Below are 115,343 nucleotides of genomic sequence, written 5' to 3'. Positions count from 1 at the left end.
GACTATACGAGTAAATATGAACCTTACAAATTAAATATGAATGAACAGGGCACCGAAAAAGCAGGCAGTCTGGTTTCAGAAAAGAAACCTGTGGTGCATAAGAAAACGCCAGTAAAGAATCCGGATATATTTAAAGAATTAAAAGATTTCCGTTTAAATAAGAGCCGAGAAGAAGAAATTAAGGCCTATTATATTTTCAGTAATAAACAGTTAAAAACCTTAGTTGAAAAAATGCCTAAAAGTAAACAAGAACTTCGATCAATCGAAGGATTTGGAGTGACTAAAGTTACTAAGTATGGTGATGACATTGTGGGAATCATACAGAAATACTAATTCAGTTATAACCGAAATAGTCTGATAGATTTAAGTATTAACATATATCAAAGAACAGTGACTTAAACGTCAATGATTTTGCGTAGCATCTAAATAACAAATGGGAGATAACTGACTAGTCAGTTATCTCCCATTTGTTATTTAAAATATTCGTATTGTTTGAATCTGTCTGTAATCATTAGGAAATAAAGAGTTTCCAACGCATAAACTCATTATTGTAATGTTATGTTATCAAATGGTGTTGAGACTCCATTCACGAATACTTCCATCATTTTAAATTTAGGAGTAGTGGCTAAATAATAAGTGTGTTGCTTGATGTTATCTTCTTGCAAATTGCTTTCAGTCAGATTGATCAGCATAGTTTCTTCTTGAACTTCTACTTCAGTCTCTACCTCTCCGCTTGAGTGAAACACAATATAATAGCCTTTGCCCTCATCAGTAATGGCTTGAAGTCTTATTTCGGGGTCTACGGTCTCCTGTACTTTATTAGGGAGATTTTCTATTTCGCTGAAGCCTTCTTGTGATAAATTACATCCAGTCAAAACCAAAACTACGAACAATAAAGAAAAAATTAACCTCTTCACACAACTCACTCCTAAACTCAGTACTTTATCATTTCAAAATTTATTAGCAAGGAAGACTGTTAAATATATTAAGAAGATAAAATTGTCATTCTGCTGAAAAAATATCATAATCATTAATTTCACTAAAAGTATTTAAATCAGTATCATATTCTAAAACAACTATTTCACCATATCTAAGGGTATTATAATCAGAATGGATAATTGCAATCAAGTTATCTCCTAATTCTACTGATTCAAATGAACTACCTGAAGATGGGGTAGTTGAATTTGTCTGTGAGCTGACATAGACGGGTTCTTTACTTACAAGTATAAACAGAAGTGCAAGTAAGAGAAAAGCATTGATGATTAACAGAAATTTTGTTGATTTTTCATTCATTTTCTATCTCCTTTTGTTATTTAGTATTGTGCAGTTTAGGTAATGATTACAATATTTAAAACTTGAAAAATTATGTAATATATATACATTGTATGTTACCTGTGACGAATATGCAATATATGGTTTATGTAGCAATGGATAAAGTCTTCTAAGTCATACATTTCAAAGAGTTATGCAACTCTTGAGTAACCCTTCTATTAGTGATCATACAGTTATTGTATTTCCAGTGAAAGACACGTATTATGGCATATCGCTGGCACCGATTATAAGAGAATACGAGATAAATGAGGATGATATATTTATTCCTTTAAAGGAAGAAATGACTGTGGGAGAATTAACTTCATGGATAAGAGTAAAGGAAATTTCGTTTAGACAAGATATTATTACTATATTTAGTAGCTATACAAATAGAGATTTTGTTATGAAAAGCTGCGAATGGTATAATAAGATACTACTCAAGAGGGGGGATTGAAAATGGGAGTTAAAGTGAAACAGAAAAATGTTCCTTACAAGTTGCCTAAAGACATGAGCCCAGAAGAATCTGAACTTCTTAACCGACTCTTAGCTGATAATGTGGCAGCCTCTCCTGAACGGAAACGTCCACGCAACCCTGTCGAGAAACGTGTATTGAATGAATGGGAAGACGAACGCAGTGGCGAAAAAATAGGCGAGATTTAAAGTTGATAAGAGAGACTAAATGAGATGTTGAATGAAATATAGAAATTAAGAGACTTCCAAAAACACGCCTGACGGCCTGTGCTTTTGGAAGTCTTTGTATTTTAACGACAGGAGTATCAATAAAATGTTGTTTAAGATTTTGCGGTTTTTGTTTGAAGATAGAGCGATATACGCAATCATAATAGTCATTTACAGTTGTGTGCTAGTTTCATGCTGCTGATTCAGTGTCTCGGCAAATTGCTGTATGACGTCTTCCCGAATGGCTGATACATTTTCGGTAACTTTTGCCACTTTTTTTGTGATCATCTTTTCAGCAAAATTCATGTCACTGAAATCGAACGCCCCGCCAAAACAGTCTCTGACGACCGCTTTTTCCTGTAATTCAGTCGGGTAATTGACTTCAAGTTCGTTCCTCAATGTGTGTTCTTCCTGCATCCCGCAGATAAACAGACCGAGCGTTTTCTGTTCCAGTTCATTCATATGTGTGTTTGCGAATGTATCCACTTCTTTCAATATCTTCCCTACATAAACTGGACTACCGAGGACAACGGTATCATATTTTGAAAAATCAACTTTAGTCTCCTCTTTCAGGTTGACTCTATCTGTTTCTCCATCCAGCTGTTCTTCCAGCAGTTTCGCACATTTTTCGGTACAGCCATGTTTGCTCGCGTAAGCGATCAAGGTCTTCATCGTAATTCCTCCTCTGCATCATCCAAGTTAGTTACAGCCGGTCATTTCTTTGAGTTATATCACCCTGATTATAACGCTTTGTAAGATCAGCCGGCAACTCATAGCCTGTCGTTTGCTGATGGCTGAGACTTCAATAATGATTCATTGGTTAAAAGCCGATATAATTGAGGCACAGTATAAAGAGTCGATTTCCAGCGAACATCACGACAAAACATACAATTAGAAGGAGGAAGTGCAATGCAAAATGATGCGCTCTATATAAACCTTAATGAGATCCTCAACTATATCAGTATAGAGGTCGGTGAACGGCCGACGGGGTCAGAGAACAACATGAAGGTTGAACGGTTTGTAGCGAATTACTTCAAGCAACAAGGCTTTGCTGTCGAGTTACAGCGCTTCGACTCCCCGGATTTCAAGGCAGAAGGAGCGGAGTTGACTTATAAAGGGGAAAGCATTCCAGTCAAGCCGTCTTACTACACAAAGGAATGCAATGTCACCGCTGCCTATGTCACAGTCGGAACAGTGGGTGAACTGAAGCGAAGCAATATGACAGGCAAAGTCGCCGTCCTCCACAGCGATCTGACAGGAGAACAGCTTATGCCCAAGAGCTTTCCTTTCTATAATCCGGAGAGACATCAGGAAATCATCCAGTTACTGGAAGAAAAACAACCGGCAGCTATCATTACTGTCACTGAGAGAGATGAATCGGTTTTTGAAGATGGGGACTTTTTAATACCAAGCGTTTATGTGAAAAAGAATGACGGGGAGATCTTACTTGAAAGCGAAGGAGAACTGCACTTGGTCATCAACGCCAAAAAAGAAGAATCCGAAGGTGCTAACGTGATAGCCAGACTGAATCCGGAAATGAAGAGGAGGATCGTCATCACGGCTCATATGGATACGAAAATGGAGACGCCGGGGGCACTGGACAATGCGACCGGTATCGCCATCCTGTTACTGTTAAGCCGGCTGATCGAACCAGAAAACATCGATTTCTGTCTGGAACTATTGCTGCTGAACGGGGAAGACTACTACTCCATTCCGGGCCAGCGTGCGTATATGGATACGTACCTCAAAACACCTGAAGATATATTATGTGCCATCAACTGTGACGGTGTCGGTTTGAAAGACAGTCCAACGACTGTGATGTTTATGGAGGATGAAAGACAATTGGATAAACAGATGAAAGACAGGTTACAGGAAGACGCAAATTTAATGGTCATCGATCCCTGGCCTATGGGTGACCACATGCTGTTCGCCCTGGAAGGTGTGCCGGTCATCGCCTTTACTTCTAAAGGGATCTTCCAGCTTTTGGATACCGTCATCCATACAGAAAAGGATACGGTCGACCTGATCGATCCAAAAAAGGTGATCCAAGTCGTTCGCACCCTCGAAGAGATGGTGAAGAATGAATAGAGAGATTGGCTAGTGTCCTACTGATAGACCATCAGAGCACATACGATCTTCCTCCTGCTTATATTAATTTGTAAAAAAATGAAAAAAGTCCTTGCATCTTTATCACTTTACATGTAAAGTGATAATATAGAAAGGAATGATACCGGTGAGAAAAAATACATTAGCTTCACTCATATGGGTGCGTATGACACGGTTCACTCATCAGAGTGCGTTGCTTTCTAACGATAATGTAAAAAAGTATGACATTACTGCTGCACAGTTTGATGTACTTAATCAGATCGGCACGTATCAGCCTTTATCGCAAAGTGAACTGGCTGACAAGATCACGATTTCAGCCGGCGGTATTTCCCGTATGCTGGGCAGACTTGAACGCGAGGGGTATATCAAGCGAAACGTTGAATGGAAAACCAAGTGGATCAGCCTCACTGAAAAGGGCCAGGAAAAACTGGAGGAAGTCTTTGAACATCAGCTGGACTTTCAGACGTCCCTTATGGATGAGTGTCTGACCAAGGCTGAACAGAAGGAATTGTATGCCTTGGTGACTAAAGTACAGAAACATACAGAAAAAAAGTTGAATACCTAACTGCAAGGCAACTTTTTTTGGCCGATCACTTGACTAGTCAAATAAAGATAAGGAGGAATCACCATGTCGACAATTTTAGGGCACCACCACATATCCATGCTGGTGAAAAATGCGAAAGTAACAAATACATTCTATAAAGATATTCTAGGACTGCATCGGGTAAAAGTCACGGTCAATCAGGACGATCCATCGATGTATCATCTGTTTTACGGTGACAGAACAGGCAGCCCGGGAACAGGTTTGACCTTCTTCGAGATGCCGAACATCGGAAGGACCCACCGCGGCACCAACGCCATTACCCGGATCGGTCTGATGGTCCCGTCAGAAGAAAGCCTGGCGTACTGGAAAACACGCTTTGAGGATTTAGATGTTTACCACGGCAGCATAACGACCTACACCAAACGCAGGGCGCTGAAATTTGAAGACCCGGACGGCCTGCAGCTAGTCTTACTTTTAGCCGACGGTGAAGAGATGGATACCTGGGAGCCCTATGAGCAGTCGGAAGTCCCGGTAGAGCATCAGATCCGCGGGATGGGTCCGATCGAGATCACGGTAAGAGACAGCGTTAGATTTACGGAGACCCTGACTGACCGGATGAAGTATAAAGAGGTTTACAGAGAAAACAGCGAAATGCTGTTTCAGACGGTAAAGGAAGACAGTTACGGGGAGGTTTTAGTCAAACAACTGGATGGACCGGATGAGAAACCAGGACGCGGGTGTATCCATCACTTAGCCTTGCGCGTGAGTGAAGAATCGGAACTCCAGTACTGGGACGAAATGGCGCGTCAGAACAGGTTCCCGTCCTCGGGAGAAGTCGACCGTTATTACTTCAGGAGTCTATATTTCCGGGAACACAACGGTATCCTGTTTGAAATCGCCACAGACGGTCCCGGGTTCACCGTTGACCAGGATCCTGAGCATTTGGGCAAAGAACTCGTCCTGCCGCCATTTTTGGAAGACAGACGGGAAGAGATCGAAAGCAGACTGGAACCGATCGATCAACAATGATATATAAAGTCTATAAATACAAACTATAAAAACAGAAGAAAAAAGGAGAGTTTTATCATGGAAAACAAATTAAACATTGGCATTATTTTAGGCAGCACAAGAGACGCTCGCGTCAGCCCGCAGGTCGGGGAATGGGTCAAGGAAATCGCAGACGAACGTGACGATGCCAACTATGAGATCGTCGATATCCTTGAGTACCAATTACCGTTTTTAGGAACCACAGACGGGACAGAACCTGGCATCGCAGCCTGGAACGAAAAAATCGACAGTCTGGACGGCTTTGTCTTTGTCGTTCAGGAATATAATCACAGCTACACAGGCGTATTGAAAAATGCGATCGATCATTTGAGAGAAGCTTGGCACGATAAGGCAGCTGGGATCGTGAGCTACGGTTCGACCGGCGGCGCGCGTGCAGCAGAACATCTTCGCGGCGTGTTTGCTGAGCTGAAGATCGCCGACGTCCGCGTGCATCCGACCTTGTCTTTGTTCACCGATTTTGAAAACTTTACGACCTTCAAACCGGCTGACCTGCACTTAGTCAACATGAACGCTATGCTGGATCAAGTCAACGCCTGGAGCAATGCTTTAAAACCGTTAAGAGTCAAAGAAGAGGAAGCAGTAAAATAATTTCATAATAAACTGAAAGCACCTCTTTATCATCCGATTTTGGACAGATAAAGAGGTGCTTTATTGTTTTCTCACTGAAATGCCGTGACTAACTTTGAACCGATATAATACAAAAGGATAGCCAGAATCACAGACGCATAGATGATCAGATTGTTCAGACTGACCGTCCCAAAGAAAATCAGAAGAAGGACCGAAGCACTGTACAATACTTGACCAGATAATACTCTAGCTCTGTTCGCTTTATTGCCTTGATCGTCCTGAGCGTCTTCTTTGGATAAAAACCAGAAGAGAATAAAAGAGAGCCCTAACAAGGTAAGTGAAACGGTAGAGAGCATATTCAGATCACTGATAGAGTTGAAATTCAAATAATCCAAAAAGAAGCTCTGTACCAGGAACAGTACGGACGCGATCGCGTTGATGATGACGAGGGTCATTGTGAGCTTTCGTCCTTTTGAAACGAGGTATAGAGCTAAAAGAAAGGCGACGAGATAAATACTGTTTTCATTACTAAAAGACAGATAGGTCGTAAGACCCAAAACCAAAAGCATATCGAAAACAGTCACTGCTTTTCCGCACAGACCATTGACCATCCTCAAAACTAACAGCAGCCAGCCAATGATCAGCAGCTGGAGCGATTCGTAATAAAAGAGATTGATAAGTGCAAAGCCAGCAGCTAAAAGTGCGGAATAGTCATGTTTCGGATCGATTTCCCGAGCCAGTGCCCAGGTCAAAAAAACACCGACACCGATAGATAACCCTGACAGAAGCGCGCCAGTCATCAGCCAGCCCACAGCCGAGGCCGCCAGTGTCACTAGGACGATCAGCTGGTTTGTTTTATAGTTGAAATCGATCATTCTTCCCAATGTAAAAATAAAATCACTCCTCCATGTTGTTACATGTTTATTGTAAATCGTTGGTTTCGCTAGTTCAATATTCTGAAAAGTATTTCTGCAATAGCCTGATACCCCGTCCCGTTTGGATGAAAGTCATCCGGTGAGAGGTACTCGTCTAGGTGATAGTCGAATAGTTCATAAGTTGGGATATAGGCAAAACCAACATCCGAATTGACGATTAGTCGTGTTTCGTGATTCCACTCCAGTAAAAAGGGTGCATTTTGAGGAGCATCGTCACTATAAGGGTTGTACAAACCGATGATCGCCAGCTGCGCATCCGGGTTTATGGACCGGATCTCACTCAGGATAAATGTCAGATTTTCTTTATAGATGTTGAGTGTTTCGTCAAAGGCAAGGGTCAACGTCGCGGTGTCCTCTAAGTTCAGGTTATTCAAATCGTTGCCTCCAATCGAAAGGATGATCAGTTCCGCACTGGAAATGCTGGCGCTGTATTCGTCGCTTTCGATCAGGCTTGCCAGCTGACTGCTTTCAAAGCCCGGGACCGAGATATTGGTAACCGTTTTTCCCGTTTCACTGTCGTCGTCCAATAGGTTCAGGTATCTTTCTCCGATGCCCAGATTTTCTTCGTCTCCGACACCGAAGCCGATGGAGTCACCGAGGACGAGGATGTCAGAAGCACCGTCTGGCGGCATGTCTTCGGCGGGCTCACTTTCCGGTATCTCCATATCCATCTCTGTTTCTGTTTGTGCAGTGTCGTCGTTTCCACTGATGACGATAGAGACAATAAAACCGGAAACAAACAACAGCGACAAAACAAAGGCACTGCCGATCACGAGTGGCCAGATGATTTTTTTATACATGGTGCACCTCCTCGATCATTGGATCATACCAGGACATCTCTGCGGTTAAAGACGATGAAACTGATTGCTATGGAGCCGATCGCCCAGACACTCAATATCGTGATAGAAAAGTTGAGACTCATGCCTTCGACAGGCTGGTAGGATCCGGTCAGGTAGCGGGTGAGATCCAGATTCGTCACAAAGAAATACTTCACGAGTTCCCAGTCGGACAAGAAGAACTGCAGAAATTGGCCGCCGATCAGAGCCGCCATCAGGATGCCGATAGCTGAGGCACTCGTGTCCACGATCACTGAGATCAGAAGGGTTATGGAGGCGACGATGATGGACACGAACCACACGAGAGAATAGATCAGCAGAGTATACTGATATCTGGGGATCAGTATGGTTGAATCAGAATTCAGGGTGCCTTCGAACAGTGTGAAGCCGGTCACGATGGGTTCGCTGAAGCCCCATTCCTGAAAAAAAAGATAGGAAACCAGAGTAGTCGTGAGCCCGATGATAAAAACTAAGAGCGTGGTCATGATCAGCAGGGCAATATACTTGCTCAGCAGTATTTTCCACCGGGGAACGGCTCGGGTGAGTAAGATTTTGATCGTCTTTCTGGAAAATTCATTGGAAACAAGGTCGGCTGCCAGGATGGCGATGAGCAGGGGGATGAATAAGATGATGCCCTGTTCTGCAAAAGAAACATTGAATTTCGCCGCGGTCGGGGTGACCGGATTGATATCGTTCTCGATAAAATAATTCAGCTGTTCGATTTCTCTGTCGATAGAGGCCCGTACTTCTTCGGGGATGAACTCGTTCTGACTGCGTTCTTCCAGCTCACTTAATCTTTGAGTGGTCAGTCCTTCCCAGTTAAAAGCTGCAGTGCCGGATTCTGCTTCAAATTGCTCGATGTTTCTTTCGTAAGCATAATTCTGTCCGTAAGAGAGCAGACTGACAAAAATCAGAAGCAGACCAAGGATGAGTGGCATTTTCTTCTTCCATAGCATTTTCATTACTTCATTGCGTATGAGCGCGATCATAGCTGTCCTCCTTCACTAAATCGTGTGTTTCTCGGTGAGTGCTAAGAACAGATCTTCCAGTGTCCGCTTTTTGTTTTCTACATACGTGATGTCGAACCCTGAAGCGATCAGGGTTTTATTTATTTCCGAAAGCATCCCAGAGTCAACGGAAGCTCTAAGGTGACAGCCATCAATAGATGGATCCAGATCAAAGGACTCCCTGAGTATCGACTGGGCTCTTTTAGGGTCATCCAAGATCCAGACGACCTCGCCAGTGACCAGGACATCATCGATCGAAGCGCTACGGATAATCCTGCCGTCATTAATGATGCTGACGCGGTCGCACATCAGCTGCACTTCACTGATCAAGTGTGATGAAACCAGGACCGAAATATTTTTCTCGCGGGCCAGATTTTTAACGATCTCTCTAAATTCATGGATGCCTTGAGGGTCGAGACCGTTTGTCGGCTCATCCAGGATCAACAGTTTAGGCTTATGGATCAGGGCCTGAGCAAGACCGATACGCTGCTTCATCCCCATAGAGTAAACAGCAACCTTGTCATGGATGCGATTCTCCATACCGACCAAGGCGACCGCCTCATCGATATCTTTTTTCGTCACCCCTTTTGACATGCTGCCGAGCAATTCAAGATTCCGGTAACCGCTCATGTAGTCATACAGATCCGGCCCTTCGATGATGCATCCGACATTTGCCATCGCTTTGACAAACTCTTTTTTAAGAGAATGCCCGCAGATTTCGATGTTTCCTGCAGTGGGCTTCGACAAGCCGACGAGCATCCGCAGGGTCGTCGTTTTTCCGGAGCCGTTCGGACCTAAAAAGCCGACGATTTCACCCGCTCTGATATCAAAACTGACACCTTTAATGATCAGCTTTTTTTGGATCTCCTTTTGTAAGTCTGAAACTTTTAAGACCGATGTATCCATAATGAGCCTCCCTTCAAGGGTCATGAAGCAGTGTCTAAACTGGCCGCTGCTTAAATAGACAAACAAGGATTTTGTTGTATTTATTGTATCACTTTAGAAAAGGATTAAATAGTGAGACAACAGTAAATTCCAGGGACGAATGTGGAAAGCCATGATCACAGTAAGCCCTTTCAACAGAGTATAGGTGAGTGTGATAACGTTGAAAAATATCATCATTTGGAGTGAAAAACTAAAGGCAGGATGTTCTCCGTTGACCAACCCAGTCAGTTGGTTTATAATAAAATTGACCAGAGTAGTCAATCATGTTGAAAGAGGTGAGTGTCATCAAAGATCTATTAGCTCATGTAGACGAAAAAAAAAAATCAAGGATCATCAACAGTTCAATGAAGCAGTTTAGCAGGCATCCGTTTAAAAGCGTGTCGACAAATGTGATCGTTAAAGAGGCCGGCATTTCTAAAGGTCTTTTATATCATTACTTTGGAACGAAAGAGAAATTGTATGAGTACTTGGAGTATTTCACGATAAATGTCCTGACAGAGCGTATCGTAAATAAAGTGAATTGGGATCAGCCAGATATATTTATGCGCATCAAGGAAATATCCATGATCAAATTCCGTTTATTTGAAGATTACCCTCATCTGGCTGATTTTTCTTTAAAGATTTTTCAGGATAAGACGACAGAGGAAATTCTGAAAAAATACCCGGATTTTCCGATGGTCCTTTACAGTCAGATTTATACCCGGAATATAGATGATTCGCTTTTTAGAGAAGGTGTTGATGTAAAAAGAGCCATCGACATCATAAGGTGGACGATCGAGAAATGCGGGGAAGAGTCTAGAAGAAAAATAATAGAAGGTCAGATAGAATTTGACTACAAAATGATCGAGCAGGAAATCTATGTTTACATCGATATGCTCAAGGATTGTTTTTATAGAAAGGGAGCCCATTAAATGATCAGTGTAAAAAATTTGTCGCATTCTTATAATAAAGATGAGACGTATCAAGTCAAAAATATCAGCTTTGAAGTGAAAAAAGGCGAAATCTTTGGGTTTTTAGGTCCGTCTGGCGCAGGCAAGTCGACCGTACAGAACATTCTGACCGGACTTTTACAGCTCCAGCAAGGAGAAGTCAAAGTTGCTGACTATGATGTCAAACATACATCTAAAAATATGTTCAACAAAATCGGCATGAGTTTTGAACAGTCCAATGTCTACAGCAAATTAACGGCCAAAGAAAATCTGGATTTTTACGGCAAACTGTTTGATGTAGCTACAGTTGAGTCTATGGAATTATTGAAACGTGTCGGTTTAGATGGAAAAGAGAACATCAAAGCAGGAGAATTTTCCAAGGGGATGAAGCACCGCTTGACATTTGCCCGGTCGATGATCAATAACCCGGAACTCTGGTTTTTAGATGAACCCACAACGGGGCTGGATCCATCCATTGCTGCAGATATAAAAAACATCATCAGGGAAAAAAATAACGAAGGGGTGACCATCTTTTTAACGACACACAATATGTTCATTGCCGATGAACTGTGCGACAGGGTGGCGTTCATCGTTGACGGCGAGATCAAACTGATCGATTCTCCCGAGAACTTGAAGCTGCAGTATGGCGAGAAATTAGTTGAAGTGGAATACATGGAAAACAATGAAGTAAAGAAAAAGACATTCTCTACGGTTCTTCCTGAGGATAAAAAAGCACTGGAAATAGTAATCAGAGATCATGATATTCTAACGATGCACACAAAAGAAGCAACACTTGAGGAGATATTCATCAAGGTGACGGGAAGGGGGCTTGTTTAAAATGAAACTCTTTTCAAGTTTTTTGAAAGAGTTGAAAATAGCCTCTAGAGGATTTTATTTCTACATTGAGATATTTATGGCTCTTTTGATCTTAGCTATATTTTTATTCGCCGTTCCTGACAGTTTCAATACGACAACAACAGAGTATATTTATCTGGATATGCCTGATGAGGCTAGCGAGGGCTATCTGGAAGCATTGCAGGATGAGATGACTGATGATCAAGTCGAAGACGTCACCCTGACAATCGATGATCAGGAAAAAGTAGCGGTCCTGTACACGACAGAAGAGACAGAGATTTACATTTTAAATAGTCAGGAAGATGCGCGTGCTATAGCGGAAGAAGAACAGGAAGTTTCTGCTGTTATTGCACTGGATGATGAAAATAACCTTGATTACACGTACTATCTTCAGGGATATGAATCGGACAAGTATAAAAATCTGTTGAAGATCCTCAACGTCGATTCGACTGTAAATGTTGAAGAAATTATAGAAAATCAGGATGTCAGAGCCTTGTCGACGAACATTGAAGCACTTTCAGACAGAGAAAGCATCCTGCCTACCGTGCTCGTTTTTAATGGGGCACTCATGGGACTCTTTATCATTGCGGCCTATATTTTTCTCGATAGACAAGAAGGGGTCATTAAAGCCTACGCAGTGACACCATCGCCTGTCTGGCAGTATTTAATGAGTAAAATAGGAGTACTCCTGTTAACGACCATTGTATCCAGCTACCTTGTCATTATCCCTCTGATGCAATTACAACCGGATTATTTACTGATGCTGGTATTGCTTGTGACAACCGCTTTTTTTGCGTCGTCTCTCGGACTTTTGATTGCAAGTTTCTACAGCAATATCATGCAGTCATTCGGAGTCTTGTATGTAGTCATGATGCTGATGATCCTCCCTTCGATAGCTTTCTTCATACCGAGCTGGAGCCCGGCATGGATCAGTTTCATTCCAAGTTACCCGATGATGGAAGGCTTCAGATCCATATTGCTCGGAAATAATGACTGGCCATATATACTGACAGTCTCAGGAGTATTTTTACTAACAGGAAGTGCTTTATTTGCTCTTTCTAACTATCGATATAAAAAAACGTTACTAGGGTAAGGAGGGATAACCGTGTTTAAAAGAATATGGACCATATTTAAAAGAGATTTTAAAGTAAATGTAAAAGATTTTCTTTCACTCTATATACTTATCATGCCGATTTTGTTTGGTGTATTGATCAATGTGTTTGCTCCGGGAATAAACGATACAACGGTCAATCTCGCCTTGATAGAAGGAGAGAATGAACAACAGGTCACCTATCTGGAGCAATTTGCAGATGTCGAAGTTTTCGAAAGTGAAAGTGAAATCGAAAATCGTGTTGAAGACAGAGATGCGCTCATCGGAATCATTCCTGAAGATGAGGGCTACTATATCATGACCCAGGGAAATGAATCAGAATGGGTCATAGACTATGCTAAACTGCTCAATGGCTTGTACGAAGCGGGTGTTAATGTCGAAGACTCAAATGTGGAATTAGTCGAACTGGGACAAACGGTTCCGCCGCTTAAAAAAATGCTTGTCAACGGAGCTATCTTATTTATCTCGATTCTTGGTGGGATGCTGATTGCCCTGAATATGGTAGAAGAAAAAGTGGATAATACACTTAGTGCCATCAATGTAACGCCCACATCCAGAACAACCTTCATACTCGGAAAATCTGTCATAGGTGTGCTGCTGACGATTTTCGGAACAGCTGCCATCATCTTTATTACAGGTTTTGGTGAGATCAACATCCTCCAGATGATGCTGATCATACTCATGACGAGTCTGCTCAGCATACTCGTAGGCTTTATACAAGGCGTAACGAATACAGACATTATCAGTGCCGCATCGAGTATAAAACTGTTGTTCCTTCCACTGATTGCCGGTGTCCTGGCTGTTGAAATACTCAGCGACTTCTGGCAGCCGTTCTTTTACTGGGATCCCTTCTACTGGGCCTATAAAGGAAGCGATATGATCTTGTCTCAAAACGGGACATGGACTCAGATATTGAGCTACTCTGGCATCGTTCTTGCATTATGTGGGGCAGTATATGTCATACTCGCTCCGAGGATCAAGAGAGGATTAAAATAATATCATTAGACAGGAGGAAACACTGATGAATTGGGAACCATTACTCGGCATCTTGCTGATCGTATATGCTGCCTTTGTACTTTTCATTGCGGTGAAAAAGCCCAAAAATATTTGGCGTATGGGTAAAATAGAGGGATTTAGAAAAATACTTGGGGATAGAGGGACAGTCATTTTCTTTTATATATGGGGGATGCTAGCAGCTGGAGTGGGCATATGGCTGTTGACGCTGTAAATTGTGTCAGTGAACGGAAACGTGTTGATTTTGAAAAAATTTTAAAGTTGTGAACCACATTAAAAAGATAGACACAAGTAATTAGAATGGCTAGGTTAAGCTTAACTATAAAGGAGCCTTGGAGCAGACAGGGCTTCTTTTTCTTGCCTTAAAATTTATTGCAGAGAAAATTGAATGAACTTGTAAGTTTCTAATTGTGTGTGTCTCTTTTATAGTAAGAGTAGATAAAATACAACGCCTGAAAAAAGGAGTGAAAAAATATGCTAAGCGAATTTTTGAAAGGGAATACAACGTTCTTAAATCAGGTATCTTCCTGGGAAGAATCTATCAAACGCGCTTCTCAACCACTGATTGAAAAGGCTTACATCGATTCGGACTATGTCGATGCAATGATAGAGAACGTCAACATAAACGGGTCCTATATCGTCATCGTCCCGGAGATCGCCATGCCCCATGCCGAGACGGATAAAGGTGTCAACAAAACAAGCATGTCATTCATGAAACTGAATGAATCAGTGATGTTTCCTGATGACCGCGAAGTGAAACTCCTCTTCGTCCTGGCAGCGACAGACAGTACGACCCATCTGGAATTGTTGTCAGATCTCTCTTCTATTCTTATTGAGGAAGAAATCAAAGCCAAGCTGAAATCAGCAGAAAATGAAGAAGAAGTCATCAAAGTAATCGAGATGGTGGAAGAATGAAATTGAATGTTAACGGTTTCATCGTGGAGGCAAACTACAGTGAACAGGAGATACAGTCTGTGTTTTTACCTCTGTTGAGTGAACTGACTGAGAGACGAAGAAAAAAAGGTGAAAGGCTTATCGTTTTTCTTGCGGCACCGCCAGGGACCGGAAAAACAACACTGAGTCTCTATCTTGAAAAATTGTACACTGAACATTTTGATTCGTTCAGCTTTCAGTCTATTTCCATAGACGGCTTTCATCATAAAAGAGAATACCTGTTGTCTCATTACAAGAACGCGGGTGACGACAACATACTTTTGAATGACATCAAAGGAAGTCCGGAGACGTTTGACGTGGAGGCTCTGAAGGCCACGCTTCAGGCGCTGGGGAAAGACCCAGTCCTCTGGCCGGTCTATGACCGCACTACCCATGATGTCAGTGAGACGAAAGTGAAAGTGGATGCCGACATCGTTTTGATCGAAGGGAACTGGCTGCTGCTGAATGAAGCAGGCTGGCAGGAACTGGCAGAGTACAGCGATTATTCTATATTCATTACTACAGACGAACACTTGCTGAAAACACGACTGATCGAAAGGAAAATGCGTGGAGGAGTCAGCCGGGTTGAAGCAGGCAGATTTTATGAACAGAGTGACAGTAAGAATGTTACACGGGTCCTTGGAAATCATCACGATCCTGATTTGACTTTATATTTAAATAATAAAAAAGAAATAGTGAAAGGATGATAAAAAATGATGAATACAGGAGCTAAAAAATCAAAAGGATCAAACCGGGCTAAAGTTCAGGCGTTCGGTGGCTTCCTGACCAATATGGTCCTTCCGAACATCGGCGCCTTTATTGCCTGGGGGATCCTGACAGCCTTATTTATTCCGACTGGCTGGTTTCCTAATGAAGAACTGGGAGCGATCGTCGGACCGGCTATCACTTACCTGCTCCCACTTCTGCTGGCTCATACTGGAGGGTATATGGTCGGAGGCAAGCGTGGGGCCGTCATGGGGACGATCGGTGCCATCGGTCTGATCGTAGGCTCTGAAATCCCTATGTTCCTGGGTGCCATGGTTATCGGACCTTTAGGCGGCTGGCTGATCAAGAAAACGGATGAAGTGATCGTCGACAGGATCCCTGCCGGATTCGAGATGGTCGTCAATAACTTTTCTATCGGTATCTTAGGTTTTCTACTGATGATGTTTTCATTCTTCGTCATCGGACCGATCATTGTCGTAGCCAATAACTTTGTAACTGCCGCAATCGAAGCACTTGTATCGACAGGCTTTTTACCGCTCTTATCACTGATAAATGAACCGGCAAAAGTTCTGTTTTTAAATAATGTTATCGATCAGGGTATTTATTATCCGTTAGGACTGCAGGAAACACTGGAAGCAGGAAAGTCGATTTACTTCACGGTCGCCTCTAACCCTGGACCTGGTCTGGGCCTGCTGCTGGCCTTCACATTTTTCGGTAAGAAAGTGGCAAGAAGAACGGCTCCCGGAGCCATCATCATTCACTTCTTCGGAGGCATTCATGAATTGTATTTCCCTTATGTACTAATGAAACCCATTACGATCTTGGGAATGATAGCCGGCGGTATGTCAGGGATCTTGACATTCCAGCTCTTCGGTGCAGGCCTTGTTGCCGGACCTAGTCCCGGTTCGATCTTTGCTTATCTGGCCTTGACGCCCCGCGGAAACTTTATCGGTATCATTGCAGGGGTTCTGGTTGCGACTGTTGTTTCATTCCTGGTCACCGCAGCCCTTCTGAAAGCGGACAAGAGCACAGAGACTGAAGATGATGAATTTGAAGCGTCTGTTGAACGTTCGAAAAAAATGAAGACTGAAGGTAAAGAACTCTATGGTGCAGGAACAGCAACAGCTACAGCAACGATCGACCAGCCTGTCAATAAGATCGCTTTTGCCTGCGACGCCGGACTGGGAAGCAGCGCTTTGGGAGCAACGACCTTCAAGAAGAGACTGAAAAAAGCAGATATGGACGAGATCGAGGTCAAAAATTACCGTATCGAAGATGTCCCTGAGGATTCGGACATTATTGTTGTACACAAGAACTTGGCCGAAAGAGCCCGCATGAAGCATCCGGATGCCAGGATCGTGACGATCGAAAACTATATCGAAGACTCGAATCTGCAGGACTTGCTGAAAGAATTAAAGAAGGGATGATTAGATGAAAACGAAAGCTGTGGCACTCTATGGTAAAAAAGACCTGAGAGTGAGAGAATTCGAGCTTCCTGAGATCGGAGAGGAAGAACTGCTGGTGAAAGTCATCAGCGACACGGCCTGTTTATCGACCTATAAGGCAACGATCCTTGGTGAGGATCACAAAAGGGTACCGGAAAATCTGGAGGAACACCCGATCATCGTCGGCCATGAATTTGGCGGCTACATCGAAAAAGTCGGAGAAAAACTTAAAGACCAGTTCAATGCAGGCGATAAATTCGTCCTTCAACCGGCAATGGGGCTGGACAGTGGCTACTCGGCCGGCTACAGCTATGAATTCTTCGGAGGCGATGCCACCTACTGCATCATTCCAAAAGTTGCGATAGACTTGGGTACGGTCCTGCCGTTCAAAGGGACGTACTTCGCCAATGGTTCGCTGGCCGAACCGATGTCCTGCATCATCGGGGCTTTCAATGCGAACTATCATACCAAACCCTACGTCTATGAACATGAGATGGGTGTGAAGCAAAATGGCCAGCTTGCTCTGCTGGGATGTGGCGGACCCATGGGGATCGGCGCTCTCGATTATGCCGTCAATGGCGGTCTTGGCGTCAGAAAGGTTGTCGCCACTGAAATGGATGAGCAGAGACTCGAACGTTTGAAAAAACTCGTACCGGTCAGTGCTGCAAAAGAAAAGGGTGTGGAACTGGTCTATGTCAATGCTGCAAAAGTGAAGGATCAGAAAGAGTATTTGATGGAACTGTCTGATGGGCAAGGCTATGACGATGTCATGGTGTTTGCTGCAGTTGAACCTCTGCTCGTCTTAGCTGACAGCATCCTTGGGATTGACGGATGTCTGAACTTTTTCGCGGGACCTACAGACAAGAACTTTACTGTGCCGGTCAATATGTACAATGTCCATTACGGATCAACACATTTCGTGGGGACGTCCGGCGGTTCGACAGATGACATGAAATTGTCCCTTAAACTGACTGAAGAAGGAAAAATCAATCCTTCCATGATGATCACCCATGTCGGCGGTTTGGAAGCAACGCCGGAAATGATCCTGGGAATGAAAGACTCCAGTGCAGGGAAGAATGCTATTTATCCGCATATTTCACTGGAACTGACTGCACTGGAAGACTTCGAGGAAAAAGGAAAAACCGATCCGAAGTTCATGGAGATCCACCGTCTGATCGAAAAACATGACGGCATATGGAATGAAGAAGCGGAAAGATATCTGCTGGAGAATTTCACTGGTCAGTAAATCATCAAGACAAAAAATCATCTTTTTTGTCCTGATAACTGGTAAAATAGAATAGTCGAGAAGCTGGTATCGCTAGTGTCCCTGAATGTTATAGGGGTATGCGGCGACCAGTTTTTCAGCTGGAAAAAAGACGCGAGATGCATAAGGGGAGGAGGAAGTGATGCTCACATTCAGAGAAATAGACATAATCGTGGATTTGCTGAAAAATCCATACAGGACCGTCGACTCGCTCGCCAGCAAGTTCGGTGTCAGCGAGCGGACGGTGAGGTATGACCTTGAAACGATCGGAGATGTCCTGCATGAACAAGGGCTAGTTGCTTCACCGTATGATTTTTCCGAACAGATCGATGAAACCACTAAAAAGGCGATCGGAGCATTTCTGGAGGACCTGTCCGTGGATGAGGTGCTGCTGCAGTCCAAAGAACGCTATCTGCTGATGAAGGCTACCTTCATTTTGATGGGCAAGCTCAATCTGACGCATTTCAGCAAAAAACTGGGGGTGACGCGTGTCACAGTCAAAAACGACTATGACCATCTGCTGAAAGAACTGCCGCAGTTGTACTTGGACTCTGTTTTGAAACACAAACAAGGCTTCGTCCTCATGGGTACTGAAAAAAATATACGAGATGCCCAGTGGAAGATACTGAACGGTATTTCTGAAGAAACGATCCACAACAAGCTTCTGTTTGGGAGCCTACTGGATCGCTATATGAACGACCTGGATGTCAAAGGTGTCAGTCAGTATCTTTCGGGCATTCAAGATAAACTGGGGTGTGTTTTTTCAGACGAGACGTACCGGACGATCCGCAATTATCTGATCGTCTGTCTGCTCAGAAATAAAAAAGGGGCAGTCAACGACACATCTGCTTCATTTGATTCATACGAACTGGAAGTCCTCAAGTCAGAGAAAAAAATTCTGGAAAATTACTATGGGGTCGGGATATCGGAAGGAGACTTGATCGAAACAGCCAAGCGCGTGATCAGCGGCAAGTACATCAAGCTGACGGATATGTCCTATCATTACTGGGTCGAGATGGACAAGTCCGTTTATCAGCTGATTCGTACATTCAGTGATCTTTACGGTGTGGATCTGACAAAGGACAAAGAGCTGTTCGAGGGTCTTTCCAATCATATCAAGCCTATTCTGTTCAATATAAGAAACAACATCGAAATCAGCCAGCCGGTCGATTATGATGTCCAGTCGGAGTACCCCGATGTTTACGACTGTACACTGAGAGCCTTGAAGCAGTCGGATCTACTGCCGACCGAGAGAAAAATCGATGAAGAGGTGGCGCTCATAACGATTCACTTCGCTGTAGCATTGAACAGAGGCATCCTGTCAGAAAAGAAGCCGAAGAACGTTCTCGTGGTATGCAGTCAGGGGATCGCCGTATCAAAGCTGTTGAAACAGCGTCTGGAGAGAGAGTTCAGTGTACGGGTCATCGACACGATCCCCCTGCATTATCTGAGTGGATTCCCGGATAAGCAGGCGGTCGACCTGGTGATCACCACTATCGATCTTCAGGAGGTAAAGACGGATCTCCCTGTGCTGAGAGTCAATACCATGCTGACCGATGAGGATATCAGGCTTCTTGAAAAAGCGGGCATTATGAAAACGACTAAGAAAATCGAATTATCTCAACTCGTCAGTACGATCGATTCAAATGTGGAAGTGGGAAACAACAAAGAGCTGATCAAGGCGTTGAAAGAAAAGTTCGGGAGTTTCATATTGGATGATCTGATTTCAGCAGAAAAAGAAAGCAGCAGCCAGCTGCCCAGGACGCATCTGCAGATAATAGACGAAGTGGAAAACTGGGAAGAGGCTGTCAGGGCAGCAACGGATCCTTTAGTGAAACACGACTATGTAGCGGAGAGTTATAGGGAGAAAGTCATCGAATCCTTTGAAAAATACGGCTATTATATGTTTGTGGGTAATGATGTAGCGATCCCGCATGCCCGGGCGAATGAGGATGTATACAAAACAGGGTTCAGTATACTGATCCTTAGGAAAAAGGTGGCCTATTCCAAAGATAATGATATCAAGGTACTGATCTCTTTTGCTTCTGCGGATAATCTGGAACACTTGGATACATTGGTCGATTTGATGGACCTGGTGAAATCAGAGGCCTTCATGCAGGCGCTGGACGAGGATCAGACGGAGGATGAACTTTATCAACTGATCTCGTCAGAAATCTAGTCGCGATGAACAAATAATTAAGCTCGTTCAGCAAAAACCTTGGACCAGGGAGATTGTACACTCTTTAGTTCAAGGTTTTTCAGTATGGTTGTACACTGAGGATGTTGGTGATATCCAGTGCCTCCCGATAAGTTGAAGATAGAGCTAAAAAGGTTATGTGACAGCAACGATTAATCAGTGGCAGGTCACCTTATCATACGCATGCTTTCTCCCTTTTTGCATACTTGTTGTTTGAGGGATTTATATAGGTTAACGGGGCTAAGACCTTTGTACACATTGAGATGGGTCCCGGTGCTTCAGCTGTCATAATGGAACCTGATTGGACCCCCTGAAAGGTTAGCAGGATGTGGGGTTGACGAGTTTTGGCTAAGTTTTATCCAGTCAAAGGTTTGGTTCTTTTGGGAAGTCATAAAAAAGTGTTTCTTCTACCCACCCAAAACAGTATTACGGTGGGGTGGGAAACAAAACGGGTCTCTTTTGTCCGCTCAAATTTTTTTACGCCTCGGGTGGTCATTAGAAAGCAGTTTTAGTGCTAACTCAGACTATAATTAAAACCGGGATAGACTAAAATCCTCTTTTTTTTGCCCACCCATCTGTAAAAATTTTCGAGTTGTCTCAACCAAAACGGTTTATATCTACTCATGAATAGACAGAGACCGAGATGGTCTATTATGACCCATACTCGCTTCAGGCGAGTATGCTCCGATCAGTCAAGAGCCGTTGATTTAGTGACCAAAAGGAAGAGGGCATATCAGCTGCCTGAACAGCCGATATGCCCTCTCTGATAAGTAAAACTATTTGCCTATTATTCTTATCCAGCTTCAGTTGATTAGAACTTTCTGGCTCACATATATAAAGGCAGGCGTCTGGGTTTCAAATCATGGTTACTTTTTCTGCTAAGCAATAAAAAAATTGAGATCGGTACATAGACGATGGTGCTGTCCTTTCAGTCTTTAAGATAGACCGTCATGCCTTTTTCAGTGTCTTCGACAAGGATATCACCGGAATGCCGGGAAAGCAGGACCACCCAGTAAAAGTCTCCTGCACAGGATGCCGCATGGATCGAAGCATAGAAAACAAAGAAGGACTCAGTGATAAGTCCAAGAACCAGCAGAACTATCAGACCGGCTGTTATGAAAACGAAGGGCGCCAGACAGATCATGATAAAACGGCTCTTGGGATAATAGGAATGCGGACTGGTGGCATAGGCCATACCGTTCTTGAATCCGAAGCTGACTTTTCCGTCCGGATCGAACACCTTGAAGAAAATACCGTGTATCAGTTCATGTACGACGATGAGTACAAAGTAGATCACGAAAAAGAGTGCAAGCGAGATCAGAAAGCCGGTCAGATCATCCATGCTGAAGCTATAGCCGAAATCACTGCTTCCCAAAAATACACGCGTGACGGAGGTGAACAGCACGATAAAGAAGAGGAACAACGGGATAACGGCCATGTTTATCCAGAAGATCAGTTTTTTGTCATCCATCAGGTTGTAGTCTTTAAGCAAGGTCATGACGAATTCCATCTTTCCATTATTATTTTGCTATCAAGCAATTAAGAATCCAGTATATTTAGTTTACCACAATGGGTTAAATACAGAAAAACCCCGGCACATAAAAATAATGAAATAAATTCAGTTAACGGAACTGGTTCAGGCAGGTATATCCGTCTGCGAAAAAGAAACAGTAATCTTTAGTTGAAATATCAGTTACTTATTAATCTGCAACATAAAAACGAGTACATGTTGGATGTGTATCCAATAGTACTCGTCTTCTTTTTTTAGCGTTTGGAAATAAAAAAACTAAAACAACAGTTGGTCTGGAAAGCATCTGTCTTATGGCCGGTGACCGACATCACTGTTATCGATATGGATATCTCCCTTAGTATCTTTATGGTATTCATCCGTCACTTGAGGGACAGAATGGTCAACCGATCCGCCGGTCCTACTGTTAGGGTCGGTCGTCGGGTCCCGGTCCACAGGTGAAGTCAGTTCAGCAAGAACCATGATCTGACCGTTTTGAAGGTTTTCTTTGTTATTGTATATACGCTCCTTCACGGAATCATCCAGTGACCGGTCGTCCGATCCACCGGAAAAAACCTCTTTGATTTTATCCATGACTGATTCGTCACCGTCACTGGAAAAATCGATCGTGTCGATGTTCAGCACCTGGACGCTGAGTTGCTGAGCGATCTCTTCTTTTTTTGAATCGTTCGTGATCAGTAAAATATCTTTTTCATCATATCCCTGAGTAAACAGGTCTCTGACTGCTTGAACCGCTTCTTCTTCAGTAGGGTAAACGCCTTCGGCAAATTTGCTCATGGACTATTCCTCCTTGTCTTTCTCTTCCTCGTTACAGTGTTCAGTATATAGACAGAGCGAATAATTTACAATTCATAGCGATTTCAAGTGATTCTGCTGCCAGGTGATATGAAAAAACTGCCCATTAAAAGCGGTCATAACAGAGTGAATGGTGTCTAGAGCGTTTCAGGTACAAGCGAGCTATGAACAGTGCTCAGTAACCAAAGGAAATGCCCTGATCGTCTTGAATGAGCTCCTGCGCGGCAATTCGGGCTGATAGTAAAACAATGGGTACGCCCGCGCCTGGATGTGTACTGCTGCCATTGAAATAGAGATTGTCACACTGTTTCGCTTTGCTTTGCGGCCGGAAGTGACTGCTTTGCAGTAGTGTGGGCATCAGACCAAACACGGCACCGTTGTAGGCATTGAATGTGGACTCAAAATCCAGGGGAGACATGTGCTTTTCTGCAACGATCTCTTCTTCAACTGTTTCAAAGCCTTTGATCGTTTTCAGCTTGTTCAATATTAATTTGCGGTAGTAATGGATGGTGTCCTCGTTCCACTCATACTTGGCAGTTTTAACATTAGAAACTGGCATCATAATATATAAGCCATCTTTCCCAGCCGGTGCCAACGAAGCATCCATTTTGGAGGCAATATAAACATAAAAGGAAGCTCGGCGTGGCTTAGAGCCACCGAAAATATGCTGCATGTTTTTTTCCAGGTCTTCATCAAAGACAAAGTGATGAATGTGCTCGACCGATTCGTATTTGCGGTTCATTCCCAGATAAAAGACTAGAGTCGAGCAGGAGTATTTCATCTTGTCGATTTTTTTATCCGTATATTTGCCTTTGGCCGGCTCATCTTTCACCAGCTGTTTCATTGCATAAGGGAAATCAGCGTTGCAGACCACATAGTCAGCGGCTTTCACTTCGTCAGCGATACGAACACCCATAGCTTTGCCATTTTCTATAACAATTTCATCCACACTTGTGTTGTAGTGGATATGACCGCCCAGCTCTTGAAATAAGCGGGCCATAGAGCGAGCCATGGTATACATTCCCCCCTTAATAAACCAGACCCCGTATAGAAATTGAGTCATAGGGATCGTCGTGTAAAAGGAGGGGCTTTTGAACGGGGATATGCCAATGTATAAAGTCTGAAAGCTGAGCATCTGTTTCAAACGCTCATCTTTAATATACCGTCCGATAAACTGATCAGCATTGATCCCTGATTTTGCTTCTCGGCCTTCTTTGAGTAAAGTCAGATTATAAAAGTCTGTCTGTTTTCGGAAAGGCCGCCTTATAATATTGTTCCAGGAAAAAGAGTAACTTTTGTACGCATCATTTAGATACCTGAAAAAACCAGCAGTGTCCGATTCACTGAATGATTCCAGTGTCTTTGTCCACTTGACCATATCACTGGAGACATCGACAGGTTCTTTTGGGTTATCGCTAAAGTATACCCGATACATGGGGTCAAGTTTTTCCATAGGGATGTAGTCATCCGGATCACGTCCGCAGTATTCAAAAATTTCGCGATAAACCTGAGGCATCATGACCAGGCTGGGCCCTAAGTCAAAACGGTAGCCATCCATCTCAATCTGATTCATTTTACCCCCAGGCGTTGGATGTTTTTCATAGAGTTCCACATCATAACCTTTGTACTGCAGGCGAATAGCACTGGCTAACCCAGCGGCTCCCGCACCAATAACAATCACTTTTTTCTTCACAGGTAAAGTCCCCCTTTTGCACGTTTAAAGCGAGACAATGGTCTCACAGAAATGCGTTGAATCATTATTTTTTGGTGATGTCTTTCTTGCTTTTTGAGTCTTTGGGGGAAAGGATGGCAAGAATGCGTCCCCGATTATAGCGTTGAACAATAATAAATGGAAAATTGAACACAAGGGCATAAGCAATCATGAGACATCCCGCCCAAAATGGGTTCCACAGGAAAAACAATGGAGCGGGAAGAATGGATAACCAGTGTGTCAGTTCAGCCCGCCTCGTTTCAGCCGCAAAAAGCATCAAGTCGTCACGCTTATTTCCATGCAGCTTTTTTTTGCCGTAGCCGATCCGGAAAACAGAAGCGCCGTCGACCAGAACATTTTTCCATTTCTTGACCCGAAAAAGTTTTTGCCAGATGTTACCTGACTGTTCCCATGCATAGAGTCTGAATCCGTCACTTTTCAAAAAATAAGATTGAGGAATCATTAGACAAAGTATCGAGATAGCGAGATGAAAGAACAGCCATGCAGCAATATTTGTCATCCACAGATTAGAAATCATAAAATCCCACATGTTTACACCTGTCTTTCCCGCTCGTTTTTACTTGTCAGTATTTTTGGATACTTGAGCCCTGCGTTACTTTTAAGTATTAGAGTCATCTCGGGCAACGATTTTGTCTCTGACTTGCTGACCGCTTAATGTAACCATGGGCATGCCGCCGCCCGGGTTGACCGTTCCCCCTACAAAGTACAGATTGTCGTAGCGGTCACTATGCTTAGGCATTTTGAATCCCTGATTCAATTTGCGGTCCGATAATGTTCCGTAAATGGCTCCGCGATCGGACCAGTACACGTCTTTTATGTCTTCTGGTGTCCAGATATCTTGCGTCACAATGTTTTGACGGAGATCAGTTAAACCCATATTTTCCAGTTTGATCAGCACACGCTCAGCGAAGTTGTCATAGTCCTTTTTCGTGAAAGGATCATCCTGAATATGAGGGATATGCGGTAATATTTTCAGATTCTCATGGCCGGCGGGTGCTTGACTGGGATCCGTTTTATTTACATTGACCAAGTAAATAACAGGATCGTCAGGCAGTTCGTTTTTATGGAAAATTTTATCCATTTGACGCTTTGGGTCTTTTGCAAAAAAGAAATTATGATGGCGCAGTTGCGGATATGTTTTTTTAACACCCAGGTGCATGACTAAGCCCGAACAGGCTGGCTTGAATTTTTTCTTTAATTTTTTAATATACCGGTCCTCTTCTTCTAATAGATGCTCATAGGTGGGAATGACTTCCATATTAGAAATATAATAATCGGCCGTCAAAGCAGTTCCATCTTCTAAATAGGCACCTGTTACTTTGCCGTTCTCTTTGCTGAGACGTGTAATGGGTTGGCCGGTATGAATAGTGACGCCAATTTCTTCTGCAAGTCTGACCATCGCTTTACCTAGAAGGTGCATGCCACTGGGAACATACCACGCGCCTTGATCTTTTTGCATATAGATCAGCATGTTGAGCAGTGCCGGAGCGTCGTAGGGGGATGACCCCACATACTTGCTGTAGTAAGAAAGCATATCTCTAAAATGATCATTGCTTATCCGTTTATCGATCCCCTGATGAACAGTGTGCAGTAAATCGAAGTTTTTATATACGCTGATCAGACCATGCAGCTTACCGATTTCCCTTTTATTATCGATACCTTTGTCAAAATAGCCTTTTTCTACTGTTTCATAAATGTTTTTGGAATAAGCCAGCAGTTCATTAAACTCCTCCATGTCTTTTTTATCAAGTAAAGGATTTTTTTCTTCCATGTCTTTCAAGTTTTCATACAAGTCGATAACATCACCGTCAGGGAAAAAAGTCCGCCATTGGTGATTCAGCTTTTCAATGGCAACGTAATCGCTCATTTTTTTACCGCTGTCTGTGAACAGTTTTTCGAATACTTTAGGCATCGTTAAAATCGAAGGGCCAAGGTCAAACCCAAAGCCGTCTTGTTCCAGACGATTGAGTTTACCGCCGATGTGATCATTTTTCTCGTGAAGCGACACACTGTATCCTTTTTGAGCTAAAGAAATGGCAGCAGAGAGACCTCCGAGTCCTCCGCCAATAACGAGCACTGTTTTTTGTTTTTCCAATGACGTTCAACACCTTTCAATATGTTTGATGTGCAGCTGGCACAATTTTCAGGAACAGCAGAATCGAATATATAAGTAATAGGAGTATTAAGTGGCAAAAATGCGAGGGAAAAAGTGTAATCGGTTTCCCTTTAATTGTAACAGTCTTTGCTATTCATACCCAATGAAATGTGTTTTTGAGTTCCATCCACTGCAAGGGTGAACCTTACCTGATCATGTTTGACTCTTTAAAAGAGACTATGCTATAGTCGGGGTGTTAAATTCGTGAAATTAACTATATTTTTTTACATAATGGTATACGATTTAAAGGTGCTGCGGCTTGTTTATGGTTAATAATTTTTCATTATTTTGTTTCGTTTGCTTGCGATCAATGAGGCACATAGGCATTGAGCTTCTGTCGTCTTTCTTGTACTGTGGATAGTGAACCCGCTTACTAATTTAGTCGTTTTAAATGGCTGTAAAATAAAAAAAAGAGTTCTCGTCTGACTGTTCTTTTCTCTGATAAGTGAACGGGCAACGTGACTTTTGACCAATATAATATGGGGAGGAGATATAATGCTGAAAAATGTAGGAGGAAGATTTTGGCTCTCCCCTGGAACTATTGCTGGACATAGAATTAGATGAGTCGATGATCGATGACATACCTAAAGCAGAGCAAGCTGATACGGTGGTTTACACAATAAATGATTCAGAGCATTAGGAATCTGTATCTGTCGTGCAGGTATGCTCCTATAATTGGTAAAGATGAGAGTTAGAATTCACGTAGAAGGAGAATGAGAGCAATGGAAACAGGAGAACTGATCAAGTCATTAAGGAAAGAACGTCAGCTGACGCAGGAGGAACTGGCTGGCACTATCACCACACGAACCACACTATCCAGTATTGAAAACCGCAATCAGACACTATCGTTTGATTTGCTGGTAAAACTGCTGGACAGACTAAATGTCCGGATGGAGGAATTCCTATTCCTGCTGGAAGAAGGGAAATCCTCGAAAAAGCAGGCAATGTATTTAGAAGTATATACGGACTATTACTCAAAAGGAACGTTGTCTGAAGAGGTTGAAAGTAGAATCTTAGTAGAATATGAAAAAACACATGACTTCTATTACCTTGCTCTTCATACACAAATGCTGGGAATTGAACGGAGAAATAAAGGAAACCTGTCTCCTGAAAGAGAAAAACAGCTTAATAACAATGTACATAAGATAAAAGACCATCTCAATAAAGTGACGCATTGGAACCACATGGAACTGGCTTTATTCATGAACTGTTTATTCCTCTTTGATACCGAATATATTCAAATGGCGTATAAAAGAACAGTAAAGAAACTGGTTTTCAGAAAAAAATTAAGACTGTACCAGGATGACATTGTTCTGTTTCTGCTCAATTGCATTGATCTCTTCCTTGAAAGAGATGAGGATGAACTGGTTGGTTATTTTCTGCAAGAACTGGATCAGCATCTTGTTAGAAAGAATCAACTCTACGAGAAAACACTCACTCATTTTTACCAGGTCATTTTAGATATCCGCCAAGGAAAACCGCAGGAAATCGAGAGAATAATAAAGATATTAAACTATCTGGAATTTATAGGAGAAACAAAGCAAGTGGAAGATTTGAAAAAAGATGTGGAAAAGTATGCGGGTGTTGTCTTGTGAGAAATAATTAAGAAAAAAAATAGTTGAATATTAAAGACAGAATAGAATGAAAAGAGTTTTGACGCAAAGCTTTACATTCTGTTCTTTTTTTATTTATCGTCGGTATACTCGAGGTGTATTGACTAATACTTTGAGAGGAGAGAAAGAATGATACCATACGGCTGGGAAATCGTACCAGAACTATTATCTATTGTAATTGGAGTAACTGCATTACTGTTTAAATTGATGCTATAAACAAACTAGGAGGAGTTTATAATGAAAAAAGTAATTTCTGTATTAATAACTTTAGGATGTATGTTCAGTATAATTATATCAGGATCTGAAAACGTATTGGCTGATGAAGGAACATTAAAAGAACCAATTAATTTAATGAAAACTGGAGATTTTGGTGATTATACAGTTACAGATATTTCTCAATTGGAATATATACAAAAGGTTGCTGAAAATGAAAATATAACATTCAAGGAAGCTCAAGAAAGAGTAATACCATCATCACAATCTAATCAAAGTGTAATGATGACAAGTACTGCAGGTTCTACTATATACAGGAACGTAAGCTGGACCCAAGCATATTCTCGAAACAGTAATTATAAAGCAGAGCTAAGTGCCACTTTTTTAATCAGAGGTTATGGATCTTTTAGACAAATTGATGATTATACACAAGGTTCTGATTCAGCAGCTGGCTCGAGTCAAGCAACCTGGAGAGAGTCTCATTATTATCCTAAAGCTTCTTTACCTCAAACAAAAGTCACTGTAGGAGTAACAGGTAAATTTGTTCTAAAGCGGAATGTTGGGGGAGGAGTGACGGTATCTATTCCAGGTTTCTCAAGCAGTGTAAATACAAGTGGCACAGTGACTTACACATCTAGTAATATGACTATTCAAAAAACATATTCATTGTATTAAGGAGTAACTCAATATGTTGAGAAAAAAATGGATTTTTTATTTACCTATATTACTAATCGTATATATTTCAGGGTGTTCTAACAGCAACACCAACACCAACCCATATACAGGAGATGCATTAAGGATAAGTATAATTGGAGATATTCCGGATGTTTCTGAAGATAATATTTCATTTTCAACTGTAACGTTTGATGATTTAGCAGATGAAAATAATGCAATGAATGTACAGGGAGATGCATTATTCATAATGCCGGAAAACTTAGTCGAAGCATCTGATGACAAGTATGTTAATGCTTATGAAAAATTAGGAATCCCCGTCTTTTTTATCGGTACAACAAAAGCCCACAGTCCTTTTGTATTTAAAGGTCCTACTTATCAGAACGTGGCAGACGTTTATCCAAAGAGTTATGCAGCCGGGTATTTGTATCATTCAGTGAATGATTATGGCGAACACTGGATATTTGAGGGTGGAGAAGAAGGAGAAGAGCTAACTGAAAATGAGATAAAGAATATATACAGTGATATTTTTAGAACAATCAGCAATATAAATGTAAATTACTAATATAGAAAAGATTATGTGTTTCATCAACCAACAGGAAAAGGAAACTGGATCTTATAAACTGGGGATAGAATAAGCCCGCTATCTTAGGATCCAGTTATTCATTTAAAAAAGTCACTATGTCTAATAATTGGGCCCTTTGTAGCACTCAAAGGGGAAGTTTTTTTCGAGTCTAATGAGAGGATGCGATGAGGTAGTGGATTGGTAGTCGTCCGTCTATATTAGATATTCACCAAGGAAAACCGCAGGAAATTGAGAAAATCATAAAGATACTAAGCTATCTGGAATTTATAGGAGAAACAAAATAAATAAAGGGTTTGAAGAAAGATGTGGAGCAGTATGCAGGTATTTTGTTGTGAACATATTCAATAAAAGGAATATATACGTATACAAATTGAATATCAGTGATAGAATAGAATATACAGTTTTGACGCAAAGCGTTACATTCTATTCTTTTTTTGTTTATCGATGGTATACTCGAGGTGTATTGGCTAATACCTTGAGAGGAGTGAGAGAATGATACCATACGGCTGGGAAATCGCACCAGAACTATTGTCCTTTGTGATCGGCGCAAGTCCAATCTTTTTTAGAGTTTTACTGAAATTTTGATTTAATTTTGTTTTAAGCTAGTGGGATTACCGACTCGCTTCGTCATGTAGGGAAAGCTCTAAATGCGTGGAGATATTATTATTTATGTCAATGGAAGTAAGAGAACAAGTCTTTTTTTTTGTCAAAAATCAAAATATAAAAAAATCGAGGGGGGACATATATGTTGTCTATAAAACAAAAAAACATTGTAACTGCAGGCTACTTTATTTTACTAGTTGCTTCTTTAGGTTTTTATTCTATTTATTTGAATGATAACAACGAAAGTTCTTCGCTTTTTCTATGGGTCGCTTTGATAGGCGCTGGTATATTAGGATGGAAAAACACAAAATTTCAGGGCAGAAAACAACTTGAACTTATCTGTCTAGAATTATTATGTATAGCAAATTTCCTAATCTTTTCCTTTTGGGACAATGAGTATGGTTTAAACTACTTCATTTCTGGAATCATCGGAGCAGTAATGGTTGTCTATATAAGACATAAAAAATTAAATTAAAGGGAGATAATAACTATGAAAATCAACAAAAGAAAAAATCGCAAGGCATTCTTGGGCATAGCAGCAGCTATAGCACTACCTACAAGTATTACCCCATCGATGTCAGTATTTGCAAGTACTGCAAGTACAAAAGAAATTACAAAACAAAATCAGCCATATACTTATGAAAAAACAAGGAAAGCAGGTATTTCCCAATGATCGACTCACTCAATAGAATCAGAAATTTTCGCCAGATTCTATGAACTGTTTTTGAAAAAGAGCTTGTAATTAAGTAGTCTAAAGTTAGTTGATAATAAGATACTAAATTATAAAGTGGGGGGATACGATGTTAAAAATTGTAGGTGGAATAGTAATAGCTACTTTTTCTCTGGCTGCCTGTGAGAATGCAGATACAGCTCAGTATGCCGAAGAAGTTGAAGAGGCAAGCGAAGAGTTATCTGAAGTGGATAACGGGCGGTTCAGCGTAACGACCAGTGTTGAGAGAGATGAAGGTGCGGTAGAGACTGAGACAGAAGGTGTATTCGTGATGACGGACGAAGGGATGGACTGGCAGTCGTCCGTGGTCATGGAAGGACCTGACAGTGACGTCTCAACGAAAACAGAGCTTTCGTCTGTGGATTCAACTACATATGAACGTTTCGGTAGAGTCGATGAGGAAGGCAGATATATCGACCAGGATGGAGAAGTGGTCAATGATGCTGAATGGGTAAAAGCCGAGAAAGACTTTGGCTCTCCTCTGGAACCTTTGCTGGACATAGACCTCGATGAGTCGATGATCGATGACATAACGAAAGAAGAACGAGATGCTACGGTGGTTTACACTGTAAATTACTCAGAGGCATTCTTGGAGCAACAGAAAGAAGAAAACCTGTCAGAGTTAGAAGATGAAGTGGAACGTTTACAGGATCTAAACGCTATCGAACAGATCATTCAGTCAGTCGAACACAATATCGCTTATCAGGAAGGCCTTTCTTATGAAGGGATCGTTCTGGAATCAGTCGTCGATAATGAGGGCGTGCTGGTCCAGTACACGCTGGAAACGGAAGTGCAAGAGTCTGTCGCCATCCAGCCAGACAGTGAGCCCGGAAGAATGACAACGACGAATAAAATAGTGATAAATGATTATGACGATCCAGGAATTGAAGTCATGCTTGACGAGATGGAGTGAATCCGCGTTAGACTCGATTAACAATTTATAGTGCCAAATATATAGAGATAAGTGTATTAATAAAGTAAATAATATAGTGGGGTTAAAACTTAGGGGTGTTTTGATGAAGAAAAATAAGGGGAGAATGGTTTTCCTTTTAGTATAATGTCTCAATGATTCTAGTTAGTACCGCCCAAGTGAGAGTTAATATGAGTACGCCTAATGAGTACTCCATTAGCATTGCTCAAACGGAAATTATCCTGAGCACGTCGAATGAACGCCTTATTGGCATTGCTCAAACAGAATTTAACTTGAGCACGTCGAATGAACGCCTCATTAGCATTGCTCAAGCGGGAATTAACCTGAGCACGTCGAATGAACGTCTCATGGGCATTGCTCAAACGGAGATTAACCTGAGTACGTCCAATGAACGTTCTATTGGCATTGCTCAAACGGAAATTAACCTGAGTACGTCCAATGAACGTTCTATTGGCATTGCTCAACCGGAAATTAACCTGAGCACGTCCAATGAACGCCTCATTAGCATTGCTCAATTGGTAATTAACTTGAGCACGTCGAATAAATGCTTCATTGGCATTGCTCAAACGGAAATTAACCTGAGTACGTCCAATGAACGTTCTATTGGCATTGCTCAAACGAAAAATATTCTGAGCGCGTCCAATGAACACCTCATTAGCATCACTCAAAGAGGAGTTGCCGTCAGTGCGCCTAATGAAAGTCGTCTGAGTGTCGCTCAAGTGTACTTTTAACACAAAATACCTCTTGCAGATATCCGTTGATGCAATGCTCTTACTATGTGCACCTATTAGAATGACTCGTCACATTTCATAATGAACGTCGAATAAGAAAATGGTCGGATTACACTACCGTTTTACCACTTCTCAGATTAGGTGGTATACAATAATAGCATCTGACTCATGTTTCAGGGATCTCGGATTATTAAAGGTTTATTAAGAGGATGTTTTCACAAAACTATTTAACAGAAAAGATAAGATAATTCATTATAATTTTGGCAAATATATTATAAAGAGGCGCAAAAGTATGTTGAGTACGGACTATATACTAATAATACTGATTATCTACGCTACAATGATACGGAAGAGTCGAAAATGAATGACTTGAGAAGGGGGGAGAAATATAGTGGAAAGAAGCAATAACAAAGAACTGCAGCTCATCGCAAAAGTCATCACGCTCATTATGTTGTCATATATCGTTCCGGTATTTGGCATTGTCTTTTCGATTTATATATTAACAAGTTCTGATATCATCAGATATGCAACCTGGGTCAAGGCGTTAGCCACGATATCTCTGATCCTTCAGCTGCTGGTTATTTTAGGCATGGTCATCGGCTGGCTGGCGTGGCTATTCAGTTGAGGCTAAAATTATGCAAAGACACACTAATCGAAATGTAGTGTGTCTTAGCTTAATTTAGTCACTTTACCGGCAAACATTAACCAATAGATTATACAAAAAAGTTACGAATACAGTAATCGAATTCGGAACTTTTTTATATTAGATTGTGTAAACATGTCACTTCATTCTTTGATGAAACTGGAGAAATTTTGTTTACCTAAAACGTGGACAAGCCCGTAAATTCCTGGATATGATAGAGCCAATCTTTCCAGGCCGTTGCTTCTGCGTGCTCGGCGTAGTCGACGGTATAGGTGCCGCCCTCGTTGTTCCAGATCCGGTCAAAGTACTGCAGCATGTCCTCGATTTCTGGCTGATCTTTTGTTCCTGTGATCTTCACATTCGTTTCAAGGTTATAGTCATCCAGGTTCCGGCGGGTGAAATTGGTCGAACCGCCGATCATCGTGACGTCTGTCTCTGTTTCATGCATGTAAAACTTCGAATGGAACTGTTCGCCGTGTGACTTATACCATCTAACAGCGATGGCACTGTCACCTTTAGTCAGTTCGTCTGCCACAGGCCGGTTGGGGATGCCGATTTTTTTATTACCGAAGGCATCCTGATTGATATCGAGAACCATCTGGATCGAAACACCTCGTCTGTCCGCTTCGATCAGGGCATAAATGATGTCTCTGTCCGAAAGATAAAACATCCCGATCTTGATTGCGTCATTTTCATCTGCATGACTGATCGATTCTAAAAGTGAGTCTTTTATTTTCTTTTCTGTCAAAAGCTGTACATTATACACACCACCTGATTCACTACCTAAATCCCGGACCTCAAAGGAATCAAACAATTCAGTGTCGAAACCGGACAGTTCAGCCACCGCTCTTTCTGAAGCCAGCAGGTCCTTTAAGATGTCGCCTTTTAAAACATAGGCAATATTGGAATGATAGGCGCTGGCATCATGCGGGTTGGCGGAAGTGATTAGGCCTTCCCGTTCAGTCATCAGTGTTTTCCGGTGGTTCGCTTTAAAATGAAGCAGTTTCGTATACGAAGGCACGGCGACCTCTGGCCCCTGCGGACGAAGAATATTTGGGAGATAGCTTGATCCGGAACGGTCAAACCAGTCCAGATACGTGCGTGAAAAGCCGGAATACACAGGATTGGAATCTCTCAGTGGATCTAAGTCAGTAAACACCATGCTGATCCCTGCGTCCGTCATCTGTGCGATGTGCTCGGGCATGTATGTACCGTAAAAGGTGTTGATGGGATCGGTGATAAAGACGATGTCCACATCGGGTGCCGTCTGTTTCTTTTCGATCAGGGCGTCGGACAGTTCCGTCGATAGCTGAGGAAAGTCCAGATCCGGGTCGGTATGGTCATAGTCGTCGTTGAAGAGGAACATATCCAGAACGATAAAGTCTTCTGCCTCGTCGATCATGCGATACACTCGGTCAAAAATCTGCTGTTCATGCACGACGTCACCCGCTTCATTCTGATAAGTCAGGTCATACAGGAACTCTAAGTCACTCGTTTTATGTGATTTCCCTTCTGTGGAAAGGCCTTCCGGAACCGGCTTGAAATAATGAAAGAGCGAGACCAGCATTGGAACTAAAAAGAGCAAAATCAAAAGTACGCTGACTACTGTTTTCTTTTTATAAGGACCCGATTGTTTGATAGGCATAATGCACCTGCTTTCTTTTATGAAGAATAAATTCATTTGATTATTATTCACAAGTTTACCACGAACGGAAAAGGAAGTCTTAAATGTTTAAGATTATGACACAAAGTATTATGCCATGCTATTGGGAAAAATGCATAAAATATAGGTTTATTTTAAAAAGCGCTGTCAAAAGACAGGGCATTTTTGATAAACTGAGAGTAACAGAAAATACATAAAATAAGAGACTGATCATTTGGAGGAGAACTGATGAAAGAAGTGAAGAACTGGCTGAATATAGCTGTAAGAGGAACGGTCCTGATTTATCTGCCGCTGGCCCTGCTGTTTTACTGGAGTTACCAAAGCGTTTTTAGCATGGGGCCCGGGATCCACTGGATATTTATTGTTCTCTATCTCCTGGCGTTTCTCCGTTGGCTGATCGCCAAGTACAGGCATCAGTCTATCGAGGAAGAAGTCCAGAGCTTTGAGGGTCTGGACAGACTGATCGAACAGGGACGGTTTGAAGTTATTGATAAAAGGCAAACGGAAATGACGGTCAGACCGACGTTCGATACGCCGTTCAATCTCATCCTTAACGACAAGATCTCCCTTTATTACGCAAACAATAACCTGAGAATCGAAGGACCAAAGCATTACATCACGATTCTCGCCAAGAATATCCGGGGGGAAGAGAGCCTCTGGACCAGAAAAAGCATGTCGTCACTCAAGTTTATCTATATGGCGTTTATCGTTCTTCTGCCGGTCTTGATGGACTCCAACCTGGTATGGAGCATGAATGTTCTGCGTCATAATAGCTTCTCAAATGTGAGTGAAGAAGTCGAAGCCGTTTCGGAAACAGTCAGCGGCAACGCACTGGAAAACACGGTGAATGGTGGCTATGCTGTAGAAACTGACGAGTATATCTTCTATGTTGAAGACCATATGGATCTTGTCAGGACAGACAAGCAGTTTGAAAATGCCGAGTACCTCATACAGCGTGAGGGAGGTCATGGGATCAGAAACCTGAATGTCGTCGGTGAATGGCTTTACTTTACAAAAGGCGAAACGATCGAACGAATGAAACTAGACGGAAGTGAACATACGACCCTCTTTTCCTTGAGTTTCCCGTCAGAAATGCAAATTTACGGGAATGGGATCTACTTCTCGACCTGGCAGGATGACAACAGCATCTACCGTATGGATTTAAATGGACAGAATCTCGAGCAGCTGATCGACATCAGAGCATACAGCTTTTCGATTCATGACGATCGACTTCTGGTCAGTCATGAAAAGCAGGGGCAGGCGGTAGTAGAGAGCTTTGATCTCAACGGGGAAGACCCGGAAATCGTCCTGGATTCCTATGCAGAAAACCTGATGGTCTGGGACGGGTATTACTATTATCTAGGGGATGAGTCTCTGCTCTACCGAAGTGAGATCGGGGAAGACAGTGACCCGGAACTGCTGGTGGATACGCATGTGTCTGCCTATATGCCGACGGACCAGGGTATAGTGTTCGCCTTATCTTCATTAAGTGAAGGGTATTCGGGAGAGGGCATCTACATGATGAGTACTGATGGTGGAGACGAGGAACTTCTATCCGCCTCCAGCAGCGTTGAAGGCCTGGCGAAAGTGGGGGATGCCGTGCTTTTCACTGCAGCAGAAAGCTACGGTGAACATACTCTGAAACGAATCGATCTGGAAAGCGGAAGAACCGATGTGCTGGAATCAGCGAAACAATGATCATGAGGACCAGGATGAAAAATTCGGAAAGGTGGATGTGACATGAAATTCGGCATGCGTAAGCCAAGCATCAAAAAGTCTTTCAAAGCACGGACCACAGGCAGAGCCAAGCGGGCGGTAAAGAAAAAAGTGATCCCGGGTTACGGCAAGAAAGGCATGGGTTGGCTGAAGGATCCTAAAAAAGCTGCCTATAACAAAGTCTATAAGAAGACATCCTTTTCTTTCTGGGATCTATTCAAATAAAGGAATGGGGAAAACAGATGATGAATGAACTGAAGTGTCCATACTGCGGGAATGAGACAGTTGAAGTGAATAAACAAGGAACAGACAAATACAGGTGTGAGACCTGCGGCAAGACGTTTGGTTTGAAATCGAATGAAGTCGTTAAAGATTGTCACACGTTTTACTTTACCTATGGCGGCTTTCACGGTGGATTCAAGACCATCCTTATCGAAGAACGATACGGGTTTGCGGACATGACCCTGACACCACCGATAGGTATTAGTATAGACGGCGAAATGAAACTGCGCATCACCCTGAACGAATGGCAGGCCATCAAAGATGAGCTGTTCAACGAACTGTTCATCCTTTCATGGGATGAAGAATACACTGACCCAGATATCATGGACGGGACCCAGTGGGATCTTAAAATCAAATTCGACAATAGAAAGAAATTTGAAACCGGAGGATCCAATGACTTTCCGGAACGGTTTGATGAACTGCTTGAGTATCGGGATCCATATTTTGAACAAGTTGGTGCAGAAGAAAACAGGAACTGAGGAGACGGATCGTTTATGAAAAAAAGAGTGATGATTAGTAGTTTTCTTATACTATTGATTGCAGCAGTCGCATTCGGTTATCTACAGTATAGAGAAAATAATCAATACGAGAGTTATCTATCCGAAGTCTTGGTCAATGACGTGGCCTTTTTATCGCGGGATATTATGATGGCAGATCTCATGCTAGACAATGTAGCATCAGAAGAAACAGTAACGGCAGAGGAACTTGCAGCTATAAAGGAGAATTATCTGGGGATACATGAACATGGCAATGCGGTTGTGAGACTGGCGGACATGTGGCTGGATAGTGTCGACAATGCAGACTTGAGTTATCAAAATAATCCTTTTCCGACTTATATGTCATATAATTTTGTTAGATATATCGAAGAGCTGGAGCCGGAGAACGCATCAGAAGACAGCGCCATCTCATTGACTGAAGAAGAAATTGAAAACATCGAACTGATGAAATCAGTCAATGACATTTGGGTCAAGGCAGTGACTGATAATCTTGAAGGGACGACTCTTCCTACTTCAGATGCTGCTAGAGAAGAACTACAGAATGAACCGCGCAGTATCCGAATGAGACTGGTCACGGATAAGTACTGGGATACATATGTTGGATCGATGGTGAACGACGAAGATTGGGTCGATATGGTAGAACAGATGCAGCGGGAAACAGAAGATTATGAAACGGAAGTTGAAAATATCTTTTAATGAGTAAATTTAGTAGGAGGACATAATAATGAACGAATTACAGACAATACAGGCGTGGACCTTTGTATCAGAATGTGATATTCCGAAGGATGTCGACAGTATGCTGGTTCGGGGTGAAGAGGCCGTTGCCGCATACAAAACGATCAGAGATTCAGCGGTGTTCACGAACAAACGTATCATCATTAGAGATGCGCAGGGGTTGACAGGGAAGAAAGTGGAAATTTATTCGATCCCTTATTCTTCAATCAACATGTGGTCAACGGAAAATGCCGGCAAGATGCTGGACTTCAATGCCGAAGTCGAGCTGTGGACACGCGCCGGACATCTTAAAATCAACCTGAAAAAAGGTATGGATATTCGGAAGTTTGATCACCTGATTGCTTCAGCGGTCTTATAATATACAATAAGGGGATGCTTATTACAAAGCATCCCCTTATTGTATATTATGAAAATTTAATCTCAGAATAAAGGTTTTCCAAAAAAGTGATCCTATTCTTACTGTTTATCTGACACTCCCATATCACTAATACTTTCCATCCTTCACTTTCTAATGTCTGATAATTTGAATTATCTCTCATTTGATTTTTTTCAAACTTATTTAACCAGTATTCAGTATTTGTTTTAGGTGTTGTCCCATACTTGCAACTATGATGATGCCAAAAGCAACCGTTGACAAACACAACTGTTTTATATTTTGGAAATACCATATCTGGTTTTCCGGGTAAGTTTTTAGCATGAAGGCGATAACGCAGCCCTCGGCTGAAAAGGTATTTCCTCACTTGAATCTCGGGTTTAGTGTTTTTAGAACGTATCTTTGACATATTTCTACTGCGCATAGATTTTGAAACGGTATCGGTCATTTTATATCACCTCATGCACAAATATTACCAGAGTTATTGTAATATATAAACTATTCAGTTATTTCTTAAAGAATACTTAAGTTGCTATCAGTACAAATTAAAGCTAGCATCATTTAAGTTATTTAAAGTTCACAATTGAAAGTTAATAACCCGTACAATTGTAGAGTAAAAATGTGTTAAAATAAAAACAATGACTATACGTTTACCAATAGGAGGACAAACCATGTCTGGCATTAAATATAATAAAACTAAACAACTTGTAGAGAGCATGTATGATAGTTATAGTGATTGGGAAAAAGTAAAAAATCTCTCCATGTTTGGTGGAGATACTGTTCAGGAAAAATTAAATAATTATATAGCTCCTTTTCATAATATGAAGAAGGATGAATTGACAGAGAAAGAATGGAAAGAAATAGTAGACGAGCTTAGCACAATTGAAGAAGAAATTGAAGTCACTAAGTTAGGAAGAAGAGTCAATAACTTTGCGGAGATCCCCTCTTCTAAATATTCTACTTGGAAAATGTATGAAAATAAATTAATCAGGCAAAACTGGTCCGAAAGATCTATAAATAATATCAGAAATTCCTCGTTCGAAATATTAAAGTCTTTATCTATGGATACTCGTGAGGACGGGCCGGTTAAAGGGCTGGTAATTGGTAATGTTCAGTCTGGAAAAACTGCTAATATGGCTGGCTTAATGGCAATGGCTGCAGACAACGGATTCAATTATTTCATAATTCTATCTGGGGTTATTGAAAAGCTAAGAGAACAGACTGCAGGTAGGCTTTATGATGATATGAATGTATCAGGTACAAGTCACCTACACTGGCACCAAATAGATAAACCCTCAATTAAATCTAATATACCTGAGCATGATATCTCTAAGTTGAGTCTAAGTAGCAGAAGTAAGGACAAGTATTTTACTGTAAGCTTAAAAAACAAAACTAGACTGAGGAACCTTTTTAAGTGGTTGACTTCAGATGAAAATAAAGCAGCACAAATGAAAATATTAGTGATAGATGACGAAGCAGATCAGGCAAGTGTAAATACTAAAGATATTGAAGAAGAAGAGAAAACAGCAATAAATGAACTTATAAACGACTTAGTACATTATGAAGGTTTTGCAGGGATGAATTATATCGCATATACGGCAACACCTTATGCCAATGTTTTAAATGAAGTAGGAGATGACACGCTGTATCCAAGAGACTTCATTACACTGCTAGAATCTTCTGAAGATTATATAGGACCTAAACAGATTTTTGGAATGGAGGAGCCAGAAACTATACCGTCTGTAGATATTGTGAGAGATATCTCCGATTACGAGAGAGACAGTGTCCGAAAGTATCAAAAAGACGGCATTTTTGAGGAATTTCCTCCATCACTAGAAGCTTCGTTGAAATGGTTTTTAATAAGTCTAGCTGCTCTAAGAACTATGGACTTCAGTAAGCCAGTGTCTATGCTGATACACACGAGTTTTAGAGTAGACCATCACCAATTGATAGCTGATAATATTGAAAAATTTCTCAAAAAAATAAAAGGGTCAGAAGAAATGATTAGGCAGATGAAAACACTGTACTTAGCCGAACAGAACAAGTATAAAAGATCTGATTTTTTAAGCGCAATGCCTTCATACTCTACTTCAGATTCTGTACCTGATTATCCTGAATGGAAAGAAGTTGAATATGAACTGAGATATATAATGGGATTGGATCAAAAAGAGTATATAAGTCATATTCCTATAGGAGAAGAGGGAGAACCCGCATTTCACGAGGGACTTCATCTAGTAATTGATAATAGTAGAGCCAAGGCAGATGATCAGATAATTAGACTAGTCTATCCGAATGAGCAGCAATTGCCTAATAAGGCTCCTGCCTTTATAGTCATAGGTGGTAATACCCTTTCTAGGGGATTGACTTTAGAAGGATTAGTATCAACATATTTTTTGAGGACTACCAACCAGGCTGATACCCTCATGCAAATGGGCCGCTGGTTTGGTTATAGAAAAAAATATGAATTGTTTCCTAGAGTTTGGCTAGACCGACTTGCATATGAGAGGTACGGCTTCTTATCGCAGATGAATGAAGAATTGAGAGAGGAAATAAAAACATATTCGACAAATGGACTTACACCATCTGATTTTGCTCCTAGGGTCAAAAATTCACCGAATTATCAACTGATTAGAATTACGTCCAATAATAAAATGCAGTCCGCCAGAGAAGTAGAGTTCAACTTTGCGGGTTATAATTCTCAAACAATATACTTTGATAAAAATATTGATACATTGAGAAGTAACATTGAGGAAACAAAAAAATTCTTAAACAGACTTCAGTCCCCCAAAGCAAGATCAACTAATTTAATATGGGAAGGTGTGTCAAATAGAAGTGTTAAGGATTTTCTGCAAAAATATGTAGTTTGCTCAATGGATAAAAAAATGTCGAATTTATCAGAGCTAATTGGATGGATAGAAAAAAATTCAGAAACACTAGCCGACTGGAGCGTTATCCTCAGCAGTACTGGTGAGCTTAATAAAGATGCTGGTGATAATGAGAAATGGAATATTCATGGGTATAATCCAGCACCTGTAAAGCGTACAAAATTAAAAAATAGAAGCACGGATGACATTGTTAGTATTGGAGCGCTAAGATCACCTAGAGATTTAATGGCTGATGTAGAAGTAAACAATGAAATAAATGAAGATGAGAAAAAAGCATACGGAACTTCTAAGCTACTGTCTATTAGAGAAAAATACGGATACGGAGATGTTCCTCAACTATTAATTTATAGAGTGGATAAAGGTAATCAGACCGAAGAATCATATAGAGAACATCATAAGGATAATCATGCAAATAGAGCTCCATTAAATTTTCCAGAAGATATAATCGGAATTAACATTTTGATACCTGGGAAAGCTAAGAAAGGAAACTTAGCCACATATATATCCGCAAGAGTTAATAGACTAGATGATGAAGTAAATGAAAATGAGTTTAGGGAGGATTAATATTGGAATTAAAAATAGCACCGAACGATGTGCAGAGTATGTCTCAGGATGGCGATTCTATTTTAAGATCCCTTCAGAACAAGAGCATGCCGATGATAGATTTGCTAGTAAGAGAGTCACTTCAGAACAGCTTAGATGCTACTAGGAAAAATGAAGAAAACACACTTGTCAATTTTTCTACAGGTTATTTTAAAACAGATAAGCTTAATCGTCATTTTGACGGTATTAGTGATACTTTAGCCAATAGATACAATCAGTACAGTTCTTATTTAGCCGTCAGAGATGCTAATACCACAGGATTAACGGGAGATTATAAATCTGAATCTCAAGCGGTACTAGATCAAAGTAATTTTCATAAGCTGGTTTTCGGAATCGGAAAAAATCAAGAGAAAGCTGGTTCTGGCGGAAGCTGGGGATTAGGTAAGACAAGTTATTTTAGAGTAGGAATAGGATTAGTTATTTACTACACAAGAGTTCTATCCGAAGGCGTATATGAAGAACGGCTTATTGCTTCTTTAATAGAAAGTCCTAAAGATACTGATCGATTACTCCCCGAAAGTGAGCGGGGAATAGCTTGGTGGGGGAAATATGAAACTGAGGGGAAAAAAATATTTCCACTAACGGATTCGAAAGTAATATCTGAAATTTTAGATATCTTTGATATTGATCAATATACTGACGATGAAACAGGTACCACGATCATCATACCGTACTTAAAAGAAGAGCATATTGATGATACTAGTGAGATATTGCCTTGGGACACAGATTATTCTGATTCTATTAAAATGGCAATAAAAAGATGGTATCATCCACGTCTTGCAAATGATTCATACTCTCAGGAAATTGGGAACTCAAAGCTTTTATGTACAGTTAATAATGAAATATTATTTCTAGAGGAACCAATTTTTCGCAAGTTTCAGCAGCTTTATAATGCAGCTTTAACAGGAACTTCTGAAGAAAGTCACATCTATGTTAAAGATATATTTCTTCCTAGAACCGGTATGGCAGACAATAAAATAAAAGTGGGATCCATCGCTTTTTGTGAAACTAGCAGAGATGAAATGGAAATGCAGCCTCCATACAATAGACCATCGCCTTTGGATTACCTTGGTCTTGCACAGTATAACAGCAGATTTGACTCTAAGGTTATTGCATATAGTAGAATGCCTGGAATGGTCGTGGAATACGACCTAAACGGTGAATGGAGTCCGTCAGGGAATATATTGTCAGAAGAAAGTATGCTGTTAGGCTTTTTTGTACCCAATTCATTTGGTAGTCTTCACCAAAGATACATTGAAATGGGTTACGACGATCTTGAGAGTTATTTGAGAGCAACAGAAAATGCCGATCATGCCGACTGGATAGATGAAGATGGAATCACTATAGTAAAACGTACAAAAGGATATACTGCAAAAGAGATTCAGGAACATTATCAGGTGTTAGATGGAGATTCATATAGCTCAGCTACTTCAGCTCTGTCTAGAAAATTTGGAAGTATATTAATGCCTCCTCGAAGCTTTGGAAGAAAGTCCAATAAAACTGATAAAAATAAAAAAAATGTCAAGAAGAAAAAATCAACAAGACGAACGTCCAATCTTAATATACTAAGTACAGATTTTATTAATACAGAATACGTTAAAGTGCGTTTCTCAGTTATACTTAAACCTGAATCTCAAAATCATATTTCACTGCTAGTTCTTACACAAGAAAAAAAGATGAGCAGTGAAATGTGGGATAAGTTTATGAATGATGTTATTCCATTTCCATTTAAGATAATTGATGAACCAGAATTGTCAAAGAACTCTCTAAGTGAAGATAACCTGAACATTGAAGTTTATAAAAATAATGATTTTAGCGTAGTCATTAATAATAATAATACGCAGGAAGTTGAGCTTACAGGGAGTGTATCAATTAAAGTATACTCTAATCAGTACATGCCTACCCTTACAGTTACTTCAAATAAATTAGCTAAGGAAGATATCTAAACATGGTTACTAAGAATAGTCAAATTGCGCTCTACAAGAAAATTGACAGACAGTTGCTTGAAAAAACACGAATCAACCTGGATCCCTCGCTTACTTATAATAATGGAATTGAAACGTCAGTAATTGAGATAGATGAAGATATTATTGCTATAAATGAAAAAGATGAACAATGGGCTCCTGATGATCACGAGCTAACAGTTAATCTTGGAATTTCTATTGAAGAGCCTTATAGACTATACGGTAGAAACAGTGTTACGTCTCAGCAAAATGAATTAGGCATAGCATGTCACATATATAGTAAAGAATCTCATTTTCAGAAAACAGTTCCGGTAGGCATTATTAACAACACTCGTGACGGTAAATATATAAATTTTAGCTATGTGTTTCCTAAGTCATCCCTACGGGGAAATGTTTATCTTGAATTCTATATTTATTTAGCAGAAATAAGAGAAGAGATTCCTTTCCAGGCTAATAAAGTAGGAATGATACTAACTGAAGAAAATCTCTATGATCTCGAACTAATTATTGATGGCGACGGATCCGTTTTCCCGATGACCGAATTTGAAGAAAAAGATGGACCTTTATGGAAATTAGAAAAGCATTGGGTAGATGCAAATGATGCCATATTCGATGCATCAAATGTTAATTTAAGTTTAAATACATCACATCCTCTATTTGAACAAGTAAAAAAAGGAAAAACTCGGATTAGTCGTGCAATGATGGGAGATATAATGATCCAAGCTATGTCTCAAATCATTCAGCAGGTAATTATTGTAGAAAATAATGATATTGAGGCAGACGATACTTATCCGAATAGTGTATTAGCAGCAGTAAAATACTGGATAGAAACATTCGAAATAACTGATACTTCTTCCATCTTCTCAATTAGTAATACCTTACGGAAACATTGGGAAAGGAAGTTAATGAGTGGAGTGAGTGAAGATGATTAACTGGGATGCAATACAATACTCCGTAACAAATGCAGAAAGAGATTTTGATAATCTTAAAGTTAACACTACCTCGATGGAACCAATCGATTTGAGTGAAGAATTTAAAAACATTCGCTCTCTATTAATTAACAGTAGAAATAAAGTGTTTGAAGAAGGTGAGTTTGATTACGCTAATAAATTAGATTATAAATTTGACCTGAAGTTTGGTTTGCAGCTTTATAAAGTTTTAAATGAAGATATAGGTTTCTCTTTAAGAACAGCCTCAAGTAATGATGTCTGGAGATATTTATCAGTACACGTAGTGCCGGATATAGTACATTCTAGATGGGGATTAAATGAAGATCACTTTTATAAATCACCAAGAAGAATCTGGTTGAAAACAATATGGTGGTATATACACTTGTCATGGTGTAATAATGAAGAGCAGACATATTTATTACTTGAAAATAACTCTACAGATACGATACTTCAATTAGTCGAACGACCGGGCATAGGATATAATATAGCTATATACAGAGAAATAATGAAAAAATACTCGAAATATACTGACAGAGATTTATTCAGGAGAATACTAAAGCTGAATACAGCGAGACTTTTAGTGATTTCTCCTGAATTGATGTCAGGAGGAGTAACTTTATATGTAGAAGAGTTATATAAGGATGCATTGGGAGGAATTGGCGATAATACTAAATGACCTTTATAATTCAATTATTATGAATAACAGTAAGTCTCACAGTAAACTTCGAGTTATAACAGGCTATGCATCTCCAATATTTTTAAGAAGAGTCAAGAGAGATTTCCCAGAGTTGGCAGTTGAACTTTATATTGGTATGGCTCGAGAAGGTATTAGTCAGAAAAGCCATCAGCAGTTTCTCGAAATCTCTGATACTTATTCCAATGTAAATGTATATTATCAAGTTAAGGGAGTGCCTACACACAGAAAATTATTGGAGTTTTACTCTAATGTTTCTCGTAAAGTATATGTTGGATCAGCGAACTTTACTGAAAATGGATTTTTAAGGCAAAATGAACTCATGATTAATATCCATTATAATCCTTCTCAATTATTTTTAGAGCAAAATAATGTATCTTTAAATTGCAATCATGAAAATATTACTGATTACATTAAATTAATTGAGGATGAGAGTCTTAAAGAAGACAACGAGTATGTAGTAGACAATAAAGAAACTGAAAACATAATAAAAGAAGAATTAAAAACTGGAATCAACCATAAAGTTAGTTATTCAGAAAAAATTGACTTTAATGCTTCTTTTGAAATAGAAGCAGTTCTAGATCCGCACCATAATCGCCATTGGGAAACGACAGGATTGAATGCTTGGATGAATAACAGGAGTCCGTATATCATGCAGACACCCAAACTTTTTTTTGATACAATATTCCCTGTAGGAGTAAGATTTAAGATTATAACCAAAGAGTTTGTTTTTGAAGCTGAACTTCAAGGAGATTTTAATAAAGAGCTGGTTATTACAAATGGTAACATTTATGAATACGTAAGAGAGAAGATCAACCTTAAGGAACGTCGTCCTATAAGCAAAGATGATCTAATTAATTATGGAAATACAAAATTCAGATTTACTAAGATAAATGATTATCTCTTTAAAATGACCTTTTAATTTTTAATGAAACTGGAAAGTAGGATATAAATGTTAAGAGTAGTGGAAACGTTTAGTGGCATAGGGAGTCAGGTTCAAGCTTTAAAAAATGCTGGTTTGAATCATTCCGTAGTAGCTACCGTGGAGTGGGAAATAGGAGCTCTGTATGCTTATGATATAATTCATGGCGGCCCTCAAAATTTGGAAATGTACAGACATCACACTCGAGACTCTATTGTTGAACATCTAAGTCAATATAATCTCTCAAGTGACGGGAAATCAGAGATCTCCATAAGAGGATTAAAAGCTATGAGTATGTCGCAGTTAAAGGCAATTCTCCACTCGATAGAACGGAATAATAATCTAGTAGATATTAATACAGTCACAGCAGCTAATCTGCCGGATACTGATGTATTAACCTACTCGTTTCCATGCCAAGATTTGTCGGTAAGCGGTCATTGGCATAATAATACTGGTGGAATAAATAGAGATGCTAACAATAGGTCTACCCTGATTTGGCAAATTGAGAGAATACTAATTGACTTAAAAGAAAGTAAAAAAGAACTTCCAAGTTTTCTTTTAATGGAGAATGTGAACAATATATTGTCTCATAAGCATATAGATAATTTTAATGAATGGCAGAAGTTTCTGGAAAGTCTTGGTTATGTTAATCAGCTGTATACACTTGATTCTAGAAACTTTGGTATACCACAGTCTAGAGTTAGGACATATTTAATAAGCGTTTTAGCTGAAGATAGCGATAAGAAAGAGAAAGTTAATCAGTTTTTCTTCGAAAATAATCTTCAAAATGTAAACTTGACAGAAGACAAGATAGCGCCCATATCAAAATTCCTCAGACTCGATTATTCTCAAGAAAAATATAGAAATGAAGCGATTGAAAGTACTCCAATGTATACCCCGTCTAGGAAGAAAATATATGAAAATAACACAATACTAGCCACCGACCATCAAGCATATGATGGTATATTTGCTAAGACTGTAACTACAAAACAAGACAGACATCCAAACTCCGGATTAATAGAATACGATAAAGTAATTTTAACCGATAAAAATAAGCATTACAGAAATCTCACCCCAAGAGAATGCTTCTTGCTGATGGGATTCGATGAGGAACAATATGAATTATTATTGACGAATAATCTTAATATCAATAAGGGAAGAAAAATTTTACCTCCTTCAAAACTTATTAAATTAGCAGGAAATAGTATAGTAGTGCCTGTGCTGGAAGAAATATTCAAACAAATTGATGGAATTAACAGTAGGATCCTAAATAATCATTAAGAATTTTTTAGCACTTTTAACTGATAAACTTAACTTGGATACTGTTAGTGTATTCCGTTAGATCATCTGTAACATATTTTTATACTTGCTCACTTGGTATAGCGATGAACTACTTGACCATTTTCATATGCTAGGGGCTTATCTAAACTACAGGAGACAGAACATAGTATCTGAATCAACATGTGGTCGACTGAAAATGCCGGCAAAATGTTGGACTTCAACGCCGAAGTCGAACTGTGGACACGGGCCGGCCATCTTAAAATCAACCTGAAAAAAGGTGTGGATATCCGGAAGTTTGATAACCTGATCGCAACAGCGGTTTTATAAAGAGTTTCTTCTTAAAAAACAAAGAGAAGGGTATATCAGAGTATGAATAAAAGAGAATTCATTGTGCAGGATCTTTTGAGTAAAATATACCAGCAGGATTTCAAGGATGAGAAACTTCCAAACCAGCGGGAGTTGGCTGAGCGGTATCAGGTTTCCCGCTATACGATACAGGAAGCGATCAAACGGCTGGAGGAGATCGGGATCATCAAAACGGTTCAGGGATCCGGGATGTATGTCCAGAATCACTATCAGACGAGTCCGCTGGTCTTCAACACATTGACCCGGACGCCCTATGAACGAATCGCGTCAAGGGTCCTTTATCTGGATAAACGCAAAGCTACACCGGAGGAAAAGCAAATTTTCCAGCTCAGTGAATCAGAGGATATCTGGACGTTCGAGCGGGTACGTATCGTTGATTTCAAGATCGAGCAGATCGAAAAGTCAAAGCTGCCGGTATCGCTGTTCCCAGATCTGAGTAAAAAAATACTTGAGGGCTCCATTCAGGATTATGTCCAGTCATGCGGATACGAAATTTCGCACTTCATCACCAGCTACAGTCCGGCGCTATTAACTAAAAGTCAGTCCGAATTATTGATGGCCAGGAAAAATACGCCGGCGATGAAGATCGAGAACCGCTGTCTGCTGAAAGACGGCCGGGTGTATGAATACAGTGAACTCATCGCCATCGACTATGCCTGTACCTATGTCACGCCGTTCAATAAAGAAAGTCATCAGTCACGTAAAAACACGTGAGTGATGACTTTCTTTTTTTATTATGATCTGTACGTCTTAAGGGGTGAACAATGTCCCGTCAGGCAACCGGCTCTGCGTCCAGTCATGGGATCGGTAAACGACCGGATAGTCTCTGGCCAGTTCTTTGTCAAAGTCAACCCCGATACCGGGCCGTTCGATGGGATAGAAATGTCCCTGTTTCGGTTCGGGCGAATGCTTGAAAAGCTGTTTCGTGTTGTCTTTCAAGACCAGCGACTCCTGAACAGCCGCATTGTGCAGGTGCATGTTGAGGTGTGTATTCACCGCCAGGCCAATGGGTGATATGTCAGACGGAGTGTGCCAGGCGACCCGGACACCAAAGGCATCGCAAAGATGTGCCAGCTTGAGGGCAGGTGTAATCCCGCCGATCTGGGAAACATGGACGCGAAGATAGTCCAGCTGATGACTGGCAATGAGCGCCTTCCATTCCATCGGATTGTTGAAGAGTTCGCCGATCGCGATCGGCGTCGCTGTCTGGGTACGGACGAGTTTCAGCCATTCTGTCTGGTCGGGTGGCAGGATATCTTCTAAAAAGTAAACATTGAAAGGCTCCACTTTTTTAGCGAATTGGACAGCCTGATTCGGGTGCAGTCTCTCGTGAACGTCGTGCAGCATCTGAAAAGAATGACCGTACTTAGCTTCTATGGCCTCGAACATTTCAAGCGTCCGGTCCATATAGGTCTGCTGGTCATAGTAGACGCCGGACAAGGCCTCGTTTTCTGTTTCAGCGTTTAAATCTGTCCCGCCGTAAAAGCCCAGCTGACAGCGGATATAGCGAAAGCCGTTAGCCAGGTGGGTATCGATCTGTTCAAAAAGTTCGTCCAGAGTATCCCCAACAGCATGTGCGTAAGCCGATACCTTGTTCCGGGATTTGCCCCCCAGAAGCTGGTATAAAGGCATGTCAGATAGCTTCCCTTTAATATCCCACAAGGCCATATCGACTCCTGAAATAGCATTGTTGATGACGGGTCCGTTGCGCCAGTAGGCATTTACTGTCATCAGATGCCACAAGTCCTCAATATTATTAGCGTCTTTACCTACCAGTAAAGGTTTCAGATAATCATCGACTAGACTCTGCACAGCCAGCGGTCGGAACTGAAAGGTCGCACAGCCCAAGCCGCTCACGCCTTTATCTGTCTCCACTTTCACGACCACCAGATTATGGCGGTCTGGCTTGATGCCGTAGCTTTTAATGTTTGTAATGATCGTTGGTTTCAAAATAATCGTCCTTTCGGGATTAGATAGCTTAATGTTATTAGAACACGCACGGAGTAAAGAAGTCAATTTGGACTGACATTGTGTGTGTAAAGGGTATAATACCAGTCCAATTATTTATAAAAAACGTTAAAACGCTTTAAAATCAACGATAATTTGGATTATTCACATTTTTAGGACTGGTTTACTAAAGCAGGATCGTCTGATAAGATAACTCATGTAAACAAAAGCGATACAAAAATAGGAGGAATAGTCAAAATGAGACATGAGGAGATAGTCAAGCGAATAATAGAAAATGTTGGTGGGCAGGACAATATTCAAAACGTGTGGCACTGTATGACGCGGCTGCGCTTTAAACTGAAGGATCATAACGTGGTGGACCACGAGGCGCTGACGGCTGAAAAGCCGGTAGTGGGAACGACCGATAGCAATGAACAGTTACAAGTCGTGATCGGAACAAATGTAAACGAATACTACGAAACGGCAGCAGCCATTTTAGGGCTGAATACAAGTGAGTCGGCCAGTCGTGATAAACAAGAATCAAAAAGTATGATTTCAGGTTTTATGGATATCGTATCCGGCGTGTTTGGGCCCATTGTTCCTGCAATAGCTGGAGCAGGTATGATCATGGGGTTGATGTCGGGATTAAAGGCATTGGAGATCATTAATGCAGAATCTCAAACGTATATCGTGATCAACATGATAGCCAGCGGCGTCTTTATTTTCCTGCCATTCTTTGTAGCCGCTTCATCCGCCCGGATTTTTAAAACCAATCAGTATCTGGCCATTGCGATCGCAGCCAGTCTGCAGGTGCCGGCCATGACCAATGCTGTCGCGGAAGGTGTTATCTCTCAATTCAATGTGTTTGGCTTTTTACCCGTCCCCGTCTTTAACTATGGCGGAACAGTCATTCCGATCATTATTGCAGTCTGGGCGTTAAGTCACATCCGGAACTTTATAGATGACCGTCTTCCCGAAGCCCTGCGTACGGTCTTTACACCGACGCTTTCCTTGTTTGCAGCTGGCTTGCTGACCTTGGTGGTAATAGGACCGATGGGGATCTACTTGGGGAATATGCTGGCTTATGGTATCGAAGGACTCTTTAATGTGTCACCCGTTCTGGCAGGGATCGTTGTAGGGGGAATTAGACCGATCGCGATATTCACAGGCCTGCATCATGCAATGACGCCTATTGCACTGCAGAACTTTGCTAATCAGGGATATGACATGCTGATGCCGATGATGTTCATGGCTAACCTATCGATCACCGGTGCGACTGCAGCCATGTATTTCAAATTGAACACAAAAGAAGAAAAAAGTATCGCCGTCTCCGCCGTTGTTTCCGGCTTTTTGGGCATCACAGAACCAGCACTCTTTGGCGTCTTGACTAAAAATGCGAAAGCCTTTATCGCCGCTACGATCGGAAGCTCTGCTGCCTCTGCCTTCATCAGTTTCTTTGGCGTAAGAATCTATGGCTACATTCTTTCCAGCGTGTTCAGTCTTCCAGCCTACATTGGCGAGTACTTCGTCTTTATCATTCTAGGCATGCTCATCTCTCTTACAGTATCCTTTGCCATTGCCTATGTACTCATTCCGAACGTAGAGGTTAAGGAAGAGAAAGAAGAAAAGAAACAGCTGGTAGAAGCTTAATACATTTTCAGTCATAAAGTACGGATAGTGTTACAAAACGAATAAGTGAACAAGATTAAAGTTGTTATCTAGATTTAGTCTATGTATAAAGTTGGGGTCAGGTATATAATGTTAATATTAAAACACGTCAGTGAGTAGAACTCATTGATGTGTTTTTTTATAAATAGATTTTGATAAGGAAGATTGAAAACGTGCTAATTCCCATAAACACGAACATTAACCACTCTACCACTAAATTCATGCGATATTTTATTGACCTGGGCTCCATGCCTCTGATACCATTGTTCTGGTATCAAAAGTGAGTGATTTTTGATACCGCTAATGAGGATAAGTGAAGGCTCATAAATAGAGCGATTTACTAAGGAGGACAATGAATGTCAACGTTTGTCGTGTTAGGTGCACAATGGGGAGACGAAGGAAAAGGGAAGATGACGGATTTTCTGGCAGAAAGTGCCGATCTGGTCGTCCGCTTTCAGGGAGGAAACAACGCCGGTCATACGGTGATCGTCGGTGACAGTGAATACAAACTTCACCTGATTCCTTCAGGTATATTGTATGATGATAAACTAAACATTTTAGGAAACGGCACGGTGATCGATCCGGAAGCTCTTTTCAAGGAAATCAGCTATCTGGAGGACTTGAATGTAGCGGTGACGCCGGAAAAACTTTTAATCAGTGACCGGGCGCATGTGATCCTGCCTTACCACCGTCTGCTGGACAAAGCCAGTGATAAACTGAGAAAGAACGCCATCGGCACCACCGGCAAAGGCATTGGACCTGCTTATACGGACAAGGCCGAACGATCAGGTATCAGAATGTGCGACTTGATCAAGCCTGATGTATTTAAACGAAAACTTGAAGAAAATATCAAGAAAAAGAATGATTTATTAGTGAGCGTATATGATGAGGAACCGCTGGACTTTGATGAAGTTTATGAAACTTACAGCGCCTATGCTGAAAGGCTGATCCCGTTCGTCAAGGATACGTCTGTGCGACTGTATGATGAGATCAAAGCCGACAAGAAAGTCCTGTTCGAAGGCGCCCAGGGGATGCTTTTGGATATCGATTACGGGACCTATCCGTTTGTAACGTCGTCCAACACGATCGCTGGCGGCGTCTGTACCGGAACGGGCATCGGTCCGACGATGCTGAAAGGCGCTGTCGGTGTGGCCAAGGCGTATACGACGCGTGTCGGTGAAGGACCATTCCCGACGGAACTCACCGATGAAACGGGCAGATGGATCCAGGAAAAAGGCGGCGAAGTCGGGGTAACGACCGGCAGACCACGACGCTGCGGCTGGCTCGATCTGGTCATATTGAAAACTTCTGCTAGAGTTTCCGGACTGACGAATCTGGTCGTGACCAAAATAGATACGCTGGCCGGTCTGGACACGATCGAAGTGTGTGTCGGGTATAAATTTAAAGGTCAGGTGATCGACTACTTCCCGGCTTCTCTGGAAGATCTGGCTGCGTGCGAACCGGTCTATGAAACGTTCGAAGGCTGGGGAGAAGAAGCGGCGACGGCTAAAACGTATGATGAACTGCCGGAAAACGCCAAGATTTATCTGAAGCGCATCGAAGAATTCACGGGCGTGGAGGTGTCGATCGTTTCAGTCGGACCGAAAAGAGACCAGACGATCGTGGTCAACGAGATCTAGAGAAAGTCTTTAACTAGATACCTTTTAATGGTCGTCAATCACTAGAGAAAGATAGGGGAGCTTATGAGAGATTCTTACACATCACCACTGGAAACGAGATACGCGTCAAAAGAGATGTCCTACCTCTTTTCAAATGACAAGAAATTCAAGACCTGGCGCAAACTATGGGTAGCGTTAGCTGAAGCGGAAAGTGAACTCGGGCTGCCTATTTCAGAAGAACAGCTCGATGAACTGAGAACGCATGTCGATGACATCAACTATGACGTAGCTGAACAGAAGGAAAAGGAAATCAGACACGATGTGATGAGCCATGTCCATGCCTACGGGGTTCAGTGCCCGAATGCAAAAGGCATCATCCATCTGGGCGTGACGAGCTGCTTTGTGGGCGACAACACGGATTTGATCGTCATGAAAGAAGCACTGCTTTTGACACGAAAAAAAGTGATCAACGTCATCAATGAACTGTCTGAATTTGCGAAAGATTATAAAAACGTACCGACACTTGGTTTAACGCATTATCAGCCGGCGCAGCTGACGACGGTCGGGAAGCGGGCCACACTCTGGATCAACGAGCTGGTCATCGATCTGGAAAAACTGGATTACGTGCTGGACTCTCTGAAATTCAGAGGGGTCAAAGGCACCACCGGGACCCAGGCCAGCTTCATGAACCTGTTTGACGGCGATGCGGATAAAGTGAAAGCACTGGACCAGAAAGTCACGGAGAAAATGGGCTTCAAGGAAACGTATCGAGTGACGGGTCAGACCTATTCAAGAAAAGTCGATTCGATCGTTCTGAACACCTTATCTGAAATTGCTCAAAGTGCCTACAAGTTCAGTAACGACTTGAGACTGCTTCAGGGGATGAAAGAAGTGGAAGAACCGTTTGGCAAGAAACAGATCGGCTCTTCGGCGATGGCCTATAAACGTAACCCGATGCGTTCGGAACGGATGAGCGCCCTGTCAAGACACGTCATCGTGAATGCCCTGAATCCGGCGATAACCGCTGCGACCCAGTGGTTTGAACGCACGCTGGATGATTCAGCCAACAGACGGCTGTCTGTCTCGGAAGCCTTTCTGGCGCTGGATGGGGTACTGAACTTATACGAGAATGTTTCCAGTCATTTAGTCGTCTATGAAAAAGTGATTGCCGCGCATGTGGAGCAGGAACTGCCGTTTATGGCAACGGAGAACATCCTGATGGAAGCCGTGAGACGAGGCGGAGACAGACAGGAACTCCATGAGAAAATTAGAATGCATTCGATGGCATCGGCCAGACGTGTCAAAGAAGAAGGTCTGGACAATGACCTGATCGACCGAATTGCTTCAGATGAGGCGTTTAATATTTCAAAAGAAGACCTCATGAAGGTGCTGAAGGCAGAAAACTATACCGGAAGAGCGTCTGGACAAGTGGATGAATTCATCAGCGGATATGTGCAGCCGATACTGGATGCGAATAAAGACCTGCTCGGTATGGATGCAGAAGTGAAGGTATAAAATTTTGTGAAGCTTTACGATAAAAAAACAACTGTAAGAAAAGGACCCGCATATCATGTGCGGGTCCTTTAATAGTCTTATTAAATATCTGGTGCCGTTACTGTTTCCCCAATACTTTTCTGATATCCTGTTCGATGTCTTCCGGCTTCTTCGCCGGGGCATAGCGCTTTATGACCAATCCGTTTTCATCGACCAGGAATTTAGTGAAGTTCCACTTGATTTTATCGGAGAACAGGCCTTTCTGCTGGTCCTTCAAGTGTTTATATAAGGGATGAGCGTTTTCGCCGTTCACGTCGATTTTCGCGAACATCGGGAAAGACACGTTATAGTTGACCTGACAAAACTCCATCGTCTTATTGATGTCATCAAATTCCTGCTCCTTGAACTGACCGCAGGGAAAGCCCAGCACAACAAGTCCGTCGTCTTTATACTGGTCATATAATTTCTGCAGGCCTTCAAACTGGGGAGCGAAGCCGCAGTGGCTGGCCGTGTTCACGATAAGTAAAGGCTGCCCTTCATACTGCTTCAGGTCGAATTCCTCGCCCGCAGGTGTTTTGACAACGTAGTCAAAAGGGGTGGTCATAAGTATCTACCTCTTTCAGTGTATTTAGGATTTAAGACTTTTTTCTGACGAAAACCTTATAAACCGGTTAGCATTATCCTTCTAGTACATACGTAAAGTAAACCATAAGCATCGGTTTTGTGCAACAGATAGTAATTTAAGGCAAAATTGAGTCGGCCTGAGCTTTAGGAAGGAGCCGGTAGTCACAAGTGATTTTAATACTGTCCACTCAAAACTTCTGCGCAATGAGACGGTCATAGTGAGGAGAGTTAGTGACTGCTCAGAATCTGGCGATCTGTCACCGGCTAATAGATTGTCCAACTTCTAACTGGTTAGGATGTCAATGATTTCGAGTGGCCATCAAATCACCTTTTTATTGCCGGCCCGATAAAATTAAGTCTCCGAGCAGTTATAACAAGCGGGTTGTAGATCCCGCTCAGCACCGTGTGCATTTCGAGTATGACTTAAAATGTCAAAGTTGTGCCTTCTCGATCAGAAAAACATATGACAAGGCACGACCCAATTTACATGGCTATTTTCAAATGTACAATCTTTACCAGTAGTAACTATATTGCTCTGAAATGCTTTTGGATAAGGAAAGCCTTCGACCCTCAAAGTCGAAGGCCTCTTTATTTTTCCCTTTATGAACCCTAAGTCTGAGTGGGATCCTTTTCCGGATGAGAATTCTCTCAATATGGTTAATCTCAGAGACGCTGTACCGATTATAATAGAGTACGGTTCATTATGTAATAAAGTGATCCATAAGAAATCATCAAAAATATTGGGGGAAATAGAAGTGAAAATCACAACGAAGTTACTTGTTTCGTACATAGCGATAGCCCTGCTGGTCGTCATGCTGGGAGTCATGTCCTTTTTGGGACTCAGGATGGTGAATGAGAATTCGGAAGAACTATATACCGATCGTCTTCAGCCGGCTATCATCTTATCAGAAGTATCGCAGTTGATGGAAAACACGCGTGTGCATTTACTGACTGGTGTCGTCGGAAGTGTACCGGCGCGTGGTGAAAGTGCGGTAGAAAATTTAGAAGAGGTAGATCTTTTACTTGAAGAATACAGTGCCAGAGAGTTAGGGCAAGACGAACAGGAAATCTTTGACTTGATGAAAGTCAACTGGGACCTGTTTGCGGAATCCATACGCACCACAGCGGCCAGTTTATCGGCAGGCGATTATACGGCCACGATGGAAGGGGTGCGGGACAGTGGCGCACGATACGGGGCGGCGAATATGTATCTGGAAGACCTGCTTGCTTTGACAGATGAGTTATCCAATGAAACATATAACCAGAACCTGAATACGTATGAAACACTGAGAAATATCATTATCCTCATCAGTCTGATCGCAACAGCCTTGGCCATCGTCATCGGTGTTCTCATGGGGAGGATGATCGGTGCACCGCTTAAAAGCCTTTCGCATAATTTGAATGAAGTGGCAAAGGGGAACTTGACAGTTAAACCCCTGAAAACTAAGCGCAAAGATGAGATCGGCACACTGGTGAACGCCAGCAACACGATGCAGAGTGAACTGCGCAATATCATCGCCTCTGTTTCTCAGGCCACGACTCAAGTCATGAGTTCCAGCGAAGAACTGACCCGATCGACGAATGAAGTCGGTCAGGGCGCGGAACAGATCGCGGTCACCATGCAGGAACTGGCTTCGGGCTCCGAGTCCCAGGCGAATTACACAGGTGATTTATCCATGAACATGCAGAACTTTGTCCAGACGATCGAAGATTCTGCCGATCAGAGTGATCGGATCTACAAGACCTCCAATGATGTCAGAGCTCTGACTGAAAAAGGAAAAGAACTAATGGATGCTTCTGTCATGCAGATGCAGATGATCGACAACATTGTCAAACAGTCGGTCGACGGGGTAAAAGAACTGGACAACAAGTCGGGTCAAGTCACTAAGCTGGTCTCGGTGATTGAAGAAATCGCTGAACAGACTAACCTTTTGGCTCTGAATGCGGCGATCGAAGCGGCCAGAGCCGGGGAGCAGGGTAAAGGGTTTGCCGTTGTCGCTGAAGAGGTCAGGAAACTGGCAGAACAAGTCTCTAACTCTGTCGGTGATATCACAGAGATCGTTTTAAGCATCCAGTCCGAGTCATCCCGTGTGGCCTTGAGTCTGGAAAATGGATACGAACAGGTGGCTAAAGGAACGACTCAAATCGAAAGCACCGGAGAAACCTTCAATAAGATTTCCTCATCTGTTCAGTCGATGGGGACCTCGATCAAAGAAATTTCTGACAAGCTGCAGGCCAACAAACAGCAGACGCTTGACATGAACGCTAGTGTGGAAGAAATCGCCAGCGTTTCCGAAGAATCCGCCGCAGGCATCGAACAGACCTCGGCATCCGCCCAGCAGACCACGAGCACGATGCAGGAAGTCTCAGCCAGTTCAGAAGAATTAGCTAAGATCGCCGAAAAACTGAACCAGATGGTCGACCGGTTCAAGCTGTCAGCGGTATAATATCAAACAAAGCATAGCCCCGTTAAACTGACTACAGTCTTAACGGGACTATGCTTTTTTTATGAGAAAGAAGGGATTAAGCCTGAGACTCTTAGCATCCGGGGAGATAAGGCTGTAAACAAAGGCTCCAGCAGGGCAACACTTCCTGACGGGCCTGATCATTAGAGGCGAGTGGGAAATATCCCAGGAATTGGGAAATAAACCTTTGAATGCGCTTTCTTACCCGAAAGGTTCCAACCTATTGTCTGGAAGATAAGGGCATGTTTAAATAAACGTACAAAATAAAAAAAGGAAGTAGGAGAAACTGATGAAAGAAAAATTACAGCGTTTCGGCGGGGCTATGTTCACACCTGTGCTGCTCTTTGCCTTTTCAGGAATAATGGTAGCCCTTGCATTGATGTTCAATAATCCTCTGATCGTCGGACGTATTGCAGCTGAAGGAACAATGTGGAATATGTTCTGGACGATTATTGAAAATGGTTCCTGGACAGTATTCAGACAGATGGAGCTGCTCTTTGTGGTCGGTATCGCACTGGGACTGGCTAAGAAAGCGAATGCCAGAGCCGTTATGGAAGCCGTGGTCACTTACCTGACATTCAATTATTTTCTTTCAAGTATCCTGGAACTTTCCGGATCGACATTCGGTGTTGATTTCACTCAGGAAGTTGGCGGGACCAGCGGCCTGAAGATGATCGCCGGGATCAAGACACTGGACACGGGGATACTCGGAGCCATTGCGGTTTCCAGCCTAGTCGTATTCCTGCACAATCGCTATTTCGATAAAAAACTCCCTGAATGGCTAGGGATTTTCCAAGGGTCATCCTTTGTCGTGATCGTCGGCTTTATTGTGATGTTACCCATCAGTTTTCTGACAGCCAGTATCTGGCCGGCTGTCCAGTCAGGCATCGAATCAACACAAGTATTGATGGCAAATTCCGGGATATTTGGTGTCTGGCTCTATACATTCATGGAACGGATCCTCATTCCGACAGGGCTTCATCACTTTGTCTATACGCCCTTCCTGTTCGGTCCGGCGATCGTCGAGAGTGGTATCGTTACGTCATTTATAGAAAACCTGCCGGAACTGGCGACCACGGAAGCAGCGTTGATCGACGTCTTTCCACAGGGCGGGTTCTCACTGCACGGTAATTCGAAAATATTTGCTGCACCGGGGATCGCGCTGGCTTTTTACGCTACAGCTAAAAAGGAGAACCGCAAGAAGGTGGCCGCTCTCGTCATTCCTGCAACACTGACAGCAGTGTTAGCGGGGATTACAGAACCGCTTGAATTTACCTTCCTGTTCATCGCACCTGTTTTATTCCTGGTCCATGCGCTGCTTGCCGCAACCATGTCTACTGTAATGTATGCCTTTGGCGTTGTTGGTGATATGGGCGGGGGCCTGATCGAAATAGCCTCTAAGAACTGGATCCCGTTATTCGGAAATCATGGTGAAACATACCTGTCTCAAATAGCCATCGGTCTGGCCTTTACAGCAATATACTTCTTCCTGTTCCGTTATCTTATCAAGAAGTTCAACTACATGACACCGGGACGTTCAGATACAGAAGGGCCGAAATTATATAAAAAGGCTGATTATCGTGAGAAGCAGGCCAATGGGAAAAAGAAAACAGCTGCTGACAAATACACGGATCAGGCTCTCGCTTTCATCGAAGCTTTAGGTGGCGCTGAGAATATCGACACGGTCAACAACTGTGCGACACGTCTGCGCGTAAAAGTGAAAGATGCCGATAAAGTTCAGGATGATGCAGCTTTCAATGCCGGAGGGGCAATGGGGATCGTCAGAAGTAAAAATGCATTTCAGGTCATCGTTGGCTTATCAGTCCCTCAAGTAAGAGAAGCCGTGGAAAATCAGATCGGGAAATAAATAATCTAAAAAGACATTAGGAGATGACAATTATGAAAAAACATTCAATCGTTATAGCAGGTGGAGGAAGTACATTTACACCGGGGATCGTTCTTATGCTGCTTGAGAATCTGGATCGCTTACCGATAAGACAAATCAAGTTTTACGATAATGATAAGGAAAGACAGGATATTGTCGCCGATGCGTGTGAAATCATCATGAAAGAAAAAGCACCGGAGATCCAGTTTCTTAAAACGACCGATCCAAAAGAAGCCTTTACCGATGTTGATTTCGTCATGGCGCACATCCGAGTCGGCAAATACAAGATGAGGGAGATGGACGAGAAGATCCCGCTGAAATATGATGTCGTGGGACAGGAAACATGCGGACCGGGAGGTATTTCATACGGGATGCGATCGATCGGTGGCGTGATCGAACTTGTCGACTATATGGAAAAGTATTCGCCGGATGCCTGGATGCTGAATTATTCCAATCCGGCTGCTATCGTTGCAGAAGCTACACGGAAATTGCGTCCGCAAGCTAAAATACTGAACATCTGTGATATGCCTATTGCCATTGAGAATCTGATGGTGAAAATCCTCGGATTGAAAAGCCGTAAAGACTTGACTGTCCGTTATTATGGTCTGAATCACTTTGGCTGGTGGACGTCCATCATGGATAAAGAAGGCCATGATCTGATGCCAAAGTTAAAGGCACATGTAAAGGATAACGGCTATGCTGTAGACTTTGATGAGTCTGGCCAACACGTCGATGAGAGCTGGAAGCATACGTTTGAGAAAGTGAAAGATGTTTATGCCCTGGATCCGGACACTCTGCCTAACACGTACTTGAAGTATTACATGTATCCTCAGGACGAAGTGGCTAAAGCCAATCCTGAATACACACGGGCAAACGAGGTGATGGATGGCAGAGAGAAACATGTCTTTGGCGAATGCAAGAAAATTACTGCCAATCAGTCTACTGAAGGGTCTACGCTTGAAATCGATGAACATGCTTCGTATATTGTCGATCTGGCTCGAGCGATCGCGTACAATACGGGTGAACGCATGCTGCTGATTGTTGAAAACAAAGGGGCCATTGCCAATTTTGATGATACAGCCATGGTAGAAATCCCTTGTATCGTCGGGGCGAACGGTCCTGAACCTATTACTCAGGGAGAGATACCCCGCTTCCAGAAAGGTTTGATGGAGCAACAGGTCGCTGTTGAGAAACTGGTTGTTGAAGCCTGGGAGGAAAGATCACGTCAGAAATTATGGCAAGCCCTTACACTTTCCCGCACAGTACCAAATGGACGAGTGGCTAAAGAGCTGATGGAAGAACTGATCGAAGCGAACAATATGTTCTGGCCGGAATTAAACTAAATAAGTACAATAAAAACTGTTTATTCATCTGATGGGGGATAAGCAGTTTTTTGTATGAGGATGACCAGCGGGTATGATATGATGTTTAAAAGAGCAGATTCGTCGAAAGAGGAGGGGCAGCATGCTGCATGAACTGATCAATAAACATGCCGGAAAGTTATCTGAAAATGATTACTATATGTTGAATTATGTACAGAAACACACAGACAAGGTGAAAAACATGACCATTCTGGAGCTTAGTAAAGAATGCAATATGTCAAAGTCATCTGTTCTCCGCTTAACGAAAAAATTGGGTTTTTCAGGATATAGTGAGTTCAAGTATTATCTGAAAGAACAAACATCCAGAAAAACGGTCAGCGAAGATATCTTTGACTTGAGTATGACGGATGTACAAACAACGCTGAATTTATTCAAAAAAATCAACAAGGTGCCCATATATGAACTCATAAAAAATGCAGAGACGATTTATGCTTACGGTACAGGCTGGGGACAGCAGAATGCCCTGCAGGAACTGAAACGTTACCTTCTGTCTATGAATAAATATCTCTATATCATACCGGCTAAAAAGGAACTTCAAGTCACGATCAGCCACATGAAACCAACTGATCTGGTGATTTTCACGTCATTAAGTGGTGAAATCGACGAAATAATGACAGACTTAAAAACGATCCATTATAATCAGGTACCGACAGTGTCGATCACCAATTTTAAAAACAATCATTTAGCTAAATTGACGACACACCAGCTATACTTCCAATCCACGGATTTTGGATACGCGTTTAATGTTGAACATAAATCATTTATCGGCCTGCAACTTATCATCGACCACTTAGTCAGAGGCTATCTGACTCATGTTAGCAGCATGGAAGAAGAAAACTGAACCCTATGGCATGACTCGATCTGATTCTCTCTTTGGATAGTTAAAGCTTAGAAAAGTCGTCTCAGCCAGTTCAGAAGAACTAGCTAAGAGCGCTGAAGAATTGAATCAGCCGGTCGACCGGTTCAAGCTGTACAGAATAGTGCCAGGACTTTCCGACGCTCTTGAGCGGGGAGTCTTTTTGATTTTCACTCAGTTCTGATTGGCTAATCTGCCTGTCTTTACTATATAATAAGGTCAAGAAAGCGTTTCAACAGATACATAAACCAATGTTATGGAGTGATGAATGATGATAAAAAAAGGATGGGCTTTATTGCTGTTTTTGGTTTTGGTGCTGACTGGTTGTGGCAGTGGAAACAATGATCTGTCGGATTCGACCGAATCGGACTCGGGTGCCGGCTATATGGACGAAAGAGCAACTGAAGATATGGCTGTCGAAGAAGAGATGGGAGAAGTGGATTTCACCGATGGACAAGGCAGCCAGCTGATCGGTGACAAGGTCATCCGCCGGGTCCAGCTCGAGTATGAAACACTTGATTTCCAGGAAACGACGACCTATGTTCTGGACACAGTCAGTGACTATGACGGCTACATCGAATATTCCAATGAGTCAAGCTACTCCCCGTCAGGTATCGCGCCAAGGGATCAGTCACGCCAGTACAGACGGGTGAACTATCTGTTCAGGATTCCTACCGATGCATTAAACGACTTTTTAGATGACTTGGACGGCATGGATGCCTATAAGTTAAGCGAGAATATTGGCGTGGAAGATGTGACACAAACCTACCGGGACACGCAATCCCGTATTCAGGTATTGGAAAATAAAGAAGAACGACTGAATGAACTTCTGGAACAGGCCGAAACGGTCGAAGATATCCTGCAGATCGAAAACAGCCTGAGTGAAACGATCGCCGAACGCGAAGCTCTTCAGTCGCGTCTGGATACCTTTGATGACCTGATCGATTATACCGAAGTCCATCTGTCAGTAACTGAACGCCCGCGCATCGCGAATACACGGGAAGATGGCCTGTCATTCCTGGCACGTATCCGAGAAGCGTTCGTGGATTCCTTCTACGCTTTCTATTATTTCATTCAGGACGCATTTATTTGGTTTATTTATGCCATTCCGTTTATACTGATATTAGCGTTACTGATTGGTATAGGATTCTATATCCTTAAAAAAGTATCGAAAAAAAGAAAGTAGTGAAGCAGAGTGAGAATCGAACATATCGGTCTATGGACCATCGATTTGGAAAAAATGAGAGAGTTCTACGAGACCTATTTTTCAGCCAAATGCGGCAAACCTTATCATAATCCCAAGAAGGGGTTCCGGTCCTATTTTTTGACCTTTGATTCAGGGAGCCGGCTGGAACTGATGCATCGAGAAGATATCAAGCGTCCGAATGTGGAAAGCTACGGGTACGCACATATTGCCCTGACTGTGGGAGATGAAAAGGCTGTGGATAACCTTGTGGATAAGTTGAAGACGGACGGCTATGCCTTGATAGACGGACCGCGCACGACGGGGGACGGGTATTATGAAGCGGTGATCGAAGACCCTGAAGGCAATCTGGTCGAGCTGACCGCTGAATAAAATGGATCGAACACGATAAGGAGGACGTTATGGGCTTACTGGTAGATGGAGAGTGGCATGACAAGTGGTATGATACGGAAAAAAATGACGGACGTTTTATCCGTGAAGAGTCCCAGTTCAGAAACTGGGTGACGAGAGACGGCAGTGCCGGTCCAACGGGTGGAGCGGGCTTTAGAGCCGAACCGGGCAGGTATCATCTGTACATTTCCAATGCCTGTCCCTGGGCAAACCGCACGATGATCATGCGCAAGCTGAAAGGACTGGAAGACATGATCTCTGTGTCCGTCGTCAATCCACTGATGGCGGAAAATGGCTGGACCTTTGAGGCGGATGACGGGGTCGTCCCGGATCCGGTGGACGATGCGGATTACTTATATGAAGTTTATACGCGCGTCGAACCGGATTACAGTGGACGCGTCACGGTCCCGGTTTTATATGATCTGAAGCAGCACAAGATCGTCAATAACGAGTCATCTGAGATCATGCGCATGCTGAACAGTGCCTTTGACGATGTTGGGGCTAAAGAAGGTGATTATTATCCTGAAGACTTGAGAGACGACATCGACAGGATAAACGACCGTGTCTACAATGCCATTAACAACGGCGTGTACAAAGCAGGCTTTGCGACCAAGCAGGAAGTGTATGAAGAGGAAGTCACGAAACTCTTTGAAGCTCTGGATGAAGTGGAAACGATCCTTGAAAAACACCCGTATCTCACAGGCAGTCGGATCACTGAAGCGGACTGGCGCCTGTTTACGACACTGATCCGTTTTGACAGTGTCTATCATGGTCATTTCAAGTGCAACCTTAAACGCATCACGGATTATGAAAATCTCTGGCTCTATACAAGAGAACTCTATAACTGGCCGGGCGTTTCTGAAACGATCAACTTCAGACATATCAAGGAACACTATTACCGTAGTCACACAATGATCAACCCAACCGGCATCGTACCCAAAGGACCTGACTTGGATTTCAGTATGGACTAGAAATCGATACAAAAGGAACGACTTTCTTCCCTGATTCAGGAAGCCGGTCGTTCCTTTTTTAGTCAAACGTATTGAGCAGTGTTTTCATCCGTGATTTTCGCTCTCTTTTGATTCGAACGGAAAAGATTAAACGGAACGCGTGACTCGCTGTTTCAAGTTGAACAGGTGGAGTAATTCAAGCAGGCTAGTGATCGTATACGTGCTTTGGGCGAGTTCAGTATTGGCCGACAATTCAGCATAGTTGTACCAGACACTGTCTATCCCGGCATTGTTAGCGCCTTTGATATCCGAAGTAAGACTGTCTCCCACCATCAGGAACTCATCTTTATTGTGGTCATTCAGTGTCTCAAAGATGTGAGTAAAAAAGTGTGGATCCGGTTTTTCGACACCGATATCTTCAGAAATGAAGACCTCTTCAAAAAAGTGCTGAATCCCGGCGCCTTTCATTCGCTGCCACTGGATTTTTGCGACACCATTCGAGCCGGCATAGAGCTTATAGCCATTGTGCTTAAGGACGGTCATCAGCTCATGGGCATGTTCCATCATCTCGTAGCCTTCGCCGAGGTGTTCGCTGAAAAAGGTGTCCACTTTTTTTCCGTCCACCTGAATACCAAATGTTTCAAGGAACAAGGCGAAACGGCTGGAAAAGAGCTCTTCCCGGGTAATGATCCCCTGCTCGAGCTTCCGCCACAATTCATGATTGATGTCTTTGTATGTCTGAACTGTTTCCTTCGTATAAGGAAGGTCATAGGTCTCTATGACTCGCTTCAAAGACTTTTCTTCTGTATCACTAAAATCGAGAATCGTGTTGTCCAAGTCAAAAATTATTTTTTTATATCTCATGAATCCTATCATCCTCATTCGCTTTGTCATGAAAACTTTTTTCCATTATACCTATTCTATCTATCTGTCCCACTAAATTCAAATGCTTTTTAACCTGAAAGGCTGACTCAGAACAGTTTCGGTCTTGTGGATCCTTATAAAGTGAAGGCAGAGAAGGGGGTGCCCGTTATTCTGTCTATTCTTTATGGATTGTCTTATACTATAAAGTAACAAAGAGTTGCAGTACAAGGGATCATGGTGAAAGGGGCCGATTATGCGTTACACGATAACAGGAGCCACAGGACGTTTGGGTAAAGAAGTCATGACAGTTGCTTTGAACAACTTATCTGCTGAAGATTTGCGGGTCTCTGTCCGCAATGTCGATAAAGCCGAAGACTTTAAAGAACAGGGGGTGGAAGTGAAGAAAGCAGATTACCGGAAAAAATCGGAACTGGTTTCGGCCTGGCAGGGTACCGATGTCCTGATTTATATCCCGAGCATCGTTCATCCAAGTTTTGAGCGGCTGCCGGAAATCGAGAACGTCGTCACGGCTGCAGAGGAAGCGCAGGTGAAGCAGCTTATTTTTATCAGTTTCTATGCGGATCAGGAGAACAATCCGTTTCAGATGAGTCCTTTTTACGGGTATGCCAGCAGACGACTGGCCAGTTCGTCGCTTTCTTATACGATTATTAAGAATGCGATGTATGCAGATCCGCTAGTCGGTTATCTGCCTGAACTGATTGAACGGGGAAAAGTGGTCTATCCTGTTCCGCATGAAAAAGTCAGTTACATTTCACGGGAAGACAGCGCCAAGGCGATCGTGGAAGTGGCCAGAGATGAAACACTTCAGAACCGGATATACACGCTGACTCAGGATCGTTCGTACACGATGAGAGAACTTGCCGACACGCTCAGCGAGGTTTTGACAGAGAAAATAGCTTTCGATCCCATGTCTCTTGAAGAATTTGCAGAAACCTATGATGAGCCGGAAGGGTTTGGTGTGTTGCTGGCCTCTATGTATGAAGCAGCTAATCAGGGTCTTTTGGACATCGTCACGGATGACTTCCGGACCATAACGGGGAGAAAAGCAGAATCCCTGGTCAGTTATTTGAATCGTCACTATCCAAAGGGTTGATTTGTGAGTAAAAAAGCTGATCGATCGGTAAAAGGATGGGAGACCCCATCCTTTTTTCGTTATGAAAGCAAGGTGTGCCTCTTGCGTGTAGAAAATCGGGCTGAAGGTCACGCAAAGAGGTGGCGCGTGCCCTTCGTGATGAGAAATCCGAGCCGAAGGGCACGCCATCAAAATCTGTCCCATAATGAAAAAGAAAGAAGCCATCCGGCTTCTTTCTTCAACTTGAAAATATTAAATTATAGTGAGCGGTTAGGTCCGTTATCTAAGGGAGTATCATCGGGCATTTTCATATCATCAGAATAGCCGATCGCCTTGTTGGAGCGGTTATTGGAAGGATCTGTGTTGCTGTTTCTGACATCTTCCAGTAATTCGGCATCATCCGTGTAGGAGCCTTCTTCTGAAGTCAGACCAGAACCATCATAAGCACGGTCTGCCTGTAAAGGATTGATGTCGGGCGACTGTTCTTTCGATTCGCCTTTGTCTTCCGTCACTTGAATGACAAAACGTCCGTCTTCCAGATCTTCCAGATGCTTGCCTAACTCTTTCTTATCCTGCTCAGTCAAATCCGAGACCTGTTTGACTGTGATATCGACGGCTTCAAGCTGAGTTTCCTGATGCGCCTTGCTGCTGATCAGTGTAAGTGATTCCGCTTCATAACCGCGCATGATCAGTGTATCCACGGCGCGTAATGCATCTTCTACTTTGGCATAACTGCCTTCTACGTGGGTATTCACAAGTTTATCCTCCTCGTCTATTGTCTGGTTTAAGCGTCGTTTTCTTTATCGCGGATGAGTCCGCGTAAATCTTCAGCTGTCTCAGGTGGATTCTTTAGCACCTCTCTGACTTTGTCCAGATCGGCGTCCACGTTCCAAGTCAGGATACCGACCGGTTTTCCTTCTTTAAGATAATAAGCGACTTTGCCTTCATCGACATGATCGATAAAGATATGCAGATCGGGATCGAGCGTGCCGATGGCTTTCCATGAAATATCAAAGACTTTTGAATAGAAGTAAGGGGTATAGTCATACGGTTCGCCTGCGCCAGCCATGCTTTTTCCGACGGCCGTCCCTGATTTACGGGCATGATCGACGTGTTCGATACGGTGTCGACCTAAAATCGGATCCGGATAAGCAGAAATGTCACCCGCTGCATAGATGTCAGGATCAGACGTCTGGAAGTATTCGTCAACGATGACCCCGTCTTCAACATCCAGACCGGCTTTTTCTGCCAGAGCCAGTCGCGGTTTGACGCCTAAACCCAGCACCAGCGCGTCGCCTTCAACTGTTTCTCCGTTATTCAATTCAAGGACCAGTTTACCGTCCTTTTTACTGTAGGAATCGGCCCGACTGTCATGCATTAAAGTAACGCCGGCTCCTCGGTAACTGTCTTCGTACTCTTTTGCCAGCTCAAGCGGGAAACGCGTGTCACCCAGTACCTGCTGCGGATAGACTAGAGTCACCTGAGTATTGTTCAGTTTCAAGTTGGCGGCCAGTTCCGTACCGATATAACTGCCCCCCACAACAATGACATGCTGATTGTTTCCGGAGACGTCTCTTAATTTGCGGTAGTCTTCAAACGAGCGGAAAGCAATGACGTGATCATCTTCCGGACCTTCAAGTGTCTGGGGTTCGCCGCCGGTAACCAATAGAAGCTTGCCATAGGTATAAGATTTACCGTCTTCCGTGGTGACTGTCTTGTTTTCCCGGTCGATTTTTGTCACCACCGTATCAAGGATGACGTCTGCCCCTGTTTCTTCTGCTGTGTCGAAGGGCACATCTTCAGTAGTGAACGCATCATCTGTCCAGATTTTTTTCGACAAAGCCGGACGTGTGTAAGGTCCGTCCTGGTCAGAAGACAGGATGCCGATGGAACCTTTTTTATCGATTTCCCGAATGCCTTCTGCAGCGTACCCGGCAGCGATCCCGCCACCGATAAATAAGTAGTCATAGTTAGTTTCTGTCGAATCCTTCATTAACTGATCTCCCCTTTACAAAAATAAGTGCGTGCCTTATATGGTCGCAACGGATCCGCCGTCTACCCGGTAGTTGGCTCCATTGACGAATGAGGCTTTTTCTGAACATAAAAAGGCAATGACGGCAGCCACTTCTTCGGTCTGACCGCGGCGCTTCAATTCAATATGAGGACGTTCTTCTTCAAGGAAGGAGTCTACCGCTTCGTCAAAGGAAACATTTTTCTCTTCCGACCGCTTCTGCATCATCCTGTCTGTCATCGGCGTTTCAATGAATGCCGGTGATACGGTGTTGACGAGCAGGCCTTCCATGGCATACGAGCGGGACAGCCCTTTGGCGAATGATAAGACCGCCGCTTTGGCGCTGTCATAAGGTAGTTCGTTGTCGTAGGGCTGCACCGCATTTTCTGAAGTAATGAACAGGAGGCGTCCCCAGCCACCTTCTCTCAAATCGGGCAGGAATTCTCTGGCAACACGCACAGGGCCGTGCAGGTTCTGTTCGATGGTATAGACCCAGTCGTCATCCGAGAGTGTATGGAACAGTCCCTGGGCCCCCGTGACGCCTGCATTTTGAACTAAAATATCAATAGTCCCGAGACTCTTTTTGATGTATTCATGTAACTGCTTAAGGGATTCGAGACTTCTAATGTCTGCCGGAAAATACAGCAGTCTGTCATTTTCAGTCAGTTTCACTGCTGTTGCTTTCAAGTCTTCCTCATCTAAATCAGTCATCACGACCGTTGCACCTTCATCTAAAAGGACTCGGGCCGTCTCTTTACCGATCCCTGAAGCTGCCCCTGTGACCAGTGCAACTTTATCTTGTAAGCCTAATTCCATAGCACTTCTCCTTTCACAAAACATACCGTTAATCATTGAAGCTGTTTGCGCCTTGTTACTATAAAGATTACTATTCAAAGCCTGAAACTTCAATTAATAGCTATTGTAAGGCTGTTTGAGGAGGGACTTGACAAGCTCAGGCGATTTAGAAAAGACGTTCTTCTGCATGCGAAAAAGACCAGACGACTTTGCCTGGTCCTGTCTCTTTTACTGTAAATAAAATAGCGGTCCTTAATTCTGCTTCAAGTCCACGTATCCGAAGGGGTTGTGAACCGTTTTAGGATCTTGAAGCGTTCGGGTCACGTAGTCTTCAAGTTCCATAAAGGAAAACATTTCAACAGCTGAACTGAAGGTGATTTCACTGGCTTCTGTATCTCCGGTTTCTCTTAAAATCATGCCTTTTCTAACAAGAGCTGATGCCAGATCGATAAGGTGATACCCCTGCTTACTTTCCTCGATCAGGTGCTCCACATAGACCATGGCACGGCTGTGCTGTTTGTTATCTATTAAAATAGAGGCCATGTTCGACAAATAAGAGAGTCTTAAATCGTCTGCTTCTTTGAACATCTGATATAACTGGAGGTCGTCCAAGGCCTTGTTTGTCATGGAAACAGCTGTTTCCAGTTCAAAGAAATAGAGCATCCGATTCAAAAGATGATATTCTGCAAGATAAAATTTATCCAGTTTTTTCAGTCGGTTCCATACTTTACCGGCATGTTCCTTTGCTCTTTCCAGATCATGATCTTGTAAAAGTGCGTAGTAGCCTAAAGACAGATTGAGTACGTCCGAGACCATATGATCATCCCTTTTACTTAATAAATCATGAGAGAGTTGGATAAGATTCTGTAAATAGGAAGGAGGTGGAGACTGGGCCATATTTTTAAATAGGTAAAGGATATGTTCCTTGTCGTTCAGGCTATAATCATTAAGAATATAGGAGAATTCATCCACTGACATATCCATATGGTCAAGGATAGCAAAGAACTTTACAATATTTGGGTTGATTTCGTCATTTTCCACTTTAGTATAGTTGGACCGCGACATTTTGCTGTCTGCGATGTCTTCCTGGGTATAGCCTTTGTTCATTCATATCGTTTTCAGTGTCTGTCCAAAATGGTAATATATATTATCCATAAGTATTCTCCTTAATAGAGTATGAGTGAGTATTAAATTAGAAATGAATAATTTAATAAGCGGAATAGTTTATATATGGGGCTTTTCGAGTTGTCAGTAGTATATATTATACAGTTTATATGTATGGCGTTCAAACTTTGTTAAAATTTGAACATATATTAAAATAGTGCCAAAAATGTGGTATAATATCACTAATTTAACACGTAGATAGATTAACGAGTTGAGTTGTTGGTTTTTGTAATTCTGATGGGGTGACTTGAATGAAAGAAGAATCGAAAATAACGCTGCATCCGTCAAAGACACTGATGATCGTTATGACTGGAACGGAGAAAGAAATCACTTTAACAGTAGATGAGAATGATCTAGTGAGGAATGCGGAGGGTGAGTTGGACTGTCCGATGGAAGTAACGTTAAAAAAGAATAAAATTAGTGGCGAGACTATAGATCAGTGGGGGATCGAATCCATTCGATTAGTAGAGATGACAAATATGGAAGAAAACGTTCTGTATGAATTTGAACCTGAAGTTATTATAGATTTGTTACAAGTTTAACACAAATTAACAGGAAAAGACAGCTTTATGAAAGGTGGGTTTTTTCTGTCTGTATAGAAAAACCGCGAGAATTAATAAATGAAGTACAGTCCTGCACTTTGGACTGTACTTTTTTTATAAACATATCAACTGCTGCAGAGAGCAGAACGGATCTATACGAGAGTCCAGACAAGATATCCCTGTTTTCGTTATGTTATTCTATAAGTAAGCAGGTCCTGAAAAAAACCGTAGAGAGACAATGGTCGTTCTATAATAGAAGTGATTCTATTAAACGGCGGGACCGGTTGAGAACAAGCAAGGCCCGGGCTCTAGAGGTGAAGACAGAGATGTATAAGTACAGACTTTAAAATAAGCAATATGCTTGTAGAGTGTCTTAAAAACTTACGAACAGGAATATAAACACGGCAGGGACCAGGCAAGGACTAAAGAAATATTCTATTTTAAGCATAAAGAAGGGGAGTTTATGGCTGACAAAAAATGGTTTACTTTAAGTCATGAAGAAGTCGAGCGGGAACTTGAAACCAGCAAACAGACGGGATTGAATTCAGAAGCAGTTGATAAGCGAAAAGAGGAATATGGCCTGAATAAACTGCCTGAAGATGAACAGACACCTGAATGGGTCAAGTTTTTGAAACAGTTCAATGATATCCTGATTTATATTTTACTGGCTGCAGCTGTTGTGACGTTTTTCCTTGGTCAATATATCGACACGGCAGTTATCCTTCTGGTTGCTGTCGTCAATGGGGTCATTGGCTACGTGCAGGAAAGCAAGGCTGAAAAAGCACTGGAAGGGATCAAAAATATGCTGTCTCTGGAGGCGATGGTTCTTCGAGGCGAACAAAAAGCAGAAGTGGACTCTATAGAAATCGTTCCCGGAGATATCGTTATCTTGAATTCCGGGGATAAAGTTCCGGCAGATCTCCGACTTTTTGAAGAGCATAAGCTGAAAGTTGAAGAATCACCGCTGACAGGGGAATCGACCTCAGTTGAGAAACAGACGGATAAACTGGATGAAGACACCCCGCTTGGCGACCGGACGAATATGGTGTTTTCGGGAACGACGGTATCATCTGGAAAAGCCAGAGGGATCGTCGTGGAAACAGGTGAGTCCACTGAAATTGGCCAGATCAACCGTTCCATGAATGAAGTGGAAGAAATCAAGACGCCGCTGCTCAAGCAGACGGATAAATTCGGCAAGACAATATCAGTTGTTATCCTTGTTCTAGCCGTACTGTTATTCATTGCGGGTTTGCTGATCCATGATTATGAATGGGGAGAACTTTTACTTTCGGTCATCAGTCTGACCGTGGCTTCGATCCCGGAAGGTCTCCCGGCTATCCTGACGATCATTCTGGCGCTTGGTGTGCAGTCGATGGCAGATAAGCATGCGATCATGCGTACACTGCCTTCGGTCGAAACGCTAGGGGCGGTAACAGTCATCTGCTCAGATAAGACAGGGACCTTAACGAAAAACGAAATGACCGTCCAGTCTGTTGTAACGAGAGAAAAAGCATACACCGTGACTGGTCTGGGTTACGAGCCAGAAGGCAAGATATTAGATGAAAAGGAAAAAGCTGTCGATGTGGCAGAAGAAAATGATTTGAAAGAACTGCTGACGGCCGCCAAAACAGTCAACGAAGCAGATATCTATAAGAAAGGCGACCAGTGGGAAGTCAGTGGTGATCCGACGGAAGGCTGCCTGATCACGCTGGCTGAAAAATCAAATGTGGATATCGAAACGCTTGCTATTCAGTCAAAAATACCTTTCGATTCAGAATACAAATATATGGCAGGCTTAGTGGAAGAGAGCAATCTGAAAAAAATTTACATCAAAGGAGCACCTGACAGACTGTTTGATATGGCAGGCCTCGGTTCAGAAGAACGCGCGTACTGGGAAGAGAAGATGAGCGAGCGTTCGAAAAAAGGTGAGCGTGTCCTGGCGGTGGGGCTGAAAGAGGTTTCAGAAGCGACTGATCGTATCGGTCACGACGATGTCCAGTCCGGCATCACGCTCCTGGGTCTGACGGGGATCATCGATCCACCACGGGAAGAAGTGATCGAAGCAATAAAAGTCTGTAAAGAAGCCGGCATTCAGGTTAAAATGATAACAGGAGATCATAAAGAGACAGCTTTGGCGATCGCGAGAGAACTAGGCATCACAGACCAGGATAAAGTCACAGAAGGACGCGAGCTGGATGAGTTGTCCGAGGAAGAGATCCGGTCACTGGTAGAAGAAGTGGATGTCTTTGCCCGGACTAGCCCCCAGAACAAGCTTCAGTTAGTTGGAGCGCTGCAGAATAATGGACACGTCAGTGCGATGACTGGGGATGGTGTAAACGATGCGCCGGCCCTTAAACGAGCAGATATCGGCGTGGCTATGGGAATCAAAGGTACTGAGGTAGCCAAGGAAGCCTCGGAGATGGTTTTGGCGGATGATGACTTCTCCACCATTGTCAATGCAGTGAGAGAAGGACGCCGGGTTTATGATAACCTGAAGAAAACCATCCTTTTCATCCTGCCGACGAACGGTGCAGAAGCACTTTTAGTCATGGCGGCACTGATGCTCGGCATAGAGATGCCGCTGACGCCGGTTCAGATCCTTTACGTCAATATGATCACAGCAGTAACGATCGCGCTGGCATTGGCTTTTGAACCGCTTGAAAAAGGAACGATGTCCAAACCGCCGCGAGACCCGGATGAACGTCTGTTGAGTCCTTACTATGTCTTTCGCATCATCTTTGTCTCAGTACTTATAGGTGGAGCCATTATGTGGATCAATCAGGGGCTGCTGGCAGGGTATGACAGTCAGCACTTGAATACCATCACCCTCCATTCGCTGGTATTTGCTCAGCTGTTTCATTTATTCAATGTCAGAAACGAGCGACACTTCAGTCTGAACGATCAGTTTTTCGACAACAAAGCCGCTTTTTTAGTGTCCGGCTTGCTGATCGTCTTCCAGCTGCTCGTGACCTATGTACCGTTTCTGTCTAATGCGCTGGGACTTTATCCGATCGAGCTGAATTACTGGGTATATCCCGTGCTGGTCGGTTTAGGTGTGTTCGTCATCGTGGAAATAGAAAAGTTCATTACGCATAAAGTGTTAAAAAAAATCAAGGTTAGGGAATGATATATTAGAAAGTGGGGAACAGTGACATGATGGAAAATCAGACATCCGAATATGATGTTATTATCGTTGGCGCAGGGTTAGCAGGTTTAGCGGCAGCGAAAGCGATGCACGAGGAGGGGAAAAGCTATGTGGTCCTCGAGGCAACGGATCGTTCAGGTGGGAAGGTCTGTTCAAAGGTGTCGGAAGACTCATCACGGTACTTTGAACTGGGTGCCCAGTTTGTCAGTGAAGAGATGACAGAAATGGTCAAACTGATCAAAGAAGCCGGAATGGTACTTACCAGGACAGAAGGCACGCAGGACAACAGAGTCATCAGTGATAAGAGCAAAGAACCTATTTATCTGGATTTCCACGACATCACGGATACTCTCGGAGCTATTTCAGGTGAACATTTCAGCTCGAAACCGATGGATCAAGTATTGGAAAAGCATATCAGCCAGAAAAGAAAGCGTCAGATACTGAAAAGTTTTATAGCTGCAGAAACGACTGTAAACAGCAGATATATCAATGCAGAGGCGATAAAAAATCTGATCAGCCGGGTCACCACCACGACCAGCGGGCTGGATCATCAAGCCTCAGGTCCGCTTTCAAACGTTGTCAAACACTTGGAATCACTCAATAAAGATGCCATTCACTACCTTGAACCTGTAGTGAAAGTGAAAGAAACGAAATCCGGCTACACGGTGAAAACCAAAAACAAATCAAAATACCATGGCAAAGCGCTGATTATGGCGGTGCCGCCTACAGCAGCCGCAAGGATCACATTCAGTTCCGCCCTTGCTGATCATTATAGGCCTTATCTGGACAGCTATACTGATGGCGCTGTGATCAAGATGACCTTCGTCTATGACAAGCCTTTCTGGCGTGAGAGTGCAGTCAAAGGGAAGCAGAAGAGCATCTACGGTGTTGTTTACAGTGCCCATGAAGGTGTCAATCTGATGGATTCTTCGATCAAAGGAGGAGAAAATAGACTGACCCTTTATATCGGCGGCGAAAAAGCTATCGAGCTTGCCGATGTGCCGACCGAGGTGAAAGAATTCTATGCCAGAGAGCGTCTGATAGAAGTGCTGGGAGAAGATGCAGAGAACTACAAAGATTATGAAATCAGTGAGTGGCAGCAGTCTCCTTATTATGGTGGCGGATATGGTGCGATCATCCATCATCATGGCCTACCCGATGCAAATGAGATTTTAAGGGAACCCTACCACACTATGGTGTTTGCCAGCACAGAACTGGCCACTGATTTCCCTCTCTTCATGGAAGGCGCTGTTCTTTCCGGACAATATGCCGCGAAACGACTGATTGAGAGTATGAGTGAGAGCGTAACCGAATAGAAGCAAACAAAAAAGATGGAGCTGGGACATTAAGTCTCAGCTCCTTTGTGTTTCCGACTGTTTTTTTAAAACGTGCTATGTTCCAAAAAGCAGCCCCGCTGTCCACAGAAGGGGTCTCAACAACGGTCTAGTAACCAGTTAACGATGTGATCCTTCAGGAAGTGGTCTCAATAGCTGTTTAGTAATCAGTTAACACAATAATCCATTAGGAAGTAGTTGTTTTATATTGCAGTTAATCGGTAGAAAGGGTTTCTATTTTAGAGTAATCTTAAAAGGAACTGAGGCTGGGAGTTTTCCCAGCCTCAGTTCCCTCTAATACAATTGTTAGATCAGTTGTTCACGGGAGGCACGACTTCAGCCTGTGACTTAACTGTTTCTTTCAGGAAGTATTTGTCATATACCTTGTCGATCACAAGCGCAATGGCATTGTCGCCGGAAACGTTGGCGGCCGTGCCGAAGCTGTCTTGGGTAATATAAAGAGAAATAAGCAGGTTGCCTAATGAACCTGTTGGATCGATGCCGACCATATAAACGAATGGTAGAGCACTCATAATGGCTCCACCCGGTGCACCCGGTGCTGCAACTAAGGCCACACCTAAGGTTGCGATAAACGCAGCCATCATACCGAAACTGTGTGTCATGTCGAACATCAGGAGGACGGCTGTCACACAGGATGTGATCGTTACGACACTACCCATGAGATGAATCGTTGCGCTCAATGGAATAACAAATTCTCTGATTTCTTTGGAGACGCCATTTTTTTGCGCACATTCCATATTAACTGGGATAGTAGCGGCAGAAGACTGCGTGCCCAGCGCTGTAAAATATCCGGGGATCTGATTTTTCAGCAAAGTGACCGGGTTCTTCCCAGTATACAGACCTGCGAAAATGAAGAGCAGAGTAATCAGCAGGAGCTGAAGACCGATAACGACGATGAAGACTCTCCAGAACACGGATAACAGAGAGAAGACAGACCCGCTGTAGCTTAAGTTCAGGAAATTACCAAAGATGTAGAAGGGTAAGCCGGGAATAATAAGGGCTGATAAAATTTGAGTGATGATGGACCCGAATTCTGCAAAGAAAGTATACATCACTTCGCCTTTTTCCTCTTTACGGAGCCATGAGATAAAGACACCGAACAGGAAGGCAAAGACGATGGCAGAAGTGACTCCGAACAGCGGTTCAAGCGGGAGATCAAATAGCGGTTCTAAGGCGGTTCCTTCTGTTTGAACGGTTTCTCTCACCGATGCATCAATGAAGAGCGGAAAAAGGTTGGAAGCGAGCAGGTACGCAATGAAACCACCGATCAATGTATTAGAGTAAGCCATTAAAGCATTAAGGCCCAGTAACTTGCCTGCCCCATCTGTCAAATCAGAAATGCCCTTGACAACAAAACCGACGATCATTAAAGGAATAATAAAGGCTAACAAACGACTGAATAAGGCTGAAAAGGTCACGGGTATTTGAAGAATGAAATCAGGTATAAAGTTCAGCTGCCCCACCAGGACCCCTAAACCAATAGCGATGAGTAACTTTGGAACTAAACCAACTGAAAACTTCTTGCGTTTTTCCATTGTATCTCCTCCAATTTTATCCGCTTAATTTATAAACAGATTGTGTAATTTTTTACAGTATACTACATTAAGGCGAAATAAGATATAACAAATTATATTTTTATTTAAAAGTTTTGTCATGGACTTATAATCGAATTGTTAACGCATACATCACTTATTTTGATGCATTTATCAATATTAAAATTAGATGTGAATATAATGTGTTAACGCTTTTTTTTGATTGTGAATAATTATTTGAAAAGATAAAAGCAGTTCATTATACTTTAATCAAGTAGTAGAAAGGAAGAAGCCGATGTATTTAAAATCCATAACTTTTCCAGATAAAGAATCAGAGTTTGATTTTTTTATCGGAATCAAACGGAAAGTATACAATACATATTATCCTTTTCAGGTCCTGTCAAAAAAAGAACTGAGTCGACTGGATCTGGCCCCCGTTACGATCCTATATGGTGGAAATGGTTCGGGAAAAACAACCGTACTGAATATCGTTGCGGAGAAAATCGGAGCTCAGCGTGATGCCCTGTATAATAAATCCAGTTTCTTTCCGGCTTATCTGGATTTCTGTTCCGTTGAACAGACCTTTGATGAACCTGTACATAAGCGGATCATTACCAGTGACGATGTGTTTGATTATATCCTGACTCTGCGTTCAGTCAACGATGGGATCGACGAGAAAAGAGAAGAGGTGTTTGATGAGTACCTTGAAGCCAAATTCGCCACATTCCAGTTGAAGTCTCTGGATGATTATGACGAGTTGAAAAAAATGACCGAAGCTCGCCGGAAAACCCAGTCCAGATATGTCAGAGAACATCTAATGAGTAACGTGCGTGAACAGTCCAACGGGGAAAGTGCCTTCCGCTATTTTATCGAAAAGATGGATGAGAATAGCTTGTACTTATTGGATGAGCCCGAGAATAGTCTGTCCCCGGACAAACAGCTGGAACTGAAACAGTTCATTGAAGACTCTGCTCGATTTTTCGGCTGTCAGTTTATCATCTCGACCCATTCGCCGTTCTTGCTTTCCCTGGAAGGAGCTAAAGTCTACGATCTGGACTCGGAACCGGTAACTGTCAGAAAGTGGACGGAGCTGGAACATGTGAGGAGCTATTACGATTTTTTCAGTAAATATAAAGATTCTTTTGAAAGCTAAGGGATCAGCTAGGAAAAGTCTCCTGAGATGGAGACTTTTTTCATTTATAAAGAGGTTTGATCTTTTCTTTGTATTTTTTGGACTATGTAGTGATCACGGGATGATCACGGAGCGATGAGTGGGGCAGTGTTGCTATGCATTCTGACTGCTGAGGATTAATTCAGTTTGAGCCGGTCCTATATAGGGGATATAGTGACCGGTCAGAGAGTAGAGCGGGTTCGGTTAGTCATAAAAGTGTGATGTAGTGACCTCTCACAAGGAAATTTATTCTGGGCAGCTAAAACAAGGCCCTTCTAGTGACTGCTCAAAAATAAAAGAGCTTGGGCAGGCGCTACCTTAACGATTTAGGGACGACTGGGCGAGGAGAAAAGGTTGAGAGGGACATACAGGGTCAATATAGGACCGACTCAACCTTGAAACGGTACGGGTAGTAAAAACTTATTTGACTTGTGACGACTCAGCATGTGAGCGGGGTTCAGCAGCTAAAACGGATCTCTACTCTGCAGGATAGAGGAGCCCTTTTCTCATAAAGAGGTATGATTAGTTGAATCAGTGAGATACTTCTGATTTAAAATGATATAGTAGGGATAATGATGATGGAAAGGAAGACGATGGAAATGAGATTGAGTGTACTGGATCAGGCACCGATAACGAGCGGGTATACGGCTCAGGAAGCGCTGGAAAAAGCGGTGGAGCTGGCCCGGTTTACAGAAGAGCTGGGTTATTACCGCATGTGGATGGCGGAGCACCATGGCAGTCCAAGTTTTGCCAGCTCGGCGCCTGAAGTTGTGACGGCGTATCTGGCGGCTAAAACCGACCGCATCCGCTTAGGTACCGGCGGGACGATGCTGATGCATTATTCACCACTTAAAATGGCTGAGGTATTCAAAACGTTAAGTGCTCTGGCTCCCGGACGGATCGACTATGGGGTCGGTCGTGCGCCGGGAGGTGACCAGAATGCCATCTATGCACTAGCCCAGGGAAATAATCCGGATTTTGATCATCTATATGAGAAACTGGATATTACTCTGGATCTGATCAAAGATGTCGTTCCTGATGAAACGCTATACAGCAAAACGCCCGCTTCACCGCAGAATGTGACCTTGCCGGAAGCCTGGCTTCTTGGTTCGAGCGGGAACAGTGCGATTCAGGCCGGACAGAAGGGTCTTGGTTATTCCTTTGCCCAGTTCTTCATGCTTGGAGCGATGCGTAAAGAGAATTTTGACTTATACCGGGACCGGTTCGTGCCTTCTGAATTTATGGAAAATCCGGAGATCAGTGTCGCTTATCTGGTGACCGTGGCTGAAACGAGAGAAGAAGCCGAGTTTCAGGCGAAACCTCAGGATATCGCTCGTATCCGACTGGGCCAGGGCCGCATGTCGCCGTTGATGACGCCTGAAGAGGCACGCGACTATCCACTGAATGAGGATGAAGAGGAAGCGATTCGGACGAATCGTGAGATCCATCTAGTCGGTACGGCCAAAGAGGTTGCTGAAAAACTATGTGCTGATCAGGAAAGATACGGCTTTCAGGAAGCGATGATATGCAGTATTGCCCATTCACAGGTTCAGCGTCTGAATGCCTATAAACTGCTGGCCGAAGAAATGCTTTAAACAAAAGACTTGTAAAGATAGAGAATCGACACGAGAGGAAGAAACATATGAAAGTTGCTTTACTGGAACCACTGAGAGTCCCAAAAGATATGATAGATAAATTGGCTCAACCCATCAGAGAAGCTGGTCATGAATTCGTTTATTTTGAGGAGAAAACAACGGATCCCGATGAACTGCTGAAACGCAGTCAGGCTGCAGATGTGGTGATGATCGCCAATAATCCGTATCCAAAAGAAGTCGTGGAACAGCTGAAAGAGACCAAACTGATCAACGTCGCTTTTACTGGTGTAGACCACGTCGCACAGGAAGCCGCGCAAGATAAAGGAATCCAAATAGCTAATGCAGCCGGCTATTCCGACCAGTCAGTGGCTGAGCTGGTCATTGGTCTGACATTGGATTTGTACCGGTCTATTTCACAAGGAGACAAAGAGATTAGGAAAGAGTCGTTTCCTGGTATGATTCAGGGGAACGAGATCAGAGGCAAGACCGTGGGCATCATTGGGACAGGTAATATAGGTCTGAGGACTGCGGAATTATTCAAAGCCTTCGGTGCAAAACTCATCGGCTATAATCGGACGGAAAAAGAAGCCGCGAAGGAGTTGGGACTGACCTACTTGTCGTTGGATGATGTCCTTTCACAAAGTGACATCGTATCCGTCCACTTACCGATGAATGACGAAACACGAAACTTTTTGTCCAGAGAAAAGCTGGAAAGAGTGAAGGACTCTGCCGTACTCATCAACTGTGCCCGGGGACCGATCATTGATAATCAGGCCCTGGCAGATTTATTGAATGAAGGAAAACTGGCGGGTGCCGGCATTGACGTCTTCGATATGGAGCCGCCGTTGCCTAAGGACTATCCGCTATTGCATGCGAAAAATACTGTGCTGACGCCGCACGTGGCTTACCTGACCGATGAAGCCATGGTGAAACGGGCTGAAATCGCCTTTGATAACACACTGGCTTTCTTGAAGGGTCAACCACAGAATATAATTAATTAATAAAGAAGACACCTCTAAACGTCTAGAGGTGTCTTTGACCGTTTTAGATATTTTCTAATTCATTTTTCAGATACTTCGCCAGTTCGAGCCTGGCGAATTGTCCGGCTGCTTCTTCATGTACTTAGTTTTAGTGTCGAATTGCGAACTACCTCATTGTCTGAAATAGACACGAATCATGATAAACCTGGACTTAATGAAATAAATAGAATGAATTAGTTAACGTACAAAAGCGTATCATGCCTATAATTGACACGATACGCTTATGACTACTGATTCAGTTTGATCGTGAATGGGTCGCCATAAGAAGAGAAGTCTAGCATGCCCGCATCTTCTGGAAACTCGGCAGAATAAAACTGGAGGTGAAGTTCTTCTGATTCCAGCATTTGCTCACTGGTAATGTCAGAATCTTCTTCAGATAGGGCAAGCCGTCCAGTATAGTGAGTCTCAGCTCCGTTATACGTGTAGCTGTGTTGAGTAAATAGTAGCTCATTACCCCGGTTATCTTCTCCGCGTATTTCAATTACTTCAAACGGTATATCGGTCCAGTCGCCTGAAGTTATTTCAATGAAACTGAAGAGTGGGTGTGTGTTTAAGCTTTTAATGGAATAACCATAGAGATCAGTGTTTAACTCTTGATTAATCGAATAGCTATTTGTGTGTTTCTGTAGTCCTTCCCTTGTCGTATCAACAGAAAATGTAGCTCTCCCTTCAACGGGTGGTACACGTTCGTCTCTTTTGGCAGTGTCTTTCATATCAGTAATGAAAAGATCTTCCAAGGTTAGTTCTATGTTGTAATTGTCGGTCATTGAAAAATCCTCATCGAGGTCTATAACTAATATTCGGTTATGAACAGCCTCGTCTTCGCTGACTGTTGTTCCGTAACTTAACATTGAGTCGGTGACTTCTTTTCCATTTATAGAAAGAATTTTATTCTCTATCCCTCCCAAATGATAGTCTTCTAAAGACTCTCCCAAATCAACGAGTATGTTGATGAGTAATAAATCATCGAAAATAAGCATATCCTCAACTTTTATTTCAGCATCTCCAATCGTCTGGACCTGATCGACGTCTATACTTGTATCGTCAGTTGTCCGTTCTTCTATACCTAAAGCATCAGTGATGGTATAGCGGAAGCTTTCTAAGAAAGAGGAGGCAGCCGCTTGAACCCGCTGGCCGACAGGTGTCTGAAGACCTAGAAACGCTAGAAAAAGTGCAGCGGCAACTAACAGGACAGGTCTTTTCCAGCTGGAAGTTTTCGGTTGCTCAGTGGATGAATGGTCGAATCTGTGCTTTACAGAATCGAGGAGTTCGTCTTTCTCTGCTTCGGATAAAGTTCGCTCTTCGTATTTACTCGTATCTAGCTTGATTTTATTAAGTAAGCGATAAATTTCTTTATCATTATTCATTTCTTGACTCTCCTCTCTTTTTGAAGTGTCGTCTTAGTTTTGATTTGCCCCGAGAGAAACGGCTGTACAAAGCGCCTCGACTTAACCCATGTTTTTCAGCAATCACGTCAGTCGAATCTTGTGATTCAAAGAGATCTTTAAATAGCTTATGATCTTTTTCGTTAAGGGGAGCAAGTAATTCTTCCAGTTTAATTTCCCATAATTCTTGAGATAAGGGTTTGTCGTTATGTACATATTCTGTTTCCAGCGCTTCTTCCCAGCTAACAGTCTTTAACTCGTTCTTGTATTTTTTCAGTGTATTGATAGACCGGTACCTTGCAATAACAGCTATCCAGTTTTTGAAACTTGATTTTGATACATCGTATTGTTCGATGTTGTTCCAGACGGCCAGAAAAACGTCGTTTAAGCATTCATCCTGATGACCAGGGAGTGCATAAAGTTGTTTTTGGATAATGGCTTTTAGTAGTCCGCCATATTTATGGATCAACTCTTCAAGACCCTGCTCGTTCCGTTTTTTGATTGTTCTGATTATCCATTCATCTTCTGCCAAACTATTCCCCTCCTTTGTTCGTTCACTTATATATACAAGGATAAAGCCGTGTATCTGTCAAAAATTCAAAATTAAATCTTTATTTTTCTGCTTCTAAACAAAAGCAGGTAAATTATGTAACTTTGGTACTTAGGAAACGGATTGAAGGTGGAACTTACCGAAGTGCTCGAAGTTCGGTAAGTTCTGAGATAAGACAGGCTGCTAAGTGTCGAAGATACCTTAGGTTCGGTAGATAGAAAATGATAGTTCATATCTAATAGCCGAATATAGTCGATTTCGGTAGTTAAGATTTCTTCATTCATCTCTAAGTGTCGAACTAAGCCAAACTTCGACACTTAGTAGGTGTAGTATTTACTCAAAGTGTCGAACATACCTGAGTTCGGTAGGTTCAGTACTTATACGTACTGAAAACTACCGAATACAGTAAATTCAGCACCAGTAGTCACGACCGAGAGTATTTATTGCAATGATTTATATTTTAGATAGCATGTTCCGAAGAACATGCTTCCGATTTGAATTTTTTGATCATAACTTTCCTCAGTATACCAAATAGATAATAGGTTGCCATGCTGATATATGCAGCAGAAAGACCTTGTAACTCATCTCGTATTTTTTAAGATGATCACACAAAAAAGCTCTCAAACATGACGTTTGAGAGCTTTTGATTTATGAAGGATTCATCCCAGATAGGAAGCGACGGCTGCGGCCATGGCCTTGGCGCTGATGAGGAGGCTGCGTTCATCGATTTCGAATTTAGGATGATGGTGCGGAAAGCCTTCCTTACCTTCAGGCTTGGCACCGACATAAATGAACGTTCCGGGTTTTTCCTGAAGATAATAGGCAAAGTCTTCCGAAGGAGCGATCGGGCCTGTTTCCAGAACGGCATTGATTTCAGGTATATTTGCCTGTTCGATCGCTTCTTTTACTTTTAAGGTGACGTCTTCGTCATTGACAAGGACGGGGTAGTCATTCACATAATCCAGCTGAGCCTCGACGCCGTACATCGCTTCGATCCCCTTGGTGATTTTTCTTACTTCCTCTTCCACTTGTGTTCTGGATTCGGAAGAAAGAGTGCGCACGTCTCCTTCCAGTTCAACGGCGTCTTTGATAATGTTGAACTGACCTTTACCGTCAAAGGAACCAATCGTGACCACGGCTGAGTCAAAGGGATCGATGCGGCGGCTGACGATCGTCTGCACATTCATGACAAAGGCGCTTGCGGCGACAATAGCATCATTGGCCGTATGAGGCATGGCCCCGTGACCGCCTTTACCTTGGATCTTAAGGCTGAATTTCGCTCGTCCGGTCTGTGTCTGGCCACTGCGGTAATATACTTTTCCGGTTTCCATAGCCGACATCACATGAATGCCGAGGACTGCATCCACATCGTTCAACACACCGGCTTCGACCATGCTTTTGGCCCCGCCCGGCGGCATTTCTTCTGCTGGCTGATGGATGATCCTGACTGAGCCATTCAATTGGTCTTTCATTTCGGCTAATGTTTCAGCAAGGATAAGCATATAGGCTGTGTGTCCATCGTGACCACAGGCATGCATGACACCTTTGTTCTGGGAAGCGAAAGGCAGGTTGGTTTCTTCCTGAATGGGAAGGGCATCGAAGTCGGCACGTAATGCAAGTCGTGGACCGGGCTTTCCGCCTTTAATATTTACAACTACCCCGCGGTTCCCACCGAAATCTGTTTCGATGCTGTCGACAGGGACATTCTTATAAAAATCTTTTAAATAAGCGGCTGTCTGTTCTTCCTGGAATGACAGTTCGGGATGTGCGTGAAGATAGCGTCTTACTTCAATAAGCCGATCCTGCTTTGCCTCCAGCTTTTTTGTCAGTTCATCAATTAATGACATATTTCTTCCTCCCTGTAAATTCTATTAGATGTTTGAATGGTGTTAATAGGATAGAATCTTTATCTATAGTATACTAGTTATAGATAGACTTTGCACAAATCAAGTCAGGATTCAGGAAGCGGAGGGAATTGGAATGGAAAATGTAATTTTAGCCAATGGACTTAAAATGCCGGTGTTGGGGTTTGGCATGTGGCAGAACACGAATGAAGATGAAGCCGTTAAATCGGTGTTAAAAGCAATAGAAGTCGGTTTTCGTCATATTGACAATGCGGCCGCCTATCAGAATGAAGACCTCGTGGGAGACGCACTTAGGGAAAGCGGCTTTCCAAGAGAAGAACTTTTTTTAACAAGTAAACTGAGAAATGGTGCACATGGGTATGATAACGTGAGACGTGAAGTGGAAGAATCACTGAGAAAACTGGGTACGGATTACCTTGACCTCTATCTCATTCACTGGCCTGTTGTCGAAGGACACGGGGAAGACTGGGAAGAAGATAATATCGACACGTGGAAAGCAATGGAAGAACTGTATGAGGAGGGAGTACTGAAAGCGATCGGTGTCAGCAATTTTTCCATCAATCATTTAGAAAACCTTGTTGATCATGCAAGGATCAAACCGATGGTCAATCAGATGCTTATTCATCCAGGCGTCACGCAGGACGAGTTGAGAGAGTACTGCAGAAAGAACGATATCGTTGTCCAAGCTTATTCCCCGCTGAATCCGCTGAATGTATTGAAAAAAGAGGATCGCATGCGAGAGATGCTGAACAAGTACAATAAAACCATGGCCCAGATTTTACTGCGCTTCTGTCTGGATCTGGATACGGTACCGTTGACGAAGTCCGCGCATATGTACCGCATTGAAGAGAATTTCGATATCTTTGATTTCAAACTGGATGAAAAAGATTTTGAATACTTGTACCAGTGGCAGCACTCTGATTTCCAGGAATCCAACAACCAGAATGAACGTCCACCTCAGATCAGCTGACTTATTATGAAAGGAAGAAGGATTTGAAGTTATTAGGTAATATCGTATGGTTTATTTTAGGAGGGTTTGTCAGTTTCTTAACCTGGCTGATCCTGGGTGTGCTCTGGTCGATCACGATCGTGGGCTTGCCAATCGGCAGACAGTGTTTCAAATTCTCGACGATGGCAGCTGCACCTTTTGGTAAGGATATTGAATTTGGACATGGCGGAGTCTCTTTTATGTTCAACGTTTTGTGGCTCGTTCTCGGCGGTTTTGCTCTTGTTGTCGAAGAAGTCACGATGGGGGCGGCCTTTTGCCTGACCATTGTCGGTATCCCCTTTGGGCTCCAGCATTTTAAGCAGGCTAAACTTGCCCTGCTTCCTTTTGGAGCGCGTATCGTCAGAACCGGAATGTAAAAAAGAGAAAGAAAAAATCGCCTGTTAACCCAGGCGATTTTTTTGTTTTCTATACCAGTTTGCTGCGGCATCGATTTCTGTGCCGGTAAGCTGATGACCGTGATTTTCCCAATGCAAAGTTACGTCAGCTCCGGCTTCAGAGAGCAGCTGCTTGAGTTCTTCTGATTCTTCTGACGGGCAGATCGAATCGTTCTTTCCGGCCCCGATAAAGACAGGAGTCTTTGATAAATCAGGAAGCTGCAAACCTCTTAGAGGGACCATCGGATGGTGCAGGACCGCCCCCGTCAGGGCATCACTGTAATGGAACAGCAGGCTTCCGGCAATGTTGGCCCCATTTGAATAGCCGATAGCGACGATCTGTTTTCGGTCAAAGCCATATTCATCTGCCGCCTCATCCAGAAAGTCGTTCAGTTCATGTGTTCTGACTTTCAGGTCTTCTTCATCGAAGACACCCGGTCTTAGACGCTTGAAATAGCGGGACAGGCCGTTTTCGCTGATGTTTCCTCGGACGCTCAGGACATTGGCTTTCGGGTCGATGCGTTCAGCTAATGGAAGCAGATCCTCCTCTGAACCGCCTGTGCCGTGAAGCAGGAGAAGGGTCGTGTTCGTCAAGTCTGTACCTTGTTTGAAAATATGTTTCATTGATCTTCACTCCTTAATGGGTTAATGGTATGAGGTTTATCTCTCGTTCTGTTCTTTTTGCTTCGGACTGTTCCGGCAGTTTGAGTGAATCTCCGAGCAGGCCAGTTTCTTTCGGACTGGTAGGATACAGTATGGAGCCACCGAATCCTTTGATGGCCAAGTTCTTAATGCCAGCACCGTTCGACCAGCTGTTCTACCCACCCTTTTTTATCTCTAATTCGAACTGATTCAAGTGTACCAGAACCTTTCTTTTTGTCAATGATTCTGACAATGAGTATGATTAGAGTAAGGGGCCTGACTTTAGTATACTGGATAAATGAGGTGGTATCATTGGAAAGAATCGCGATCATTGGCTCATCGGGTGCGGGGAAATCCACGCTGGCCAGACGTTTGGGAGAACAGACAGGTCTGCCTGTATATCATTTAGACGTGCTGCACTGGAAACCGAACTGGGTGCTTATATCTAAAGAGGACCAGCGTGTTATCCAAAAAGTTCTGGTTAAACGGCCAGAGTGGATCATTGACGGCAATTATGGTGGGACGTTGGATATCCGGATCGAAGCGGCCGATACGGTCATATTCCTGGACTTCAAGCGCACGCTTTGTCTTTATCGGGTCATGAAACGCGCTTTTCAGTACCGGAATAAAAGACGCCCGGACATGCACGAAGGCAACAGGGAACATATCGATCTGGCTTTTTACAGATGGATCTGGCGGTTCCCCCTCGACCAGCGCCCAATAATCATTGACCAGCTCGAGCAGCTTTCTGACGAGACTGAAGTGATCTGGCTGCGCACACCGAAAGACGTTGAAGATTTTTTAAACAGAGTGAAAGAAAAGGATGAATGTGATGAGAGCATGGAGCATTGAAAAACCAGGCGGCAGACAAGTCCTGCAGCAGATCGAAGTGGAGAAGCCTGTACCGAAGCAGGGGGAACTCCTTGTCGAAGTCAAGGCGGCCGGTATCAACCGTACGGATACATTGACCCGACAGAACACAGCGTTGACAGAACCTTATCCGATCTTAGGCGTTGAAGTCAGTGGAGTGGTCGTCGAAAACCAGTCGACCGATTCCAAGCTGCATGCCGGGACTCGTGTGTGCGGGCTGGTCAATCACGGCGGTTACGGGGAATACGTCACCATGCCGGATGAACGGGCAATAGTACTGCCGGATGAACTGACTTTTGAAGAAGGAGCTGCAATCCCGGAAGTCTTTTTGACTGCTTATCAGACGATGTACTGGCTGGGTGAACTGAAGGAAAAAGAGAAAATCCTGATCCATGCCGCAGGAAGCGGTGTGGGGACGGCGGCGATCCAGATGGCGAGCCAGCTGAGTCAGGCAACGATATTTGCCACAGCTGGTCATCCTGAGAAACTGGAAAAGGCAAAAGAACTCGGCGCACACGTGTTAGTCAACTATAAGGAAGAGTCATTTGCAGAACGTATAAGTGGAGTGACGGAAGGGATCGGCGTAGATGTTATTTTAGATTTTGTGGGGGGCTCATACTGGAAGATGAATCTGGAAAGCTGTGCAGTGGATGCGCGGTGGATCCTCATTGGGACGCTTGGTGGAAGCGAAGTGGATAAAGTGTCGTTAGGCGACGTGATGAAAAAGCGGATCGTTCTTAAAGGCACTCTGCTCACACCAAGAAGCGATGACTATAAAGCTCAGCTCTCACAGGAATTCGCTGAAGTCGTCATGCCTTTCTTTAAAGAAAAGAAATTGAAACCGGTCATCCATGTGGTGATTCCTTTTGAAGAGCTGCCGGAAGCGCATCGCATGATGGAAGACAATGAAAATACAGGGAAAATCATTATGAAGGTAAGTGACTGAAACGTCTCTGCTGTGTCCGAGTGGATTCACTGGAAGATGAGCGGTATCATAAAGAGTAGATAGTAAATAATATTAGGGGTGAAAAGAGAATGAAGAAGCGTATGTTGGGAAATACAGGGATAGAAGTGTCAGAAGTGGGTTTTGGCGCCTGGCAGTTGGGAAATGAGAACGATTGGGGACGGATGAGTGATGACGAAGCAATCCGTCTGGTCCATGAAGCGCATATGAACGGCTGTTTCTTTTTTGACACAGCACCGAATTATGGTCTGGGAAAAAGTGAAGAACTTTTAGGAAAGGCTTTGAAAGAAAACAGAGAACAAGTCGTTATCAGCAGTAAGTGCGGACATCAGGCGAATGATGAACAGAGTTTTGATCCGGACGACTTGATCGCTTCGGTTGAAAGCAGTCTGAAAAGACTGGATACCGATTACTTAGACAGTCTGCTCCTGCACAATCCGCCTTTATCGGCTTTGGATCAGCAGTCTCCGCAGTTTCAGGTGCTTGAAAAACTTAAAAAGGAAGGAAAAATCAAAGCGTATGGGGCTTCTGTCGATACAGGTAAAGAAGTCAACCAGCTCCTTGATAAAACAGACAGTCAGATCATTGAAGTCATGTTCAACATCTTTCACCAAGAACCCCTTGAAGCCATGAGCCGTGCTTATAATGAAGGCGTCGGCCTCATCGTCAAAGTGCCGCTGGATTCGGGCTGGCTGACAGGGAAATATGACGAAAACAGTTCGTTCGATGGTATCAGAAGCCGCTGGAGCAGGGAAGATATCCAGCGACGTTCAGAACTGGTAAACAAAGTGCGCCAGATTATTGGGGAAGACGCTTCGATGACCCGAGTGGCCTTACAGTATGTCCTGTCATATAAAGAAGTATCCACAGTCATACCGGGAGCCAGAAACAGCGAACAGCTGCTGCATAATCTCTCAGCCTCGCAGGATCTGCTTCCTGAAAAGATGGTTCAGGATTTGAGAGGACTCTGGATCGAAGAAATCAAAGGCCGTCCGCTGCCCTGGTAAGGATTTTACGCGTTCAGTTTTATCTGAGAAGGTGAATCTTACAGAATAAATCGGGTAGCAATAGTACGTTGAGTACTCACAGCAGCAAACAGGCGACGTACTCAGGCTAAAATGCGTCTGAGCAATGCCAATGAAGCGTTCATTGGACGTACTCAGGCTAAGATGTGTTTGAGCTATGCCAATGAGGCGCCTATTGGACGTACTCAGGCTAAAATGCATTTGAGCACTGTCAATGAGGCGCCTATTGGACGTACCCAGACCAAAATGCGTTTGAGCAATGCCAATGAAGCGCCTATTGGACGTACTCAGGCTAAAATGCGTCTGAGCAATGCCAATAAAGCGCCTATTGGATCTACTCAATGAGAATAAATCCGTGAGTAAGAAGAATACCGGTTTTGATAAAGGTTTAAAGTACGCTAAAGAGGCTTACTTTTCTGATAAACATGATCACGAGCTTTAATCACTTGCTTTAATCACGAAGAAACTGACCTCTATAGGTCAGTTTCACCATCATAAACAGACAAAACAGCGGGCGCTCTCAACAATAACTGAGAGCACCCGCTGTTCGGTTTGCCTTTAATAATATAACTGAAGTTCTTCCAGCTTTTTCTCTAATATCGAACGGCGAGCTTGAAGCTGTTTTTGAATGCGGTCGACTTCGATATAGATCTTGTCGAGGTTGTTCATATTACGCTGGATCGTGTCTTTCGTGCTCCAGTCAGAAAAAATGTTGTCAAAGAAAACGTCGAATATCCGCCTCATTTCACCGAGACTTTCGTAATCCAGGACATTATGCAGATCGACGTCTTTCAGTTCTTTCTTGTAGCGGTCGATCAATCCCTCCAGATAAAAGAGTTCTTCTTCAGCTTTGTCGATTTTGTCATATTTGAACATATCAACGAGGAAGCTGTCGGTGAACATATCCCAGGTGGCTAAAGAGTCGGCGGATTCCAATTTCTCCAGGGTCGTGTCCAGACTGTTCAATACACTCTGGCCGGCGTTCAGCGCTTCATTGATTTCACGGATCTCGGCTTCCATTACGAGACGCTGTTCTTCTTTTTGGGAAAGGGTTTCCTGGAACGTCGGATCAGTCGCCCTCAGTTTTTCTTTCAGTGCATCCAGTTCGTCTTTAAGCAGACTGATTTCATCGATGATCCGGGTAAGTTCTTCACGAGATTCCAGATATAAAGCCGAGGCTTGATCCAGTCTAAGCTTGGCCTGGATCTGTTCCTGCTTTTCTTCGTAAAGCTTTTTGTCGTGGGTACCGATCACCGTTCTTAAAAAGGTAGTGAAAGACTGGGATTCCAGTCTTTCCACATCTGCTGTTTCTCTCTGAAAAACAGCTTTGGCCTCATTGTGATGGCGTTCGTTTTCCCGGAACCGTTCTTCGGCAGATTTTTCTTTTTCGACCAGTCTTTCCAGCTTGATACGCAGTGTTTCATATGTATGGTTCATAGTGGTTGATTCTCCTTCTTCAGTCTTTCATTAAGTATAGCACAGCGCTTTCAAGATTGAATGGGTCTGAGGAAGTATTTCTAAAAAATGAGACCGTGGACGGATTATTATGCATAAAGGTCATGGTATACTGTATGTAATATGGAACAGGAGGTGTATCTGCATGTTTTCGATCATGATCGTAGAAGATGATGATGTGATCGCATCATCCTTGCAGGAAGAACTGATCAAGTGGAACTATGACGTACATAAGCAGGAAGACTTTACGGCTGTAATGGATGATTTTATTCGAATACAACCCCAGTTAGTGCTTATGGATATTCAATTGCCGTCCTGCAACGGCTATCACTGGTGTCAGGAAATAAGAAGAATGTCTGAAGTCCCTGTCATTTTCATTTCTTCCCGAACCGATGATATGGATCTGGTCATGGCCATTCAGATGGGGGCGGATGACTATATCCAGAAACCCTTTCAGATGACAGTGGTGGTCGCAAAGATACAGGCCATGCTAAGACGCACGTATGATTTTTCTGACACTGATCATTTCTATTCAGCAAGTCAAGTGATTTTAAAACCGTCGGAGCTGAACCTTATCTATAAGGATAAAAAAGCCTCTTTGACAGGAAATGAAATGAGAATAATGGAGATCCTGTTCAAACACAAAGGAGAATATGTCTCGAAAGAACTGATCATGCGGCAACTATGGGAAGACGAAGCGTTCATTGATTCCAATACCTTGGCGGTCAATATCGCACGCCTCAGAAAAAAACTGAAGGCAGTAGGGAAAGACAACTTCATCTTGACGAAAAAGGGTGTCGGCTATGCCATTTTTGAATGAGCAATCAGGTAAGAAGGGGTGGAAACGCTGGGTCAGGCCTTTTATAAAATCAGTCGCCCCACAGTTTTTTCTGTTCTTAACGATCCTGTTTATTTTTGCTCTCCTTATCTTCTTTACAGCAAGTCCCTTTTCCTTATTCTGGTATGGTGTGCAGCTGTCGTCATTCTTTTTTGCTCTTTCACTGATCATGCAATGGGCACAGTATCTGAACCGTGTCCAGGCGGCAGTTTCCATCCGTTTCGGATCAGAGACACAAAATAAAAACAGGCAACTCAATGCGCTCGATGCACTTTATCAGGAAATGTACCAGGAGCTGTATGAAGAGTATCAGCTGTTCAAGAAGGAAACCGTCGAAAAAGACAGAGAGCAGATGGATTACTTCACCCTGTGGCTGCATCAGATAAAAACACCGATATCAGCCATGAGCCTGCTCCTTCAGAAAAGTCCGGAAACCAAAGACGGACTTCGTCTGGAGCAGGAACTGATCCGAGTCAATGACTATACCCACATGGCCCTGAATTATCTGAAACTCGAAGATAGTGGGAAAGAACTGCAGCTGGAGGATATAGTTGTTGCGGATGTCATTAAAATCATTTTGAAAAAATATGCAGTTATTTTTATCTATAAAGATATCAGCGTGGAATACAACCCTTCGGTGCAGACGGTCCTGTCCGACAAAAAATGGCTGGAAGTGCTGATCGAACAACTTTTATCCAACAGTCTCAAGTACACGAAAGCAGGAAAGATCCGAATATACTTTGAAGATGAACAGACACTGGTCATCGAAGATACCGGCAGCGGCATTAGGCAGGAGGATCTGCCGAAAATCTTTGAAAAAGGGTACACTGGGTTTGACGGAAGACTGCACAGCAAGTCGACAGGACTGGGCTTATTCTTGTCCAGGAAAATATGTCGTCGGCTCGGTCATACGCTGATCATTGAATCTGAGATCGGCAAAGGAACGAAAGCGGTCATTGATTTCGGCGAGAAGTCATGGGAATTGTTTGAATGACAGTCGAATCGGAAAGAATCTTACATTTCTGTAAGGTTCTTTTCGTTTTTGTAAGCTTAGATAAATGCTGGAAATCCAGGTTTGACGTATGATAGGCCTATAGCTAAGGAGGAAACGATCATGACATTTATGGACGTTAAACATATAAAGAAAATCTACACATCAAAATTGGGTTCAAAAGGGACAGAGGCGTTGAAAGACGTGAACTTTGCGGTGGAAAAGGGCGAGTTCATTTCGGTGATGGGGGAATCCGGTTCCGGAAAAACGACCCTGCTGAATATTCTGTCTACGTTAGACAGCGCAACAGAGGGAGAAGTGTACCTGGGTGACCAGCCTTTATCTTCTATTAAAGATAAAGAGGTTTCAAGGTTCAGAAGAGAGCAGCTCGGGTTCGTGTTCCAGGATTTCAATCTGCTGGACAACTTCACTTTAAAAGATAATATCTTGCTCCCGCTGGTCCTTTCAAGAAAGTCAGTGGATGAGATGGAGAAGACGCTGCAGCCGCTGGTCGAACGTTTAGGCATTGCGCATTTGCTGCATAATTACCCTTATGAAGTATCCGGCGGTCAGAAACAGAGAGCTGCTGTAGCGAGAGCATTGATCACTCAGCCTAAAATCATTCTGGCGGATGAACCGACGGGCGCTCTGGATTCGAAATCTTCGCAGAATCTGATGGAGATCCTGCAGGATGTGCATCAGAATGGTCAGACGATCCTGATGGTCACGCACAGTGCACGGGCAGCCAGTTATTCCAGTCGGGTACTCTTTATACGGGACGGTCAAGTGTACCATGAACTGTATCGTGGGCAGAAAGACCCCGATGTCTTTATTGACAGTATCTCGAAGTCGCTCCTGGTTTCATCTAAAGGACGTGTCTGATATGAAAATAAGTTTTTTCTCTAAAATGGCCTGGCGGAATATAAAAGCAAACCGGAAGCTTTATTATCCTTACAGTCTTTCATCCATATTATCGGTCGCTGTGTTTCAGATGATGGCCAGTCTCATGACCAACGACTTTGTCAGACAACGTTCGGCTGCGCTGCCATCTCTTTTTGAAGTGGGGACGCTAGTCATCGGCGTGTTCTCCGTTATATTTATTTTTTATGTCAATAGCTTTCTGATGAAACGGCGCAAGAAAGAGATCGGTCTGTACAGTGTGCTGGGGCTTGAAAAAAGACATGTCGCTCGAATCTTAGTCATTGAGAACGTCATGGTAAGCGGCCTGAGTATTCTTACGGGGCTACTGGTCGGTGTCTTGTTTGGGCGCTTGAGTTTTCTGTTCCTCAATTATCTGCTGGATCTCCCAAATGCGATGGGCTATTCCACATCGTGGGAGATGACGGGCATGACTGCGTTGCTTTTCATAAGTATTTTTACGTTGACGCTCCTCTATAATATTGCACAAGTGACCTTTTCAAATCCTATCCGTTTGCTTAAAGGAGGTAAAGAAGGGGAGAAAGAACCGAAAAGTTCCCCGATCCTTTTTGTCATCGGCCTGCTTTCTCTTGGAGCGGGTTATTATATTTCCCTGACTATCGATAACCCTATCAGTGCGGTCAATCAGTTTTTTATCGCAGTACTGCTCGTTATCATCGGGACCTACCTGTTGTATACAGCAGGCTCCATTATTATTCTGAAGGCACTCAAGCGCAACAAGGCCTTTTACTATAAGCCGGGTCCGTTTATTTCTATATCAGGCATGCTTTACCGGATGAAGCAGCATGCTGTCGGTCTGGCTAATATCAGTATCTTGTCAGTCATGGTGATCATCGCCGTCTCCACGACGGTTACGCTTTACGCCGGGACAGAAGAGACCTTGAACAATCGTTTCCCGGAAGAAAACAATCTTTCTGTCATGACAGATGAAGAGATGAGCAGCAGAGAACTGAAAGAAACGATAGAAAGTGTTCAAAGTGACTTGAACGAGATAAGCAGCGAGGAAGGCTATACGATGACTGACCAGTATTATTTCCGCTATATGACACTTTGGGGAGAAATGGAAGGCAGCACACTGGCGTTCCAGGACTTTCAAGGTGGCAGCGAAATACCGTTGATGGTGCTGGTCATGCCTATGGATGACTATAACAGACTTGCTGAAGAGCCTGTGACGTTAAGCGGGAACGACCTTCTTTTTTATACCCCAGATCCTGATCTGAACAGAGACTCGCTCACCCTGTTCGATAAGACGTTCGATTTGAAGCAAATAAATGACATGCCGGGGGTCATGAACGGAATGAGTCAGCTTATCGATCCGATCCTGCTGGTGACGCCGGATGACAGCACTCTTGATACACTTAGGAACCAGCGTAATAGTGAATTAGCGGAATATCCGGTCACGCTTTCGGCTGATTTTTTCTGGTCGCTTGAAAACAGTCAGAACAGCACGGAATATGCCACACGCATTCAAGAATCACTGAGAGACACCGACTACCCCGTAGGCTTATTTTATGAATCCAGAGACGGTAACCGGGAAGATTGGTACAGTACGAACGGAGGGTTCTTATTTCTCGGTATTTTCCTGGGCGGACTGTTCACGATCGGTGCGGTACTCATTACTTATTATAAGCAGATTTCAGAAGGGTACGAAGACAAAGAGCGCATTCAGATCATGCAGAAAGTCGGACTGGATAAAGAGACGACCAGACAGGCTACACATTCCCAAATACTCTGGATGTTCACCTTGCCCATTCTGACTGCAGCACTGCACACGGCATTTGCTTATCCGATCGTTCAGAAAATGCTGATGCTGTTCGGCATCACGAGCAATACCCTGTTCACGCTGACGACGTTAGGTGTCGTTATGGGCTATTCACTTATCTACTGGATCATTTATCGTGTCACGTCCAAACTGTATCTCAGCATAGTCGAATAAAAAAAGGTTCAGGAGTGATTTCCTGAACCTTTTTGTCCTATTTTGTTTACTCTGCCGGTTCCAGATCTTCAATCGAATCGATGTCCATGTATTCTGGAACAACTAATCCAATGACTGTTCCTTCCATGTTAGGCCCCATATCGACGATCTCATCACCGTATTCTTCAAGGTACGCGCCTTGTGTGGTTGGCAGCCATGGAGCGACAGTGACATCTACTTCGCCTTGAGCCAGTGCCTGGAAGAGGATAGAAGGATCCACATTATTGACCGTTACTTCAAAGCCGTGTGCTTCCAGTACTTGAGAAATCACAGCTGAAGAGGCACGTTCGGAATCCCATGGGAAAGAGCCGAGTTCGAGTTCCTGTCCGTCCACTTCATCCACGCCTTCTGTCCAGCTGTCAACAGTATCCTGATTTTCTTCGATCCAGTTTGCCGCAGCTTCTTCGAAATCGACTTCCTGCGCTTCCAGCATGATGCTCTGCATATCATCGACTTCCCAGGAGAAGTTTTCCAGAATAGCATAGGCTTCCGGCATATCTTCTTCGAATCCTTCACGGGCCATTGTATGAACGAATTCTGCTTCGCCATATACGCCTTCCGGATCTTCCAGGAATTTCAGATCATACATTTCAAACATATAGTGAGGCGTCCAGCCGGTCACAATGATCGGCTCTTCGCCGTCTATAGCGGAATCCAGCTGTCCCATCATGCCTGCTGTCGAGCTGGTCTCAAGCTCCCAGCCTTCAAGACTGTCATACGCTTCAAGGGCACGCTCAGTCGTTTCTGTAATGCCGGCACCCGGCTCGATCCCAGTTATTGTATATTCCAGTTGTTCGCCGAGGCTGGCATCACTGTCATCTGCGGTATCTTCGCCGCCGCATGCCGCAAGTAATAATGATGCTGATGCAAGTGAAATAAGTTTAATAGGTGTTTTCATTTTCATAAAAATTCCTCCTGTATTTATTATTTGGCTATGTTGATAAATAATAGTTACCTTCCGCGAGGTTGCTGAGAAAGCTTACACGCACACAATAAGCATAGCATAAATGATATTTCTGATAAAATAATACGATCAGCGGTTAGTCACATGAAAAGCAGCAGCCTTTCACATGTTCAGCAATACTGTTGGGGTATAGCTGCCGCTTTCTTTAGTTATTTGGCAGGAATATCTTCAATGGAATCGATATCCATATAAGCGGGCACAACTAGCCCGGATACTGCGCCTGGGAGGTTGGGGCCTAAATCGACCAGGTCGTCTCCGTATTCTTCCATGAAGGCGCCGTGAGTGGTGGGTAACCAGGGCGTAACGGTGGCATCTGCTTCTCCAACTGCCAGCGCCTGGAATAAAACAGACGGGTCTACACTGGTGACGTTGACGTCGAATCCATGATTTTCCAAGGTCAATGACATCACATGCGCTGAAGCACGTTCAGTATCCCATGGCATTGAGATCAGATCGATTTCCTGACCGTCACTTTTAGGCACGCCATTGGTCCATTCACTGACGAGGTCCTGATTCTCGTCGTACCAGTTCTGAGCGGCTTCTTCAAAGGACACATCCTGAGCGGCAAGGACGATCTGCTGCATGTCTTCTGTTTCCCATGCAAAGTTATCTAAAATGGCCGTAGCGTCAGGCATATCTTCTGCAAGACCGGTACGGGTCATCGTGTGGATGTTTTCAGCAGCGCCAAAACCCTCTTTGGGATCTTCAAGAATCTTCAGGTCATAAATTTCAAAAATATAGTGAGGCTGCCAGCCGGTGATGATGATCGGTTCCTCGTTTTCATAAGCCTGCTGCAGTTCAACCATCATACCGCCCGTTGAACTTTCCTGAAGCTCCCAGCCCTCGAGGTTGTCATAAATATCCAGTGTGTTACGTGCGCTTTCGGTTATGCCGGAACCCGGTTCGATACCAGTGATCGTGTAGTCCATTTCTTCAAAAACAGTCGTGTCTTCTTCAGCAGCTGTGTCATCACTCCCGCATGCTGCCATCAACAGTGATGCTGAAGCGATTGATACTAATTTTAACGTTGCTCTTTTCATCCAAATCCTCCATTTAATTTATTTTATCCGTTATTATTGACCAGTCAGAAATTTGCCGCAAAAAAAATCGGGAAGAGTATCCCCGATTTTATGTACTTTTTCATGAAAATTTCAGAAAGTCTTAAATTGCCTATATAAGCGTAACATAAATTTTTGATATTTCAAAATGGCTTAACAGCGGAGTTATTAAAAGGAGGTTGGAATTATTCTGAAATTTATTCTAGAGCCGGGTCACCCCACTCGATGGGCAGTATTGTAGTGAACGAGTAAGCACAGTGCCAGGCCTGCCAATTTATCGATTGGAATTTTCTGAGTATGTAAAGGGGGAACGGGGTCTGCCAGCTCGATAATTGACTGACAAATAAGCTGGTAAGCGCAGAGCTAGGCCTACCAGCTCAGTGTGAAGGTTTGAGGTGAACGAGTAAGCGTAGGGCAGCGCCTGCCAGCTTAATAAGAAACCCGGCAGCGAGTAAGTGTGCGCAATGCCAGGCTTCTCAGCTCAATTAAAAACACCAATGGGAGTTGGTAAGAAAAGACAGAGTTCCCCAATCTTATAGTGATGCAGAAGAGGTTAAGGGACTCAGACTTCCCAACTCATTTTAATGAATGCCACACTGTGAAGTGCTTTTGAAGACTGGAAGCCAAGGGAGGTATAAAATGCCTGGGTTTTCTCAGTATCATCGGTCAGCAGGACGATCTGTCGGATATGAGCATGCTTGTCCAGAACCTTGTTGACCAAAGCCGATCCGATCCGCAGACGCTGGTGGTCTGGATGCACGAGTATGTCTTGAATATAAAGAATAGACGCATCATCGCCGACAGTTCGAATGAGCCCGACCAGCTGGTCACCTTTCCAGGCGCTGAAATAAGTGAGAGATCCTGCGAGAATCTTTTCCATTTTTTCCGGGTGCTCAGTATAACCAACCCACCCGACACTTTCATAAAGCGCAACGAGTTTTGATACATCGATTGGATCATTTGCATAATAAGCTATCGTGTGATTTTCATGATTCATTTTTTTCTCCTTCTAAGCTGTATTCTTCTCTTCTATTATACTAGATAAACGCTATAAGAGCTAAAACTAGAAATGTTGTTCCTTTCTAGTGTATAGTGAAAGAGATAACAAAGGGAAAGGAGAAGACAATATGTATCGGGCAGATATGTTTGAACCAGAATTAGTCTTTTACGCCGGCAATGCGTTGATTGAAAGCCCTTTCTGGGATGGTGAAAATGAAAGGCTTTACTTTATAGCGATATCCGATGGACTCATTTATCAGCTGGATATTCAGACGACAGAGCTGAAAACATTCAAGACGGAAGGTCAAGTTGGAGCAGCTGTGCTTGATGAAGAAGGCATGCTTCTGTCAGCTGAGAAAACAGGCATCTACCGTATCGATCCTGACACGGGAGAGCGGACGTTTGTGACCCATCCCAATCCGGATGACCGTTTGAGGTATAACGATGGAAAGCTGGATCCCAAAGGCCGCTTCTTCGTCGGGACGATGGGACAGGATGACATCATCAAGAATGCGGCGGCTTTGTACGTGGTTGAAAACGGTGAATCGGAAGTCATTTTGAAGGACCTGTCACTTTCGAATGGCTTAGGCTGGTCCCGCGACGGCAAAGCTTTTTATCATATCGATTCGACGGAAAAGACGGTGACGAAATACGATTATGATGCCGAAGCCAAACGTTTAGCTAATGGACGCATGCTGATCCAACTGGAAGACAGTACACCTGACGGCTTGTGTGTAGATAAATGTGATGATATTTGGATCGCTGAATACGGAGGCGGCAAAGTCTGCAAGTGGGATTCTGACACCGGAGAGAAGATTTTTGAGATTCCCATGCCAGTAACGAATGTGACGTCCTGCTGTATCGGCGGAAAGTATGATGAGTTTCTTTACATCACGACGGCAAGAGATGATGAAGATGACGAAGACCTGTCAGGCGGACTGTTCAGAGTACGAATAAGATGAAAAAGTGCCGGCGGGAAGCCCCGCCGGCACTTTCAGATTTGTATGATCTATACTGCAGCTTTAACAGCTTTAGTCAGGATGTCTTCTACTTTGGCAGCGGCCTCATGCAGCGAATCGTTACCCACCATATCGATAAGGACAGTTGGCTTCAATACACCGGCGTAAACATCTTCGCCTTTTTCATAGACAACGACTTTGCAGGGCAGGAAGTAGCCGACTTCGATCTGCTCGTCCAACACTTCTTTAGCCAGTTTAGGGTTACAGACATCTAACACAGTAAAGTTCTTGTCGAACTCAAAGCCTTTACCTTCGATTTTGTCTTTCAGATTGACTTCATATAAGACGCCAAAAGAATTGTCAGCGATGGCCTGTTTCAACTTGTCCAGTGTGTCCTGGTATGAGTGAGAACTTTTTTCTTCGTATGCATAATTCATGTTTAAATTCCTCCAGTTTTATTAATCTTACAACTTCTATTTTCTCTCAATTCTGAAAAAAAAGCAATCAGTATGCTTACAAAAAGTAAGGTTGTGTGCAACCGAAAATCGGTCTCTGGTCCCTAGTAAAAAAAGGGATTTCATGGTTAAATTAATGCATAACGAAATTTAAAGGAGACGAGATAATGTTAATTGAGATCATGGACTATTTGCCTATTATTATTCCGCTTTTACTGTTGCAGCTGGTACTGATGACAACGGCGCTGCTGCACCTAGTTAAAAATGAAAGCTTGGATAAAAACAACAAAATCGTCTGGGCGCTGGTGATTATTTTTGTGAATACGATCGGTCCGATCCTTTACCTCGTATTTGGAAGGAAAGAAGACTGATGGCTGTACTTGAGATAAGTCACTTAAAGAAATCATTTGGCAGTCAGACCGTGCTGGACAATGTCTCTTTTTCAGTTGAAAAAGGCTCTGTCTTCGGTTTTATCGGGAAAAATGGTGCAGGTAAAACGACCACAATGAACATCGTTCTGGGCCTTCTGAAAGCCGAATCCGGCGAAGTGAAAGTGAACGGAGAAGCTGTGACCTATGGCGACACGAAGACTAACCGCTTTGTCGGTTACCTACCGGATGTGCCTGAATTCTATTCGTTTTTGACGGCACGGGAATACATGCAGTTGAGCCTGGATGTCAGTGGGACTACCTACCCTGATGGCGATCAGAAAATCACCGACCTGCTGTCGATGGTAGGGCTGGAAGATACAAAAAAACGTATCAGCAATTATTCCCGCGGCATGAAGCAGCGCCTTGGTATCGCACAGGCCCTGATCAATGATCCTGTTCTTCTGATCTGTGATGAACCGACGTCTGCTTTGGACCCGATCGGGAGAAAACAGCTTCTTTCCGTTCTGGAAAGGGTGAAGGAAAAAACGACGGTCGTTTTCTCTACACATATCCTCAGTGATGTGGAAGCCGTCTGTGACGAAGTTGCTATTTTAGATCAGGGGAAAATCGTTACACAAGGTTCGCTGAGTGAACTGAAGGGTCATCTTTCCTCGAAGCGATGGAGTGTGACGCTCGAAACGTCTGACGAAGCAGACAAAGTCAAAGAAGCAATGACTGATGAGACGGTCGTCTTTAATATTGTTCAAAACGGACAGACGATAGAAGGGGAAACCACAGAGGGCAGACAGGCCATACATTATATTTTGGATATCGTCACTCGTCTGGCTATCGTTCCGGAGAAAATCGAGAGAAAAGAACCGACGATGGAAGAAGTTTTTCTGGAGGCGATCAAATGAGGGGGACACTGGCGTTTATTAAAAAAGAACTGATCGAACATATACGCAACTACAAATTGTTCATCTTTTTTATCGTTTTTGCCATTATTGGGATCCTCAGTCCGTTAACTGCTAAATTCCTGCCAGAGCTGCTGGAAAGTCTGATGGATGAGAACATTACGATCATCCTGCAGGAACCGACGCATGTGGATTCATGGATACAGTTTTTCTCCAATGTCAATCAGATGGGGCTCGTCGTCATGGTCCTTGTCTTCAGTCCGCTAATGGCAAGGGAATATGAAAAAGGGACGCTGGTGCACATGGTGACCAAAGGGCTGCCCAGACTTTCAATCTATTCAGCTAAACTGGCTATGCTTTACTTAAGCTGGACCCTGTTTTACTGGATGAGCGCGCTCATCACGCTTGGCTATACGTTTTACTATTTTCCTGACAGTTCAACAGAGGGACTGCTGCTGGCCACGGTCAGCATGTATGTCTTTGGCCTGATGCTGCTGGCGTTATTGCTGTTTGCGGCAGTCGTTCTTGAAACGACATTTGCCCCCCTGCTGGTCGTCGGGGGATTCGTCGGTCTTTTATTCCTCGGCGAACTGGTACCGGTGATACAGGAATGGAGCCCTCTGCAGCTTAATTCACGCAATGTACAGTGGCTGACAGGTCTGGAACCAGGCCGGGAAATCATACAGAGCTTCGCTGTCACAGGGGTCTTGACTGTGGTGTTTATTGCAGCCGGTGCAGCGCTGTTCAGAAAAAAAGCCATCAATTAAGGGGGAATCTGGTTGAGCGGTGCTTCAGTTTCCTTCTGTCGATGTACTCACGACAGAATAGGTATGAGTGGTGCCATTGTGCTCTTCATTGGACGTACTCAGGAAGAATCAGCTCGAGTAAGGCTTATACGATACATCTATTAAAGGAAGCAGGACCCTCACTATGAAGGTCCTGCTTCCTTTTGCTTTTAAGTAAACTGTACGAATATATCCAGTCCAAACGGCACTTCGTCTTCGATAACTGTTTCTTTACTAGTATCGTAAGCCATGTACGGACCACCTGTAACGTATACAAAAGCCGTCAGCAGGTACTTATCCTGGTAAGACTGCAAGGTCAAGGCTGTCTCTTCCGGAAGAAAACCCAGGGTGATCCCTTCAACTTTCACCAGTGTTTTCCCTTTATCCTTGTTTACGAAATCAACATTGACTGTCGTAATGTTTTCGTACTTATAGGTCTGTTTGGACAGGGGGGTCATATCATCTTTTGTCTTGTCGGAATAGAAGTTTTTAAAAGGATCTTCCTCGACCATTTTCTCGACGATGCGGTCAACGGTTTCTTCATCTGCCTTCAGGTCTTTATCTGTGATCTGCATTTCGTGTTTAAGGGTGTGCTGGTCATTATCTTGTAGATTATTTTGTGCGGACGTATCAGGTGTATCTTTTTTACTTTTGAAAAAATCAAATAGTCCCATGATCAATCTCCTTTTTATCTTAAATGCTGTAATATAAGAATACTGAAAGTGCTTTATTTAGTCAATTGACAGTGATAAATAAATTCGGAGGAGGAAGTGCTATCAGTTGAAGTTCCGGCGCCACGATGACAAACTAAAAGAGTAAAGAGTATTAAAGGAGGAAGATCAGATGGCACGAGCAATTAGAATAGAAGAAAACCCGCCTTTTCCCAATCATCCACTCCCGGTCCTTTATTATCCCAACGCTTTGACGGATCTGCTGAAAACATCGGAGTCTCCTGAAAGCGTTCTGGATTTTTTCAGTGACAATGGCTACAGCAATGGCTGGATTAACGGGATTTATGACTATCACCATTTCCATTCCAATACACATGAGGTGCTGGGGTGCATTGCCGGGCAATCGACCGTACAGCTGGGAGGACCGGGTAAAGATGAATACGCCTTTAATAAGGGGGATGTCATTCTTATCCCTGCCGGTGTGGCCCATAAACTGACTGGTTCGACAGATGACTTCAAAATAGTCGGGGCCTACCCGAACGGACAGCAACCGGACATGCAGCGCGGGGAAGCTTCAGATTACGATGCAGTGCAGAAAAGGGCCTACGATACACTCGTTCCGGCCACAGACCCTGTAACCAAGTTCAAAGGTCCGGTGCAGGAATACTGGGGTCTATAATGATGTGAAAAGCTGAAGCGAGCGCTTCGGCTTTTTTACTGCATGCACTCTTGCGGTAAGTTTTTATCAGCAGGTCGATATGAAAAGCAGTGCATAGTGAGAATTGAGTTAGGACGAAATACCCTAGCGTGAGCGCAGTCTCTCCAAGAGTACGGTGCTTGTCTAAACGCTTCTAAAGTCGGTATTTAGCTTGTTTGTGAATGGAAAACTGATGAATAAACCGAATAGGGTCCATATTCAGACTGTTCGAAACTGAAAAATAAACAGAGGGACCGAATCAGCCCGGATTCGGTTCCAAAAAACGAATGAGCTGAGGAATAAGCCGAAAGGGGAACTGATTTGGTGCATCCACGCGCAGTGAGCTCTTGAATCAGTCGTATGTATTGTGGTTCAACGCATTCAGCGGCTTTTATCGGACGGATAAATCGATTGGAGTCCTCCGTCCTCTTTCCCTTCGAGACGCTATAAAGAAGTTCTGCAGCAGCCGAGCCTGATCTTCAGAGCAAAGGGACCAGTAGGAACGCCTTCGCATCGAAGGCGTTTTTCATCACGCAAACATAAACCGCTTACATATAAGTTTTTATTATATGTCCTATAAAAATAAACAGTTAGACAAGTTTGTGAAAGGCCTTTATTATTAACTTGTAAGCGATTACTACAACTAAAAAACAAAGAGATTGTACAGCATATAGTCTAGTATAATAAATCATAAAAACTTATAGGAGGAAAACGATGAGAGAAGTAGTTATTGTGGAAGCTGCCCGTACACCCATAGGGGCTCACGGTGGTGCTTTTAAGAATGTTTCAGCGGTTGACTTAGGTGTGGCAGTTGTCAAAGGGGCCATGGAGAGAGCAAAACTGAATCCTGGTGATGTGGATGAGCTGATTTTCGGAAATATTCTGAGTGCCGGTCTGGGACAAAACGTCGCCCGGCAAGTTGCTATCTATTCCGGTATCCCTAAGGAAGTGCCATCCTTTGCGTTAAACAAACTCTGTGGATCAGGTCTTAAATCAGTAGCTCTGGCAGCCCAGGCAATCATGGTCGGCGATGCTGACGTTATTATTGCCGGCGGAACGGAAAGCATGAGCAATGCCGCACACGTCATCGAAGACGCAAGATGGGGCAAGCGTATGGGTGACATGAAAGTCGTTGACACGATGCTTAAAGACGGATTGATGGATGCCTTCAATGATTATCATATGGGTATCACTGCTGAAAACATCAACGACAAGTACGGTTTCACACGAGAAGAACAGGACAAATTCGCTGCGACGAGTCAGCAAAGAGCGGAAGAAGCGATCAAAGCCGGAAAATTCAAAGAAGAGATCATTCCAGTCGAAGTCCCTCAGCGTCGTGGTGAGCCGGTGGTCGTTGATACAGACGAGTACCCACGATTCGGTACCACATTTGAAAAACTGCAAAGCATGCGTCCGGCCTTCAAGAAAGACGGATCAGTCACTGCAGGGAACGCTTCAGGCATCAATGATGGTGCTGCGGCACTGATCCTGATGAGCAAGGAGAAAGCGGAAGAGTTAGGCATGACACCTCTCGTCACTTTAACAGCTTATGCTAGTGCTGGCGTCAGCCCGACGATCATGGGCTGTGGCCCGATCCCGGCTACTCAGAAAGTATTGAAAAAAGCTGGGCTGTCTGTGGAAGACCTGGACTTGATCGAAGCAAACGAAGCCTTTGCAGCCCAGTCATTAAGTGTTGTGAAAGACTTGGACCTGAACACAGACATCGTCAATGTCAACGGTGGAGCAATCGCCTTGGGTCATCCGATCGGCGCAAGCGGCGCACGTATCCTGGTCACCCTGATTCATGAAATGCTTAAACGGGATTCTAAAAAAGGCCTGGCAACTCTGTGTATCGGCGGCGGAATGGGTATTGCGGTCACAGTAGAACGATAGGAGGATTAGAATGGATAAAGTAATAGGAATAAATGAAGCGATCAAGGACATCAGAGACGGCGATACACTGATGATCGGCGGCTTCATGGCCAACGGGGCACCGGAGAAGCTGATCGATGCTCTTATAGAAAAAGGTGTCAAAGATATCACGCTGATCAGCACAGACACAGGGCTGATCACCACTGGCTCAGGAAAGCTGATCGCTAAAAAGCTGGTCAAGAAACTGTATGCGTCACATATCGGCACAAATAAGGAAACGGGACGTCAGATGAACGAAGGCGAAACCGATGTCGAACTCGTTCCTCAAGGGACTCTGGTTGAACGCATTCGTGCCGGCGGATACGGTTTAGGGGGGATCCTCACTAAGACGGGCTTAGGTACGCTTGTCGAAGACGGCAAACAAAGAGTCACGGTCGACGGCGAAGATTACCTGCTGGAAAAACCTTTGAAAGCAGATTTTGCACTCATTCATGCCGCTAAAGCGGATCGTAATGGTAATCTGGTGTATAAAGGATCCACAAACAACTTTAATAACGTGATGACTGCGGCTGCGGATGTAACGATCGTTGAAGCTGATGAAGTGGTCGAAAACGGCGACATCGATCCAAACTTCGTACACACCCCCGGCGTCTTCGTCAATCATGTTGTAGATGGAGGTGCAATCAATGGATAAACTGGAAATGCAGGAATTTATTGCTAAACGTGTCGCAAAAGAACTGGAACATGGTCAGGTCGTCAACCTGGGTATTGGTCTGCCGACCAAGGTAGCCAACTACGTGCCGGATAATATCGAAGTCATGTTTCAATCTGAAAACGGTTTTGTGGGACTTGGCCCGACGCCGACAGAAGAAAACCTGGATCCGAACATCGTCAATGCAGGCGGGATACCCGTATCCATCAAACCGGGTGGCGCATTCTTTGACTCCTCGACCTCATTTGGGATCATCCGCGGCGGACACGTGGATCTGACAGTCTTAGGTGCCCTGCAGGTGGATGAAAAAGGGAACATTGCCAACTACATGATTCCCGGGAAACTGGTTCCCGGCATGGGGGGAGCGATGGATCTTCTGAACGGGGCCAAAAAAGTGATCGTCGCCATGGCACATACAGCTAAAGGTAATCACAAAATCTTGGAGGAATGTAACCTGCCATTAACGGCTCAGGGTGCAGTGGACCGTATCATCACTGAAATGGGTGTGATCAAAGTCACGACTGAAGGACTGGTATTGACTGAAATCAATCCCGAATTCACAGTCGAAGAGGTGCAGGAAGCGACCGGAGCAAAACTTTACGTGGATAAAGAGTTAAGAAAAATGGAAGTTTAATCAAACTAAAAAACTATAAATGGAGGAATAAGACATGGTAGAAGGAAAAGTTGTTTTCATTACAGGTGCAGCAAGCGGGATCGGACATGCGATCGGACTGGAGTTCCTGGAAAAAGGTGCCAAAGTTGTCTTCACAGATGTTAACGAAGAAAAATTGAATGAAGTCGTTAAACGCCTGCAGGACGAGGGCAAAGACTGCATAGGCGTCAAAGTCGATGTGACGAATGAAGAAGACATCAAAAAAGGGTTCGATAAAACGATCGAAAAATACGGCCGCCTGGATGTATTACTTAACAATGCCGGACTGCAGCACGTTTCACCACTTGAAGACTTCCCTACAGAAAAATTCGAGTTTATGATCAAAGTCATGCTGACTGCGCCATTCATGGCAACAAAACATGCCATGCCGATCATGAAGAAACAGAAATTCGGGCGTATCCTGAACATGGCTTCGATCAACGGCCTGATCGGCTTTGCCGGTAAATCTGCTTATAACAGTGCCAAACACGGTGTTATCGGTTTGACAAAAGTTACCGCACTGGAAGGAGCAGAACACGGCATTACAGCCAATGCGATCTGCCCTGGATACGTAGATACTCCGCTTGTTCGCGGACAGCTGGGAGACTTGGCTAAAACACGTAATGTGCCTTTGGAAAGTGTACTTGAAGACGTTATTTATCCGCTTGTACCTCAGAAACGTCTGCTTGACGTATCAGAAATCGCAAACCTGGCAATATTCCTGGCAAGTGATGAAGCAAAAGGTGTCACAGGACAGGCTTCTGTTCTTGACGGCGGGTATACCGTACAGTAATCAGTGAACATACTCGGGAAACGGTAGAAATAAAATGGGTTTATTTCTACCGCTGTTTCCTTGTTAAATAGTAAAACAAATAGGTGAGGGAAAGCCTACAGTATCCAATGAGTACTTATTAGATAAAAGGAGTGACAAAAAGTGGAAGTATTAGGTATTATTATCGGGTTAATTATATTGATGGGTCTGGCCTATATGGGTTATTCGATCATCTGGGTCGCACCACTTGCTGCCGGTTTCGTTGCATGGACAGGCGGTCTTGATTTATTGGAAGCCTATACAGGTATTTATATGTCCGGGCTGGTCGGGTTCCTGCAGACATGGTTCCCCGTATTCATGCTCAGTTCCATCTTTGGGAAATTGATGGAAGACACAGGGATGGCACGTTCCATCGCTTTGACCCTTTCAAAAGTGTTAGGTGAAAAAAGAGCTATATTAGGTGTGTTTTTATCCGCTGCTGTACTGACATACGGCGGGATCAGCTTGTTCGTCGTGGTATTCGCAGTATATCCACTGGCATTATCTTTATTCAGAGAAGCGAATCTGCCGAGACGACTCATTCCGGCAACCATTGCTTTAGGTGCCTTCACCTTTACAATGACAGCGCTGCCTGGAACACCTCAGATTCAGAACCTTATCCCTATGACTTATTTCTTCACCACACCAACGGCTGCTCCGATCATGGGTGTTGCCGCTGCCTTAGTTATGGCCATCGGCGGCTATCTCTATTTGATGTGGAGACAGAATAAGTTAGTAAACAAAGGTGAATTGTTTGTTGAACCAAAAGATAATACGGTCGTCGAAGTATCAGACGAAGCTCCAAATGTTTTATTATCTTTGATTCCTCTTCTATCTGTATTGGTGACATTGAACTTGCTTGAATGGAATATCGTCGTAGCCTTGCTGGCAGGTATCATCCTTATTCTGCTGTTGAGTTTACCAAGAATCAGACATATCGGAATATCAAGTTCGATCAACGGCGGAGCAAAAGGTTCCGTTACAGCTATCCTGAACACCAGTGCTGCGGTCGGTTTTGGTACCACAGTACAGGCGGTTCCCGGATTTGCTATCTTGACATCTGCGTTGATGTCTATTCCAGGTACCCCGCTTGTTTCTCTTTCAGTAGCAGTCAATCTGCTAGCCGGGGCAACAGGATCTGCTTCCGGTGGTATGGGGATCGCTCTGGAAGCATTGGGTGAACAGTATTATAACCTGTCACAAACTTCGGGGATCTCTGCCGAGGCCTTCCACAGAGTCGCTTCGATCTCATCCGGTGGTCTGGATGTCCTGCCGCATAATGGAGCAGTCTTGACACTGTTGACGATCACTGGCTTGACACACAAGGACAGCTACATGGATATCGCAGTTGTAGGGATACTGATTCCAATTGCCTCGGTCGTGGTGGCTATTATCTTAGCTTCTATGGGCTTGTATTAAGATAAAGTAATTTAGAAAAAATAATATAACGAGTGGACTGTGTAAGATCACGGTCCACTCGTTTTTTCTTATGTAAAAACTTCGGGTGTGCCTTTTGTTTGTGAGAAGAGCCAGTGAAGGTCACGCAATTGCCTCGCGCGTGCCCTCCAGCACTCAAAAGCAGCAGTGAAGGTCACGCTACTTATCTTCTCCGTAAACAAAAAATGCAAAATGAAAGGATAGGACAGCCGTCCTATCCTTCTTTAATGATCATTTCCGTTCGGCTAACCTTTATAGTAATCTCTCATATAATTGAACACAAAATCTTCAACGCGCGAATACCGTTTCTGCTTTCTGCGGCACAGCACCACTTCCCAGTATATCGGGCTTTCAAAATCCTTTCTCACCACATCTGGAGAAAAATAATAATAATCGACAGGGGTGGGCAATACGGTGATCAGATTGGAGTTGCGCGTCGCATTAAGCAGCAAGTCCCAGGACGCTGACTGCAGATATAATTGCGGTTTCACCTGCAGACTGGAAAACTTGTTCATCAGCTGATGATGGATCATATAGGTGGAATCAAAAATAGCCATGGGCTGATTATGTAAATCTTTCCACTCCAGTTTTTCTTTCTCGGCTAAGGGGTTTCCCTTGCTCATAAATGCCGACAAGGTATCCTTCCTGATCACCACTTCCTCGACAGATCCCAAATCCAGTCCGGTTGGGCGGAGCAGAACAACGATCGGCAGTTCCTGAAGGAGCAGGTCCTTTTTCAGTTCGACGGCCCCGGCTTCTTTGATCTCAAACCGTATCTCAGGATTAGAGGAAATCAGCTTCGGTAAGATCTCCGGAAAGACGACTGAAATAACCACAGGAGGAATACCGATTTTTATATTCCCTCTGAGCTGTGCTGATTCCTGCTGCAGATCTTCGATCATGGCGTCATATTTCTCAACGATTTCTTTGGCATACTGGTAGAGCACTTCTCCGGCAGGCGTCAATGTCTGCAGCCTGCCGTGTGCCCGTTCAAATAAGGTGAGGTTCTCATTTTTTTCAAGGACAGCAATAGTCTGACTTAAAGCCGGCTGAGACACATGAAGGGTTTTTGAAGCCTGCGACATATTAAAGTCGGTTTCGACGATAGAAATGAAATAATGCATTTGTTTAATATCCATGAAGCATCCTTTCTTCGGCTATTCAACTGAACAATTAAATAACCGATTTCTTTATCATTTGATCAGGCAGTCAGTATCAGGACTTCTCTCGGATTGATGATCATACGATGGCCTTTGATGGTGCCGAGTGAAGACAGACCCGCGGCATGCCTGTTAGCTACTATGGTCCATTCGTCAGGGAGCGGATAACTGCTTTTGAGTTCGACTTCTTCCGGATGGAGCGTCGTGTTGACAATCACCGCCATCATGGTCCAGTCCCCTTTCTTAAGCGTATTCGGGATAGTATAAGCCAGCATATTTTCGTTGAGCTGTGAAAAAGTGATGGCGTCACCCGTTTTGTTAGAAGGGTCGCGGAGTGGTGCATAAGCTTTTCTGATCGCGATCATGCCTTTATAGTACTCCACCAGATCTTTATTTTCATTGGCTTGAGCCCACTGAAGCTGGTTGATCGAAATGGAGGACCGGAAACTGTTTTCGTCACCGAGCTTCGTCCGCCCGAACTCTTCGCCGGCCTGCAGGAAGATGCCGCCTAAAGAAGTGAACAAGAGAGCTGCATTGATTTTATTGAGCTGGATGACCGTTTCGTCCCTCGTATAGTCCGGTTCATTTTGAAGAGATTTCATCAGTTTGTCATACAGGGTCAGGTTGTCGTGAGCAGAAGCGTAAGTGATGACCTGAGCCGGGTGACGTGCCCACTGTTTTTCTTCAGGCAGTCTGAAACGACCGACGTCTGATTGCGTATTGGCGAGGATGCTGGCTACCAGATCACCTGTAGCATAAGCGCTGTGTTCGAAACCGTTGGCGCCCTGCAGGAATCCACCGGCCCGTTCATCAAAGACTGGACCTTTGATCGCATCCCTGAATTCATCATTGAACAGAGCGATGCCGTCAGCTAAATCATTGACATGAAACTTGTCGGCAGGTTTATTTGGTTCATAAATGGCTACACTTCCGGCATTCCAGGGTTCACCATACAGAAGGACGTCAGCATGTCCGTTTTCATCAAGTGTCTGACGAAGCATGTTCATGGTATCCACATCATGCAGTCCCATCAGGTCAAAACGGAAACCGTCGATATGGTATTCGTCGGCCCAGTAAAGGACCGTGTCGATGATGTACTTGCGCATCATCCGGCGTTCGCTGGCTGTTTCATTGCCGCAGCCGGAACCGTTGGTGAAGTTGCCCTCGTGATCCTGACGGTAGTAGTAATCTGGAACGGTCAGCTGAAACCAGGCATCGTCTGTTGTATAGGTATGATTAAAGACGACATCTAAAATCACGCCGATATTGTGCTGATGCAGGTGGCTGACCATATCTTTGAACTCTTTGATGCGCGTCTTGGGATCGCTGGGATCTGAAGAATATTTTCCTTCAGGGACATTATAATTTTTTGGGTCGTATCCCCAATTGTAGGCCGGAGAAGTTTCGTCGTTCTCAAAATCAAAGGCGGGCAGCAGATGGATATAGTTGACGCCCAGTTCTTTCACATAGGATAAACCCGCCGGCTGATCCGGATCACCGTTCACTGTCACACCTTCTTCTGTGAAGGCTGAATATTTTCCTCTGCTCTGAGGAGAGAAGGTAGCCTGTTCATCACTGGAGAAGTCTTCGGTATGCACTTCCCAGATCAAGGCATCGGTGATAGATGAAACACCGCGATAGGCATCCGCTGACCAGTGATTTGGATCCGTTTCACTGAGATCAATGATGGCCGAGCGGTTACCGTTCAAGCCGACTGCTTTCGAGTAAACATCGGCGGTTTCGACTTCGGCCTCATTATGGATAAAACTGTAGGTATAAAAGCATCCTTTAAGATTTTTATTGATAGACAAAGTCCAGCAGTTGTTTTTCAGTTTCATTTCGCGCTTGTATAGAGGTTCTGCTGAATCAGCTGTTTCGTATATATTTACATAAGCATGCTGCGCTAAAGGGGACCATACTTTAAACAGGGAATTTTCTGGAGTATAGGTAAGGCCCAGATCATCTCCGGTATATTCATGATCTTCAAGATACGGGATGCGTTCTTCAATAGGGTGTTCAGGTGTCATGATCATAGTCCTTTCTGTGAATCTGTAGTTCCAGTATACCATGCTTCGATCCTGAGAAGAAAAAAATAGAAGCTGCCCGTCAGCCTGAGGTGCCCATTCATGTGGGAACATCCAGATCAGCGTGCAGCTTATGGCTTTATGTTTAAAGTATGCCGGTTACGTCTAGAAAGGTCGTCCATCCCGTACTATAGAAAACAGAGGATAAGAGACAAGAAAAGGCGGTTGAATCTTCATGGTTTAAGTATCATAGCTGTTTTCTGTTTTCGTATCTATTGAGAAGAGAGCATCTTCAAGACAATGTCTCATCAAACGACATAATCCACCAAGATCTTAAACGCGGCTTTATGGCCGATGAGGATTTGTCTGCCTTCAGGTGTCTCGAGAGTGAGGGGGCCGTCAAACGATTCGACATCAGTCAATGTGTAATGGTCGCCCAGCTGGATATCTTTTTCGAGCAGATAGTTAAGGAATTCTTCGTCATCGTCGACCTCCTTGATCGTAAACGGCCTGCCGGTGCTGACATCTGTCAGGGGAAAGGCTGAGGTTTCAGGAAGTGATCCGTCCTTATTGGGGATCACGCCTCCATGAGGATCAAATTCCGGCTCGTCTAAAAAGTCATTCAGGCGTTCGATCAAGAGATCGGACGACACATGTTCCAGCAGATCAGCATCGGCATGCACTTCATTCCAGTTATACCCCAGCTTTTCAGACAGAAAGACCTCCCAGATGCGATGCTTGCGGATGAGCTGGTGAGCGATGCGTATGCCTGAAGCAGTCAGCTTAACGCCGCGGTAGGGCACATGACTGATCAGGTTTTCTTTCAGTAAGCGTGCATTCATCTCAGTTACGGAAGCGGCTGAAATGGATAAGTTTTTTACAAGTTTTTTGTTTGAAATGACAGAGTGATCTCCGCCCAGTTCGTAAATTGCTTTTATAAAATTTTCTTTATTTGGTGTCATGTCAGTCCATCCTTTGCTATCTCTCTTATTAAGTTTTACCACAGTTGTCGAGTGATTGTCAAAATCAAAGAAATTTTTAATTTGGTTGACTTGAATATATTTTTAGGATAGACTAAAAATGTTCGAAAAGCAACTTAAAAAATAATATCTAATACCATTGATTTTCAATATCAAAGAAACTGAGAAGGAGGGATATGAATGAAAAAGAATTTGCTTTTTATCATAATAGGAACCGCACTATTTTTCTTGGCGGGATGCAGCGAATCAGACCAGAGCGGAGATGAAGGCAGCGATCAAACCCAGATCGTGACCACCACATCATTTTTGACCGATTTAGCTAAAGAGATCGGCGGTGATCACGTTTCTGTAACAGGACTTATGGGCCCCGGCGTAGATCCCCATTACTACCAGCCGTCGACATCAGATATCATTGCTATGGGGGAAGCTGAGGTCGTCATCTACAACGGCCTGACATTAGAAGCACGATTCACCGAGGTATTTGAACATCTGGGTGAACGGGATGTGCTTACACTGAAGGCAGCTGACGGTATAGCAGACAGTAAGGTTCTGCATGAACTGGAAGAAGAGGATACTCAGGCAGTCGATCCCCATATCTGGTTCAGTGTTTCCAGGTGGAAACAGGTCACCCGGTATGTCGCAGAGGAATTGATTGGACATGACCCGGAAAATGCCGCGCATTACAAAGAAAATGCGGAAGCCTATATAAAGGAACTGGATGAGCTAAGTACCTATATTGAAACACGTGTGGCCGAAGTTCCTGAATCATCACGATATCTGGTCACTGCTCATGACGCTTTTCAATATTTTGGAGAAGAATTCAATTTTGAGGTCGTAGGGCTGCAGGGAATAAATACCCAAACTGAAGCCGGAACTGGGGACATCAGTCAGATGGCCAACTTTATTGTCGACAGAGACATTCATGCTGTATTTGTGGAAAGTTCGGTTTCGCCGAGAAGTATTGAGGCGCTGATCGAAGCGACAGGAAGCCGCGGGCACGCACTGAGAAATGCCGGGGAGCTGTATTCAGATGCTCTCGGCAGTCCAGCGGACGATTCGGACACGTATATATCGATGTTTAAAGCGAATATCGATACGATCGTAGATGCCTTGACTAGAGTAGAATAGATGAAAAATTAGAGTGTTGAAAGAAGGGTTACTATGAAAGAAGATATAGCAATACGTATTGATAAATTGACCGTAGCATATGAAGCACAGCCGGTATTGTGGAATATTTCACTGGCTTTTAAAAAAGGCAAGATGACAGCGATCGTTGGGCCTAACGGTGCCGGAAAATCTTCCATGATCAAAGCGATGCTTGGACTCGTCAAGCCAGTCACAGGTGAAGTCGTGTATCAGGACAAAGACCAGCAAGCCGTCTCCTATAAAGAGTTGAAAAACCGGATCGCGTATGTTCCTCAGAACACCTCGGTCGACTGGGATTTTCCAACGACTGTCCGGGATGTGGTCCTGATGGGGAGATATGGACATTTGGGCTGGTTTAAACGACCCAAAAAGGCCGACAGAGAAATAGCTAAACAGATGCTGGGAAAAGTGGGTCTGCCGACCTTTGCTTCCCGTCAGATCAGTCAGCTATCGGGCGGGCAGCGCCAGCGTGTATTCCTGGCACGTGCACTTGCTCAGGAGGCTGAGGTCTACATTATGGACGAGCCCTTGGCCGGAGTCGATATGAAGACGGAACGTATCATTATGAAGCTTCTGAAGGAGCTGGTATCGGAGGGGAAAACAGTCCTCGTAGTCCATCATGACCTGCAGACAGTAGAGGATTATTTTGATGACATCGTCTTTATTAAT

General features: G+C 43.5%; 110 protein-coding genes and 1 pseudogene (2 of these 111 running past the window's edge). 76 read left to right on the top strand and 35 right to left on the bottom strand.

Translation table 11 applies throughout. The features are described 5' to 3' along the window. On the top strand, window positions 1–333 hold the 3' end of the coding sequence (locus BM049_RS02930; protein WP_091528546.1) for an HRDC domain-containing protein. It extends 717 nt beyond the left edge of the window; only the last 333 of its 1,050 coding nucleotides appear in the window; the start codon falls outside the window, past its left edge; its stop codon occupies window positions 331–333. A gap of 212 nt (window positions 334–545) precedes the next feature. Here the strand turns inward: BM049_RS02930 and BM049_RS02925 are convergent, their stop codons facing one another. Beyond that, window positions 546–917 carry a hypothetical protein gene (locus tag BM049_RS02925; protein WP_091528545.1) on the bottom strand — a complete coding sequence of 124 codons (372 nt, stop codon included), beginning with the start codon at window positions 915–917 and terminating at the stop codon, window positions 546–548. Between the two features lie 85 nt (window positions 918–1,002). Beyond that, window positions 1,003–1,293 (bottom strand): hypothetical protein, encoded by a 291-nt coding sequence (locus BM049_RS02920; protein ID WP_091528543.1) that lies wholly within the window; start codon window positions 1,291–1,293, stop codon window positions 1,003–1,005. A 474-nt stretch (window positions 1,294–1,767) separates the two neighbouring features. On the opposite strand from BM049_RS02920, the gene BM049_RS02910 reads away from it, so the two are divergent. Beyond that, window positions 1,768–1,971 (top strand): hypothetical protein, encoded by a 204-nt coding sequence (locus BM049_RS02910; RefSeq protein WP_091528540.1) that lies wholly within the window; start codon window positions 1,768–1,770, stop codon window positions 1,969–1,971. 189 nt (window positions 1,972–2,160) lie between these two features. Here BM049_RS02910 and BM049_RS02905 read toward each other — a convergent pair whose 3' ends face one another. Then, window positions 2,161–2,661, bottom strand: coding sequence for a flavodoxin domain-containing protein (locus BM049_RS02905; protein WP_091528538.1), 501 nt, complete (start codon window positions 2,659–2,661; stop codon window positions 2,161–2,163). A 237-nt stretch (window positions 2,662–2,898) separates the two neighbouring features. Between BM049_RS02905 and BM049_RS02900 the strand changes: the two genes are divergently transcribed. The 4 genes from BM049_RS02900 (at window position 2,899) to BM049_RS02885 (ending at window position 6,295) form a co-directional block, all read left to right on the top strand. Next, window positions 2,899–4,077, top strand: a complete 1,179-nt coding sequence (locus BM049_RS02900) for a M28 family metallopeptidase (RefSeq protein ID WP_091528536.1) — start codon at window positions 2,899–2,901, stop codon at window positions 4,075–4,077. Between the two features lie 145 nt (window positions 4,078–4,222). After that, complete coding sequence (locus BM049_RS02895) at window positions 4,223–4,660, top strand: MarR family winged helix-turn-helix transcriptional regulator (protein WP_091528534.1); 438 nt, start codon at window positions 4,223–4,225, stop codon at window positions 4,658–4,660. 63 nt (window positions 4,661–4,723) lie between these two features. Next, a complete protein-coding gene (locus tag BM049_RS02890; RefSeq protein WP_091528533.1) occupies window positions 4,724–5,668 on the top strand; it encodes a ring-cleaving dioxygenase in 945 nt (314 codons plus the stop codon). Window positions 5,669–5,725: 57 nt separating this feature from the next. Then, window positions 5,726–6,295, top strand: coding sequence for an NADPH-dependent FMN reductase (locus BM049_RS02885; RefSeq protein WP_091528531.1), 570 nt, complete (start codon window positions 5,726–5,728; stop codon window positions 6,293–6,295). A gap of 71 nt (window positions 6,296–6,366) precedes the next feature. Here BM049_RS02885 and BM049_RS02880 read toward each other — a convergent pair whose 3' ends face one another. The 4 genes from BM049_RS02880 to BM049_RS02865 all read right to left on the bottom strand — a co-directional run bounded on the left by BM049_RS02880 (window position 6,367) and on the right by BM049_RS02865 (window position 9,958). Further along, the gene (locus tag BM049_RS02880) at window positions 6,367–7,149 is read right to left on the bottom strand and encodes a hypothetical protein (RefSeq protein WP_091528529.1); all 783 of its coding nucleotides are present in this window, start codon (window positions 7,147–7,149) and stop codon (window positions 6,367–6,369) included. Between the two features lie 68 nt (window positions 7,150–7,217). After that, entirely contained in the window at window positions 7,218–8,009 is a 792-nt protein-coding gene (locus tag BM049_RS02875; RefSeq protein WP_091528528.1) for a GDSL-type esterase/lipase family protein, read from the bottom strand. Window positions 8,010–8,032: 23 nt separating this feature from the next. After that, window positions 8,033–9,034 carry an ABC transporter permease gene (locus BM049_RS02870; protein WP_091528526.1) on the bottom strand — a complete coding sequence of 334 codons (1,002 nt, stop codon included), beginning with the start codon at window positions 9,032–9,034 and terminating at the stop codon, window positions 8,033–8,035. 15 nt (window positions 9,035–9,049) lie between these two features. Then, on the bottom strand, window positions 9,050–9,958 hold the full coding sequence (locus tag BM049_RS02865; protein ID WP_091528525.1) for an ABC transporter ATP-binding protein: 909 nt from the start codon (window positions 9,956–9,958) through the stop codon (window positions 9,050–9,052). Window positions 9,959–10,260: 302 nt separating this feature from the next. Between BM049_RS02865 and BM049_RS02860 the strand changes: the two genes are divergently transcribed. The 10 genes from BM049_RS02860 to BM049_RS02815 all read left to right on the top strand — a co-directional run bounded on the left by BM049_RS02860 (window position 10,261) and on the right by BM049_RS02815 (window position 20,453). Then, window positions 10,261–10,908 carry a TetR/AcrR family transcriptional regulator gene (locus BM049_RS02860; protein WP_218147193.1) on the top strand — a complete coding sequence of 216 codons (648 nt, stop codon included), beginning with the start codon at window positions 10,261–10,263 and terminating at the stop codon, window positions 10,906–10,908. Continuing rightward, the gene (locus BM049_RS02855; protein ID WP_091528524.1) at window positions 10,909–11,763 is read left to right on the top strand and encodes an ABC transporter ATP-binding protein; all 855 of its coding nucleotides are present in this window, start codon (window positions 10,909–10,911) and stop codon (window positions 11,761–11,763) included. A 1-nt stretch (window position 11,764) separates the two neighbouring features. Further along, entirely contained in the window at window positions 11,765–12,874 is a 1,110-nt protein-coding gene (locus BM049_RS02850) for an ABC transporter permease (RefSeq protein WP_091528522.1), read from the top strand. A gap of 12 nt (window positions 12,875–12,886) precedes the next feature. Continuing rightward, complete coding sequence (locus tag BM049_RS02845; RefSeq protein ID WP_091528520.1) at window positions 12,887–13,888, top strand: ABC transporter permease; 1,002 nt, start codon at window positions 12,887–12,889, stop codon at window positions 13,886–13,888. Window positions 13,889–13,913: 25 nt separating this feature from the next. Beyond that, window positions 13,914–14,120, top strand: a complete 207-nt coding sequence (locus BM049_RS02840) for a hypothetical protein (RefSeq protein ID WP_091528519.1) — start codon at window positions 13,914–13,916, stop codon at window positions 14,118–14,120. Between the two features lie 260 nt (window positions 14,121–14,380). Then, entirely contained in the window at window positions 14,381–14,821 is a 441-nt protein-coding gene (locus BM049_RS02835) for a PTS sugar transporter subunit IIA (RefSeq protein WP_091528517.1), read from the top strand. Next, window positions 14,818–15,546 (top strand): nucleoside/nucleotide kinase family protein, encoded by a 729-nt coding sequence (locus BM049_RS02830; RefSeq protein WP_091528515.1) that lies wholly within the window; start codon window positions 14,818–14,820, stop codon window positions 15,544–15,546. The genes BM049_RS02835 and BM049_RS02830 overlap by 4 nt, the downstream gene beginning before the upstream one ends. Window positions 15,547–15,555: 9 nt before the next feature. After that, the gene (locus BM049_RS02825) at window positions 15,556–16,992 is read left to right on the top strand and encodes a PTS mannitol transporter subunit IIBC (RefSeq protein ID WP_218147197.1); all 1,437 of its coding nucleotides are present in this window, start codon (window positions 15,556–15,558) and stop codon (window positions 16,990–16,992) included. A gap of 4 nt (window positions 16,993–16,996) precedes the next feature. Next, entirely contained in the window at window positions 16,997–18,256 is a 1,260-nt protein-coding gene (locus BM049_RS02820; protein ID WP_091528511.1) for a zinc-binding dehydrogenase, read from the top strand. Between the two features lie 160 nt (window positions 18,257–18,416). After that, window positions 18,417–20,453, top strand: coding sequence for a BglG family transcription antiterminator (locus BM049_RS02815; protein WP_091528510.1), 2,037 nt, complete (start codon window positions 18,417–18,419; stop codon window positions 20,451–20,453). A 946-nt stretch (window positions 20,454–21,399) separates the two neighbouring features. Here BM049_RS02815 and BM049_RS02810 read toward each other — a convergent pair. The 5 genes from BM049_RS02810 to BM049_RS02790 form a co-directional block, all read right to left on the bottom strand. Then, entirely contained in the window at window positions 21,400–21,969 is a 570-nt protein-coding gene (locus BM049_RS02810) for a DUF3267 domain-containing protein (RefSeq protein WP_091528725.1), read from the bottom strand. Between the two features lie 321 nt (window positions 21,970–22,290). Further along, a complete protein-coding gene (locus BM049_RS02805) occupies window positions 22,291–22,776 on the bottom strand; it encodes a general stress protein (protein WP_091528508.1) in 486 nt (161 codons plus the stop codon). Window positions 22,777–22,969: 193 nt separating this feature from the next. Then, entirely contained in the window at window positions 22,970–24,487 is a 1,518-nt protein-coding gene (locus BM049_RS02800; protein ID WP_091528507.1) for a phytoene desaturase family protein, read from the bottom strand. A 64-nt stretch (window positions 24,488–24,551) separates the two neighbouring features. Beyond that, window positions 24,552–25,043, bottom strand: coding sequence for a glycosyl-4,4'-diaponeurosporenoate acyltransferase CrtO family protein (locus BM049_RS02795; RefSeq protein WP_091528723.1), 492 nt, complete (start codon window positions 25,041–25,043; stop codon window positions 24,552–24,554). A gap of 81 nt (window positions 25,044–25,124) precedes the next feature. Then, window positions 25,125–26,621, bottom strand: coding sequence for a phytoene desaturase family protein (locus BM049_RS02790; RefSeq protein ID WP_091528505.1), 1,497 nt, complete (start codon window positions 26,619–26,621; stop codon window positions 25,125–25,127). Between the two features lie 782 nt (window positions 26,622–27,403). Between BM049_RS02790 and BM049_RS02785 the strand changes: the two genes are divergently transcribed. From BM049_RS02785 to BM049_RS02750, 8 genes are all read left to right on the top strand, one after another. Then, the gene (locus BM049_RS02785) at window positions 27,404–28,276 is read left to right on the top strand and encodes a helix-turn-helix domain-containing protein (protein ID WP_177188572.1); all 873 of its coding nucleotides are present in this window, start codon (window positions 27,404–27,406) and stop codon (window positions 28,274–28,276) included. A 255-nt stretch (window positions 28,277–28,531) separates the two neighbouring features. After that, window positions 28,532–29,182 carry a hypothetical protein gene (locus BM049_RS02780; protein ID WP_091528502.1) on the top strand — a complete coding sequence of 217 codons (651 nt, stop codon included), beginning with the start codon at window positions 28,532–28,534 and terminating at the stop codon, window positions 29,180–29,182. Between the two features lie 13 nt (window positions 29,183–29,195). Further along, complete coding sequence (locus BM049_RS02775; RefSeq protein WP_091528500.1) at window positions 29,196–29,744, top strand: hypothetical protein; 549 nt, start codon at window positions 29,196–29,198, stop codon at window positions 29,742–29,744. A 766-nt stretch (window positions 29,745–30,510) separates the two neighbouring features. Then, window positions 30,511–30,843 (top strand): hypothetical protein, encoded by a 333-nt coding sequence (locus tag BM049_RS02770; protein ID WP_091488090.1) that lies wholly within the window; start codon window positions 30,511–30,513, stop codon window positions 30,841–30,843. A 15-nt stretch (window positions 30,844–30,858) separates the two neighbouring features. Next, complete coding sequence (locus BM049_RS02765; RefSeq protein ID WP_091488091.1) at window positions 30,859–31,041, top strand: hypothetical protein; 183 nt, start codon at window positions 30,859–30,861, stop codon at window positions 31,039–31,041. A gap of 127 nt (window positions 31,042–31,168) precedes the next feature. Continuing rightward, a complete protein-coding gene (locus BM049_RS02760) occupies window positions 31,169–32,011 on the top strand; it encodes a hypothetical protein (protein WP_091528499.1) in 843 nt (280 codons plus the stop codon). Between the two features lie 188 nt (window positions 32,012–32,199). Next, a complete protein-coding gene (locus tag BM049_RS02755) occupies window positions 32,200–32,760 on the top strand; it encodes a hypothetical protein (RefSeq protein WP_143079443.1) in 561 nt (186 codons plus the stop codon). Window positions 32,761–33,151: 391 nt separating this feature from the next. Beyond that, on the top strand, window positions 33,152–33,385 hold the full coding sequence (locus tag BM049_RS02750) for a hypothetical protein (protein ID WP_091528496.1): 234 nt from the start codon (window positions 33,152–33,154) through the stop codon (window positions 33,383–33,385). 196 nt (window positions 33,386–33,581) lie between these two features. On the opposite strand, the gene BM049_RS02745 is transcribed toward BM049_RS02750, so the two are convergent. Next, window positions 33,582–35,048 carry a phospholipase D family protein gene (locus BM049_RS02745; RefSeq protein ID WP_091528494.1) on the bottom strand — a complete coding sequence of 489 codons (1,467 nt, stop codon included), beginning with the start codon at window positions 35,046–35,048 and terminating at the stop codon, window positions 33,582–33,584. Window positions 35,049–35,294: 246 nt separating this feature from the next. Here BM049_RS02745 and BM049_RS02740 point away from each other — a divergent pair, with 246 nt between their 5' ends. Genes BM049_RS02740 through BM049_RS02720 form a run of 5 tightly spaced genes read left to right on the top strand, consistent with a single transcriptional unit; the run spans window position 35,295 to window position 38,654 of the window. Continuing rightward, a complete protein-coding gene (locus tag BM049_RS02740) occupies window positions 35,295–36,764 on the top strand; it encodes a DUF5050 domain-containing protein (protein WP_091528493.1) in 1,470 nt (489 codons plus the stop codon). Window positions 36,765–36,806: 42 nt separating this feature from the next. After that, window positions 36,807–37,007: a hypothetical protein gene (locus tag BM049_RS02735; RefSeq protein ID WP_091528491.1), complete on the top strand. Its 201-nt coding sequence runs from the start codon at window positions 36,807–36,809 to the stop codon at window positions 37,005–37,007. 17 nt (window positions 37,008–37,024) lie between these two features. Next, window positions 37,025–37,543, top strand: coding sequence for a hypothetical protein (locus BM049_RS02730; RefSeq protein WP_091528490.1), 519 nt, complete (start codon window positions 37,025–37,027; stop codon window positions 37,541–37,543). Between the two features lie 15 nt (window positions 37,544–37,558). After that, complete coding sequence (locus BM049_RS02725) at window positions 37,559–38,257, top strand: hypothetical protein (protein WP_091528488.1); 699 nt, start codon at window positions 37,559–37,561, stop codon at window positions 38,255–38,257. A 28-nt stretch (window positions 38,258–38,285) separates the two neighbouring features. Beyond that, window positions 38,286–38,654: a PH domain-containing protein gene (locus BM049_RS02720; RefSeq protein ID WP_091528487.1), complete on the top strand. Its 369-nt coding sequence runs from the start codon at window positions 38,286–38,288 to the stop codon at window positions 38,652–38,654. 46 nt (window positions 38,655–38,700) lie between these two features. Here BM049_RS02720 and BM049_RS02715 read toward each other — a convergent pair whose 3' ends face one another. Next, window positions 38,701–39,117 carry a very short patch repair endonuclease gene (locus BM049_RS02715; RefSeq protein WP_091528485.1) on the bottom strand — a complete coding sequence of 139 codons (417 nt, stop codon included), beginning with the start codon at window positions 39,115–39,117 and terminating at the stop codon, window positions 38,701–38,703. A 223-nt stretch (window positions 39,118–39,340) separates the two neighbouring features. Between BM049_RS02715 and BM049_RS02710 the strand changes: the two genes are divergently transcribed. The 8 genes from BM049_RS02710 to BM049_RS02675 all read left to right on the top strand — a co-directional run bounded on the left by BM049_RS02710 (window position 39,341) and on the right by BM049_RS02675 (window position 49,048). Further along, a complete protein-coding gene (locus tag BM049_RS02710; protein ID WP_177188571.1) occupies window positions 39,341–42,118 on the top strand; it encodes a Z1 domain-containing protein in 2,778 nt (925 codons plus the stop codon). Between the two features lie 2 nt (window positions 42,119–42,120). Continuing rightward, window positions 42,121–44,103: a hypothetical protein gene (locus BM049_RS02705; RefSeq protein ID WP_091528482.1), complete on the top strand. Its 1,983-nt coding sequence runs from the start codon at window positions 42,121–42,123 to the stop codon at window positions 44,101–44,103. Window positions 44,104–44,105: 2 nt separating this feature from the next. Beyond that, window positions 44,106–45,053 (top strand): hypothetical protein, encoded by a 948-nt coding sequence (locus BM049_RS02700; protein WP_091528480.1) that lies wholly within the window; start codon window positions 44,106–44,108, stop codon window positions 45,051–45,053. After that, window positions 45,046–45,747, top strand: a complete 702-nt coding sequence (locus tag BM049_RS02695) for a DUF6339 family protein (RefSeq protein WP_091528478.1) — start codon at window positions 45,046–45,048, stop codon at window positions 45,745–45,747. The genes BM049_RS02700 and BM049_RS02695 overlap by 8 nt, the downstream gene beginning before the upstream one ends. After that, window positions 45,713–46,687 (top strand): restriction endonuclease PLD domain-containing protein, encoded by a 975-nt coding sequence (locus BM049_RS02690; protein WP_091528477.1) that lies wholly within the window; start codon window positions 45,713–45,715, stop codon window positions 46,685–46,687. Before BM049_RS02695 ends, BM049_RS02690 begins: the two co-directional genes overlap by 35 nt. A 30-nt stretch (window positions 46,688–46,717) precedes the next feature. Continuing rightward, complete coding sequence (dcm, locus tag BM049_RS02685) at window positions 46,718–47,968, top strand: DNA (cytosine-5-)-methyltransferase (protein ID WP_091528475.1); 1,251 nt, start codon at window positions 46,718–46,720, stop codon at window positions 47,966–47,968. 180 nt (window positions 47,969–48,148) lie between these two features. Beyond that, a complete protein-coding gene (locus tag BM049_RS02680) occupies window positions 48,149–48,295 on the top strand; it encodes a PH domain-containing protein (protein ID WP_143079442.1) in 147 nt (48 codons plus the stop codon). Window positions 48,296–48,337: 42 nt separating this feature from the next. Next, complete coding sequence (locus BM049_RS02675) at window positions 48,338–49,048, top strand: GntR family transcriptional regulator (RefSeq protein ID WP_091528473.1); 711 nt, start codon at window positions 48,338–48,340, stop codon at window positions 49,046–49,048. A gap of 36 nt (window positions 49,049–49,084) precedes the next feature. Here BM049_RS02675 and BM049_RS02670 read toward each other — a convergent pair whose 3' ends face one another. Continuing rightward, window positions 49,085–50,284, bottom strand: a complete 1,200-nt coding sequence (locus BM049_RS02670; protein ID WP_091528472.1) for an enolase C-terminal domain-like protein — start codon at window positions 50,282–50,284, stop codon at window positions 49,085–49,087. 255 nt (window positions 50,285–50,539) lie between these two features. Between BM049_RS02670 and BM049_RS02665 the strand changes: the two are divergent. The 3 genes and pseudogenes from BM049_RS02665 to purB all read left to right on the top strand — a co-directional run. Beyond that, window positions 50,540–51,880: pseudogene (locus BM049_RS02665) on the top strand (PTS transporter subunit EIIC); the annotation flags it as partial. A gap of 425 nt (window positions 51,881–52,305) precedes the next feature. Continuing rightward, complete coding sequence (locus tag BM049_RS02660) at window positions 52,306–53,589, top strand: adenylosuccinate synthase (protein WP_091528469.1); 1,284 nt, start codon at window positions 52,306–52,308, stop codon at window positions 53,587–53,589. A gap of 63 nt (window positions 53,590–53,652) precedes the next feature. Continuing rightward, the gene (gene purB, locus BM049_RS02655) at window positions 53,653–55,083 is read left to right on the top strand and encodes an adenylosuccinate lyase (protein WP_091528467.1); all 1,431 of its coding nucleotides are present in this window, start codon (window positions 53,653–53,655) and stop codon (window positions 55,081–55,083) included. 97 nt (window positions 55,084–55,180) lie between these two features. On the opposite strand, the gene BM049_RS02650 is transcribed toward purB, so the two are convergent. After that, a complete protein-coding gene (locus BM049_RS02650) occupies window positions 55,181–55,666 on the bottom strand; it encodes a glutathione peroxidase (RefSeq protein ID WP_091528466.1) in 486 nt (161 codons plus the stop codon). A 775-nt stretch (window positions 55,667–56,441) separates the two neighbouring features. On the opposite strand from BM049_RS02650, the gene BM049_RS02645 reads away from it, so the two are divergent. The 7 genes from BM049_RS02645 to BM049_RS02615 all read left to right on the top strand — a co-directional run bounded on the left by BM049_RS02645 (window position 56,442) and on the right by BM049_RS02615 (window position 64,839). Beyond that, window positions 56,442–58,133, top strand: a complete 1,692-nt coding sequence (locus BM049_RS02645) for a methyl-accepting chemotaxis protein (RefSeq protein WP_218147191.1) — start codon at window positions 56,442–56,444, stop codon at window positions 58,131–58,133. 307 nt (window positions 58,134–58,440) lie between these two features. Next, window positions 58,441–60,018, top strand: a complete 1,578-nt coding sequence (locus BM049_RS02640) for an alpha-glucoside-specific PTS transporter subunit IIBC (RefSeq protein WP_091528464.1) — start codon at window positions 58,441–58,443, stop codon at window positions 60,016–60,018. A 32-nt stretch (window positions 60,019–60,050) separates the two neighbouring features. After that, complete coding sequence (locus BM049_RS02635; RefSeq protein WP_091528462.1) at window positions 60,051–61,379, top strand: 6-phospho-alpha-glucosidase; 1,329 nt, start codon at window positions 60,051–60,053, stop codon at window positions 61,377–61,379. Between the two features lie 121 nt (window positions 61,380–61,500). Continuing rightward, the gene (locus tag BM049_RS02630) at window positions 61,501–62,259 is read left to right on the top strand and encodes a MurR/RpiR family transcriptional regulator (RefSeq protein ID WP_091528461.1); all 759 of its coding nucleotides are present in this window, start codon (window positions 61,501–61,503) and stop codon (window positions 62,257–62,259) included. Between the two features lie 283 nt (window positions 62,260–62,542). Next, window positions 62,543–63,460, top strand: coding sequence for a DUF4349 domain-containing protein (locus BM049_RS02625; protein ID WP_091528459.1), 918 nt, complete (start codon window positions 62,543–62,545; stop codon window positions 63,458–63,460). A gap of 9 nt (window positions 63,461–63,469) precedes the next feature. After that, the gene (locus BM049_RS02620; protein ID WP_091528458.1) at window positions 63,470–63,850 is read left to right on the top strand and encodes a VOC family protein; all 381 of its coding nucleotides are present in this window, start codon (window positions 63,470–63,472) and stop codon (window positions 63,848–63,850) included. 29 nt (window positions 63,851–63,879) lie between these two features. Beyond that, on the top strand, window positions 63,880–64,839 hold the full coding sequence (locus BM049_RS02615) for a glutathione S-transferase family protein (RefSeq protein WP_091528456.1): 960 nt from the start codon (window positions 63,880–63,882) through the stop codon (window positions 64,837–64,839). 126 nt (window positions 64,840–64,965) lie between these two features. Here the strand turns inward: BM049_RS02615 and BM049_RS02610 are convergent, their stop codons facing one another. Further along, the gene (locus BM049_RS02610) at window positions 64,966–65,682 is read right to left on the bottom strand and encodes a YjjG family noncanonical pyrimidine nucleotidase (protein ID WP_177188570.1); all 717 of its coding nucleotides are present in this window, start codon (window positions 65,680–65,682) and stop codon (window positions 64,966–64,968) included. Window positions 65,683–65,935: 253 nt separating this feature from the next. Between BM049_RS02610 and BM049_RS02605 the strand changes: the two genes are divergently transcribed. After that, window positions 65,936–66,796, top strand: coding sequence for an NAD(P)H-binding protein (locus BM049_RS02605; RefSeq protein ID WP_091528453.1), 861 nt, complete (start codon window positions 65,936–65,938; stop codon window positions 66,794–66,796). Window positions 66,797–67,032: 236 nt separating this feature from the next. Here BM049_RS02605 and BM049_RS02600 read toward each other — a convergent pair whose 3' ends face one another. From BM049_RS02600 to BM049_RS02585, 4 genes are all read right to left on the bottom strand, one after another. Further along, entirely contained in the window at window positions 67,033–67,530 is a 498-nt protein-coding gene (locus BM049_RS02600) for a hypothetical protein (protein WP_091528452.1), read from the bottom strand. Window positions 67,531–67,559: 29 nt separating this feature from the next. Then, window positions 67,560–68,768, bottom strand: coding sequence for an NAD(P)/FAD-dependent oxidoreductase (locus BM049_RS02595; RefSeq protein WP_091528450.1), 1,209 nt, complete (start codon window positions 68,766–68,768; stop codon window positions 67,560–67,562). Between the two features lie 36 nt (window positions 68,769–68,804). Further along, a complete protein-coding gene (locus tag BM049_RS02590) occupies window positions 68,805–69,602 on the bottom strand; it encodes an SDR family NAD(P)-dependent oxidoreductase (RefSeq protein ID WP_091528449.1) in 798 nt (265 codons plus the stop codon). A 231-nt stretch (window positions 69,603–69,833) separates the two neighbouring features. Further along, window positions 69,834–70,688, bottom strand: a complete 855-nt coding sequence (locus BM049_RS02585) for a helix-turn-helix domain-containing protein (RefSeq protein WP_091528447.1) — start codon at window positions 70,686–70,688, stop codon at window positions 69,834–69,836. A 308-nt stretch (window positions 70,689–70,996) separates the two neighbouring features. On the opposite strand from BM049_RS02585, the gene BM049_RS02580 reads away from it, so the two are divergent. From BM049_RS02580 to BM049_RS02570, 3 genes are all read left to right on the top strand, one after another. Then, window positions 70,997–71,287, top strand: a complete 291-nt coding sequence (locus BM049_RS02580) for a hypothetical protein (RefSeq protein ID WP_091528446.1) — start codon at window positions 70,997–70,999, stop codon at window positions 71,285–71,287. Window positions 71,288–71,750: 463 nt separating this feature from the next. Continuing rightward, window positions 71,751–74,414, top strand: coding sequence for a cation-transporting P-type ATPase (locus BM049_RS02575; RefSeq protein ID WP_091528444.1), 2,664 nt, complete (start codon window positions 71,751–71,753; stop codon window positions 74,412–74,414). A gap of 26 nt (window positions 74,415–74,440) precedes the next feature. After that, window positions 74,441–75,748 carry a flavin monoamine oxidase family protein gene (locus tag BM049_RS02570; RefSeq protein ID WP_091528442.1) on the top strand — a complete coding sequence of 436 codons (1,308 nt, stop codon included), beginning with the start codon at window positions 74,441–74,443 and terminating at the stop codon, window positions 75,746–75,748. 329 nt (window positions 75,749–76,077) lie between these two features. On the opposite strand, the gene BM049_RS02565 is transcribed toward BM049_RS02570, so the two are convergent. Then, entirely contained in the window at window positions 76,078–77,322 is a 1,245-nt protein-coding gene (locus BM049_RS02565; RefSeq protein WP_091528441.1) for a dicarboxylate/amino acid:cation symporter, read from the bottom strand. 292 nt (window positions 77,323–77,614) lie between these two features. Between BM049_RS02565 and BM049_RS02560 the strand changes: the two genes are divergently transcribed. The 3 genes from BM049_RS02560 (at window position 77,615) to BM049_RS02550 (ending at window position 81,086) form a co-directional block, all read left to right on the top strand. Further along, window positions 77,615–78,472 (top strand): AAA family ATPase, encoded by an 858-nt coding sequence (locus BM049_RS02560; protein ID WP_091528439.1) that lies wholly within the window; start codon window positions 77,615–77,617, stop codon window positions 78,470–78,472. A gap of 617 nt (window positions 78,473–79,089) precedes the next feature. Beyond that, the gene (locus BM049_RS02555; RefSeq protein ID WP_091528438.1) at window positions 79,090–80,085 is read left to right on the top strand and encodes an LLM class flavin-dependent oxidoreductase; all 996 of its coding nucleotides are present in this window, start codon (window positions 79,090–79,092) and stop codon (window positions 80,083–80,085) included. 47 nt (window positions 80,086–80,132) lie between these two features. After that, a complete protein-coding gene (locus BM049_RS02550; RefSeq protein WP_091528436.1) occupies window positions 80,133–81,086 on the top strand; it encodes a 2-hydroxyacid dehydrogenase in 954 nt (317 codons plus the stop codon). 266 nt (window positions 81,087–81,352) lie between these two features. Here the strand turns inward: BM049_RS02550 and BM049_RS02545 are convergent, their stop codons facing one another. From BM049_RS02545 to BM049_RS02535, 3 genes are all read right to left on the bottom strand, one after another. After that, window positions 81,353–82,492, bottom strand: a complete 1,140-nt coding sequence (locus BM049_RS02545) for a hypothetical protein (RefSeq protein ID WP_091528434.1) — start codon at window positions 82,490–82,492, stop codon at window positions 81,353–81,355. After that, window positions 82,485–83,042, bottom strand: a complete 558-nt coding sequence (locus BM049_RS02540; RefSeq protein WP_177188569.1) for a sigma-70 family RNA polymerase sigma factor — start codon at window positions 83,040–83,042, stop codon at window positions 82,485–82,487. Before BM049_RS02540 ends, BM049_RS02545 begins: the two co-directional genes overlap by 8 nt. Before the next feature lie 677 nt (window positions 83,043–83,719). Further along, entirely contained in the window at window positions 83,720–84,907 is a 1,188-nt protein-coding gene (locus tag BM049_RS02535) for a M20 family metallopeptidase (protein ID WP_091528431.1), read from the bottom strand. Window positions 84,908–85,040: 133 nt separating this feature from the next. Here BM049_RS02535 and BM049_RS02530 point away from each other — a divergent pair, with 133 nt between their 5' ends. Together BM049_RS02530 and BM049_RS02525 are read left to right on the top strand one after the other, a co-directional pair. After that, window positions 85,041–85,895 carry an aldo/keto reductase family protein gene (locus BM049_RS02530; RefSeq protein WP_091528429.1) on the top strand — a complete coding sequence of 285 codons (855 nt, stop codon included), beginning with the start codon at window positions 85,041–85,043 and terminating at the stop codon, window positions 85,893–85,895. A 23-nt stretch (window positions 85,896–85,918) separates the two neighbouring features. Beyond that, on the top strand, window positions 85,919–86,290 hold the full coding sequence (locus BM049_RS02525) for a YccF domain-containing protein (RefSeq protein ID WP_091528428.1): 372 nt from the start codon (window positions 85,919–85,921) through the stop codon (window positions 86,288–86,290). A gap of 24 nt (window positions 86,291–86,314) precedes the next feature. Here the strand turns inward: BM049_RS02525 and BM049_RS02520 are convergent, their stop codons facing one another. After that, window positions 86,315–86,932 (bottom strand): alpha/beta hydrolase, encoded by a 618-nt coding sequence (locus BM049_RS02520; protein ID WP_091528426.1) that lies wholly within the window; start codon window positions 86,930–86,932, stop codon window positions 86,315–86,317. 270 nt (window positions 86,933–87,202) lie between these two features. Between BM049_RS02520 and BM049_RS02515 the strand changes: the two genes are divergently transcribed. From BM049_RS02515 to BM049_RS02500, 4 genes are all read left to right on the top strand, one after another. Next, complete coding sequence (locus BM049_RS02515) at window positions 87,203–87,802, top strand: DNA topology modulation protein (RefSeq protein WP_218147188.1); 600 nt, start codon at window positions 87,203–87,205, stop codon at window positions 87,800–87,802. After that, the gene (locus BM049_RS02510; RefSeq protein WP_091528422.1) at window positions 87,783–88,766 is read left to right on the top strand and encodes an NAD(P)H-quinone oxidoreductase; all 984 of its coding nucleotides are present in this window, start codon (window positions 87,783–87,785) and stop codon (window positions 88,764–88,766) included. Before BM049_RS02515 ends, BM049_RS02510 begins: the two co-directional genes overlap by 20 nt. Window positions 88,767–88,855: 89 nt before the next feature. After that, window positions 88,856–89,791: an aldo/keto reductase gene (locus tag BM049_RS02505; RefSeq protein WP_091528420.1), complete on the top strand. Its 936-nt coding sequence runs from the start codon at window positions 88,856–88,858 to the stop codon at window positions 89,789–89,791. A gap of 111 nt (window positions 89,792–89,902) precedes the next feature. Further along, window positions 89,903–90,154 (top strand): hypothetical protein, encoded by a 252-nt coding sequence (locus tag BM049_RS02500; RefSeq protein WP_091528419.1) that lies wholly within the window; start codon window positions 89,903–89,905, stop codon window positions 90,152–90,154. Between the two features lie 213 nt (window positions 90,155–90,367). Here BM049_RS02500 and BM049_RS02495 read toward each other — a convergent pair whose 3' ends face one another. Next, window positions 90,368–91,246 (bottom strand): hypothetical protein, encoded by an 879-nt coding sequence (locus BM049_RS02495; protein ID WP_091528417.1) that lies wholly within the window; start codon window positions 91,244–91,246, stop codon window positions 90,368–90,370. 163 nt (window positions 91,247–91,409) lie between these two features. Between BM049_RS02495 and BM049_RS02490 the strand changes: the two genes are divergently transcribed. The 4 genes from BM049_RS02490 (at window position 91,410) to BM049_RS02475 (ending at window position 95,968) form a co-directional block, all read left to right on the top strand. Beyond that, window positions 91,410–92,084: a response regulator transcription factor gene (locus BM049_RS02490; protein WP_091528416.1), complete on the top strand. Its 675-nt coding sequence runs from the start codon at window positions 91,410–91,412 to the stop codon at window positions 92,082–92,084. Then, window positions 92,068–93,096 (top strand): sensor histidine kinase, encoded by a 1,029-nt coding sequence (locus BM049_RS02485; RefSeq protein WP_177188568.1) that lies wholly within the window; start codon window positions 92,068–92,070, stop codon window positions 93,094–93,096. Before BM049_RS02490 ends, BM049_RS02485 begins: the two co-directional genes overlap by 17 nt. A 120-nt stretch (window positions 93,097–93,216) precedes the next feature. Further along, window positions 93,217–93,975, top strand: coding sequence for an ABC transporter ATP-binding protein (locus tag BM049_RS02480; protein WP_091528414.1), 759 nt, complete (start codon window positions 93,217–93,219; stop codon window positions 93,973–93,975). Between the two features lies 1 nt (window position 93,976). Continuing rightward, the gene (locus BM049_RS02475; protein WP_177188567.1) at window positions 93,977–95,968 is read left to right on the top strand and encodes an FtsX-like permease family protein; all 1,992 of its coding nucleotides are present in this window, start codon (window positions 93,977–93,979) and stop codon (window positions 95,966–95,968) included. A 46-nt stretch (window positions 95,969–96,014) separates the two neighbouring features. On the opposite strand, the gene BM049_RS02470 is transcribed toward BM049_RS02475, so the two are convergent. The 3 genes from BM049_RS02470 to BM049_RS02460 form a co-directional block, all read right to left on the bottom strand. Next, the gene (locus BM049_RS02470) at window positions 96,015–96,911 is read right to left on the bottom strand and encodes a glycine betaine ABC transporter substrate-binding protein (RefSeq protein ID WP_091528410.1); all 897 of its coding nucleotides are present in this window, start codon (window positions 96,909–96,911) and stop codon (window positions 96,015–96,017) included. Between the two features lie 209 nt (window positions 96,912–97,120). Beyond that, window positions 97,121–98,011, bottom strand: coding sequence for a glycine betaine ABC transporter substrate-binding protein (locus tag BM049_RS02465; RefSeq protein WP_091528409.1), 891 nt, complete (start codon window positions 98,009–98,011; stop codon window positions 97,121–97,123). A 580-nt stretch (window positions 98,012–98,591) separates the two neighbouring features. After that, on the bottom strand, window positions 98,592–99,026 hold the full coding sequence (locus BM049_RS02460; protein ID WP_091528407.1) for a GNAT family N-acetyltransferase: 435 nt from the start codon (window positions 99,024–99,026) through the stop codon (window positions 98,592–98,594). A 130-nt stretch (window positions 99,027–99,156) separates the two neighbouring features. On the opposite strand from BM049_RS02460, the gene BM049_RS02455 reads away from it, so the two are divergent. After that, on the top strand, window positions 99,157–99,990 hold the full coding sequence (locus BM049_RS02455; RefSeq protein WP_091528406.1) for an SMP-30/gluconolactonase/LRE family protein: 834 nt from the start codon (window positions 99,157–99,159) through the stop codon (window positions 99,988–99,990). Between the two features lie 47 nt (window positions 99,991–100,037). On the opposite strand, the gene BM049_RS02450 is transcribed toward BM049_RS02455, so the two are convergent. Beyond that, window positions 100,038–100,424, bottom strand: a complete 387-nt coding sequence (locus BM049_RS02450) for a DUF302 domain-containing protein (protein WP_091528404.1) — start codon at window positions 100,422–100,424, stop codon at window positions 100,038–100,040. 185 nt (window positions 100,425–100,609) lie between these two features. Here BM049_RS02450 and BM049_RS02445 point away from each other — a divergent pair, with 185 nt between their 5' ends. The 3 genes from BM049_RS02445 to BM049_RS02435 are packed head-to-tail and all read left to right on the top strand — an operon-like array spanning window position 100,610 to window position 102,494. After that, window positions 100,610–100,813 carry a PLD nuclease N-terminal domain-containing protein gene (locus BM049_RS02445; protein WP_218147186.1) on the top strand — a complete coding sequence of 68 codons (204 nt, stop codon included), beginning with the start codon at window positions 100,610–100,612 and terminating at the stop codon, window positions 100,811–100,813. Beyond that, window positions 100,813–101,730: an ABC transporter ATP-binding protein gene (locus BM049_RS02440; protein WP_091528403.1), complete on the top strand. Its 918-nt coding sequence runs from the start codon at window positions 100,813–100,815 to the stop codon at window positions 101,728–101,730. The genes BM049_RS02445 and BM049_RS02440 overlap by 1 nt, the downstream gene beginning before the upstream one ends. Beyond that, window positions 101,727–102,494: a hypothetical protein gene (locus BM049_RS02435; RefSeq protein ID WP_091528401.1), complete on the top strand. Its 768-nt coding sequence runs from the start codon at window positions 101,727–101,729 to the stop codon at window positions 102,492–102,494. The genes BM049_RS02440 and BM049_RS02435 overlap by 4 nt, the downstream gene beginning before the upstream one ends. A gap of 188 nt (window positions 102,495–102,682) precedes the next feature. Here BM049_RS02435 and BM049_RS02430 read toward each other — a convergent pair whose 3' ends face one another. Then, on the bottom strand, window positions 102,683–103,186 hold the full coding sequence (locus BM049_RS02430; protein WP_091528400.1) for a hypothetical protein: 504 nt from the start codon (window positions 103,184–103,186) through the stop codon (window positions 102,683–102,685). Window positions 103,187–103,355: 169 nt separating this feature from the next. Here BM049_RS02430 and BM049_RS02425 point away from each other — a divergent pair, with 169 nt between their 5' ends. From BM049_RS02425 to BM049_RS02400, 6 genes are all read left to right on the top strand, one after another. Continuing rightward, window positions 103,356–103,862 carry a cupin domain-containing protein gene (locus tag BM049_RS02425; RefSeq protein ID WP_091528398.1) on the top strand — a complete coding sequence of 169 codons (507 nt, stop codon included), beginning with the start codon at window positions 103,356–103,358 and terminating at the stop codon, window positions 103,860–103,862. A 732-nt stretch (window positions 103,863–104,594) separates the two neighbouring features. Then, window positions 104,595–105,773 carry an acetyl-CoA C-acetyltransferase gene (locus BM049_RS02420; RefSeq protein WP_091528397.1) on the top strand — a complete coding sequence of 393 codons (1,179 nt, stop codon included), beginning with the start codon at window positions 104,595–104,597 and terminating at the stop codon, window positions 105,771–105,773. 10 nt (window positions 105,774–105,783) lie between these two features. Further along, entirely contained in the window at window positions 105,784–106,446 is a 663-nt protein-coding gene (locus BM049_RS02415; RefSeq protein WP_091528395.1) for a CoA transferase subunit A, read from the top strand. After that, window positions 106,439–107,098 carry a 3-oxoacid CoA-transferase subunit B gene (locus BM049_RS02410; protein WP_091528393.1) on the top strand — a complete coding sequence of 220 codons (660 nt, stop codon included), beginning with the start codon at window positions 106,439–106,441 and terminating at the stop codon, window positions 107,096–107,098. Before BM049_RS02415 ends, BM049_RS02410 begins: the two co-directional genes overlap by 8 nt. Before the next feature lie 34 nt (window positions 107,099–107,132). Continuing rightward, entirely contained in the window at window positions 107,133–107,909 is a 777-nt protein-coding gene (locus BM049_RS02405; RefSeq protein ID WP_091528391.1) for a 3-hydroxybutyrate dehydrogenase, read from the top strand. Window positions 107,910–108,050: 141 nt separating this feature from the next. After that, window positions 108,051–109,346: a GntP family permease gene (locus tag BM049_RS02400; protein ID WP_218147182.1), complete on the top strand. Its 1,296-nt coding sequence runs from the start codon at window positions 108,051–108,053 to the stop codon at window positions 109,344–109,346. A 263-nt stretch (window positions 109,347–109,609) separates the two neighbouring features. On the opposite strand, the gene BM049_RS02395 is transcribed toward BM049_RS02400, so the two are convergent. From BM049_RS02395 to BM049_RS02385, 3 genes are all read right to left on the bottom strand, one after another. After that, window positions 109,610–110,503 (bottom strand): LysR family transcriptional regulator, encoded by an 894-nt coding sequence (locus BM049_RS02395; protein ID WP_091528389.1) that lies wholly within the window; start codon window positions 110,501–110,503, stop codon window positions 109,610–109,612. 62 nt (window positions 110,504–110,565) lie between these two features. Further along, window positions 110,566–112,551 (bottom strand): type I pullulanase, encoded by a 1,986-nt coding sequence (gene pulA / locus BM049_RS02390; RefSeq protein WP_245751831.1) that lies wholly within the window; start codon window positions 112,549–112,551, stop codon window positions 110,566–110,568. 305 nt (window positions 112,552–112,856) lie between these two features. Then, complete coding sequence (locus tag BM049_RS02385) at window positions 112,857–113,510, bottom strand: metal-dependent transcriptional regulator (RefSeq protein WP_091528388.1); 654 nt, start codon at window positions 113,508–113,510, stop codon at window positions 112,857–112,859. Between the two features lie 198 nt (window positions 113,511–113,708). On the opposite strand from BM049_RS02385, the gene BM049_RS02380 reads away from it, so the two are divergent. Together BM049_RS02380 and BM049_RS02375 are read left to right on the top strand one after the other, a co-directional pair. Next, window positions 113,709–114,656, top strand: coding sequence for a metal ABC transporter solute-binding protein, Zn/Mn family (locus BM049_RS02380; protein ID WP_091528386.1), 948 nt, complete (start codon window positions 113,709–113,711; stop codon window positions 114,654–114,656). 33 nt (window positions 114,657–114,689) lie between these two features. Beyond that, window positions 114,690–115,343, top strand: partial view of a metal ABC transporter ATP-binding protein gene (locus BM049_RS02375; protein ID WP_091528385.1) — the 5' portion only. 99 nt of this gene lie beyond the right edge of the window; 654 of the gene's 753 nt are visible here — the first part of the coding sequence; the start codon lies at window positions 114,690–114,692; the stop codon falls past the right edge of the window.

It is taken from the genome of Alkalibacterium subtropicum (genome assembly GCF_900112455.1).
Classification (GTDB): Bacteria; Bacillota; Bacilli; order Lactobacillales; family Carnobacteriaceae_A; genus Alkalibacterium; species Alkalibacterium subtropicum.
This window is presented reverse-complemented; position numbering and strand designations above follow the sequence as displayed.

Bases quoted from the DNA above. Each gene is read 5' to 3' on its own strand.
- BM049_RS02805 (WP_091528508.1), bottom strand. From the start codon at position 22,776: ATGAGCAAATTTGCCGAAGGCGTTTACCCTACTGAAGAAGAAGCGGTT.
- BM049_RS02825 (WP_218147197.1), top strand. From the start codon at position 15,556: ATGAATACAGGAGCTAAAAAATCAAAAGGATCAAACCGGGCTAAAGTT.
- BM049_RS02475 (WP_177188567.1), top strand. From the start codon at position 93,977: ATGAAAATAAGTTTTTTCTCTAAAATGGCCTGGCGGAATATAAAAGCA.
- BM049_RS02590 (WP_091528449.1), bottom strand. From the start codon at position 69,602: ATGGAATTAGGCTTACAAGATAAAGTTGCACTGGTCACAGGGGCAGCT.
- BM049_RS02880 (WP_091528529.1), bottom strand. From the start codon at position 7,149: ATGATCGATTTCAACTATAAAACAAACCAGCTGATCGTCCTAGTGACA.
- BM049_RS02745 (WP_091528494.1), bottom strand. From the start codon at position 35,048: ATGCCTATCAAACAATCGGGTCCTTATAAAAAGAAAACAGTAGTCAGC.
- purB (WP_091528467.1), top strand. From the start codon at position 53,653: ATGAGAGATTCTTACACATCACCACTGGAAACGAGATACGCGTCAAAA.
- BM049_RS02450 (WP_091528404.1), bottom strand. From the start codon at position 100,424: ATGAATTATGCATACGAAGAAAAAAGTTCTCACTCATACCAGGACACA.
- BM049_RS02630 (WP_091528461.1), top strand. From the start codon at position 61,501: ATGCTGCATGAACTGATCAATAAACATGCCGGAAAGTTATCTGAAAAT.
- BM049_RS02730 (WP_091528490.1), top strand. From the start codon at position 37,025: ATGATGAATGAACTGAAGTGTCCATACTGCGGGAATGAGACAGTTGAA.
- BM049_RS02615 (WP_091528456.1), top strand. From the start codon at position 63,880: ATGGGCTTACTGGTAGATGGAGAGTGGCATGACAAGTGGTATGATACG.
- BM049_RS02760 (WP_091528499.1), top strand. From the start codon at position 31,169: ATGTTAAAAATTGTAGGTGGAATAGTAATAGCTACTTTTTCTCTGGCT.
- BM049_RS02650 (WP_091528466.1), bottom strand. From the start codon at position 55,666: ATGACCACCCCTTTTGACTACGTTGTCAAAACACCTGCGGGCGAGGAA.
- BM049_RS02625 (WP_091528459.1), top strand. From the start codon at position 62,543: ATGATGATAAAAAAAGGATGGGCTTTATTGCTGTTTTTGGTTTTGGTG.
- BM049_RS02710 (WP_177188571.1), top strand. From the start codon at position 39,341: ATGTCTGGCATTAAATATAATAAAACTAAACAACTTGTAGAGAGCATG.
- BM049_RS02725 (WP_091528488.1), top strand. From the start codon at position 37,559: ATGAAAAAAAGAGTGATGATTAGTAGTTTTCTTATACTATTGATTGCA.
- BM049_RS02565 (WP_091528441.1), bottom strand. From the start codon at position 77,322: ATGGAAAAACGCAAGAAGTTTTCAGTTGGTTTAGTTCCAAAGTTACTC.
- BM049_RS02815 (WP_091528510.1), top strand. From the start codon at position 18,417: ATGCTCACATTCAGAGAAATAGACATAATCGTGGATTTGCTGAAAAAT.
- BM049_RS02425 (WP_091528398.1), top strand. From the start codon at position 103,356: ATGGCACGAGCAATTAGAATAGAAGAAAACCCGCCTTTTCCCAATCAT.
- BM049_RS02485 (WP_177188568.1), top strand. From the start codon at position 92,068: ATGCCATTTTTGAATGAGCAATCAGGTAAGAAGGGGTGGAAACGCTGG.
- BM049_RS02740 (WP_091528493.1), top strand. From the start codon at position 35,295: ATGAAAGAAGTGAAGAACTGGCTGAATATAGCTGTAAGAGGAACGGTC.
- BM049_RS02520 (WP_091528426.1), bottom strand. From the start codon at position 86,932: ATGAAACATATTTTCAAACAAGGTACAGACTTGACGAACACGACCCTT.
- BM049_RS02595 (WP_091528450.1), bottom strand. From the start codon at position 68,768: ATGAAGGATTCGACAGAAACTAACTATGACTACTTATTTATCGGTGGC.
- BM049_RS02640 (WP_091528464.1), top strand. From the start codon at position 58,441: ATGAAAGAAAAATTACAGCGTTTCGGCGGGGCTATGTTCACACCTGTG.
- BM049_RS02415 (WP_091528395.1), top strand. From the start codon at position 105,784: ATGGATAAAGTAATAGGAATAAATGAAGCGATCAAGGACATCAGAGAC.
- BM049_RS02875 (WP_091528528.1), bottom strand. From the start codon at position 8,009: ATGTATAAAAAAATCATCTGGCCACTCGTGATCGGCAGTGCCTTTGTT.
- BM049_RS02490 (WP_091528416.1), top strand. From the start codon at position 91,410: ATGTTTTCGATCATGATCGTAGAAGATGATGATGTGATCGCATCATCC.
- BM049_RS02765 (WP_091488091.1), top strand. From the start codon at position 30,859: ATGAAAATCAACAAAAGAAAAAATCGCAAGGCATTCTTGGGCATAGCA.
- BM049_RS02890 (WP_091528533.1), top strand. From the start codon at position 4,724: ATGTCGACAATTTTAGGGCACCACCACATATCCATGCTGGTGAAAAAT.
- BM049_RS02830 (WP_091528515.1), top strand. From the start codon at position 14,818: ATGAAATTGAATGTTAACGGTTTCATCGTGGAGGCAAACTACAGTGAA.
- BM049_RS02395 (WP_091528389.1), bottom strand. From the start codon at position 110,503: ATGGATATTAAACAAATGCATTATTTCATTTCTATCGTCGAAACCGAC.
- BM049_RS02545 (WP_091528434.1), bottom strand. From the start codon at position 82,492: ATGAATAATGATAAAGAAATTTATCGCTTACTTAATAAAATCAAGCTA.
- BM049_RS02420 (WP_091528397.1), top strand. From the start codon at position 104,595: ATGAGAGAAGTAGTTATTGTGGAAGCTGCCCGTACACCCATAGGGGCT.
- BM049_RS02465 (WP_091528409.1), bottom strand. From the start codon at position 98,011: ATGAAAAGAGCAACGTTAAAATTAGTATCAATCGCTTCAGCATCACTG.
- BM049_RS02510 (WP_091528422.1), top strand. From the start codon at position 87,783: ATGAGAGCATGGAGCATTGAAAAACCAGGCGGCAGACAAGTCCTGCAG.
- BM049_RS02385 (WP_091528388.1), bottom strand. From the start codon at position 113,510: ATGACACCAAATAAAGAAAATTTTATAAAAGCAATTTACGAACTGGGC.
- BM049_RS02900 (WP_091528536.1), top strand. From the start codon at position 2,899: ATGCAAAATGATGCGCTCTATATAAACCTTAATGAGATCCTCAACTAT.
- BM049_RS02795 (WP_091528723.1), bottom strand. From the start codon at position 25,043: ATGATTTCTAATCTGTGGATGACAAATATTGCTGCATGGCTGTTCTTT.
- BM049_RS02720 (WP_091528487.1), top strand. From the start codon at position 38,286: ATGAACGAATTACAGACAATACAGGCGTGGACCTTTGTATCAGAATGT.
- BM049_RS02810 (WP_091528725.1), bottom strand. From the start codon at position 21,969: ATGACCTTGCTTAAAGACTACAACCTGATGGATGACAAAAAACTGATC.
- pulA (WP_245751831.1), bottom strand. From the start codon at position 112,551: ATGACACCTGAACACCCTATTGAAGAACGCATCCCGTATCTTGAAGAT.
- BM049_RS02550 (WP_091528436.1), top strand. From the start codon at position 80,133: ATGAAAGTTGCTTTACTGGAACCACTGAGAGTCCCAAAAGATATGATA.
- BM049_RS02780 (WP_091528502.1), top strand. From the start codon at position 28,532: ATGAAAAAAGTAATTTCTGTATTAATAACTTTAGGATGTATGTTCAGT.
- BM049_RS02605 (WP_091528453.1), top strand. From the start codon at position 65,936: ATGCGTTACACGATAACAGGAGCCACAGGACGTTTGGGTAAAGAAGTC.
- BM049_RS02910 (WP_091528540.1), top strand. From the start codon at position 1,768: ATGGGAGTTAAAGTGAAACAGAAAAATGTTCCTTACAAGTTGCCTAAA.
- BM049_RS02695 (WP_091528478.1), top strand. From the start codon at position 45,046: ATGATTAACTGGGATGCAATACAATACTCCGTAACAAATGCAGAAAGA.
- BM049_RS02820 (WP_091528511.1), top strand. From the start codon at position 16,997: ATGAAAACGAAAGCTGTGGCACTCTATGGTAAAAAAGACCTGAGAGTG.
- BM049_RS02850 (WP_091528522.1), top strand. From the start codon at position 11,765: ATGAAACTCTTTTCAAGTTTTTTGAAAGAGTTGAAAATAGCCTCTAGA.
- BM049_RS02755 (WP_143079443.1), top strand. From the start codon at position 32,200: ATGAGTACGCCTAATGAGTACTCCATTAGCATTGCTCAAACGGAAATT.
- BM049_RS02835 (WP_091528517.1), top strand. From the start codon at position 14,381: ATGCTAAGCGAATTTTTGAAAGGGAATACAACGTTCTTAAATCAGGTA.
- BM049_RS02470 (WP_091528410.1), bottom strand. From the start codon at position 96,911: ATGAAAATGAAAACACCTATTAAACTTATTTCACTTGCATCAGCATCA.
- BM049_RS02410 (WP_091528393.1), top strand. From the start codon at position 106,439: ATGGATAAACTGGAAATGCAGGAATTTATTGCTAAACGTGTCGCAAAA.
- BM049_RS02430 (WP_091528400.1), bottom strand. From the start codon at position 103,186: ATGGGACTATTTGATTTTTTCAAAAGTAAAAAAGATACACCTGATACG.
- BM049_RS02905 (WP_091528538.1), bottom strand. From the start codon at position 2,661: ATGAAGACCTTGATCGCTTACGCGAGCAAACATGGCTGTACCGAAAAA.
- BM049_RS02380 (WP_091528386.1), top strand. From the start codon at position 113,709: ATGAAAAAGAATTTGCTTTTTATCATAATAGGAACCGCACTATTTTTC.
- BM049_RS02920 (WP_091528543.1), bottom strand. From the start codon at position 1,293: ATGAATGAAAAATCAACAAAATTTCTGTTAATCATCAATGCTTTTCTC.
- BM049_RS02660 (WP_091528469.1), top strand. From the start codon at position 52,306: ATGTCAACGTTTGTCGTGTTAGGTGCACAATGGGGAGACGAAGGAAAA.
- BM049_RS02860 (WP_218147193.1), top strand. From the start codon at position 10,261: ATGTTGAAAGAGGTGAGTGTCATCAAAGATCTATTAGCTCATGTAGAC.
- BM049_RS02460 (WP_091528407.1), bottom strand. From the start codon at position 99,026: ATGAATCATGAAAATCACACGATAGCTTATTATGCAAATGATCCAATC.
- BM049_RS02585 (WP_091528447.1), bottom strand. From the start codon at position 70,688: ATGAACAAAGGCTATACCCAGGAAGACATCGCAGACAGCAAAATGTCG.
- BM049_RS02555 (WP_091528438.1), top strand. From the start codon at position 79,090: ATGAGATTGAGTGTACTGGATCAGGCACCGATAACGAGCGGGTATACG.
- BM049_RS02735 (WP_091528491.1), top strand. From the start codon at position 36,807: ATGAAATTCGGCATGCGTAAGCCAAGCATCAAAAAGTCTTTCAAAGCA.
- BM049_RS02770 (WP_091488090.1), top strand. From the start codon at position 30,511: ATGTTGTCTATAAAACAAAAAAACATTGTAACTGCAGGCTACTTTATT.
- BM049_RS02495 (WP_091528417.1), bottom strand. From the start codon at position 91,246: ATGAACCATACATATGAAACACTGCGTATCAAGCTGGAAAGACTGGTC.
- BM049_RS02700 (WP_091528480.1), top strand. From the start codon at position 44,106: ATGGTTACTAAGAATAGTCAAATTGCGCTCTACAAGAAAATTGACAGA.
- BM049_RS02445 (WP_218147186.1), top strand. From the start codon at position 100,610: ATGTTAATTGAGATCATGGACTATTTGCCTATTATTATTCCGCTTTTA.
- BM049_RS02885 (WP_091528531.1), top strand. From the start codon at position 5,726: ATGGAAAACAAATTAAACATTGGCATTATTTTAGGCAGCACAAGAGAC.
- BM049_RS02635 (WP_091528462.1), top strand. From the start codon at position 60,051: ATGAAAAAACATTCAATCGTTATAGCAGGTGGAGGAAGTACATTTACA.
- BM049_RS02690 (WP_091528477.1), top strand. From the start codon at position 45,713: ATGCATTGGGAGGAATTGGCGATAATACTAAATGACCTTTATAATTCA.
- BM049_RS02480 (WP_091528414.1), top strand. From the start codon at position 93,217: ATGACATTTATGGACGTTAAACATATAAAGAAAATCTACACATCAAAA.
- BM049_RS02580 (WP_091528446.1), top strand. From the start codon at position 70,997: ATGAAAGAAGAATCGAAAATAACGCTGCATCCGTCAAAGACACTGATG.
- BM049_RS02500 (WP_091528419.1), top strand. From the start codon at position 89,903: ATGCGTCTGAGCAATGCCAATGAAGCGTTCATTGGACGTACTCAGGCT.
- BM049_RS02575 (WP_091528444.1), top strand. From the start codon at position 71,751: ATGGCTGACAAAAAATGGTTTACTTTAAGTCATGAAGAAGTCGAGCGG.
- BM049_RS02535 (WP_091528431.1), bottom strand. From the start codon at position 84,907: ATGTCATTAATTGATGAACTGACAAAAAAGCTGGAGGCAAAGCAGGAT.
- BM049_RS02440 (WP_091528403.1), top strand. From the start codon at position 100,813: ATGGCTGTACTTGAGATAAGTCACTTAAAGAAATCATTTGGCAGTCAG.
- BM049_RS02840 (WP_091528519.1), top strand. From the start codon at position 13,914: ATGAATTGGGAACCATTACTCGGCATCTTGCTGATCGTATATGCTGCC.
- BM049_RS02560 (WP_091528439.1), top strand. From the start codon at position 77,615: ATGTATTTAAAATCCATAACTTTTCCAGATAAAGAATCAGAGTTTGAT.
- BM049_RS02775 (WP_091528500.1), top strand. From the start codon at position 29,196: ATGTTGAGAAAAAAATGGATTTTTTATTTACCTATATTACTAATCGTA.
- BM049_RS02855 (WP_091528524.1), top strand. From the start codon at position 10,909: ATGATCAGTGTAAAAAATTTGTCGCATTCTTATAATAAAGATGAGACG.
- BM049_RS02865 (WP_091528525.1), bottom strand. From the start codon at position 9,958: ATGGATACATCGGTCTTAAAAGTTTCAGACTTACAAAAGGAGATCCAA.
- BM049_RS02675 (WP_091528473.1), top strand. From the start codon at position 48,338: ATGAATAAAAGAGAATTCATTGTGCAGGATCTTTTGAGTAAAATATAC.
- BM049_RS02570 (WP_091528442.1), top strand. From the start codon at position 74,441: ATGATGGAAAATCAGACATCCGAATATGATGTTATTATCGTTGGCGCA.
- BM049_RS02515 (WP_218147188.1), top strand. From the start codon at position 87,203: ATGAGTATGATTAGAGTAAGGGGCCTGACTTTAGTATACTGGATAAAT.
- BM049_RS02405 (WP_091528391.1), top strand. From the start codon at position 107,133: ATGGTAGAAGGAAAAGTTGTTTTCATTACAGGTGCAGCAAGCGGGATC.
- BM049_RS02715 (WP_091528485.1), bottom strand. From the start codon at position 39,117: ATGACCGATACCGTTTCAAAATCTATGCGCAGTAGAAATATGTCAAAG.
- BM049_RS02530 (WP_091528429.1), top strand. From the start codon at position 85,041: ATGGAAAATGTAATTTTAGCCAATGGACTTAAAATGCCGGTGTTGGGG.
- BM049_RS02505 (WP_091528420.1), top strand. From the start codon at position 88,856: ATGAAGAAGCGTATGTTGGGAAATACAGGGATAGAAGTGTCAGAAGTG.
- BM049_RS02870 (WP_091528526.1), bottom strand. From the start codon at position 9,034: ATGATCGCGCTCATACGCAATGAAGTAATGAAAATGCTATGGAAGAAG.
- BM049_RS02455 (WP_091528406.1), top strand. From the start codon at position 99,157: ATGTATCGGGCAGATATGTTTGAACCAGAATTAGTCTTTTACGCCGGC.
- dcm (WP_091528475.1), top strand. From the start codon at position 46,718: ATGTTAAGAGTAGTGGAAACGTTTAGTGGCATAGGGAGTCAGGTTCAA.
- BM049_RS02680 (WP_143079442.1), top strand. From the start codon at position 48,149: ATGTGGTCGACTGAAAATGCCGGCAAAATGTTGGACTTCAACGCCGAA.
- BM049_RS02435 (WP_091528401.1), top strand. From the start codon at position 101,727: ATGAGGGGGACACTGGCGTTTATTAAAAAAGAACTGATCGAACATATA.
- BM049_RS02785 (WP_177188572.1), top strand. From the start codon at position 27,404: ATGGAAACAGGAGAACTGATCAAGTCATTAAGGAAAGAACGTCAGCTG.
- BM049_RS02610 (WP_177188570.1), bottom strand. From the start codon at position 65,682: ATGAGATATAAAAAAATAATTTTTGACTTGGACAACACGATTCTCGAT.